The 111465-nt window shown below is 62.3% G+C and carries 99 protein-coding genes and 2 pseudogenes (1 of these 101 cut by a window edge); 39 read left to right on the top strand and 62 right to left on the bottom strand.

The features are described from left to right. Positions 1–206, bottom strand: a pseudogene (locus NFJ07_RS11540) (circularly permuted type 2 ATP-grasp protein); the annotation flags it as partial. A 410-nt stretch (positions 207–616) separates the two neighbouring features. On the opposite strand from NFJ07_RS11540, the gene NFJ07_RS11535 reads away from it, so the two are divergent. Continuing rightward, positions 617–2179 (top strand): amino acid permease, encoded by a 1563-nt coding sequence (locus NFJ07_RS11535; protein WP_269994472.1) that lies wholly within the window; start codon positions 617–619, stop codon positions 2177–2179. A 71-nt stretch (positions 2180–2250) separates the two neighbouring features. Here NFJ07_RS11535 and NFJ07_RS11530 read toward each other — a convergent pair whose 3' ends face one another. The 3 genes from NFJ07_RS11530 to NFJ07_RS11520 all read right to left on the bottom strand — a co-directional run bounded on the left by NFJ07_RS11530 (position 2251) and on the right by NFJ07_RS11520 (position 5182). Then, positions 2251–3201, bottom strand: coding sequence for an ABC transporter permease (locus NFJ07_RS11530; protein WP_269994470.1), 951 nt, complete (start codon positions 3199–3201; stop codon positions 2251–2253). Beyond that, positions 3191–3928 carry an ABC transporter ATP-binding protein gene (locus NFJ07_RS11525; protein WP_269994469.1) on the bottom strand — a complete coding sequence of 246 codons (738 nt, stop codon included), beginning with the start codon at positions 3926–3928 and terminating at the stop codon, positions 3191–3193. The genes NFJ07_RS11530 and NFJ07_RS11525 overlap by 11 nt, the downstream gene beginning before the upstream one ends. 99 nt (positions 3929–4027) lie before the next feature. Continuing rightward, positions 4028–5182: an ABC transporter substrate-binding protein gene (locus NFJ07_RS11520; protein ID WP_269994468.1), complete on the bottom strand. Its 1155-nt coding sequence runs from the start codon at positions 5180–5182 to the stop codon at positions 4028–4030. Between the two features lie 312 nt (positions 5183–5494). Between NFJ07_RS11520 and NFJ07_RS11515 the strand changes: the two genes are divergently transcribed. Both NFJ07_RS11515 and NFJ07_RS11510 read left to right on the top strand, forming a co-directional pair. After that, positions 5495–5719: a helix-turn-helix domain-containing protein gene (locus tag NFJ07_RS11515; protein WP_265977666.1), complete on the top strand. Its 225-nt coding sequence runs from the start codon at positions 5495–5497 to the stop codon at positions 5717–5719. Next, positions 5716–6996: a type II toxin-antitoxin system HipA family toxin gene (locus tag NFJ07_RS11510; protein WP_269994465.1), complete on the top strand. Its 1281-nt coding sequence runs from the start codon at positions 5716–5718 to the stop codon at positions 6994–6996. The genes NFJ07_RS11515 and NFJ07_RS11510 overlap by 4 nt, the downstream gene beginning before the upstream one ends. A 102-nt stretch (positions 6997–7098) precedes the next feature. Here NFJ07_RS11510 and NFJ07_RS11505 read toward each other — a convergent pair whose 3' ends face one another. From NFJ07_RS11505 to NFJ07_RS11485, 5 genes are all read right to left on the bottom strand, one after another. Further along, entirely contained in the window at positions 7099–8511 is a 1413-nt protein-coding gene (locus tag NFJ07_RS11505) for a sulfate adenylyltransferase subunit 1 (RefSeq protein WP_269994464.1), read from the bottom strand. Continuing rightward, on the bottom strand, positions 8511–9497 hold the full coding sequence (gene cysD, locus NFJ07_RS11500) for a sulfate adenylyltransferase subunit CysD (protein WP_269994463.1): 987 nt from the start codon (positions 9495–9497) through the stop codon (positions 8511–8513). Before cysD ends, NFJ07_RS11505 begins: the two co-directional genes overlap by 1 nt. Further along, entirely contained in the window at positions 9494–10210 is a 717-nt protein-coding gene (locus NFJ07_RS11495) for a phosphoadenylyl-sulfate reductase (protein ID WP_269994462.1), read from the bottom strand. The genes cysD and NFJ07_RS11495 overlap by 4 nt, the downstream gene beginning before the upstream one ends. Next, positions 10207–11952 carry a nitrite/sulfite reductase gene (locus NFJ07_RS11490; RefSeq protein WP_269994460.1) on the bottom strand — a complete coding sequence of 582 codons (1746 nt, stop codon included), beginning with the start codon at positions 11950–11952 and terminating at the stop codon, positions 10207–10209. The genes NFJ07_RS11495 and NFJ07_RS11490 overlap by 4 nt, the downstream gene beginning before the upstream one ends. Before the next feature lie 133 nt (positions 11953–12085). After that, complete coding sequence (locus NFJ07_RS11485; RefSeq protein ID WP_269994458.1) at positions 12086–12799, bottom strand: sirohydrochlorin chelatase; 714 nt, start codon at positions 12797–12799, stop codon at positions 12086–12088. 63 nt (positions 12800–12862) lie between these two features. On the opposite strand from NFJ07_RS11485, the gene NFJ07_RS11480 reads away from it, so the two are divergent. Beyond that, a complete protein-coding gene (locus NFJ07_RS11480; RefSeq protein ID WP_269994456.1) occupies positions 12863–13534 on the top strand; it encodes a trimeric intracellular cation channel family protein in 672 nt (223 codons plus the stop codon). A gap of 13 nt (positions 13535–13547) precedes the next feature. After that, a complete protein-coding gene (locus NFJ07_RS11475; protein ID WP_269994455.1) occupies positions 13548–13970 on the top strand; it encodes a hypothetical protein in 423 nt (140 codons plus the stop codon). Positions 13971–14111: 141 nt separating this feature from the next. Here NFJ07_RS11475 and NFJ07_RS11470 read toward each other — a convergent pair whose 3' ends face one another. From NFJ07_RS11470 to NFJ07_RS11455, 4 genes are all read right to left on the bottom strand, one after another. Next, positions 14112–15017, bottom strand: coding sequence for a type IV toxin-antitoxin system AbiEi family antitoxin domain-containing protein (locus tag NFJ07_RS11470; protein ID WP_269994454.1), 906 nt, complete (start codon positions 15015–15017; stop codon positions 14112–14114). A 469-nt stretch (positions 15018–15486) separates the two neighbouring features. Further along, a complete protein-coding gene (locus NFJ07_RS11465; protein WP_269994453.1) occupies positions 15487–16590 on the bottom strand; it encodes a polyprenyl synthetase family protein in 1104 nt (367 codons plus the stop codon). 9 nt (positions 16591–16599) lie between these two features. After that, positions 16600–17943 carry a geranylgeranyl reductase family protein gene (locus tag NFJ07_RS11460; RefSeq protein ID WP_269994452.1) on the bottom strand — a complete coding sequence of 448 codons (1344 nt, stop codon included), beginning with the start codon at positions 17941–17943 and terminating at the stop codon, positions 16600–16602. A gap of 22 nt (positions 17944–17965) precedes the next feature. Further along, on the bottom strand, positions 17966–18742 hold the full coding sequence (locus NFJ07_RS11455) for a demethylmenaquinone methyltransferase (RefSeq protein ID WP_269994450.1): 777 nt from the start codon (positions 18740–18742) through the stop codon (positions 17966–17968). A 97-nt stretch (positions 18743–18839) separates the two neighbouring features. Here NFJ07_RS11455 and NFJ07_RS11450 point away from each other — a divergent pair, with 97 nt between their 5' ends. From NFJ07_RS11450 to NFJ07_RS11435, 4 genes are all read left to right on the top strand, one after another. Further along, positions 18840–20231, top strand: a complete 1392-nt coding sequence (locus tag NFJ07_RS11450; protein WP_269994449.1) for an isochorismate synthase — start codon at positions 18840–18842, stop codon at positions 20229–20231. Positions 20232–20431: 200 nt separating this feature from the next. Then, positions 20432–21385 carry an ABC transporter substrate-binding protein gene (locus NFJ07_RS11445; protein ID WP_269994448.1) on the top strand — a complete coding sequence of 318 codons (954 nt, stop codon included), beginning with the start codon at positions 20432–20434 and terminating at the stop codon, positions 21383–21385. Between the two features lie 35 nt (positions 21386–21420). After that, positions 21421–22395 (top strand): amino acid ABC transporter permease, encoded by a 975-nt coding sequence (locus NFJ07_RS11440; protein ID WP_269994447.1) that lies wholly within the window; start codon positions 21421–21423, stop codon positions 22393–22395. After that, positions 22392–23168, top strand: a complete 777-nt coding sequence (locus tag NFJ07_RS11435) for an amino acid ABC transporter ATP-binding protein (RefSeq protein ID WP_269994446.1) — start codon at positions 22392–22394, stop codon at positions 23166–23168. Before NFJ07_RS11440 ends, NFJ07_RS11435 begins: the two co-directional genes overlap by 4 nt. A gap of 112 nt (positions 23169–23280) precedes the next feature. On the opposite strand, the gene menD is transcribed toward NFJ07_RS11435, so the two are convergent. The 4 genes from menD to NFJ07_RS11415 form a co-directional block, all read right to left on the bottom strand. Further along, entirely contained in the window at positions 23281–24990 is a 1710-nt protein-coding gene (gene menD, locus NFJ07_RS11430) for a 2-succinyl-5-enolpyruvyl-6-hydroxy-3-cyclohexene-1-carboxylic-acid synthase (protein WP_269994445.1), read from the bottom strand. Positions 24991–25139: 149 nt separating this feature from the next. Next, positions 25140–27230 (bottom strand): PhoX family protein, encoded by a 2091-nt coding sequence (locus NFJ07_RS11425; RefSeq protein WP_269994443.1) that lies wholly within the window; start codon positions 27228–27230, stop codon positions 25140–25142. Between the two features lie 221 nt (positions 27231–27451). Next, a complete protein-coding gene (locus NFJ07_RS11420; RefSeq protein WP_269994442.1) occupies positions 27452–28465 on the bottom strand; it encodes an o-succinylbenzoate synthase in 1014 nt (337 codons plus the stop codon). Positions 28466–28489: 24 nt separating this feature from the next. Next, positions 28490–29140 carry a hypothetical protein gene (locus tag NFJ07_RS11415; protein WP_269994441.1) on the bottom strand — a complete coding sequence of 217 codons (651 nt, stop codon included), beginning with the start codon at positions 29138–29140 and terminating at the stop codon, positions 28490–28492. Between the two features lie 512 nt (positions 29141–29652). Here NFJ07_RS11415 and NFJ07_RS11410 point away from each other — a divergent pair. Beyond that, positions 29653–30723: a LacI family DNA-binding transcriptional regulator gene (locus NFJ07_RS11410; RefSeq protein ID WP_269994439.1), complete on the top strand. Its 1071-nt coding sequence runs from the start codon at positions 29653–29655 to the stop codon at positions 30721–30723. A gap of 115 nt (positions 30724–30838) precedes the next feature. On the opposite strand, the gene NFJ07_RS11405 is transcribed toward NFJ07_RS11410, so the two are convergent. The 4 genes from NFJ07_RS11405 to NFJ07_RS11390 form a co-directional block, all read right to left on the bottom strand. Next, entirely contained in the window at positions 30839–32275 is a 1437-nt protein-coding gene (locus NFJ07_RS11405) for a glycoside hydrolase family 32 protein (RefSeq protein ID WP_269994437.1), read from the bottom strand. A gap of 25 nt (positions 32276–32300) precedes the next feature. Further along, complete coding sequence (locus tag NFJ07_RS11400; RefSeq protein ID WP_236818659.1) at positions 32301–33104, bottom strand: carbohydrate ABC transporter permease; 804 nt, start codon at positions 33102–33104, stop codon at positions 32301–32303. A gap of 92 nt (positions 33105–33196) precedes the next feature. Further along, the gene (locus tag NFJ07_RS11395; RefSeq protein ID WP_269994435.1) at positions 33197–34165 is read right to left on the bottom strand and encodes a carbohydrate ABC transporter permease; all 969 of its coding nucleotides are present in this window, start codon (positions 34163–34165) and stop codon (positions 33197–33199) included. Beyond that, complete coding sequence (locus NFJ07_RS11390; RefSeq protein ID WP_269994434.1) at positions 34162–35580, bottom strand: ABC transporter substrate-binding protein; 1419 nt, start codon at positions 35578–35580, stop codon at positions 34162–34164. The genes NFJ07_RS11395 and NFJ07_RS11390 overlap by 4 nt, the downstream gene beginning before the upstream one ends. Positions 35581–36230: 650 nt before the next feature. Between NFJ07_RS11390 and NFJ07_RS11385 the strand changes: the two genes are divergently transcribed. The 3 genes from NFJ07_RS11385 to NFJ07_RS11375 are packed head-to-tail and all read left to right on the top strand — an operon-like array spanning position 36231 to position 40378. Beyond that, entirely contained in the window at positions 36231–38402 is a 2172-nt protein-coding gene (locus tag NFJ07_RS11385) for an amylo-alpha-1,6-glucosidase (RefSeq protein ID WP_269994433.1), read from the top strand. Next, a complete protein-coding gene (locus NFJ07_RS11380) occupies positions 38403–39425 on the top strand; it encodes a glycosyltransferase family 4 protein (RefSeq protein ID WP_269994432.1) in 1023 nt (340 codons plus the stop codon). It begins immediately after the preceding gene. A 32-nt stretch (positions 39426–39457) separates the two neighbouring features. Next, positions 39458–40378 (top strand): phosphatase PAP2 family protein, encoded by a 921-nt coding sequence (locus NFJ07_RS11375; protein WP_269994430.1) that lies wholly within the window; start codon positions 39458–39460, stop codon positions 40376–40378. A 45-nt stretch (positions 40379–40423) separates the two neighbouring features. Here NFJ07_RS11375 and NFJ07_RS11370 read toward each other — a convergent pair whose 3' ends face one another. The 3 genes from NFJ07_RS11370 to NFJ07_RS11360 are packed head-to-tail and all read right to left on the bottom strand — an operon-like array spanning position 40424 to position 43506. Then, positions 40424–41680 (bottom strand): hypothetical protein, encoded by a 1257-nt coding sequence (locus tag NFJ07_RS11370; protein ID WP_269994428.1) that lies wholly within the window; start codon positions 41678–41680, stop codon positions 40424–40426. Then, positions 41670–42464 carry a TIGR03943 family putative permease subunit gene (locus NFJ07_RS11365; protein WP_269994426.1) on the bottom strand — a complete coding sequence of 265 codons (795 nt, stop codon included), beginning with the start codon at positions 42462–42464 and terminating at the stop codon, positions 41670–41672. The genes NFJ07_RS11370 and NFJ07_RS11365 overlap by 11 nt, the downstream gene beginning before the upstream one ends. Beyond that, complete coding sequence (locus NFJ07_RS11360; protein ID WP_269994481.1) at positions 42454–43506, bottom strand: permease; 1053 nt, start codon at positions 43504–43506, stop codon at positions 42454–42456. Before NFJ07_RS11360 ends, NFJ07_RS11365 begins: the two co-directional genes overlap by 11 nt. A gap of 385 nt (positions 43507–43891) precedes the next feature. Here NFJ07_RS11360 and NFJ07_RS11355 point away from each other — a divergent pair, with 385 nt between their 5' ends. Next, a complete protein-coding gene (locus tag NFJ07_RS11355) occupies positions 43892–45874 on the top strand; it encodes an S-layer homology domain-containing protein (protein WP_269994424.1) in 1983 nt (660 codons plus the stop codon). A gap of 122 nt (positions 45875–45996) precedes the next feature. Here the strand turns inward: NFJ07_RS11355 and NFJ07_RS11350 are convergent, their stop codons facing one another. Further along, complete coding sequence (locus NFJ07_RS11350) at positions 45997–46743, bottom strand: hypothetical protein (protein ID WP_269994422.1); 747 nt, start codon at positions 46741–46743, stop codon at positions 45997–45999. A 235-nt stretch (positions 46744–46978) separates the two neighbouring features. On the opposite strand from NFJ07_RS11350, the pseudogene NFJ07_RS11345 reads away from it, so the two are divergent. Then, positions 46979–47536: pseudogene (locus tag NFJ07_RS11345) on the top strand (alpha/beta fold hydrolase); the annotation flags it as partial. Positions 47537–47571: 35 nt separating this feature from the next. Here the strand turns inward: NFJ07_RS11345 and NFJ07_RS11340 are convergent. The 11 genes from NFJ07_RS11340 to NFJ07_RS11290 form a co-directional block, all read right to left on the bottom strand. After that, positions 47572–48843 carry an acyltransferase family protein gene (locus NFJ07_RS11340; protein ID WP_269994420.1) on the bottom strand — a complete coding sequence of 424 codons (1272 nt, stop codon included), beginning with the start codon at positions 48841–48843 and terminating at the stop codon, positions 47572–47574. Positions 48844–48979: 136 nt separating this feature from the next. Continuing rightward, a complete protein-coding gene (locus NFJ07_RS11335; RefSeq protein ID WP_269994418.1) occupies positions 48980–50200 on the bottom strand; it encodes an MFS transporter in 1221 nt (406 codons plus the stop codon). Between the two features lie 125 nt (positions 50201–50325). Continuing rightward, positions 50326–51279 (bottom strand): hypothetical protein, encoded by a 954-nt coding sequence (locus NFJ07_RS11330; RefSeq protein ID WP_269994416.1) that lies wholly within the window; start codon positions 51277–51279, stop codon positions 50326–50328. 159 nt (positions 51280–51438) lie between these two features. Further along, the gene (locus NFJ07_RS11325) at positions 51439–52293 is read right to left on the bottom strand and encodes a hypothetical protein (protein WP_269994414.1); all 855 of its coding nucleotides are present in this window, start codon (positions 52291–52293) and stop codon (positions 51439–51441) included. A gap of 355 nt (positions 52294–52648) precedes the next feature. Beyond that, positions 52649–53968, bottom strand: a complete 1320-nt coding sequence (locus tag NFJ07_RS11320; protein ID WP_269994412.1) for a MinD/ParA family ATP-binding protein — start codon at positions 53966–53968, stop codon at positions 52649–52651. A 316-nt stretch (positions 53969–54284) separates the two neighbouring features. Next, positions 54285–54830: a DinB family protein gene (locus tag NFJ07_RS11315; RefSeq protein ID WP_269994410.1), complete on the bottom strand. Its 546-nt coding sequence runs from the start codon at positions 54828–54830 to the stop codon at positions 54285–54287. Positions 54831–54837: 7 nt separating this feature from the next. Continuing rightward, positions 54838–55260: an arsenate-mycothiol transferase ArsC gene (locus tag NFJ07_RS11310; RefSeq protein ID WP_269994408.1), complete on the bottom strand. Its 423-nt coding sequence runs from the start codon at positions 55258–55260 to the stop codon at positions 54838–54840. Positions 55261–55299: 39 nt separating this feature from the next. Further along, the gene (locus NFJ07_RS11305) at positions 55300–55722 is read right to left on the bottom strand and encodes an arsenate reductase ArsC (protein WP_269994406.1); all 423 of its coding nucleotides are present in this window, start codon (positions 55720–55722) and stop codon (positions 55300–55302) included. Beyond that, positions 55719–56462: an aquaporin gene (locus NFJ07_RS11300; RefSeq protein ID WP_269994405.1), complete on the bottom strand. Its 744-nt coding sequence runs from the start codon at positions 56460–56462 to the stop codon at positions 55719–55721. Before NFJ07_RS11300 ends, NFJ07_RS11305 begins: the two co-directional genes overlap by 4 nt. Further along, a complete protein-coding gene (locus tag NFJ07_RS11295) occupies positions 56459–56809 on the bottom strand; it encodes an ArsR/SmtB family transcription factor (RefSeq protein WP_269994480.1) in 351 nt (116 codons plus the stop codon). The genes NFJ07_RS11300 and NFJ07_RS11295 overlap by 4 nt, the downstream gene beginning before the upstream one ends. Before the next feature lie 95 nt (positions 56810–56904). Next, positions 56905–59289, bottom strand: a complete 2385-nt coding sequence (locus NFJ07_RS11290) for a glycosyltransferase family 2 protein (RefSeq protein WP_269994404.1) — start codon at positions 59287–59289, stop codon at positions 56905–56907. 216 nt (positions 59290–59505) lie between these two features. On the opposite strand from NFJ07_RS11290, the gene NFJ07_RS11285 reads away from it, so the two are divergent. Further along, on the top strand, positions 59506–61074 hold the full coding sequence (locus NFJ07_RS11285; RefSeq protein WP_269994403.1) for a chitinase: 1569 nt from the start codon (positions 59506–59508) through the stop codon (positions 61072–61074). Positions 61075–61147: 73 nt separating this feature from the next. Here the strand turns inward: NFJ07_RS11285 and NFJ07_RS11280 are convergent, their stop codons facing one another. Beyond that, a complete protein-coding gene (locus tag NFJ07_RS11280) occupies positions 61148–63256 on the bottom strand; it encodes a transglycosylase domain-containing protein (RefSeq protein WP_269994402.1) in 2109 nt (702 codons plus the stop codon). Then, on the bottom strand, positions 63256–64152 hold the full coding sequence (gene lgt, locus NFJ07_RS11275) for a prolipoprotein diacylglyceryl transferase (RefSeq protein WP_269994401.1): 897 nt from the start codon (positions 64150–64152) through the stop codon (positions 63256–63258). Before lgt ends, NFJ07_RS11280 begins: the two co-directional genes overlap by 1 nt. A gap of 110 nt (positions 64153–64262) precedes the next feature. Between lgt and NFJ07_RS11270 the strand changes: the two genes are divergently transcribed. Next, positions 64263–64808, top strand: coding sequence for a MarR family winged helix-turn-helix transcriptional regulator (locus tag NFJ07_RS11270; protein WP_269994400.1), 546 nt, complete (start codon positions 64263–64265; stop codon positions 64806–64808). Between the two features lie 100 nt (positions 64809–64908). Here NFJ07_RS11270 and NFJ07_RS11265 read toward each other — a convergent pair whose 3' ends face one another. Then, positions 64909–65166, bottom strand: a complete 258-nt coding sequence (locus NFJ07_RS11265) for a hypothetical protein (protein ID WP_269994399.1) — start codon at positions 65164–65166, stop codon at positions 64909–64911. A 437-nt stretch (positions 65167–65603) separates the two neighbouring features. Between NFJ07_RS11265 and NFJ07_RS11260 the strand changes: the two genes are divergently transcribed. From NFJ07_RS11260 to NFJ07_RS11245, 4 genes are read left to right on the top strand one after another with little or no spacing between them, the layout of a single operon-like run. Next, a complete protein-coding gene (locus NFJ07_RS11260) occupies positions 65604–66068 on the top strand; it encodes an ArsR/SmtB family transcription factor (protein ID WP_269994397.1) in 465 nt (154 codons plus the stop codon). Then, positions 66065–67012: a cation diffusion facilitator family transporter gene (locus NFJ07_RS11255; protein WP_269994395.1), complete on the top strand. Its 948-nt coding sequence runs from the start codon at positions 66065–66067 to the stop codon at positions 67010–67012. The genes NFJ07_RS11260 and NFJ07_RS11255 overlap by 4 nt, the downstream gene beginning before the upstream one ends. Beyond that, on the top strand, positions 67012–67626 hold the full coding sequence (locus NFJ07_RS11250) for a cation transporter (RefSeq protein WP_269994393.1): 615 nt from the start codon (positions 67012–67014) through the stop codon (positions 67624–67626). The genes NFJ07_RS11255 and NFJ07_RS11250 overlap by 1 nt, the downstream gene beginning before the upstream one ends. A 23-nt stretch (positions 67627–67649) precedes the next feature. Then, entirely contained in the window at positions 67650–68258 is a 609-nt protein-coding gene (locus NFJ07_RS11245; RefSeq protein ID WP_269994391.1) for a cation transporter, read from the top strand. On the opposite strand, the gene NFJ07_RS11240 is transcribed toward NFJ07_RS11245, so the two are convergent. Further along, on the bottom strand, positions 68255–69073 hold the full coding sequence (locus tag NFJ07_RS11240; protein WP_269994389.1) for an MBL fold metallo-hydrolase: 819 nt from the start codon (positions 69071–69073) through the stop codon (positions 68255–68257). The two genes, NFJ07_RS11245 and NFJ07_RS11240, sit on opposite strands and share 4 nt — an antisense overlap. A gap of 242 nt (positions 69074–69315) precedes the next feature. Here NFJ07_RS11240 and NFJ07_RS11235 point away from each other — a divergent pair, with 242 nt between their 5' ends. The 4 genes from NFJ07_RS11235 to NFJ07_RS11220 all read left to right on the top strand — a co-directional run bounded on the left by NFJ07_RS11235 (position 69316) and on the right by NFJ07_RS11220 (position 73343). After that, complete coding sequence (locus NFJ07_RS11235) at positions 69316–69690, top strand: DUF7793 family protein (protein WP_269994387.1); 375 nt, start codon at positions 69316–69318, stop codon at positions 69688–69690. A gap of 39 nt (positions 69691–69729) precedes the next feature. Continuing rightward, a complete protein-coding gene (locus NFJ07_RS11230; protein WP_269994385.1) occupies positions 69730–71274 on the top strand; it encodes a putative bifunctional diguanylate cyclase/phosphodiesterase in 1545 nt (514 codons plus the stop codon). A 3-nt stretch (positions 71275–71277) separates the two neighbouring features. Then, a complete protein-coding gene (locus tag NFJ07_RS11225; protein WP_269994383.1) occupies positions 71278–72096 on the top strand; it encodes a class I SAM-dependent methyltransferase in 819 nt (272 codons plus the stop codon). A gap of 170 nt (positions 72097–72266) precedes the next feature. Next, positions 72267–73343, top strand: coding sequence for an EAL domain-containing protein (locus NFJ07_RS11220; protein ID WP_269994381.1), 1077 nt, complete (start codon positions 72267–72269; stop codon positions 73341–73343). Between the two features lie 44 nt (positions 73344–73387). Here the strand turns inward: NFJ07_RS11220 and NFJ07_RS11215 are convergent, their stop codons facing one another. After that, positions 73388–74032: a TetR/AcrR family transcriptional regulator gene (locus tag NFJ07_RS11215; protein ID WP_269994379.1), complete on the bottom strand. Its 645-nt coding sequence runs from the start codon at positions 74030–74032 to the stop codon at positions 73388–73390. Positions 74033–74163: 131 nt separating this feature from the next. Between NFJ07_RS11215 and NFJ07_RS11210 the strand changes: the two genes are divergently transcribed. Next, positions 74164–75669, top strand: coding sequence for an FAD-dependent oxidoreductase (locus NFJ07_RS11210; protein WP_269994377.1), 1506 nt, complete (start codon positions 74164–74166; stop codon positions 75667–75669). Between the two features lie 275 nt (positions 75670–75944). On the opposite strand, the gene NFJ07_RS11205 is transcribed toward NFJ07_RS11210, so the two are convergent. The 7 genes from NFJ07_RS11205 to NFJ07_RS11175 form a co-directional block, all read right to left on the bottom strand. Beyond that, on the bottom strand, positions 75945–76697 hold the full coding sequence (locus NFJ07_RS11205) for an alpha/beta fold hydrolase (protein ID WP_269994375.1): 753 nt from the start codon (positions 76695–76697) through the stop codon (positions 75945–75947). A gap of 13 nt (positions 76698–76710) precedes the next feature. Further along, positions 76711–77136: a nuclear transport factor 2 family protein gene (locus tag NFJ07_RS11200; protein ID WP_269994374.1), complete on the bottom strand. Its 426-nt coding sequence runs from the start codon at positions 77134–77136 to the stop codon at positions 76711–76713. Between the two features lie 264 nt (positions 77137–77400). Next, a complete protein-coding gene (locus tag NFJ07_RS11195; protein ID WP_269994373.1) occupies positions 77401–77925 on the bottom strand; it encodes a flavin reductase family protein in 525 nt (174 codons plus the stop codon). A gap of 1 nt (position 77926) precedes the next feature. Further along, positions 77927–78283 (bottom strand): cupin domain-containing protein, encoded by a 357-nt coding sequence (locus NFJ07_RS11190; protein ID WP_269994372.1) that lies wholly within the window; start codon positions 78281–78283, stop codon positions 77927–77929. A 2-nt stretch (positions 78284–78285) separates the two neighbouring features. Further along, positions 78286–79749, bottom strand: coding sequence for a 4-hydroxyphenylacetate 3-hydroxylase family protein (locus NFJ07_RS11185; RefSeq protein WP_269994370.1), 1464 nt, complete (start codon positions 79747–79749; stop codon positions 78286–78288). Beyond that, positions 79746–80432, bottom strand: a complete 687-nt coding sequence (locus tag NFJ07_RS11180) for a DUF2848 family protein (RefSeq protein ID WP_269994369.1) — start codon at positions 80430–80432, stop codon at positions 79746–79748. Before NFJ07_RS11180 ends, NFJ07_RS11185 begins: the two co-directional genes overlap by 4 nt. 26 nt (positions 80433–80458) lie before the next feature. Next, positions 80459–81253: a carbon-nitrogen family hydrolase gene (locus NFJ07_RS11175; RefSeq protein WP_269994368.1), complete on the bottom strand. Its 795-nt coding sequence runs from the start codon at positions 81251–81253 to the stop codon at positions 80459–80461. Between the two features lie 246 nt (positions 81254–81499). On the opposite strand from NFJ07_RS11175, the gene NFJ07_RS11170 reads away from it, so the two are divergent. Continuing rightward, positions 81500–82138 carry a GntR family transcriptional regulator gene (locus tag NFJ07_RS11170; protein WP_269994366.1) on the top strand — a complete coding sequence of 213 codons (639 nt, stop codon included), beginning with the start codon at positions 81500–81502 and terminating at the stop codon, positions 82136–82138. 182 nt (positions 82139–82320) lie between these two features. Here NFJ07_RS11170 and NFJ07_RS11165 read toward each other — a convergent pair whose 3' ends face one another. Beyond that, positions 82321–82896: an NADPH-dependent F420 reductase gene (locus NFJ07_RS11165; protein ID WP_269994365.1), complete on the bottom strand. Its 576-nt coding sequence runs from the start codon at positions 82894–82896 to the stop codon at positions 82321–82323. Positions 82897–83473: 577 nt separating this feature from the next. Between NFJ07_RS11165 and NFJ07_RS11160 the strand changes: the two genes are divergently transcribed. The 5 genes from NFJ07_RS11160 to NFJ07_RS11140 all read left to right on the top strand — a co-directional run bounded on the left by NFJ07_RS11160 (position 83474) and on the right by NFJ07_RS11140 (position 89136). Continuing rightward, the gene (locus NFJ07_RS11160) at positions 83474–84235 is read left to right on the top strand and encodes a hypothetical protein (protein WP_269994364.1); all 762 of its coding nucleotides are present in this window, start codon (positions 83474–83476) and stop codon (positions 84233–84235) included. Between the two features lie 1506 nt (positions 84236–85741). Continuing rightward, positions 85742–85948 (top strand): helix-turn-helix domain-containing protein, encoded by a 207-nt coding sequence (locus NFJ07_RS11155; RefSeq protein ID WP_269994478.1) that lies wholly within the window; start codon positions 85742–85744, stop codon positions 85946–85948. 51 nt (positions 85949–85999) lie between these two features. After that, positions 86000–86659, top strand: a complete 660-nt coding sequence (locus NFJ07_RS11150; RefSeq protein WP_269994363.1) for a response regulator transcription factor — start codon at positions 86000–86002, stop codon at positions 86657–86659. Then, complete coding sequence (locus NFJ07_RS11145; RefSeq protein WP_269994362.1) at positions 86656–88443, top strand: hypothetical protein; 1788 nt, start codon at positions 86656–86658, stop codon at positions 88441–88443. Before NFJ07_RS11150 ends, NFJ07_RS11145 begins: the two co-directional genes overlap by 4 nt. 177 nt (positions 88444–88620) lie before the next feature. Next, on the top strand, positions 88621–89136 hold the full coding sequence (locus NFJ07_RS11140; protein WP_269994361.1) for an ElyC/SanA/YdcF family protein: 516 nt from the start codon (positions 88621–88623) through the stop codon (positions 89134–89136). Between the two features lie 47 nt (positions 89137–89183). Here the strand turns inward: NFJ07_RS11140 and rfbA are convergent, their stop codons facing one another. Then, positions 89184–90080, bottom strand: coding sequence for a glucose-1-phosphate thymidylyltransferase RfbA (gene rfbA / locus NFJ07_RS11135; RefSeq protein ID WP_269994359.1), 897 nt, complete (start codon positions 90078–90080; stop codon positions 89184–89186). A 55-nt stretch (positions 90081–90135) separates the two neighbouring features. Between rfbA and NFJ07_RS25920 the strand changes: the two genes are divergently transcribed. Continuing rightward, entirely contained in the window at positions 90136–90450 is a 315-nt protein-coding gene (locus tag NFJ07_RS25920) for a hypothetical protein (RefSeq protein WP_333482052.1), read from the top strand. Positions 90451–91337: 887 nt separating this feature from the next. Beyond that, positions 91338–93032 carry a right-handed parallel beta-helix repeat-containing protein gene (locus tag NFJ07_RS11125; RefSeq protein ID WP_269994355.1) on the top strand — a complete coding sequence of 565 codons (1695 nt, stop codon included), beginning with the start codon at positions 91338–91340 and terminating at the stop codon, positions 93030–93032. 138 nt (positions 93033–93170) lie between these two features. Here NFJ07_RS11125 and NFJ07_RS11120 read toward each other — a convergent pair whose 3' ends face one another. The 4 genes from NFJ07_RS11120 to NFJ07_RS11105 form a co-directional block, all read right to left on the bottom strand. Beyond that, complete coding sequence (locus NFJ07_RS11120; RefSeq protein ID WP_269994353.1) at positions 93171–93944, bottom strand: SGNH/GDSL hydrolase family protein; 774 nt, start codon at positions 93942–93944, stop codon at positions 93171–93173. Between the two features lie 231 nt (positions 93945–94175). Beyond that, positions 94176–95606, bottom strand: coding sequence for a dihydrolipoamide acetyltransferase family protein (locus NFJ07_RS11115; protein WP_269994351.1), 1431 nt, complete (start codon positions 95604–95606; stop codon positions 94176–94178). A gap of 2 nt (positions 95607–95608) precedes the next feature. Continuing rightward, the gene (locus NFJ07_RS11110) at positions 95609–96736 is read right to left on the bottom strand and encodes an alpha-ketoacid dehydrogenase subunit beta (RefSeq protein ID WP_269994350.1); all 1128 of its coding nucleotides are present in this window, start codon (positions 96734–96736) and stop codon (positions 95609–95611) included. Next, positions 96733–97965 carry a thiamine pyrophosphate-dependent dehydrogenase E1 component subunit alpha gene (locus NFJ07_RS11105; RefSeq protein ID WP_269994348.1) on the bottom strand — a complete coding sequence of 411 codons (1233 nt, stop codon included), beginning with the start codon at positions 97963–97965 and terminating at the stop codon, positions 96733–96735. Before NFJ07_RS11105 ends, NFJ07_RS11110 begins: the two co-directional genes overlap by 4 nt. Positions 97966–98136: 171 nt before the next feature. On the opposite strand from NFJ07_RS11105, the gene NFJ07_RS11100 reads away from it, so the two are divergent. From NFJ07_RS11100 to NFJ07_RS11080, 5 genes are all read left to right on the top strand, one after another. Beyond that, the gene (locus NFJ07_RS11100) at positions 98137–98601 is read left to right on the top strand and encodes an Lrp/AsnC family transcriptional regulator (protein WP_078107783.1); all 465 of its coding nucleotides are present in this window, start codon (positions 98137–98139) and stop codon (positions 98599–98601) included. Positions 98602–99224: 623 nt separating this feature from the next. Beyond that, positions 99225–100703, top strand: coding sequence for a polysaccharide biosynthesis tyrosine autokinase (locus NFJ07_RS11095; RefSeq protein WP_269994346.1), 1479 nt, complete (start codon positions 99225–99227; stop codon positions 100701–100703). A 76-nt stretch (positions 100704–100779) separates the two neighbouring features. Further along, positions 100780–101421: a CatB-related O-acetyltransferase gene (locus NFJ07_RS11090; RefSeq protein ID WP_269994476.1), complete on the top strand. Its 642-nt coding sequence runs from the start codon at positions 100780–100782 to the stop codon at positions 101419–101421. Then, a complete protein-coding gene (locus NFJ07_RS11085) occupies positions 101405–102307 on the top strand; it encodes a glycosyltransferase family 2 protein (protein WP_269994344.1) in 903 nt (300 codons plus the stop codon). The genes NFJ07_RS11090 and NFJ07_RS11085 overlap by 17 nt, the downstream gene beginning before the upstream one ends. A gap of 13 nt (positions 102308–102320) precedes the next feature. Further along, positions 102321–103697: an O-antigen ligase family protein gene (locus tag NFJ07_RS11080; protein WP_269994343.1), complete on the top strand. Its 1377-nt coding sequence runs from the start codon at positions 102321–102323 to the stop codon at positions 103695–103697. Here NFJ07_RS11080 and NFJ07_RS11075 read toward each other — a convergent pair. From NFJ07_RS11075 to NFJ07_RS11040, 8 genes are all read right to left on the bottom strand, one after another. Next, on the bottom strand, positions 103628–104737 hold the full coding sequence (locus NFJ07_RS11075; protein WP_269994342.1) for a hypothetical protein: 1110 nt from the start codon (positions 104735–104737) through the stop codon (positions 103628–103630). The genes NFJ07_RS11080 and NFJ07_RS11075 overlap by 70 nt on opposite strands. A 153-nt stretch (positions 104738–104890) precedes the next feature. Beyond that, positions 104891–106126 (bottom strand): Coenzyme F420 hydrogenase/dehydrogenase, beta subunit C-terminal domain, encoded by a 1236-nt coding sequence (locus NFJ07_RS11070; RefSeq protein ID WP_269994341.1) that lies wholly within the window; start codon positions 106124–106126, stop codon positions 104891–104893. A gap of 11 nt (positions 106127–106137) precedes the next feature. Then, positions 106138–107112, bottom strand: coding sequence for a polysaccharide pyruvyl transferase family protein (locus NFJ07_RS11065; RefSeq protein ID WP_269994340.1), 975 nt, complete (start codon positions 107110–107112; stop codon positions 106138–106140). A 157-nt stretch (positions 107113–107269) separates the two neighbouring features. Then, positions 107270–107698 carry an acyltransferase gene (locus NFJ07_RS11060; RefSeq protein WP_269994339.1) on the bottom strand — a complete coding sequence of 143 codons (429 nt, stop codon included), beginning with the start codon at positions 107696–107698 and terminating at the stop codon, positions 107270–107272. A gap of 111 nt (positions 107699–107809) precedes the next feature. Next, positions 107810–108871: a glycosyltransferase family 4 protein gene (locus NFJ07_RS11055; protein WP_269994338.1), complete on the bottom strand. Its 1062-nt coding sequence runs from the start codon at positions 108869–108871 to the stop codon at positions 107810–107812. Then, entirely contained in the window at positions 108858–110015 is a 1158-nt protein-coding gene (locus NFJ07_RS11050; RefSeq protein WP_269994336.1) for a glycosyltransferase family 4 protein, read from the bottom strand. The genes NFJ07_RS11055 and NFJ07_RS11050 overlap by 14 nt, the downstream gene beginning before the upstream one ends. After that, positions 110012–110191 (bottom strand): DapH/DapD/GlmU-related protein, encoded by a 180-nt coding sequence (locus NFJ07_RS11045; protein WP_269994334.1) that lies wholly within the window; start codon positions 110189–110191, stop codon positions 110012–110014. Before NFJ07_RS11045 ends, NFJ07_RS11050 begins: the two co-directional genes overlap by 4 nt. Before the next feature lie 482 nt (positions 110192–110673). Beyond that, positions 110674–111465: the 3' portion of a glycosyltransferase gene (locus NFJ07_RS11040; protein ID WP_269994332.1), read on the bottom strand. It continues 336 nt past the right edge of the window; the window shows 792 of its 1128 coding nt (coding positions 337–1128); its start codon lies beyond the right edge, outside the window; the stop codon is at positions 110674–110676.

Here is a 111465-nt window from a genome sequence, read left to right as displayed (position 1 = left end):
CCCGCATAATCGAAGGTCACACCCCGGTCCAAGAAGGTCCGCGCCATCGACTCCGCACGGGCGCTCACATCGGCAAGGGTCAGCTGGCCCAGCGACTCGGAGATGTGGCCGTAAGAGCCGCGAGCTAACATGCCCGGTGCGAACATCTCGTCGTACGCGCCAGCGCGCTCGACGGCAGGGCCATAATCTTCAAACAGGTCTGACATTCCCCTCACCCTCTCAATAGGTGCTACTGAGCTAAGCGGTTGTTTATTGCGGATACATTTCGTGACGTGAAACATCATTCATGGGCCGGAAAGCAACTTAACCGGGGTCTGAAAAGGGCAGTGAATCGGGATTTAGCGCGATTCAAAGTATTTCTCGCGGGGATTGCCCGGCAATAATCCCCGCAAATTCAGTGATTTCCGCGCCTTACAAAGCCTGTCGGACAGCCAGACACCCGGCTGTCGGACAGGCTTTGCGGTGGGTCGGGACAGCACAGCGTTTGGCCGTTTGTAACTTAACCGCCGTGAAATAACGGGGAAACTCACCACCCCTAGCGTGGGTTGGGCGCCGGGCACCAAGCAACATCTCAAACAAACGGACCCGGCAACAGCCATCAATCGGGGGGACCATAATGTCCAACGGAATACCTCGGCCGGATCACGATCCGGCTGACGACTTTGAAAACGACCGGGAGCACACGGGTGACCTCGCCCTTGCTACCCAGGATTTCTCCAATGAAGACGCGGGGTACCACAAAACCCTGAAGCCGCGGCAAATCCAGATGATCGCGATCGGGGGCGCGATTGGCACCGGCTTGTTCATGGGAGCCGGTGGCCGCCTCCATGGGTCCGGTCCTGCGCTGATCGTGGTCTATGCGGTCTGTGGCTTTTTCGCCTTCCTCATTCTCCGTGCGCTAGGCGAGCTCGTCCTTCACCGGCCGTCGTCCGGATCCTTCATTTCATATGCCCGCGAGTTCTACGGCGAAAAGATGGCCTTCGCCGCGGGCTGGTTGTACTTCCTCAACTGGGCCATGACCTCGGTGGTGGATGTCACCGCCGTCGCGCTCTACGTGAAGTTCTGGGCGCCTTACTGGGCGCCGCTGCAGTCCGTGCCGCAATGGGCAATCGCGCTCGTGGCGCTCGTCGTGGTCTTGTCTTTGAACCTCGTGTCAGTCAAGCTCTTCGGCGAAATGGAATTCTGGTTCGCGCTGATCAAGGTCTCGGCGTTGGTCCTGTTCCTCATCATCGGCGTGTGCTTCCTGGTATTCGGCGGCCACACGGACATCGGCCCCACCGGCTTCAGTGTCATGGCAGACAACGGCGGGATGTTCCCCATGGGTGCCGTTGCCCCACTGCTGGCTGTGAGCGGAGTGGTGTTCGCCTATGCCGCGATCGAACTTGTGGGTACAGCCGCGGGCGAGACGGAGAAGCCCAAGGAGGTCATGCCGAAGGCTGTGAACACGGTGGTCTTCCGCATCGGCATCTTCTACGTGGGATCGGTGCTTCTGCTTTCGTTGCTGCTGCCTTTCACCGCCTACAAAGCCGGAGAATCGCCCTTCGTAACGTTCTTCTCACACATCGGTTCGCCGGACGCCGGAGCAACGTCCGCTTCGATCATGAACTTCGTGGTCCTCACCGCCGCGCTCTCGAGCCTCAACGCTGGCCTGTATTCCACCGGACGCATCCTCCGTTCAATGGCTGTCAACGGCTCCGCGCCGGGCTTCACGGCCAAGATGAGCGGCCACGGCGTCCCGTACGGAGGGATCCTTCTTACCGCGGTCATTACGCTGCTCGGTGTCGGGCTGAACGCGGCGTTCCCGTCCGAGGCTTTCGAGATTGTGCTGGAGGTGTCCGCCCTTGGCATCATCGGTGGTTGGGCCACCATTGTGCTGTGCCAGATGAAGCTGCAGAAATGGGCCAAGGAAGGAAAGCTCGAACGGCCGACGTTCAGGCTCTTCGGCGCACCCTTCACCTCGTACTTGACGCTCGCATTCTTGCTTCTCGTCTTGATATCCATGGGTTTCTCGGACACCGGGCGCTGGGTACTTGCATCCCTGGTGGTGCTTGTTCCGGCTTTGGTGGGCGGCTGGTTCGCGGCCCGCAAGGGCATCTACCGCGCTGCGCAGGAGCGCGCCGGGTACACCGGTCCGTTCCCGGTAGTTGCTGAGCGTCCCGCCATCGACGCCGCCCGATAGTAGCCTGACGAAAGAAGAAGCGCCCGACGGCGGAAGTCGCCGTCGGGCGCTTGGGTCGCGTTTGGGTGCGCCTAGCGCGTGCTCCCGGCAAGCAGGCCGCGGCGCAGCAGGAGGCGGCGCTCAATCGGGGCGAAGACCACCAGCTCGATCAGGATGCCCACAAACAGAATCGCAAGGATCGCGGACATGACCGTTGCCATGTCGGACAAGGTGCGGCCCTGGTCCAGGAGCGAACCGAGTCCGAAGCCGATGGTGCCACCCACCGCGATGATTTCGGCGGCCATGAGCGAACGCCAAGAGAAAGCCCAGCCCTGCTTGAGGCCGCCGAGGTACCCGGGAAGGGCCGCTGGCAGCACAATCTGCAAGGCCATCTGTAGTCGCGAGGCGCCAAGGACCTTGCCGACGCTCCGGTATTGCGGCGGGATCTGGTCGACCCCGGAAATCAACCCGTTGATGATGGACGGGATGGCACCCATCAGGACAACAAAGTACACGGTGCCGTCCGAGAGCCCGAACCAAATGATCGCTGCCGGAACCCAAGCCACCGACGGCAGGACCTGGAGCCCGGAGATGAGAGGTCCAAAGGCACGGCGCAGCGGCTGCACCTGAGCGAGGAGCAGGCCCAGTGGAGTAGCCACGGCAACGCTGATGAGGAAGCCGATCACGCCGCGCTGAAGGGAGGTCCAGATGGCTTCCTGGGCTTTGCCTTCGGCCCAAAGAGCACCGAATTGGCTCACGACATCAAGCGGTCCTGGGACCTGGTCGACGCGTTTGAAACCGAGGGAGACGTAGAACTGCCAGGCCAGGATGAGGACCAGGAGCGCCGCAATCGGGAGGATGATCCGGGTCCAGTCGATGCGCGCCTTGCGGTGGGCATCCGACTGCAACTTGTCCAGGCCGGCCTCGAGGTCGCGGAGTTCGTCCGGGTTTCCCTTCAGGGACGGCGAGGTGATGTGGCGGGACTGTGGGGTTGCCTCCGCCGCCTCCCCCTCGGCGAGCCGGGTTTCTTGTTCAATTGGCATGGCGGCGGATCTCCTCGCGCAGGCGGCGGGTAATGGTTCCGGTCAGTTCCCCGGCACGGCCGGCGTCAGTCCGGTGTTCCTCGGTGACATTCCACTCGGCCACGACCCGTCCCGGACGGGAGGACAGCAGGAGCACCCGTTGGCCGAGCCTGACGGCTTCGCGAACGTTGTGTGTCACGAACACGATGGTGCGGCCAGTTTCCTTCCAGATCCGCTCGAGCTCGTCGTGCAGAAGGTCGCGGGTGATGGCGTCGAGGGCAGCGAACGGTTCGTCCATGAGCAGCAGCTGCCGGTCCTGGGCCAAGGAGCGGGCCAGAGCGACGCGCTGCCGCATGCCGCCGGAGAGCTCGTGCGGGCGCTTGTCCCCCGCGCCACCCAAATGGACGAGGTCCAACAGCTCGCCTGCACGGGCAGCTCGCGACGCTTTGCTCAGGCTGCCGGACTTGTCGGCGAGCTTCAGCGCGAGTTCAATGTTGCCGCGGGCAGTGAGCCACGGGAACAGCGCTGAATCCTGGAACATGAAGGCGGCGCCGTCGCCGGGCACCTCCAGGGCGCCCGACGTCGGCTGGTCCAGCCCCGCGAGGATGTTCAGCAGGGTGGATTTGCCGCAGCCGGACGCACCGAGCAGGGCGACGAACTCGCCTTGCTGGATGGTGGCGTTGACGTCGTCCAGCACCGGGGCGCCGTCGCCGAAGCGTTTACCCAGGTGTTCCAGTACGACTGGCATGGTCCCGTCCTTCGTTTGTTTGCTTGTTGAATGTGCACCCAACTGACTCGCAGTTGTTGTCGTTATGAGCCTTCAAAACGACAACAACTGCGAGTTAGTTCAGTCTTGGCCCAGTCCTGCGGCCGAGGTCTTCTGCCCGGTCATGCTGTTGAGGGCGCGGAGGTCGAAGATGCCGTTGATGTCGGCCGGTTTGGTGATGCCGGCGTCGACCCCGTCCTGGAGGAGCTTCTTGTAGGTTCCCGCGAGCGGGTCCACGGTGAAGGTGATGTTCTTCAGGGAACGGTCGATGACGTCGGCCGGGAGCGTGCTGCCGGCGGTCGCCTTCAACGCGGCGTTGATGGCGGTGGCCTTGTCTGCGGCCGAGGCGGTGTTGAGCCAGTTGACGGACGCTTCGTGGCCCTTGAGCAGGGCCGTCACCGTCTGCGGGTGGTCGGCGGCGAACTTCTTGCTCACGATCAGGATGGTGGTGGGGAACGCACCCTTGTCCCACAGGTCCTTCTCATCCACGAGGACCTTGCCGCCGGCCTGGAGCACCAGACGTGAGGCCCACGGCTCAGGCAGCCACGCGCCGTCGAGCTTTCCGTCCTGGAAGAGCTTGAGGGTCTGGGCGTTGTCGGTCGGGTTGATGGCGACATCGCCCCCGCCGTTCGGGTTGGTCTTGAGGCCCTGCTTGCCCAGCCAGGCGCGCAGCGCCACGTCCTGGGTGCCGCCGAGCTGCGGTGAGGCCAGGGTCTTGCCCTTGAGGTCTGCAGCGGTGTTGATGCCGGGCTTGACCACCAGCTGGGCTCCGCCGGACGCTGCGCCGGCGATAATGTTGATGGAGGCGCCTTTGCTCTGGACGAAGGAGTTGATGGCCGGGTTCGGGCCGAGGTAGGCGGCGTCGATCGCTCCGGCGTTCAGGGCCTCGATGGCTGCAGGTCCGGCGTTGAAGATCTGGGTAGTGAGCTTGGTGCTGCCCAGTTCCTTCGCGATGAGGCCCTTGCTGACCCCGACCAGTGCGGGGGCGTGGGTGACGTTGCCGAAGTAGCCCAGCTTAAGCTCCGTGGCAGGCGACGTTGCCGCTGCGGCCTGGGTTTCGTTGTTCTTCGCGACAACCGATGCGACGGCGGCGCCGGCACCGATCAGCAGGACGAGTCCGACGGCGATGCCGATCTCGAGCGTGCGCCGGCGCTTGGGCTTGGTGCTCTCGCCGGCGACGATGCGGGTGGTTCCCGGGTTCGAGGCGGGCGGCGTGGGTTCTGGGGTGTTTGACATGGGGGAATCCTTGGGATGCATTGCGGAAGGGGCAGGGCGTATGTCAGGCCCTGCGACATCGCCCCGAGAGGGCGGGCAAGGACCAATCCGATGAGGTCATGGATTCACCATAGGGACTGTCATATTTGCGGTTCAATGGCCCGGAAACCCGGGGTCACGCAGGTTCATGCGGCGTCACAATCGCACCGGAAAGCAATCGCACGCCTTGTCGCCGTACAGCGACAAGAGCCATTGTCGCCGTACGGCATCAAATGTTACTGTAGCCGTACGACGACAATCACAGAAGTAGCCGTACGGCGACAGGGGTCTTTCATGTTTACAGTCCGCGAGGCAGGGCCTCTTGTACGCGAACTCCGGGAAGAACATGGCTGGACACAAGCCGAACTCGCGAGCCGGGCCGGAGTGTCCAGGTCATTCCTCGTGGACCTTGAAGCCGGGAAATCCACGGTTGAAACCTGGAAATTCATGGATGTATTCCAAGCGTTAGGCTACGAAATCGCCATCCGGAACCGCGAAACAGGCAAGGTGCGCTGGTGAGTACGCGCGGACTGTACGTCTACCTGGACGGCATATTGTGTGGTCACCTAGAGCAGACTCCAAGCGGCAACCTGACGTTCAAATATGACGATTCGTACCGTTCGGGCCCCAATCCAACGCCGCTGTCCCTTTCCATGCCCTTGGCCGTGATGGTCCATAAGAAGCGTGCGGTCTTGCCCTTTTTGCAGGGGCTCCTGCCGGACAGCGAGGAGGCGTTGCGAGCCATCGGACGTCGCTTCTCGGTCTCGCCAAGCAACCCCTTTGCGATGTTGGAGCACATTGGCTCCGACGTAGCTGGAGCCATTCAGATTTGCGGCCCGGATGGCCGCCCCACTGACGGCGACCTCCAACGGCACGACGTCCGTCCCGTCGTCGAATCAGAGGTTGCCACGATGCTGGACCATGCCGTATCGGAATACGCCGACGGTACCCCTTACGACGACGGTGCCGGCCGCTTCAGTGTGGCGGGCGCCCAGCCAAAGATCGCGTTGCACAAAATGGCCGACGGCGGATGGGGGGTTCCCCACGATGCGACGCCGACGACTCACATACTCAAACCCGCCACCGGCCCGTTCAGCCGGCTCGACGTCGTTGAGCAGATGACCATGCACGCGGCTTCCGTGCTGGGGAATGATGTCGCCAAGTCAGAAATCGTATCCATCGGCAAGTGGGACGTCTTCGTCACCGAACGCTACGACAGGGCCTTGGTCGATGGGACCTGGAGGCGACTGCATCAGGAAGACTTGTGTCAAGCCCTGAGCGTGCCGCCCGAGAAAAAATACCAACACAGGGATCGTGGTCCAGGCGCGGCCGAAATCGCCCAGTTGTTTCGGTCGCTCCCCCTGGACTCCGATCGTCGGGCAACGGGAGAAAAGTTCTACCGCGCCTTTGTTTTCAACGTCGTCGCCGGGTGCACGGACGCCCATGCAAAGAACTTTTCGCTGCTGCTCCATGGCAACAACGTGAGCTTGGCACCGCTGTACGATCTGGCTACATATGCCCCATATTGGAACGGCATGAGCAGGATCGATAGCGCGATGAATGTCGGTGGCGAATACAGTCTTGAACGGATCAGTCGGTCAAACCTTGCAGGGTTGGGCCCAAAATTCGGGCTCTCGATCGACCAGGCCGATGAAACCGTCACGGAAGTCTCCTCCGGCGTCGTCCGGGCCTTTGAGTCCGCCCGCGCGCAGCTCGAAACCCAAGGACCTCGAGTGCGCGCAGTAGCGGACGATGTCCTGGGCGGACTAGTCAAGCTCCCACTGGTCGGCGCCTGACGACTGTCCCCCAGAGATACAAAAAACCGCAGCTTGTTTCCCATCCCGGACCTTGAAGGCGGGGGCTTGGGAAACAAGCTGCGGTTCCAGTCACCAAGAACGTCAGATGACGTAACGTTCGTCCTCATGGTCGCCCGGGTGGTCCTTCACCAAGCCGGCGGCCAGGGTGTTGCCGTCCACGGGATCGATCACCAGGAACGCACCCGTGCGGCGGTGGTGCAGGTAGTTCTCCAACGGCAGCGGCGCGGCCAGCCGAAGCTGGGCGTTGCCGATGTCGTTCAGCTCAAGGCTGGAGGCAGCCTCCACATTGAACGTGGCCAGATCCAACTTGCCCGTCACATTGCGGACCAAGGCCTGGACAGTGCGGGTCCCGTGCTTCACGAGCACCTTTGCACCTTCACGCAGCGGCTTGGGCGAAAGCCAGCACAGCGCCGCGTACAGGTCGGCCGAGCTCTCGCGCACCGTCCCCGCTGCGGCAATGGTGTCACCGCGGGCGATGTCGATTTCATCGGCCAGGCGGATCGCCACCGATTGCGGAGCGGTAGCCTCGGCCAGCTCGCTGCCGGCGAAGTCGATCCCCGTCACAGTGGTGATCCGGGGCTCGTGGCCCGGGCTCAGGACTGTGACCTTGTCGCCGAGCTTCACGGTTCCTTCCGTGATCTGGCCGGCGTAGGCACGGTAGTCGCGGTACGCCCCGACGTCGAGCCCTGCGGCAACAGCGTCGGGAGCCAGCGCCCCCTGCGGGCGGATGACCAGCTGGACCGGGAAGCGGAAGCTCTCCAGGTGGCTTTCCAGCTCGTCGGCGGCCGGAAGGGTTTCCAGTACCTCGAGCAGGGCCGGGCCGCTGTACCAAGGGGTGCGGTCCGAGCGGTCCACCACGTTGTCGCCGTCGAGCGCTGACACCGGGATGACCGCGACGTCGGCAATTCCATCGCTGCCCAAGCCAAGCTCGCGGGCAACCTTCTGCACGTCCGTCTCGATCTCGCGGAAGACCGACTCGCTGAAGTCCACGAGGTCGATCTTGTTCACAGCGACGATCACGTGCGCCACGCGGAGCAACTGCAGCACCGACAGGTGGCGGCGGGTCTGCTCCAGGACTCCCTTGCGGGCGTCAATGAGTACGATGACGGCGTCCGCAGTGGACGCGCCTGTCACCGTGTTCTTGGTGTACTGAACGTGCCCGGGGCAGTCCGCGAGGATGAAGCTGCGGCGATCGGTGGCGAAATAGCGGTAGGCGACGTCGATGGTGATGCCTTGTTCCCGCTCGGCACGAAGGCCGTCGGTCAGGAGGGCAAGATCAATCGCCTGGCTGCCGGTGGCGCCGGCTCCCCCAAAGCCGCGGTCCGCAGAGGTGCGGGCGACGGCGTCGAGCTGGTCGGCGAGGATCGCCTTGGAATCGTGAAGCAGGCGACCCACCAGGGTGGACTTGCCATCGTCGACGGATCCAGCGGTGGCAAAGCGGAACAAGGTAGATTCGCGCAGGCCGGTCTCCAGGAGTGAAGTCTCAGTGCTCATTAGAAGTAGCCGTCCTTCTTGCGGTCTTCCATGGCTGCCTCGGAGATGCGGTCATCTGCTCGGGTGGCGCCACGTTCGGTGAGTGTGGATGCGGCAACTTCGACGACGACGTCGGCAACCGTGCGGGCGTCGGAAAGAACAGCGCCGGTGCAGGACATGTCGCCCACAGTGCGGTAGCGGACGAGCTTCGTAACAACTTCCTCATGCGGACGCGGCATGGAAACCTCGCCGACTGCGCGCCACATGCCATCGCGTTCGTAAACCTCGCGCTCGTGGGCGTAGTACAGGCCGGGCAGCTCAATGCCTTCGCGCTCGATGTAACGCCACACGTCCAGCTCGGTCCAGTTGCTGATGGGGAACGCGCGTACGTGCTGGCCGACGGTGTGGCGGCCGTTGTACAGGTTCCACAATTCGGGGCGCTGGTTGCGGGGATCCCACTGGCCGAATTCGTCGCGCAGGCTCAGGATGCGCTCCTTGGCACGGGCCTTGTCCTCGTCGCGACGGCCGCCGCCGAAGACGGCGTCGAACTTGTTGCGCTGGATGGCATCCAGGAGCGGCACGGTCTGCAGCGGGTTGCGGGTACCATCGGCACGCTCGGCAAGTTCGCCACGGTCGATGAACTCCTGCACGGAACCCACCACGAGTTTCAGGCCCAGTCGCTCCACCGTGCGGTCACGGAAGTTGATGACCTCGGGGAAGTTGTGGCCAGTGTCCACGTGCAGCACGGGGAACGGAACCTTCCCGGGCCAGAACGCCTTGGTAGCCAGGTGCAGCATCACCACGGAATCCTTGCCGCCGGAGAACAGCAGCGCAGGCTTCTCGAACTCGGCAACAACCTCGCGGATGATGTGAATGGCTTCGGACTCGAGGGTGTCGAGGCTGGACAGGCGCTCAGACCGCAGACCCCGGGCGGCAGTCGGCGTCTCAGCAGCTTGGCTCTCCAGCACAGACAGCTCCAGGTCCTCGTTGGTGATTTGGGTGCTCATACGTGTAGTCCGCATTCTGTCTTGTCGGTTCCTGCCCAGCGGCCGGAGCGGGGGTCCGCTCCCGGTGCCACTTTGCGGGTGCAGGGCTGGCATCCGATGGACGGGTAGCCCTGGCTCAGGAGGGGGTTGACGGGAAGGATGTTGTCTTCGGAGTACTGGACCAACTGGTCAAAGCTCCAGTCGGCCATCGGGTTGACCTTGACCAGGCCGTTGGTCTCGTCCCAGGTGATCAGCGGAGTGTTGGTCCGGGTGGGAGCCTCGTCGCGGCGGACACCCGTGAACCAGACTTCGTACCCGGCGAGGGTTCGGCGCAGCGGCTGGACCTTGCGGAGCGCGCAGCACTGGGCGGCGTCGCGGGCAAACAGGTCCTTGCCGAGAAGGCGGTCCTGCTGTTCCACGGTGTTCTCGGGGAGCACGTCCACGATGTTCACCCGCAGGTTCGCGGCGACTTCGTCCCGCGTGGCGTGGGTTTCCGGGAAGTGGTAGCCGGTCTCGAGGAAGAGGACGTCGACGCCGGGAAACTGGTCTGCGACGAGGGCGGGCAGCACGGCGTCGGCCATGGAGCAGGCCACAGCGACGGTGGGCAGTTCGAAGTTGCGGGCCACCCAGGCGATGACGTCGCGGGCGGGCGCGTTCCAGCCGAGCTCTGCGGCACCGGCTTCGGCCAGGGCCTTGAGTTCGTCGTGGGAACGCTGGGAGGTCGTGGTGGTCACTGGAGATCTCCTTCATCTGCGGAGTGCGCCCATTCGGCGAAGGTCTGGCCTTCGGCGCGGTCGGCCACGAACTTCCGGACTACCCGCTCTACATAATCGGGCAGGTCCTCGACGTAAACCTTAAGGCCGCGCACGGTGCGTCCGAGGCCTGCTTCTTCGCGATCGGAGGAAGCCAGCCCGCCGCCCAAGTGAACCTGGAAGCCCGGGGTGGGATCGCCGTCGGGCGTTGGCAGCATCATGCCCTTGAGCCCGATGTCCGCAGTCTGGATGCGGGCGCAGGAGTTGGGGCAGCCGTTGATGTGCAGGGACAGTGCCTGGGGCAACTGGCTGCTGTCCGCGAGGTCGGCCAGGCGGCGTTCCAGTTCGGCGACGGCGGTGGCCGCAGTGACCTTGGTTTCCACGATGGCGAGTTTGCAGAACTCGATGCCGGTGCAGGCGATGGTGCCGCGGCGGAACACGGACGGGCGGGCGGAGAGGCCCAGTGTGTCCAGTTCAGCGACGAGCGGCTCCACCTGCTCCTTGTCGACGTCGAGCACAACGAGCTTCTGGTGCGGCGTTGTGCGGAGGCGGAAGGAACCACGGGCTTCGAGGGTGTCCGCCAGCTTCACGAGCTGGCTGCCGGACAAGCGACCGGCCAAGGGCGTGGCGCCGATGAAGAACTTGCCGTCCTTCTGCTCGTGGATACCGACGTGGTCGCCCGGTGTTGAGGGCTTGGGCGCTGCGGGGCCGTCGGAAAGCTTGAAGCCGAGGTATTCGTCTTCAAGGATCTGGCGGAACTTCTCGGGACCCCAGTCGGCCAGGAGGAACTTCAGGCGTGCCTTGGTGCGCATACGGCGGTAACCGTAGTCGCGGAAGATGCTGGTGACGCCGAGCCACACTTCGGCGGCTTCCTCGGGCTTCACGAAAGCGCCGAGCCGCTTGGCGAGCATCGGGTTGGTGGAAAGCGCGCCGCCCACCCAGAGGTCATAGCCGACGCCGAGTTCGGGGTGGACCATGCCGACCAGGCCGAAGTCGTTGATCTCGTGGACCACGTCCTGCGAGGGGTGGCCGGTGATGGCGGTCTTGTATTTGCGCGGCAGGTTGGCTAGCTCGGGGTCGCCAATGAAGCGCTCCGCGAGTTCGTGGATCAGCGGCGTGGGATCGATGATCTCGTCCTTGGCGATGCCGGCAACCGGGGAGCCCAGGATGACACGCGGGACGTCGCCGCAGGCTTCGGTGGTGGACAGGCCAACGGATTCGAGGCGGCGCCAGATTTCCGGCACGTCCTCCACGCGGATCCAGTGCAGCTGGATGTTCTGGCGGTCGGTCAGGTCGGCGCTGCCGCGGGCAAAATCCACGGAGATCTGGCCGATGACCCGCAGTTGCTCGGTGGTGAGCGCACCGCCGTCGATCCTTACGCGCAGCATGAAGTACTTGTCCTCGAGCTCGTGCGGCTCAAGCGTGGCGGTCTTGCCGCCGTCGATCCCTGGCTTGCGCTGGGTGTACAGGCCCCACCAGCGGAAGCGGCCGTGCAGGTCCGTGCCATCGATCGAGTCGAAGCCGTGCTTGGAGTAGACAGACTCGATACGCTCACGGACGTTCAGCCCGTTGTCTTCCTGCTTCCAGGTTTCGTTGGCGTTGAGCGGCGCGGTGCCGTCAACTTTCCACTGGCCGTGGGGTTTCGCGGCAGGACGGGCGGTACGGGCCGGGCGCTTGGGGGCAGCCTCGTCCGTAGACGCTCCGGCTAGAGCTGTATCAGTCATGCATCGACTGTAGGGCTGGCCAGAGAGGCGTAACAAAGGTCCGGGAAACGGAAAGTCACCTAGGGAAATATTTCGTCACGAACCGCCGTCGGGCCTTGTGGGACCGGGCCGGCTGTGCATCCTCGGGGACGGTTCAGGAGCGAGCGGCAACCACTGCGTCGTAGCGTTCCAGGGCGATCTCCGCGAGCACCGGAGAGGGCAGCAGCGGTGCCGTCACGACGTCGGCTCCGGCCTTGGACAGCTGGTCGTGAAAGTAGCCCGTTGCCAGCAGATACGAGGACACAACGACCCGGCCGCCGTCTTCGGTGAGTTCAGCGTCGGCGAGCTCAGCGCGCAAGGCCGCGACGCCGTCGGGCACGTTCGGTTCGGCACTGGCGCCATAGGCGACGCGCACCCTGTTGGGCAGCAGTTCGGCGAGCTGGCGCGCCTGCTCTTCCGAATCGACGGAACCGTCCGGCAACGACGAGCCCGCGGCGGCCAGCAGGACGCCGTCGTCGTCGCCCAGACCCGAGTCGCGCAATCGTGCGGCAAGCAGCTCGGCGAGCCGCGGATCCGGCCCCAGCGGCGGCGCTGCGGACACCTCGGGGCGGGACTTTATCGCCTTGGGGATGTCCACCTTGACGTGGTAGCCGGTGCTGAGCAGCAAGGGAACGACGACGGCGGGCGTGCCTTCGGGGAGGCCAGCCACCACGCCGCTCAACTCGGGCTCCTGGACGTCCACGTAGGCCTCAACAACGGTCAGTCCGGGGCGCAAGGCCTCAATCTCGGCCATGACCTGGCGGATGGCGGCCTGCCCTTCGACGTTCCGGGTTCCGTGGGCGCACGCGATCAAGACGGGGCTGTTCATGCGTGCAAGCGTAACGTTGGGCGAGCATGATCGCCCGTCTGTGAACGAAGAATGGAGCTGCATTTGTTCACTTTTGACCTTGCGCTGGTATGGCTGGATCTGGCCGGCGTCTTCTTTTTCGCCGTGTCCGGATCCTTGCTCGCGGCCAAGAAGCAGTTCGACATCATCGGCTCACTTCTCTTGGCTTCTCTGGTGGCCCTGGGCGGCGGTGTCATCCGCGACATCGTCATCAACGTCGGCCCGCCCGCGGCGTTCACCAACCCGGTCTATCTGCTGCCGCCCCTGTTGGCCACGGTGCTGGTGTACTTCCTGTTTTCGAGCATCCAGCGCTTCACGTCCCTCTTGACCCTGTTCGACGCCGGCGGGCTGGCCCTGTTCTGCATCACGGGGACGCTCAAGGCACTGGCCGCCGGCATGAATCCGGTGGCTGCAATCCTCCTGGGCGTCACCACGGCCGTGGGCGGCGGCTTGCTCCGCGACATCACGGCCAACGAAATTCCCACCCTCTTCAATGCCCGGGATCTCTACGCCCTGCCGGCCTTCACGGGAGCCGCCTTGACCGCCTTGCTCTGGAACATCGGAGCCTTCAACGGCGTCACGGCCGGGGTCATTGCCGCTTGGGTTTTCGCCTTCCGGGTGGTGGCTTGGCGGCGAGGTTGGCGGGTGCCCTTGGCGGTCCGGGGATGGCACCGCGCCGGGGTCTCATCGGGCGCCGATTCACGTGGCCGCGATTAGCTAGGATGGGAGCATGACTGACATGTTCCTCGAGAAATTCCGCGCGCTTGTACCGAAGTATCTCGAGGACGAATGGCAGGAAGAAGATGGGCTGTCCACCTCTGAGCTGGACGAGGCCCTGTCCGCCCACTCATTCACCATTCCCATGGTGCTGCGCGAGTTCTACCTCGCGATCGGTGGCTGTGAGGACCTCATGGAGGCCTACCACTACTTCTGGGACCCCGAAGAGCTCGAAGTGGACGACGAAGGCTTCCTCATGTTCCTGGAGGACGAGGAAGAGCAGTTCACCTGGGGTTTCCGCATAGGCGACCTCGGCGTCCCGGATCCCATCGTGTGGCGTCGCAACAACGCCCGCGGCCAATGGAAATCTGAAGAAGGCACATTCTCCGAGTTCGTGTTCGACATGTTCGACTGGGCTTTCAGCGACGAAGACTAGGTTTTTTGGGGGTCGTTTTTGCGGGGGGCTTTGCCTTCCTGACCCTGTTTGAATTTGGAAGGGCCGCGACACGCCTTGAACAGGGTGTGTCGCGGCTTTTTCCGTGCCAAAGAGGGTCATGACGGCGCGCTGCTTGCTGGATTACGACGGCGGCACCCACCCGGGCGCGTATCGTGCAGGGGCGAAGTGGCCGACTTCCCGGTGCCGCAACACGGTCAAGATCTCGTTGACCATCTCTTCAGGACGGTGGACCACGTCCTCGTAGTAATAGTGCAACGCCAAGAGCCCACCCCTCACGCTGGCGTTGTCGCGGTATCGGTCCTTCTTCACCTGGCGCGCCTCAAGATGAGTCCGGCCGTCGAGCTCCACTACAAGGCACTCGTTGATCAGGCAGTCCGCCTCACCCACTCCGGCCAGTTCCACATGCATCCGGACCCGCAGCCCTGCCCGGACAAAGTGCGTGTGGGCGAGCACTTCGAGCAAGGAATCAGCCCTGGGCAGCACGAGATCCAGCACAGCCCTCGCTGCTCCGTTGCGGTTCCCGAGCAGTTTCGCGTTGAGGAAGTCGGTGGTGATCAACCCGCGGCTGATTGCAGACTGGGCGATCACCAAGGACTCCAGTTCGGGTCGGCATCTCAGAGCATGGATGAGGACATCTGCCAGGCCCGCCACGGGAAGGTACGGATGCCCCGGGTGGGTACATCGGGCGTGGTCCACCACACCGTCCCGGACAAGACCGTTACCGCAGCTAAGGTGGAGGCCCTCGGATCTCTGGGAACTCCGCGATCCTTGGACGCCCCCTGGCTCATGCAGCTGCCACAGATTGTAGAAACGAGCAGCCGAAACACAGGTCAAGACGCCATTCGCCTGAAGCGCAGCAATGATGACTGGATCGGCGCCCTCGATCGTGTAAATCCCACGGCGCAACACGTTGACTGTCCCGTTGCGAACCCCTTTTGCCAACGCCGATTTTGGATAGCCCGCTCTTAGCAATTGCGCAGTCCGGGCCGCACCACCCCGCCTCCGGAGGAATTGCACTACATCCATGTGGCCACTACAGCAGCATCGCTCAGACGAGGGTAGCTGCGGGTTCCCCTATGTGGATAACTTTGTTGGCCCTTCCTGCCCCTCTTTGGGCCCACAATCTGCCGGACACACCCCTTCTCAGGCGTGTCGGGGCCATTCTGAAATCAAAGAGGGTCAGGAAGGGACGCGAAATTCCCGGCAAACTCAGAAAACCCCTTGACCGGGAAAGTTGCACCCGTGACAAGGTTGTCATATGCTGTAACCGGATTCACTAAATGCCTCCGGTGAGTCTGATGCGAACGGAGATTATGGTCCCGGTTCATTGCAGCGCGTGACTCGTAGCGTTGCAAGGAACCGGGGCCATTGCATTTAAGCCCGCCCCTGCCGGCCCGCCCCCGCCCAAGTAGCTAGCAGTTGTTGTCGTTATGAGGCGTCAAAACGACATTAACTGCGAGTCAGTTGGGTCCGCGACGGGAACTGAGGCACCGAGCTAGCTGGCGCGCTCCACAACGGCGTGGGCGAAGTTCGTGAGCGACTCCTTGACCACGCCTTCGGGCAATGGCTTCAAGGCTTCAATGGCTTCAGCGGACCACCGACGCGCAATCACCCAGGATTCGGCGGTGACCGGATGCTCGCGCAGCCCGGCAACCGCGAGGGCCAACGCCTCATCGGAGGACAAGTCGCCATCCACAAGCTTCAAGAGTTCGACGGCGGAGTGGTCACCATTGTCGGCGGCCTTGCGGAGCAGGAGGACGGGCAGCGTGGGAACGCCTTCGCGGAGGTCTGTCCCCGGGGATTTGCCGGACTTGACCTTGACGCCAGTGACGTCGATGACGTCGTCAGCCAGCTGGAAGGCCACGCCAACCTTCTCGCCGTACTCCACGAGCACGTCCTCGAAGGCTTCGTCGGCGCCGGCGAAGATGGCACCGAGCTGGCCCGAGGCAGCAACCAGGGAACCGGTCTTGTCGGCGATGACGGAGAGGTAGTGCTCCACGGCGTCTTCGCCTTCACGCGGGCCCACGGTTTCGTGCAGCTGGCCCAGGCACAAGCGTTCGAAGGTGCGGGCCTGAATTCCGAGGGCACGCGAACCGAGTTCGGACACCAGGATCGAGGCGCGGGCGAAGATCAGGTCGCCCGTGAGGATGGCCACTGAGTTGCCCCAGACTTCGTGTGCCGTGGGGGCGCCGCGGCGGTAGGGCGCGGAGTCCATCACGTCGTCGTGATAGAGGGTTGCGAGGTGGGTCAGTTCAACCACGACGGCGGCCTGGACCACTTCCGGACGGGATGCGTCGCCGAGGTGGGCGCACAGGAGGGTCAACAGCGGGCGGATGCGCTTGCCGCCGGCTTCCACCAGGTGACGCGACGTTGCGTCAGCCAGGGGATCCGAGTTGGCAATTGCTTCGCGGAGCTTCTTTTCCACGCGGGCAAGGTTGGTGGTGATGGCAGGACCCAGCTCCACGTCCTTGGCGATAGCCGCAAAACCGGCGGGAAGCTGCAGGCCAGTGGCGATCGCGGTAGTGGTGGGAGCGGGTTCGACAGTGTCCGGCAGGCCGTGCCCGGCGTGCGTCCAACTGTGTTCGGCAGAGTGAGTCACGGGTTAACCCTAACTTTTCGCGGAGGAAAGCGTTGATTCGGTGCCGGCGCGGGTGGAAGCGGCGGTCGATGTGGTGTTGGACGTGGCCGGGACCAACATCTCGAGGACGCGGATGACTCGGTCCTCGAAGCCCTTGGCAGACGCATCCGTCAGGTTCGCCAGCAAGCGAACCACAAAGCGCATCAGCACCGGGATGGGCATCCCGGTCCGCAGTGCGAGTTTCATGACGGCGGGCTTGCCGATGAGGGCGGCAAAGACACGGCCCAGGGTGAAGTGTGATCCCCACTGGTCCCGCACGTAGTCCGCGTACCGCGAAAGGTGCGCGTCGGCGTCGTGCGCGGTCCACCCCGCCGAGGCAGCACGCGAGGACGCGTCGATGATGAACTCGGCTGCAAAACGGGCCGACTCCATGGCGTAGGAAATACCCTCGCCATTGAACGGCGAAACCATGCCGCCTGCGTCGCCCAGGAGCATGAGCCCCGGCGAGTAGTGCGGGGTGCGGTTGAAGCCCATGGGCAGGGCGGCGCCGCGGATCTCCCCCACCTGGTTTTCGGGTGTGAAGCCCCACTCGGGCGGCATGCCGGCGGTCCATTCGCGCAGGACCTGCTTGTAGTCGAGCTTGCCGAATTCCTTAGAGGAGTTCAGGATTCCGAGGCCAACGTTGGATGTGCCGTCGCCGACGCCGAAAACCCAACCGTAGCCGGGCAGCGGCTTGCCGGACTTGCCCGGAAGCTCAAGCCAGCCTTCCATCCAGTCGTCCTCGTGGCGGGGCGAGGTGAAGTAGGTGCGGACGGCGACGCCGAGCGGTCGGTCGTCGCGCTTGTGCATGCCGAGCGAAACGGCTGTGCGCGTCGAGTTGCCATCTGCGGCGAGTACGACGTCGGCGTGGAAGTCACGCGTTTCGCCCGTCTTGCGTCCGGACTCGTCGAGCAGCGCGGCGCGCGCGCCGATCACCCGCCCGGCGTCGTCGCGCAGGGCTTCGGTGACGCTGTGCCGTTCAAGCACGACGGCGCCCGCCGACTGGGCGTGCCGGGCCAGTGCCTCGTCGAATCCGAGGCGCGTGCGGATGAGTCCGTACGTGGGAAAATCGGCGACCTCGGGCCACGGCAATTCAATGGTGCGGCCGCCGGCGATGAGCCTGAGCCCCTTGTTGCGGCGCCAACCCTCGTCCTCGACATGCGGAAGGCCGAGCTTCTGGATTTCGCGGACGGCGCGGGGAGTGAGGCCGTCGCCGCAGACCTTCTCCCGCGGGAAGCTGGTCTTTTCCAGAACCGTCACGGAAATGCCCGCCTGGGCAAGGTAGTACGCGGCGGTGGACCCGGCTGGCCCTGCGCCGACTATCAGTACGTTCACAGCGTCCTTGTTAATAGGCCGGTTAGCGGGACTGATCGCCGGCTTGGCGGCGCGGCTTGATCTGGCGGCGCAGCTTGGCCACGGGAACGCTTTCCCGGTGCTCGGTACCAGGCTTCTGGGCGCGGTGTACCGCTACGATGCCGCCGCTCAGGTTGCGGTAGTTGACGTCGGTCCAGCCGGCTTCCTGTAGCCAGGCTGCCAAGTGGTCCTGGTCCGGCCAAGCGCGGATGGACTCGGCCAGGTACACGTAGGCGTCCGGGTTGGAGGAGACCTTGGTGGCGATGGCGGGCAGTGCGCGCATGAGGTATTCGGTGTACATGGTCCGCCAGAGGGGCACTACGGGGGCCGAGAATTCGGCGATAACCAGGCGTCCGCCCGGCTTGGTCACACGGAACATCTCCGCGAGGGCCTTGTGTGGTTCGTTGACGTTGCGCAGGCCGAAGGAAATGGTGCACGCGTCGAAGGAGTTGTCCGCGAAGGGCAGCTTGGTGGCGTCCCCTGCAACGAAGTTGATGTCCGGGCGGCGGCGCTTGCCGACCTTCAGCATTCCCAGCGAGAAGTCGCAGGCCACGACGTCCACTCCGGCGTCGGCGTAGGGTTCGCTGGACGTGCCGGTACCGGCAGCCAGGTCCAGGACTCTTTGGCCTACCCGAACATCCATCGCGTCCACGACGACGCGGCGCCAACGCCGGGTCTGCCCCATGGACAGGACATCGTTGACGACGTCGTATTTGGGGGCGACATCGTCAAACATCGTCGCAACTTCGTCCGGACGCTTTTCCAAGGATGCTCGGTTCACCCTGCAATTGTCTCAGACAAATATGCGAAGAACTTTCGGGGCGCTCCGTTTGCTCCGTGGGTTCGCGCGTTGCCCGCGGGAGTAATGTTGTTCCATCATGACGAGTACGCTCCGCACCTTGACAGTCCCCCTCGATGTTGATTCATCCTCAGGGGGGCTGCCGTCGTTTCTGGTCCGGGACGACGTCCTGTGCTGGTCCCGCCGCGAGAACGGGTTGGTGGGCTTTGGCGAACTCGCGCGATTCACTGCTTCCGGGCCTGATCGCTTTCTCGAGGCTGACATGTGGTGGCGCCACCTCGTCATCGAGGCCGACGTCACGGATCCCCTCGAGATCCCCGGCACCGGCCCTGTGGCCTTTGGCTCCTTTGCTTTCTCCAAGACATCCGCGTTTGAATCGCGCTTGATCCTTCCGGAAATTGTTGTGGGGATCCGGGATGGGCGGTCATGGCTCACCCAGTTGACGCTCGACGACGTCGAACTCACCGAGGCGGGCGCCCTCGCCGCCCTGGCAGGCTGGCTTAGCCCCGCGGGCGGCGAGTTTGCGGCGGCTGGAGGCTCCGGCGTCGGGCACCCAACTAACTCGCAGTTGTTGTCGTTTAGAAGGCCCATAACGACAACAAATGCGAGCCAGTTGGGTGACGGGAAGGTCACACTGGAGAGTGGTTCGCTGAGCGAAACCGCCTGGAAGCAGGCCGTGGCGGACGGCGTGGCGGAAATCCGAACCGGAAAGCTCGAGAAGCTGGTCCTCGCGCGCGACGTCGTGGCGACGCTGCCCGACGGCGTCAACGCCGCCAAAGTGCTGCAGCAGTTGGCCAGCCGTTACCGCGAATGCTGGACATACGGCGTCGACGGTTTGGTGGGGGCGACGCCGGAAATGCTCATTCAGGTGGAGGGCCGCACTGCACAGGCGCGGGTCCTGGCCGGGACGCTGGACCGTCGCGACGCCGAGGGGGTGGACGGCTCCCCCATGGAATATGCCGAACGCGTGCTGGCCGGTTCCGAGAAGCAACGGCATGAGCACGAGATCGCCATCCAATCGCTGACCACCCAGCTCGCGCCCTTCTCCGAGGCCATGAACGCCCACAGCGAACCGTTCATCCTGGAGCTGCCGAATGTGTGGCATCTGGCATCGGACGTGAAGGCTGAGCTCGCCGACATTGAGGGACATGTCCCTACGTGCCTTGCCCTGATCAACGCGCTTCACCCAACCGCCGCCGTGTGCGGCACACCTACCTTGGTTGCCGGGGAACTGATCCGGGAGCTTGAGCACATGGATCGCGGGCCGTACGCCGGACCGGTCGGGTGGCTCGACGCCGCTGGCAACGGGGAATGGGGCATCGCACTGCGCGGCGCGATCATCGAAAGTCCTACGACTGTGCGCCTCTATGCGGGCTGCGGGATCGTTGAGGGCTCCGTTCCCGACGCCGAGCTGGCCGAGACCTGGGCCAAATTCCGGCCGATGCTCGAGTCGCTGGGGATCAACAACTAAGACTCCGTCGCCGGAATTACGTTCGAAACCCACCCCCGCAGATGTCTGGGGTGCGAGACAATAGCCGTGTTGGGGGTCTTGATTTTTTGCTTCGTAGGTTATCCAATAGTAAAACTTAGTTTTCTGTGACGCACATCTCATGTTCGGCGCTACACTATGAACCGATTAGTTTCGCATCCACTGCAACAAAAGGTAAGAAAATGCAGAAATTCCGTTCGCTTCCGGTCAGTTCGACGCTCAAGGCTGCAACCATCATCGCAATCGGCGCCCTGGCACTGACTGCCTGCACCAACGCCTCAGAGGCAGGCCCGTCGAGTGCCGCCTCGCCTTCTGGCAGTGCCAATGCAAGCTTTGATCCCACCACCATCACCAAGGACGACACCCTGGCTGCACTGGTCCCCGCGGCCATCAAGTCCAAGGGCACGCTGACCGTCGGCTCGGACACGACCTACGCTCCTGCTGAGTTCCTCGGGACCGACGGCCAGACTCCTGTCGGTTACGACGTCGACATCGCCAAGGCGATCGGCGCCACCCTTGGCCTGAAGGTCCAGGTGCAGACCGCCGAATTCACGGGCATCCTCCCCGCCCTCGGCCCCAAGTACGATCTGGGCATCTCCTCCTTCACCATCAACCCCGAGCGTCTCGGCGCGGTCAACATGGTCAGCTACTTCAACGCCGGCACCGCCTGGGCCGTGCAGAAGGGCAACCCGAAGAAGTTCTCCCTGGATGACGTCTGCGGCAAGTCCATCGGCGTGCAGACCGGCACCGTCCAGGAAGACCCGGACCTCTCCGGCCGCAACAAGAAGTGCGCAGCTGACGGCAAGCAGCCGATCAACATCGTGACGCTCAAGAACCAGACCGACGTCACCACCCGGCTCGTCAACGGCAGCATCGACGCCATGGCAGCCGACTCCCCCATCATCGGTTACGCGCTGACCCAGACCGGGGACCAGCTTGAGAAGCTCGGCGACGTTTACGACGCCGCTCCCCAGGGCATCGCCGTTGCCAAGTCGGACACCGCCCTCGCCGATGTCATCCAGAAGACGCTGACCAAGCTCATGTCTGACGGTTCGTACAAGAAGATCCTCACTGGCTGGGGCAACGCCGAAGGCGCCATCACCAAGTCCGAGGTCAACCCGGCGGTCAAGTCTTGAGTATTCCCGCCACCGATAACAAATCAGGTGCACAGATGGATCATCATCAACCAGGCCATGCAGCGCCCGTGCTGAACGATGCGGTGCCGGTCAGGCATCCTGGCCGTTGGATCAGCGCCATCGTCATCGTTGGCGTACTAGCGCTGATGGTGCAGAGCGTGATCACGAACCACAACTTCCGTTGGGACGTTGTGGGGACCTACATCCTGGACGTCAAAGTCGTCCAGGGCGTTGGCTGGACCCTGCTGCTGACTGTAGCTTCGATGGTCATTGCGATTGTCCTGGCTATCCTGCTGGCCGTCATGCGGCAGTCCGACAACCCGGTCCTGCGCTACACGAGTTGGGTCTGGGTCTGGTTCTTCCGCGGCACCCCGGTCTACACCCAGTTGGTCTTCTGGGGTCTGATCGCCGTCCTCTACCCCAAGATCAGCGCAGGGGTGCCGTTCGGCCCCGAACTGTTCAGCGTGGACACGAGCACCGTCATTACGGCTCTTGTTGCGGCGATCCTGGGGCTAGGCCTGAACGAATCCGCCTATCTGGCGGAGATCTTCCGGGCCGGCCTGAAGTCCGTGGACAAAGGCCAGACCGAAGCCGCCGAAGCCCTGGGTATGGGCAACGGCAAGATCATGTGGCGGATCATCCTGCCCCAGGCCATGCGCATCATAGTCCCGCCCACCGGCAACGAAACCATCGGCATGCTCAAGACCACCTCTCTGGTCCTGGCCGTCCCGTTCACCCTGGACCTGACCTTCGCGACCAACGCACTGGCCAACCGGATTTACCTTCCGGTGCCGCTGCTGATCGTGGCAGCCATCTGGTACCTGGTCATCACCAGCCTGCTCATGGTCGGCCAGCACTACATCGAGGCCTACTACGGCAAGGGCGTGGACACCAACCTGGCCCCGGCCCTCATCAACCCCGCAGCCGCCAAGGCTGCCGCAGCAGTGGCACCTAGTGCCGAAGCAGAGCCGTCGTTGAAGATGGACTTCCCGGAGGACGAGGCAAAATGACCATCACCACCCAGAAACCGCTGGTGCGGATCGAAGGCCTCCACAAGTACTTCGGCCAACACCATGTGCTCCGCGGCATTGACCTGACGGTCAACCAGGGCGAAGTGTCCGTTGTCATCGGCCCCTCCGGTTCAGGCAAGTCCACGATGCTCCGCTGCGTGAACCTGCTGGAAACCATCAGCGCGGGCCGCATTTCCGTCGGTGACCAGCTGATCGGCTACCGCGAAGTCAACGGCCGCCTCCACGATCTGAAAGTCAAGGAAATCGCCGCGCAGCGCCGGGAAATCGGCATGGTCTTCCAACGCTTCAACCTGTTCCCGCACAAGACCGCGCTCTACAACGTCATGGAAGCGCCCGTGCAGGTCAAGGGCAAGAACAAGGCAGCCGTCAAGAAGCAGGCCTTGGAACTGCTGGACCGGGTAGGACTGGCCGACCGCGCCAACCACTACCCGGGACAGCTATCCGGCGGCCAGCAGCAGCGGGTTGCCATCGCCCGGGCCCTGGCCATGGAACCCGAGCTCATGCTCTTCGACGAGCCCACGTCCGCCCTTGACCCCGAACTCGTGGGCGATGTGCTCAACGTGATGAAGGATCTGGCCAAGTCCGGCATGACCATGATCGTGGTCACCCACGAGATCGGCTTTGCCCGCGAAGTCGGCGACACCCTGACCTTCATGGACGGAGGTGTGGTGGTGGAGTCCGGTGACCCCCGCGAAATCATCGCCAACCCCCAGCACGCCCGCACCAAGGAATTCCTCAGCCGCGTGCTGTAGTTCCTGGCGACGCGTTCAATTCCCTGCGACGCGCAAATGCCCTGACGAGGCTGGATTTCCAGCCTCGTCAGGGCATTTCCGTGTCGCCACCCGTTTGCGCGTCGCCAGCCACCTACGCCCCGAGCAGCACCTGGGACACTGCCGCGGCCACTGCGGCCTTGATGCGCGCGTGCAACGGACGAAGGTCGGAGCGGTCCGTGCGTACTTCCACGATGCTGCGGCCCTTCAAAGGCGCGGCAAGCGCGGTGGCGAGCTCCGCCGTCGTACGCACCGAAGTGTGCCCGACGCCGTATGCCGCGGCCAGCGCGGAAATGTCCACGCTGTGCGGGGTGCCGAAGAGGCGCTCGACGGCGGTGCCGTAGCCGCCGTCGTCCTCCACCTTGCCGTGCTCGAGGAGGCCGAAAATGCCTCCGCCGGCGTCGTTGAGGACCACGATGCGGAGGTCCGGTGCGGGTTCTCCGGCTCCAAGGAACAGGCCCCCGGCGTCGTGCAGGAAGGTGATGTCGCCCAGGAGGAGGGTGGTTTCGCGGCCCGCGCCGAGGGCGATTCCGGTAGCCGTGGAGATAGTGCCGTCAATGCCGGCGAGGCCACGGTTCGCGAACACTGTGGCGAGGGGCTCGGGGCTGGGCTGCCCGGCGAGGTCGACGTCGCGGATGCCATTGGAGGAGCCGAGGACCAGCTGTCCACGGGCGTGTTTCCAGACGGTGGCTCCCACGGCGGGTCCGTTAGCTGCACGCTCGGCCTCGAGGACGCCGTCGAGCGCGTGTTGGGCGGCGGCCCCGGCGAGGAGCCAGGCGTCGAGCCACTCATCCGAGCCACGGCCAGCGAACCCGGCCAGCTCAGCCAGGGAGTCAAAGCGCTCCTCACGACGCCGGCCGTGCTCGTACCAGGCCACGGGGACAGGCTCGTACATGGCGGCGGGGAGGTCGTTTCGGGCCAGCAGGGCGGCGACGGGCCTTGAAAGAGTCGGTCGCCCAAAGACCACCACCCGCTCGATCGGCAGGGCAGACCCGGGTCCGAAGTTGTCCAGCATGAGGCGATATGGCCCCACCGCGTTGGGACCGAACCGCGCGTTGGACGACGGCTCGGCCAGCAACGGAAGGCGGTGGGCGCGGGCGAACGCCTCGGCGACCGGACCGGCGTCGTGCCCTGCCAAAACCACCGTTCGCCTTTCCGTTAGTTCGGCGGGAGCGGGGGGCATGCTCAGTGGCTGGGGTCCGGAGTCGTAGTGGAAAACTCCGTGGCCCTTGGTGGCGGGCAGCGCCTCGCCTGGTTCCGGAACCAGCGGCTCGCGGAACGCCAGGTTGAGCTGCACTGGCCCGGGCGGCGTGTCCTCGAGGGCGCCGGTTGCCGCGTAGATGGCGGTCTCGACGGCCCTCTGCGGATTGCTGCCAGCGGCAATGTCGACGGCGAAACGAACGTGTTCGCCGAAGAGGTCCAGTTGGATGGTGGTTTGGTTGGCGCCGGTACCGTGGAGCTCTGCCGGGCGATCGGCCGAAAGGACCACGAGGGGCACGGCGGCGTGGTTGGCTTCCATGACCGCGGGCAAGAGATTCCCGACGGCGGTCCCCGAGGTGGTCAGGACAGCCGCCGGGGCGCCCGTCGACAGGGCCAAGCCAAGGGCCGTGAAACCGGCTGAGCGTTCATCGATCCTGACCAGGAGACGGACGTTCCCGGCCGCTTCGGCCTCGGCCAGCGCGTAAGCCATGGGTGCCGAGCGCGAACCCGGAGAGACCACCACGTGCCGCACACCGCCGTCGAGCAACGCCTTAACGGCGATCCGGGCAGCGGCGAGGGAGCTCAGGGAGCCTTGCGAAGTCACCGCACCAGTCTATTAGCGGTGCCTCCCCCCAAACGCTCGCTCACCCATGAGCCCCAAAACCCGCACGCTCGCTCACTCCCTTGGAGAGAGTGAGCGAGCGTTTCCCGAAAGACCCTCATAGGTGAGCGAGCGTTGGGAAAGGATGAGCCTTAGCCGTCCTTGCGGTACACCTGCACGATCGACGGACGCGGGGCGCGGACCTGGCCGGCGGCCGGGGCGGCCCCTGCGCCCACGTAATCCGGGAAGTAGGAGTGGGGAGCGTCAAAGGAACCCTCCTCGCCCGGGTGCTGCACGGCGACGAACACGGTCCGCTCGTCGTCGTGCACGATCGGTCCACAGGTCTCGGCGTCGCGCGGTACGGCGAGGAACTGCTCCACCTTGCCGCGCTCACTGCCGTCCAAGGTGACCTTGAAGAGGCCGTCGGCATAGCCGATGGACGACGGCGCGCCGTCAGTGGCGATCCACATGTTGCCTGCCGAGTCGAAGGCCACGTTGTCCGGGCAGGAAATGGGCGAGACCTTGTCGGCCGGGAAGCCGGAGAAATATGTGGAGGAGTTCTTGGCGGGATCTCCACAAACCATCAAGAGGGTCCAGTTGAAGCGGGTGGACGTCTGGTCGCCGGTTTCAGTGATCTCCACGATGTGGCCGTCCCGGTTGAGCGTGCGCGGGTTGACCTCGGTGGCGCCTTCCTTGCCGGGCTTGCCGCGGTCCGAGTTGTTGGTGCAGACCACGTAGACCTTGCCGGTCGCCAGGTTCGGCTCGACGTCTTCGCAGCGGTCCATCTTCGTGGGGCCAACCTTGTCCGCGGCGAGGCGGGTGTAGACCAGGACCTCAGCGACGGACATGCCCGGAACTGCGGAGACGCCGTCGACCACCAACGGAAGCCACTCGCCGGAACCGTCGAACGCGCCGTCAGACGGAAGCGCACCGCTGCCGTCGATTTCGGCCGCGGGAGAGTCGCCCGTGAACTTGGCGACGTAGAGGTCGCCTTCGGAGAGAAGGTTCATGTTGTTCCGGCGGGCCGCGGCCGAGTCTCCTGCCATGTACTTGCCCTTGGAGACGAACTTGTAGAGGTAATCGAATCGCTCGTCGTCGCCCATGTACGCCACCACACGGCCGGAGGCAGCAACAATCACGTTCGCGCCCTCGTGCTTGAAGCGGCCCATGGCGGAGTGCTTCTTGGGTGTGGAGGAGGGGTCGAACGGGTCGACTTCCACGATCCAGCCAAAGCGGTTTGTCTCGTTGGCGTAACTCGCGTTGTTGGTGTTGAAACGCGGTTCATCGAGTTCCCACTTACGCGCCGTTGGCTTGTTGCTGAGGCCGTAGCGCTTGTCTCCCGCCGAGGTGCCCGGAGCCATGAAGTAGCCGTTGAAGTTTTCCTCGCCGGAGAGGATGGTCCCCCAGGGAGTGGTGCCGCCGGAGCAGTTGCCCAAGGTGCCCTTGATCTTCCGGCCTGAGGGATCGTCGATGGTCTTGACCAAATCCGTGCCAGCAGCAGGGCCGGTGAGCTCATACGTCGTGTCGGTCAGGAACCGACGATTGAGCGGCGCGCCCTTGACGTAGTTCCACGGTTTGTTCTTGTTCTTGCGCTCGAGTTCAACAACCGTGAGTCCGTGTGCGGCACGCCCGATCGCGCGCGCCTCCCCAGCCGCCAAAGTAGCCGGGAACATGATGTTCTCGTTGGTGTACTCGTGGTTGGTGAAGAGTACGGCACGGCGGTCCTTGGAATCCGCGATGGGCAGGATGTCCGTGTAGTCGTTGTTGTAGCCGAACTGGCGGGCCTGCGCCGCTGCGGTCTGGCCGTTCAGCTCGAAGGCCGGCGAGTCGGCAAAGAGCGGATCGCCCCAACGGATGATCGGCTGCCACGCGAAACCATCCGGCACGGTGAACGCGTCAACGGTGTAGTCGACCGGGTTGATCGGCGTGAACTTGAGCTTGGCCTTGTCGAAGCCCGCCTTTGCCGCCTCGGACAGGCCAACGCCGCCGGCCACCGCCTTCTCCGGTGCACCGAGCCCGCCCAGGACGACGGCGAGCGCACCGACGGCGCCAAAGCCCAAGGCGGCGCGGCGGGACACAGCTGCGGAAGCAATATCGCGGAAGTAGGCGTTGGAGCTCGTGTTGCAAACGTCGCCCGAGCAGGCGTTGTCGCACTTCAGGGCGCACGTGACGGGACTGCGCTTGCCCTTCGTATGGCCGAGCATGGGGAGCAAGTCGAACTTGCGCTTGGTTGATTCAGACATGGGAAATACCTCCGGGGATTGAGTGATTTCCCAACCCTTACAGCGCTAGCGGAATCCGAGAGGACACTCCGGTAAAGTTCCGGTGAATTCCCAGCCTTTTCACAGCAATCTATGCTTCAACCCGCTCTAGGAGTGCGTGCACACGGCGGAGCCGGTCCTCTTGCCTCACAAGTTCGGCCAGGAAACCCGATCGACTGCTGAGCAACTGTCGTTTTGGAGCCTCAAAACGGCAGTTGCTCAGCAGTCGATGCCTGTAGGAGTGCGTGCACGCGGCGGAGCCGGTCGAGCCACCAGTCGCGACGTTCAGCGGGAGCCGCATACCGCTCCAGCAGCCCCTCGTCGGCGACGGCTTCGCGGACGCGGATGGCGCCGTCGTCGGGCACTAAGGGATCATGCGTGATGTCCGAGGCGAACAGCCGCACGGTCCCCAGCCCGCACGCGTACGGCAGTTCCGGCAGCGCGGCGGCGAGCGCGAGCCCCGCGCGGATCCCCACCGAGGTGTCCAGCGCCGAGCTCACGACGGCGGGAAGCCCGGCTTGCGCCACGATGTCCAGCGCGCGCCGCACTCCCCCAAGCGGCGCCACCTTGACGACGATCAGATCCGCAGCACCCGCGCGAGCCACCTTGAGGGGATCGTCTTCCTTCCGCACGGATTCGTCGGCGGCGATGAGCACGGGCGTGCCCTGCCGCGCGAGCCGTCGGCGGACTTCGGCGAGGCCATCGATTTGCGGCACGGGCTGCTCGGCGTATTCGAGCCCGACGGCGGAGAGTCGCCCGAGTGCCTCAACCGCCTGGGGCACGTCCCAGCCCGCGTTCGCGTCCACTCGGATCGCGGCGTCCGGGAGGGCGTCCCTGACTGCGGTGACGCGCGCGACGTCGTCGGCCAGTTCCTGCCCGCGCTCGGCGACCTTGACCTTGACGGCGTCCACCCGGCCGAAGCGTTCCAGGACCTCGGGCACCCGGGCGGCAGGCACGGCCGGGACGGTCGCGTTGACGGGAATGGTGTCCCTCAGCTGCGGCGGAAAACCGTGCCATGCGGCTTCGACGGCGGCGGCGAGCCAACGGGAAGCCTCGGCGTCGCCGTACTCGGGGAACGGACAAAACTCGCCCCACCCGGCCGGGCCGCGGAACAGGAGGGTCTCGCGCTCGGTGATGCCCCGGAACTTGACCCGCATCGGCAGGCTGACCACTGTGGCGGTGGCAAGGAGCTCGTCGAGGGTGGGGAATGGAGGCATGGTTTCACTGTAGCGTGGGGCCGGCTAGGCCGGGTTGCCTGTTTGTGGCGGGGTGGCGGGCTGCTTCGTGGCGGGAGCGCCGGGCACTGGATCGTCAGCGTGGTCGATGATTGCGTTGACGTAGCTGCTGAGTTCCTTAATGACGGCGTCGGTGGGCTGTGCATCCGGCAGCGGGTGGACCCCCGTGACGAACAGGCTTCCGCTCATGGTGACCATGCGCAGCACATGGATCGGCGCTCCCGAACCCGTGATAGTGGTGACGTAGGTGAACGACTTCGAGCCGTGAAGGTCCATACTCAGGCGCTTCAAGGACGAGTGCACCTGCTGATTCCCCGAGCTAATAGTCACCTCGGTGCAATATCCGAGAACTTTGCCGATGCTGTACATGCCCTGCCAGAAATAGCCGGAATCGTCGGATGAAGCCATGACGACGGACATATTCGCCTGGGGCCCCAGCACCGCGGCCGCCGTCGGGATTCTGTAGTCGACCAACTCTCCTGCTTTCAGGAGGTCCCGGCATCTCGCGGGATCGGTGGTCATGTCGGCGGGCCCAACTGCCATCGAATCTTGCATGTCGCGAATCGCCGCCTCATCAATGGGCGTTGACATCACGCCGTCAGGAGCACGCAGGCTGCCGACCAGCGCCTGCAGCTCCTGCGACGAACGGACCCGCATTTGGGTACCACTGCTTGTGGTGGGTGTCGCGGATGGCTTGGAAGTGGGCGAGGCGGACGTCCCCGTTGGGGCTAGCGATCGGGATGCTGTTATGTCGAAAACGCAGGCGTTGAGACTCAACGCCACTGCAGCTGTCAGCACGATCGTAGCCATTCGGCGCCAAGAAAAAATCGGACCCACCCCCATAGATCAGAACACCGGTACCGCCCGGCACGCCCAACGATACCGCTTTTGGTAGGGGGTGGAAGGGGGTAGATCTGCAGGAAGGTTCAGCTGGAAGGGGGCATATCTGCAGGGCGGGCCCCGCCCCCAGACGCTCGCTCACCTTTGGGGTGTTTTCTGCAGACGCTCGCTCACTTGAGGTGAGCGAGCGTTCCCGTTTTTGGCCATATATGTGAGCGAGCGTCGGGCTAGGGGGCCGCATATCTGCAGGAGCGTCCGGAACCGGGCCACCCCTCACACGCGTTAGGTAGAATGCAGCAAGAAACGGAACCACAGCCGGAGGAGCCCGCATGCAGCGCAAGGCCACAGCACTCGACGTCGCCAAACGGGCGGGCGTCTCGCGGAGTGCGGTGTCGCTGGTGCTCAACGGCCGTGGCGACGGCAACGTGGCCAAGGAAAGCCAGGATCGCATCCGGCAGGCCGCCTCGGAGCTCAAGTACTCCCCCAACGCCATCGCCTTGAGCCTGCGGAATCAACGAACACGCGTGATCGGCATCGTGTCGGACGAGGTGGTGGTGAGCCCATTCGACGGCAACATCATTGGTGGCGCCGACGACGTCGCCCGCGCACACGGCTTCGTCACCGTCGTGATGGACACTGAGCGCGACGCTTCCCGTGACGAGAGCGCCGTCGAAACCCTGTTGGACCGGCAAGTGGACGGGCTGATGTATGTCACGGTCGGTTTGAAGCCGCTCGACGTGCCCCACGGCATGCTCCGCGTCCCCTCAGTGCTCGCCAATTGTTTCGACAACAGCCCCTCCCCGCAGCTGCACCATGTGATCCCGGACGAGGTTTCCGGCGGCAGGGAAGCCACCGAGCACTTGCTGCAGTTGGGCCATCGCGATATCGCGTTCCTCGCCGGTGCCGCCACCTCCCCGGCTGTCCCGTTGCGCATCGCGGGGCATCGGGAGGCGATGGCCAGGGCCGCTATTCCCGTTCGCGAAGACCGCGTGTTCACGGCCGGTTGGGACATCAACGACGGTTTCCATGGCGCCATGGGACTGCTCTCCGCCACCGAGCGGCCGACGGCGATTGTTTGCGCGAACGACCGGCTCGCCATCGGCGTCGCCCTGGCTGCGGCGCGGCTGGGCCTCGCCGTACCGCGCGACCTCTCGATCATGGGTTACGACGACGAATCCCGCATCGCGGCCACCATGGTCCCCGCGCTCACCACCATGGCGCTTCCGCTGCGGGAAATGGGCGCGGCCGCGATGACCATGTTGCTGGAGCAGATTGAGGACCGCGTCCAGACGCCGACGCCGCGCGGCGGCACCGGTTTGGCGACCAACGCCGGCTTGGAAACCATGGTTCCTTGCCGTTTGGTGGTCCGCGAGTCCACCGGACCCGTTCCCGCCCTCTAGATCCGACCACTTTTGGCCGGGCCGCCGTCCCGAAATCCGCGGAAATACAGGGATTCCGGGCGACAGCACCGGCCAAAAGAGGTCAAACGCTGAGAGCCCGACGGCGGCCTGCCGCCTAGTCCGGCAGCTTCAGTTCCCAGACGTCCGCTTGCGCACCTTCGGGAAGCTCAAGTCTCCATTCCTCACCCACGGCCGGGTAGGCACGGAGTGTCGTGGCCACGGAACCCGTCCGATACACCTCCACCAGGGAAGCATCCACGAAGATGCGGAGTTCCTCGCCCTCGGACAGCGTCCCCGCAAACACGACTTGCCGTTCCGCGTCGGAGGCCAGGACCAGCCGAACCTCACTGGCTCCAAGACCACCATCAGTCCCACCAGTCACAACAGCCTCGGCAAACGGCGGCACGGCAACGGCCCCAGAAGCCCCGCTCGAAACCAAGGAACCCCGATACGCCTCGACCTCCGGCGCAGGAGCAACCACCAATGCACCATCCTCAACCGAGAGGAAGCGCGGGTGGGTTAATACGCCCGCCCAGCCTGCGGCGTCGATCTCGTCTTGCGAACGGCCACGCCGGCCATCGCGGCCCGGACCTTCGTTGGCCCATCCCCACAGCAGGGCGCGCGGCCCCGACCGCGGCCCCGTCCCAGACGCAGAGTCCAGCTGTGCGATTTGCGGAGCATAGAAATCCCGGCCAAGGTCGGACTTGCCGCCGGAACGCGGGACGAATACCGGCAGCCCGGTGGACGGGTCCTCGGCCAGCGAACCGATGAGGTGGCCCACTCCGTTGGCGTGCTCGTGGTCGTCGCCGGAGAGCCACAGGGAGAACATCATGACCCAGGTTTCGGCCGCAGCCCCCGAGTCGGAAGGCACCCCGTCGGAAGGTACTTGGACCAACTGCGGGCACTCCCAGATTTCGGCCGGAGTGTGCGTGGCGGCCACGGGGTTTTCGGTGGTCAGCCAAATGCCTTGGTACTTCCAGTCGGACATGTCCTCCACGGTGTACAGCAGCAAAGCAGCATGTCCATTGGCCAGCCCGGCGCCCTGCATGGCATAGCGCTTGCCGTTGAAGTGGAAGATGAAGGGGTCGCGCACGGCCGTGACCAGGCCATCGCCCGGCATGGAAGCGGCAATGTGGCCATCCTGTTCCCAAGTCACCAAGTCCGCGGAGCCTCGGGAAATCACCACTTGCGAGTGCCCACCATCGCCCCGCACGCCCGAGTACGCAGCGGTGGGGACACCGCCGTCGTCGGTCACCACACCGGTCCAGCAGCCGAACTCATCCGGCCCGCCGTCCTGCGGGCGCAGCGCGACCGGGTGTTCATCCCAGTGGACCAGGTCCGGAGAGCTGATATGGCCCCATTGGATCCGGTGGTGCCGGGCCGATTCCGGGTTGAACTGGAAGAACACGTGGTGGCGGCCGTTGATGAAGTTGACGCCGTTGGGGTCGTTGATCCAGCCTTGCGCCGGCCGGGGGTGGAAGCGCGGGAAAGCCGGGTCCGGGTGGGTGGCCGCCGCCGCAAGCGCAGGGGCGGAGGATATGAGGTCCGTCATCGAAGTCCTTTCAGGGAAGTAGTGGCTATTTGCCGGTGCCGGCGGTCAGTCCGTCACGCAATGCGCGTTGGCCGAACATGAACACCACCAGGGCCGGAATCATGGAGAGGATCACGCCCGCCAACACCACGGAGATGCTGCCCGTGCCGAGGTTGCCCTGCAGCGACACCAAGCCCAGCGGGAGCGTGAAGTTCTGCTCGGAGATGGTCAGGATGAGTGGCCGGAAGAACTCGTTCCAGTGGTAGTTGAACGCCAGGATGCCTACGATCGCCATGCCCGGCATCGCCAGCGGCGCATACACGGAACGGAACGTCCGCCATGGCGAGGCTCCGTCGATCGCGGCGGCCTCGCCCAAATCACTGGGCAGCCCCAGGAAGTACTGGCGCATCAGGAAGGTGCCGAACGCCGTCGGGATCGCCGGGAGGATCAGCGCGAGGAGCGTGTCGGACAAACCGATGCCTCGGATCAGCATGAAGACCGGAACGATCGTCACCTGCGCCGGGACCATCATGGTGGCCAGCACAATCGAGAACAGTGCCCCGCGGCCGCGGAATTTGAGGTTCGCGAACGCGTAGCCGGCCAGCGCCGCCGTGAACATCTGCCCGACGGCGATCAGACCCGTCACGAGGGCGCTGTTGAGGACCAGAAGCATGATGTTGAGCTGCTTGAAGACCTGGTCATAGGACGAGAAATCGGGGTTGAGCGGCAGGAACGACGGCGGCAGCTGGAACGATTCCGCCGGTGGCCGCAGCGAGGTGGACAGGGTCCACAGCACCGGACCGAGGATGAAGACGGACGCGATCAGGAGCAGCACGATTCGTCCGGCCATGCTCCAGTTCCGCTTCTTGCGGGGCGCGGGCCCTTGGGAAGCCAAGCGATCGACGACGGCGCGCTGGGTTGAGGTTGTAGTCATGGCGGGCCTTACTGGTAGAAGACGAAACGTTTGCTGAGCCGGAACTGGGCGGCGGTGATGGCCATGATGATCAGCGTGAGGATGACGCCGATCGCCGAGGCCTGGCCGAACTCGAGGCGCTGGAACGCGGACTCGAAGATCACCATCACCGCGGTGCGCGTGGAGTCGCCCGGGCCGCCGCGGGTCAGGACGTAGGGCTGGTCGAACACCTGGAGGGCGTTGATGATCGCCATGACGGATGCCACCAAGGTGGTGGGGCTCAGGAGCGGCAGCGTCACGTGGAGGTGTTTGCGCCAGCCCGTGGCGCCGTCGATCGATGCGGCCTCGTACGTTTCGATGGGGATGGACGCCAGGCCGCCGATGAACAGCAGGAACGAGAACCCGAAGTTCTGCCACACATACACGAGGATCACGACGGCGGCAGAACCGGCCGGCGTCGTCAGCCAAGGGACTGCGGGGATGCCGACGAAGGACAAAAGCCAGTTGACTACGCCGAATTGTTCGTTGAACAGATAGCGCATGAAGATGGACACCGACGCGGCCGACAGGATCAGCGGGAAGAAGAAGGCGCTCCGGAAGAAGACGCGAAGCCAGGTCGGGAGCTTCTCCTGCACCATGATCGCCAGCGCCAAGGCGAGGCCGAGCTGCAGCGCCACGGCGACCACCACGAACAGGATGGTGTTCAGGAACGAGACACGCACCGTGGGGTCCTGGACCACTTCGGCGAAGTTGTCGAACCCGACGAAGCTTGGCGCGGAAATAATGTCCCAGCGGAAGAACGCGAGGACCACGGAAGCGACGATCGGCACGAGCGTGAACAGGCCCATGCCCAGGATGGTGGGAGCCAGGAACGCCCAGGGGAGCCAGCGCTGACGCTGTCTTCCGTTTGTCTCGCTCTTCGCTCCGGCGCCGTTTTGGCGTTTGGACCCCGCGCCGTTTCGGCGTTTGGTGGACATGCCCGTTGTTGCCGTGCTCATGCCTGCCTCCTCAAGGCGATCTCAAGGTCGCGCTGCATGGAGTCGAGGGCCTGCTTGAGCTGGTTCTCATCACCGCTGACGGCCAGGGATACGTTTTTCATCAGTGCGGTCTCGACGGCGGCCTGCTGGGGCGGTGCCGGAATGGGACCTGTGGTGGGGAATTTGTCGAGGGTGTCGTAGAAGACTTTCCAGTGTTTGGGCCCGGTGTTGGCGTAGAGCCCTTGGTTGACCATGGAGCGGCGCGCGGGGGTGGTGTTCGGCGTCGGGAAGACCAGTTGCATGGCTTCCAGGCTGGAAGAGAACTTGAGCCATTCCCATGCAGCATCCTTGTCCTTCGCGGTCTTCATGATGGCGTAGCCGGCTGTGCCGAACTGGTGCCGCTGGGTGCGCCACCGCGGGAAGAACTGGACGTCGAAGTCGTCTTCCTTCATTCCGGCTTCGTGGAGGCCCTCAACCCAGTAGCCGCCGGCCGGTGTCATGCCAATCCGGTTGGACGCAAACAGCCCGACGAGTGAATTTCCGCCGCCTTCTTCGGGTCGGACGCCCAGGCCATCCTTGACGAGGCCACGGAGGTAGTCGAACGATTCGTACACCCGCGGGTCGTCGGCATTGGGTTCAAGCCACTGGTAGCCGCCGGAACGTAGTCCGCGGGAAGGATCCTGGGCGTAGAAGCTGTCCCAGAGCCATTCGCCGCCGGTGGATTTGGATTCCTTGAGGAAGCTGGCGTCGTTGGCATAGAGCCAGGGCACCACGCCGCCGAAGAGCCTGTTGGTCCAGTAGTACGGGGTGAAGTCCTGCGGCCTGGCTTTCCGCATGGCAGCCAGGGTGTTGCGGAAATCGACCTGGGTCCAGTTATCCGCGGGACGTTCGAGTCCGGCTTGCTGCAAGGCCGAGGTGTTGTAGTACATGTTGGCGGCGTTCCAGTCGATGGGGAGCTGGAACAGGCTGCCCTTGTACATGAACGCCTCCACGAGGCTCGGGTGGACGTCTGCGAAGTACTCCTTCATGTCCGCTGCATCGCGGCGCAGGTACTCGTCCAAGGGGTGCGCCAGTTTCTCGGCGAAGAGCTGGGCACCTTCGGTGGCCACGTAGACCACATCCGGTGGCGTTCCTGCTGCCACCATGGTGAGGATCTTGGTGAAGAAGTCCTTCCAGTCCGCGGCCTGGATGGCCTGGACCTTAACCTTGATTTCCGGGTGCACCTTCGCGAACGCATCAATGACCCGCTGGCGTGCGGTAGCGTCCGCTGCGGTACCCATGATGGCGATGCTAAGGCCGTTGTCCCCGCGGCCCGGGATGTCCATTCCGGTCAACCGCGGCCACGACGCCACTGTTGCTCCGACAATTCCCGCACCCAAGGCACCAAGGGCTGTCCTGCGTGAGATCTCACGCAGCTTCCCATTGCTTCCTGGCATGTCTAATTCCTTCCTAACACGTGTTAGGTAGCGTAAATCCATCACCTAACACGTGTCAAGCGTCACATCGGTGTTATTACGCGCCTCTCACCTTTCGCGACGCTCCATCAGATATGTGCCCCGATCCCCCAACGCTCGCTCACATATCGCCCCCAATCCCCCAACGCTCGCTCACATATGGAGCCCAAACCCCAAACGCTCGCTCACATATGGAGCCCAAACCCCAAACGCTCGCTCACATATCGCCCCCAAACGGCAAACCCTCGCTCACATATGGAGCCCAAACCCCAAACGCTCGCTCACATATGGAGCCCAAACCCCAAACGCTCCTGCAGATATGTGGGCCAATCCCCAAACCCTCGCTCACATATCGCCCCCAATCCCCAGGCCAAAACCCGCCATACCCGAGCGAGCGTCCACCCAAAACCCGCCATACCTGAGCGAGCGTCCACCCAAAACCCGCCATACCTGAGCGAGCGTCCGGCCACAACCTGCCATACCTGAGCGAGCGTCCGGCCACAACCCGCCATACCCGAGCGAGCGTCCACCCAAAAGCCCCCATATCTGCAGGAGGGTTCACTTCCGAAGACGCGGCGAATACGCTGAAACAAGCTGCCCCATTCCCCCGTCCCTAGCTTTGGAGCCCATTGATGACAGGTTGGAATGCCGAGAACCTCGCAGGTTCGGCCGGCGCGGGTGCCGTGACGTTGTTGGCAGGAACATCGTTTTGCGTCTCTGCGGCCAACGGAGATATGGACCAACTGCGCCCGCATGGGATGTTCTTCCGTGACACGCGGTTCGTTTCGAACTGGGTGCTCGCGGTGAACGGCCGCCCCATCGAAGCCTTGGGTTCCCCTGTCCCGGAGCCCTACCGCGCTGATTTTGTCGGCCGAGCGGCACGCACCGATGGGTTGGCAGACAGCCATCTGCTGATTGAACGCAGGCGGAGCCTGTTCGGCGGAGTCCGCGAAGAGATCACGGTCAGGAATTTCTCCAGCAAGTCCACCCAGACCACGGTTTCGCTCACGGTCAATGCGGACTTTGCCGACATCTTCGAAGTCAAGGAGGGCAGGGCACGCCACGAGAGTGTGCACTTGACGCGGGATAGCAACGGCTCGTTGGTCCTTGAATCCCAGCGGCAGGGGCGGCACGTCCTGGTCACCATTGACGCCCCGAATGCCGTGATTGATGGAGATGTCATCAGCTACGACATCACCCTTGAACCTCAAGGCCATTGGTCCACCGGTGTGACGGCCACACCCCGCATCGACGGGGTTGGACCCGAGGCGGACGCCCAGGTTTGGGGGAACCAACGCCCCTACGATGTCCCCGAAGAAAGGCTGCAGGAATGGCATGGCAAGGTTCCTACAACGGAACTTGCCAACAAAGCCTTCGAAAAGGCGTTGGCCCAGAGCAGGGCAGACCTCGGCTCCCTGAGGATCTTTGACCCTGACCATCCCGGGCGGACGGTGGTGGCTGCAGGATCTCCTTGGTTCATGGCCCTTTTCGGCCGGGACTCGCTCCTGACTTCCTTCATGACTCTTCCACTGGATCCTTCGCTGGCGCTGGGAACCCTCAAAACCCTGGCCGACCATCAGGGCCGGACCGTCAACCCGCTCAGCGAGGAGGAGCCGGGCCGGATCCTGCACGAGGTGCGTCTCGGTGCCAGCACGGGCCTCGCGCTTGGGGGCGGCAGTGCCTACTACGGCTCGGTGGATGCCACACCGTTGTTCGTCACGCTCGCCGGGGAGCTCACCCGTTGGGGATTCCATTCCGAGGTCTCGGAGTCCCTTCTGCCCGCGGTGGACCGCGCCCTGGACTGGATCCGCGATTACGGAGACGCCGACGGCGACGGCTTCGTTGAGTATTCGCGAGCCACGGACCATGGCCTCCTCAATCAAGGCTGGAAGGATTCAGGAGACGGCATCAACTTCGCCGACGGCACCCTGGCGGAGCCGCCGATCGCCTTGTGCGAAGTCCAGGGCTATGTGTACACCGCCTATCTCAGCAGGGCCTTGATGGCCCAGGAGGACGGCGATCTGAAGCTGGCCGCGGTGTGGGGCGCGCGGGCGGCTGAACTCAAGCGAAAATTCAACGAGCAATTCTGGCTTCCCGAACGCGGCTATTTCGCGATCGCCCTGGATCGTAACAAGCGGCCGGTAGACGCCTGCGCGTCCAATATGGGCCATTGCCTTTGGAGCGGAATCGTCGACGACGACAAGGCTCCGTTGGTCGCGGAGCGGCTGATGTCGGACACCATGTTCACGGGATGGGGCGTCCGGACATTGGCTTCGGACATGGCGGCATACAACCCGGCGAGCTACCACAACGGCTCGGTGTGGCCGCACGACAATGCCCTTATTGCCGGCGGGTTGATGCGCTATGGCTTCGTTGAGGAGTCCCAACGCCTCGTCACGGGCCTCCTCGATGCCGCCGAGGCTTTTGGCGGACGGCTCCCGGAATTGTTTTGCGGTTTGGACAGGAAAACCTACGGGATGCCGGTTCCGTATCCTTCGTCGTGTTCGCCGCAGGCGTGGGCCGCTGCCACGCCGGTTCATTTGCTCCGGGTACTACTCCGTTTCGATCCTTGCCTCACCCACGGAGGCCTCTGGCTGGCACCCGTTGTCCCTGAAGGCTTCGGCGAGATCAAAATGCGAAATATCCCACTTGCCGGCTCCCGGATCTCCGTGGAAGTGGTCAACGGAGAAACACGGGTCACGGACCTGCCCGAGAATGTCGCACTGCATCTCGAAGCCCGCAAGCCGTTGTCCGATCTCTTGGATGTCCATCCCGTCGCCGCGGGACCGCAGCGGGGGCTCTAGATGCGCATCGGCCTTGTTGCCCCGCCTTGGATTCCGGTCCCGCCGCCCGCATACGGAGGCACGGAGTCGATCATCGATATCCTGGCTCGCGGATTGGCTGCCGCGGGCCATGATGTGCTTCTGGCGGCGGCGTCCGGAAGCACATGTCCAGTGGCCAAAGTCCCCGGCCCACCACTTGCGGACGGCTCGAGGATAGGAAACGGGACGGACGAACTCCGCCACAGCGTGTACGCATTCGGAGCCATGGGCGACGTCGACCTCATCCACGACAACACGCTGGCAGGTCCGCTTTACAGGCATCGGCCGGAGAGAACGCCTATCGTCGCAACGGCCCACCTCCCCTTTTCAGCCGAAAACCATGACATTTACCAGGCGATGGCCGCCGACACCGCGATCATCGCCATCTCGCACCATCAAGCAGACTCCGCGCCCGGGATCAAGGTACGGAGGGTCATTCACCACGGCATCGACACGCAATCCGTCCCGCTCGGGGCCGGCGACGGCGGCTACGCCAGCTTCCTCGGCCGGATGCATCCCGGCAAGGGCCTGCCGGAAGCCATAGAGACCGCCCGCCTGGCCCAGGTACCGTTGCGAATTGCAGCCAAGATGTACAGCGCGGAAGAGCATGAGTACTACGCCGCGGTCATCGCGCCGCTGCTGGGGCCCGACGTCGAATACCTCGGCGAGCTGAACGCTGCGGACAAGTTCGTCCTCCTGGGCGGATCGGTGGCCCTGCTGAATCCGCTTCAGTGGGATGAACCCTTCGGGATGGCCATGATCGAGTCCCTCGCCACCGGGACACCGGTGGTGGCAACATTCCGGGGATCCGCCCCGGAAATCGTCTCCGAGGGCGTCACGGGCTATCTCGGTTCCAGTCCCCCGGAGCTGGCCGAGGCCGTCATTGCCGCCGCGACGCTTGACCGCGGGGAGTGCCGCCGCGCCGCGGAAAACTACTTCAGCGCCGAGAGGATGGTTGCCGAACACTTGGCGCTCTATGAGGAACTCCTCGCCGAGCAAAAGTGATCCTCCCAGCCAGATATGGCACCCTGAAAGTAATGAGTTTTCCTAAGACGAGCCGGCTGCCGGCCATACGTGGGATCGCTGCCAAGCGCTGGGCGGGCGCTGGGATGGGCGTCCTTTTTGTGCTGGCGACCTTGGCGTGCGCGATCGCATTCATTGCCACCTACTATTTTTTCGTGCGCACCACAACGGGGCAGTACATCGACGAATCCGCCCTGGTGGAAGCCGCGACCATCAACGGTCCCACCGAGCGGGCAACCACCCAGTTCCTCGATTGGTTGCCAGTCATCTCGGTGGCGATCGCCGCCGTCGTCGTTCTTTTCGTCACCATAATGCGCCGGCGCTGGAAGGCCGCCGGGATCGCTCTGGCCGCCTGTGTCGCGGCGAACTTGGCCACCCAGCTCCTCAAGGACTGGTTTCCGAACAGGCCGTTCCGCGGCGTCCAGACCATTGAACTGAACTCGCTGCCCTCCGGACACACCACGTTGGCGGCCTCTGCGGCTGCCGCGGTCTTCTTGGTGGTCTCGCCGCGCTGGCGGCCTCTGGCGGGGTTCCTCGGTGGCACTTTCGCCGTGGCGGCCGGGGTTTCCACGCTGATCAACCAGTGGCACCGGCCCGCCGACGTCGTCGCCGCGTTCCTCGTGGTGGGAGCGGTCATGCTGCCGGCTGGCTGGTTGGTGCTTCGTACTGGAAAGCGCTGGAACGTCCAGGACCGCCGCGGTGAGCACTGGGCGTCGTCACGTTTGTGGCTTTCGCTGTCGGCGCTGGCGGGCGTCGCCGCTGCGGCGGTTTCGGTGTATTCGCTGTTGAAGATTGCGCCCGGTTTCGGCCAGGAAAGCAGCACCACCAATTACTTCTGGGCTGGCGTCTCCCTGATTGTCATCACCGGTTATCTGGCAACGGTCGCTGCAACCTGGCTTTTCGGCTTGAGTGCCCGACGGCGGCAGTCACCTTAGTGGCTGCGCGCTGCTTCCTGCCCGGCCGGGTTTGACGGGCCTCAATCAGCCGCACCAGCTGGGAAGGAATCCAGGAACGCTTTTCAGGACGGTCCCTGATTTCAAGTCCACGAGGTCCGTCCGCATGGGGGTCGGTTCGGGGCGGACGGGGTATTGGTCTCCCGCGTATTGCGGTGCTGCGGTTTCGACGGCGAGGTAATCGCTGGCCGGAGAGATACAGGTGTCCAGGATGCGCGACCAGGCGGCGGCAGGCTGGTAGAGCTGGCGCGAGCCGTTCTTGTCGGTGACGTTGACGACGGAGGCTTCCTTTCCGGCGTCGTACTTTCTCACTACCTGCGCGAACTGGCCTGAAGCGGCGAGGACCATGGGTTGACTCGCGGTGGTGGTGACCCCGTTGACGGCATCGGGTACGAAAGCGCCGGTGAGGGTGAGCGGCGTGGATGTCCCGTTGGTGAGGTTGATGGTCGAATACCGGGGCGGGTCTATGCCCTTTTTCAGCCCTGAGTCGGCGACGGCGAGTTCGTCAGTGCCGGGGACGAATCCGAGGATCGCGGCATGCGTACCCAGAGGCGAAACTTTGCCGGTTTCCAGCGCATCAATGAGGAACATGGACTGGTCGTCGGTCTGCGCCACCAAAGTGGCCGCACCCGGGACAAAGCGCCAGTCCGCAGCCGAGACCGGACCGTTGATCCCCTGGACGGCCCGCGGAGCCGAGGACGGATTGTCGACGTCGTACACGAAGAGTGTTTTCCAGTACTGGCCAGTGGCCGCAGAAGCGCTGAAGGTGAAGCCTATGAGGTGTTTGGATCCTGCCGCATGAAGGTTGGCCACTGTCCCCAGGCTTGGCAAGGGAACAAGCGTTGGCGGGCCGCCGGTGAGGGGGACGATCTCGAGGGAGCTGGTGTTGTCATCGTTGAGTGTGACGACGGCGAAGGCGGAAGGAAGGGCAGCATACTCCTGGATGCGGTCGGCGCTGACAATAGTCGTTGGCTCGCCAGTTCCGGAGAGGCTTGTGCCGAGGATGGTGTCCGGCTTCTTCAGCCCTGTGTTGTCTTTGCCGGTGTCCCTCTGCAGGCTGTACAGGGCGAAGGCTGCAGGGGTGGCGGAGCGGGCCAGGGCCGAGATGGAGTTGGGGTGCGGCAGCTTCGAAAGGTTCGCTACTGTCAACCCGCCGGCAAGGAGGGCGAGGATCGCGATGGTGCCGTAAAGGCGCCGGGCGAAACGGCGTCCGGCCAGGAGCTCGGCCGCGGCGGCAATGGCTGCAGCCCGCTTGGCCGAGATGGGGCGGCGCTTAGTAGACATAGGGCTGCGCCGGCTGTGTGGTGTGGGCGATGGAATCCGGTATCAGGACGATTGCCTCGCGACTGGCCGGGTTGGGGTTGGCTCGAAAGCTGCTGCTGACCGTGACCCAGCTGTCGGTTGTGTATTCGTTTTGCCACCCTGGGTGATAGACGGGAACGCCAATCGGCTGGGCATCAACGGCGCAGCAGGTCACCACAAAACGGGTCACGAAGAAAACGTTTGGATCCGTCTTGTCCGCACTGACGAACCCGGTCACGGTGGCAGTCTTGTCGGCAAAAAAGTCCTGCCCCGCGCCGGACCGAAGCAACGATGCCCAGTCCCTCACCGTGAAGGCGGAGTAGTCTCCCTTGCTGGGCAGTGCGGGTGCTTTCAGCGTGAGGGCGGACGCCGAGCCGTTGAGGTCCCGCTGGGCGACAGTTGCAGTAGTAAGGGTCGACGGCGGCAGGATCAGCAAGGCGACGACGGCGGCGACGATGGTCAGCACGCTTCCGACCGGCCACAGCCAACTCCATCGCGAACCGCGCCCGTCGCTGTGGTCGTGGCTGTGCTCGTCGCTGTGCTCGTGGCCGTCTTGGTCGTGTCCGTCTTGGGCGGTGGGAGCCAAGACGAAAGCCGCCAGGGCAAGCACTCCTGCGATCACCGCCATGATGACCGTGAACACGAAGTACCGTGGATGGATATACAAGGCAAGCTGCCCCGTCAGGCCCAGCCAAATCGTCGCGATGAGGCCGATCAGGCTGAGAACCACGCCCTGCCAGCGGCCCACGAGCCGCCTAATGACCATAGTTGATCGCCAATCCGAGGACCGCGGCGCAAAGCGCCACCAGCAGGCTGAGCTGAAGGAGGGTTTTCGCGGTGAACGTGGTGCGCATCAAGGCGAGCATTTTCACGTCGATCATGGGTCCGAAAACGAGGAAAGCCACGATGCCTCCCGGCATGAAGGTCGCGCCGAACGACAGGATAAAGAAGGCATCCACGTTTGAGCAGATCGCGACGACGAACGCCAGCAGCATCAACGCCAGGACAGACCAGACGGGATTGCTGCCCAGGGCCACCAGCACTTCGCGGGAAACGGCAACCTGGATCAGCCCGGCCATGCCTGCACCAATAAACAAGGCAGGCATCATTGCGCGCGTCTCCTGCGAGAACATCTGCACGCTGCGCCTCACCTTCCCGGCAGCGCCGCCGTCGTGGTCTGCCACAGTACAGGTCTCCTGGAACCGGGCGGTCAGCAGCTCCCCGGGCCGTGGATGCCGGCTGTAGATCCACCCGACAAGGTTGGCGATGAAGAAACCACCCAGGACGCGGGAGACCAGGATGCCGTTGCCCCAGCCAAACGCCTGCGCGGTGGTGACGATGGTTACGGGGTTAAGGATGGGCGCCGCGAACAGGAAAGTCATCGATTCCGCAACCGTGAGGCCCTTGACCACCAAGCCCCGGGCCAGCGGAACATTCCCGCACTCGCAGACCGGCAGCAGCATTCCCAGAAGCGAAAGGACCAGCCTCCGCAACACCGGGATTCGTGGCAGGCGACGGAGCAGCATGCCCTCCGGTAGCCAGACCTGGACGGCGATCGAGAGGACAATCCCGAGGAAAACGAAGGGCAAGGACTCGACGACGACGCTGATCGACAGCGTGGCAAAGTCGCGGGCAGCGTTGGGAAGCCCAAAAGTCTCCGGCGTGGACGGTGCCAGCACCCGCACGAGCGCGAACAGTGCAACGAGCGCGAGGCCAACGACCAGCCCGGCAGCAGACTTCGACGTGAAAGCGCGGACCGGGCTTCTGTGCTCGTGTTCCGGCTGTTTACGTTTGTCCACTGCAGGCAGCGTCACGGGCACTCCTTCCTTCACGGAGCCGGTCGGGCGCGCCTGACCGGAAGGGGCTGGCGAAGTCGACTGTACACGCGGGGTGCTTGCGCGACTAGCCCTGGGCAACGCCCGGACACCGTTCCGAGTGGGCGATCGGGCAGCTACCTAGACACATCAGAAGCTCCACCTAAGGATGCGTGGGAAGAACAAGTATTGACCACTCGTTTCAACGGCTGCCTGCGGTCGTACCCTCGCAAGTACGCGAGTGTGAACAAACAACCGGCACCGAGTGCCACCGCTGGAAACCCAGATCGGACTCCCCTTTCGAGCGGCACCTTCTTGGCCCACCCAACGAAGGTCACCCGGCTGCTAGTGCATTACCTAGCCTGGGGAGGAGTTGACCATGAGTACCACGAATGAGCAGCAAGGGACGACGGAATCGCCGCGCGAGGGCCGCACACGGCTCAGTGTGACTGGAATACGGCTCGGTAAGCACTTTGGCAAACGCTGGACCGCTTTCGGCAGCACGGCGCTGGTTGTTGCCGGCCTGCTGGCCGCGGTGGGGTTCGCCGCTCCGGCGCATGCTGCTGCGAACACCGTGGTGTCACTGACGTTCGACGACGGCAACGCGGACCAGTTGACAGCCGAAGCCACGATGAAGAGCTTGGGCTTGGTCGGCACGTTTTTCATCACGACCGGATGGCTCGGCCAGCCCACCTACTTGACCACTGCCAACCTGCAGCAGATCGCCGCCGACGGCAATGAGATCGGCGGCCACACGGTCACCCACCCGGATCTTGTGTCCCTGATCCCCGCCGAGTCACAGCGGCAGATCTGTGACGGGCGCGTGGCGCTGATGAACATGGGCTTCAAAGTCACCAGTTTCGCCTACCCCTTCGCTTCCGAAGATCCGGCCACCGAGGCCTTGGTGAAGGGGTGCGGTTACAACAGCGCCCGCGGCCTGGGCGACGCCGCCAGCAAGGACCCCGCATCGGCGACGCTTCCCGCAGCAGACACCGTCCCACCGGTCAACGCCTACGACACGGCGGCACCGGATGAGGTAGACAGCACCTGGACCCTGGCGAATCTGGAGACCCAGGTGACCCACGCCCAAACAACCACCGGCGGGTGGGTCCAACTGACCTTCCACCACATCGCCGTCGGCACGGATCCGACGCTGACCATCACCCCGACCCTGTTCACCCAGTTCGCCACCTGGCTTGCACAGCAAAAGGCGGCCGGTACCGTCACGGTGCAGACCGTGGACCAGGTGGTCGGCGGCACCCAGCAGCCGGCAGTAGCGGGCCCTGCTCTACCTCCACCGCCAGGGCCTGGAGTAAACATGATCCAAAACCCCAGCCTGGAAACCTTGGTCAACACGATCCCGCAGTGCTGGGCCGCCGGCGGGTACGGCACGAACACCCCGACTTTCTCGATCGTCACACCCGGCCACACCGGTACGAACGCTGAACAGCTCACCGTGGCGGGCTGGGTGTCCGGCGACGCGAAACTCCTGCCCGCCCTGGACCTTGGCGGCTGCTCGCCAACAGGGATACCCGGACATACTTATCAACTGAAAGCCTGGTATAAATCCACCGCGGATACCCAATTCGAAGTCTATTACCGTGTCGGTAACGGGTTCTGGGCATACTGGACGGCAAGCCCTTTGGTCCTCCCCGCGGCGAACTGGACCCAAATCACCTGGGTCACTCCTCCCCTGCCGGCTGGCGCTTCAGGTATTAGTTGGGGCCTGAACATCCAAACAAATGGCACCATCACCACCGACGACTACGAGATGTACGACAGCGGTGCCTCGTTCGCAGACATCCCGGCAACATATCCGTTCTACAACGAGATCACCTGGCTCGCCACCAACGGAATCACCACCGGATTCCCGGGCCCCAACGGAACCACTCTGTTTGAGCCGCTCCAGTCGATCAGCCGGGAAGCGATGGCCGCGTTCCTCTACCGGTACCAGGCCAGCCCGGCGTTCACCGCCCCGGCGGCGTCCCCGTTCACTGACGTTCCCACCTCGGACCCCTTCTATAAGGAAATCACCTGGCTGGCCTCCACCGGCATCACCACCGGGTACCCTGGGCCGAACAATACGAGAACCTTCCACCCACTGGATTCGGTGAACCGGGATTCGATGGCCGCGTTCCTCTACCGCTTGAGCGGCAGCCCGGCCGTGACCCCGACTACGGCGTTCCTCGACGTGCCCGTCAGCTACCCGTTCTACAAAGAGATCAGCTGGCTCGCCTCCACCGGCATCACGACCGGCTGGCCAGTAGCCGGAGGATCGATCTACCAGCCCCTTCAACCCGTACACCGCGACGCGACCGCTGCATTCCTGTTCCGCCTCAACGCCAAATTCCCGCGGCCCTGACCGGCCTTAGGGAACGGGGGCTCCTGGGCTCAACATTCGACCACTTTTGAACAACCTTCCAGTCCGGGATCCCCGTATTTTCGGGGATCCCGGACTGCTACGCCCGCCAAAAGTGGTCGGATCTAGAGGTTCGGCCCGTTTAGCGCTTCTGCCCGATATAGGTTTTCGATGATGGTGTCGGCTTGCGTGGGACCCATTTTGGGGTACATCGTGCGGAGTTCCTTCACGGCTGCCTCGTGTCCGCGGCTGACATGGATGACGCGTAGCCAGTTGATCTGCAGGCCGGAAAGGCGCACTTCGACTTTGGAAAATTGACGGTGCTCGATGATGCGCCAAACGCTCACGGCCGCTTGAGCGAGCGCCAGCACGATGATCAATGGCGTGAAGGCATCAAGCCTTCGTGGTTCGTAAAAGAACATGGCGGTGAAGTAAATCGAAAGCCACAGCGTGACGGCACCGAAATTCTGCCATCTGAGCCAATCGAGGAAGCCTCCCGGACGAAGTGGCGGGATCTCGGAGAGCGTCGCCTTCTCCGCAGACACTACTGAAATGGCAGGCGAGCCCAAGAGCAGGCCGCCCAGCCACAGGTATGGACGAGCGGGATCTGCGATCTCGGGCACGGAGAGAAACCCGGATACGAGCACCGCGACGGGCAAGATTACGGGAAAGGCATCGGCCGCCTGTGCCCGCACCAGGACCATCGGCTTGGACCAGAGGCGCCAGGACAGCACGATGACACCCCAGATCAGGGCAACGACGGCAATGGAGAAGGAAAGGAAAACGATCCTGCCGTTCTCCGGTCCGGCGGGCGCTGTGGCGGCCAGCCACATCCCGGCACAGCCCTCAAGCAGCAGGGTGCTGCCTGCCATAATGGATACAGGTTTCGCATTCCGGATTACCCGCATGAACTGTTCCCTCCCCGCCGAGACAGTTCCCCTTGCGATCATCGAACGCCAATGCTCCGCAGGTGTCAACGATTCCTGATCGCTGGGCGGCTCAACTTCGGCTTTTCGGCTTGAGGGCCCGACGGCGGCAGTCACTTAGTGCCGACGGCGAGGCGTACCCTGATGCTATGGGCGCCGAAGTCCTGGATCTCAGGCCGAGGACGCCGCAGCTATTCTGGACGCGCTCGGTGTGCACAGGGCGTTCGTCCTTGGTTCCTCTAGCGGCGGTTACGTGGCCCAGCAGTTAGCCATCGGGTACCCCGGTCGCGTCGCGGCCCTCGTGCTGGTGGGCTCTCCCCTAAGCCTTCGGGGTCGGCCTGCTTTCGCCGACGAAGTCGCCACTCTCCAGGACCCCATCGACGAGAACTGGGTGCGGAATTCCCTGGCTTGGTTCCCACTACTGCATGCGATTCCTGCTTGGTTTATCGAGGACCGGGTGCGCGACGGAGTCAGAATGCCCGCGCATGCGTGGAAGCGCATCCTCGACGGTTTGCGTACGGCAGCTCCGCCCACCGAGTCCGGAACCATTCCTGCTCCCACCCTGATCCTGTGGGGCGCACATGACGCCGTGCTGCCTCGAAGGCACCAGGAGGCCCTGGCGGCTCGAATACCAGGCGCCGTGTTGAAGGTTTATCCCGGGGTAGGGCACCTGGTCCTGTGGGAGTGTCCGGACCAGGTGGCAGTGGACACGACCGCGTTCCTCAGTTCCCTCGACTGAGGTTGCCGGACAGCCGCGCCAAGGGCACCACCCCTTCACACCCTCGCGGCACCCGCCCTCGGCACCAGTGCGCGCAGCCGGAGCCGGGCCGGTTCCTCGACGTACCTGAACAGGAGATGGGTGGCCAAGGCAATACCGCCCAGGCACCCTGCCGCGAGCAGGTTCTCCGCAAGCGGTCCGGCACCATGCGGCCAGTCCCTGACGATCCAGTAGAAGAGGTAGATGAAGAACATGTGGACCAAGTACAGGCTGTAGGAGCTGTGCCCGCCGTACTGCAGCCACCGCGCGGACAACGCCGAGCGGAGCCAGCCGCGGGTCAGGCTAAGCAGGGCAATGAGCAGCGGGAAGGCAAGCACGGCCAGCCGTCCCGGGCCCGGTTTTCCGGTTGTGGCCAGGAAGATGACGACGGCGGATCCCGTCAACAGGGCGCCGGGCCCGGCCAGGGCAGGCTTGAACTTCATTCGGTCTGCGTTCCGTGCGGCGATGCAAGCGAAAGCGCCGGCAATGAAGCAGCAGGCGATCCGCAGCAGCCATTCGTACGGCTGATGCTCAACCGTGGCGATTGGCAGGTCCGGGCCCCAGACGGCCGTCGGCAAGAGGACCAACACAGAAGCGGCCAGCGCTGCCATCGGATGCAGCCGGCGCAGCCGGAACAGGACCAGCGCCAGCAGCGGAAATGCCAAGTAGGCCAGCCACTCGGCGCTGACCGTCCAGCCCGGACCGAACCAGCTGGCGCCGTCGGTACCCGGTTGGAACCAGAGATGCATCATCAGCAGCTGCTTGGCCAGCCCCCACGGCGAGAGGTCCGGAGCCTGGGTCTGGAGGGACCACTCCCGCACGGATTCCTGCGCGGTCCCGTACACCAGCCACAGGCCTACGACGCCCACCACCAGTGCGAACGCGGGCCACATCCGGGCGAACCGGGCCCAGACAAAGTCCCCGGCAGCCCGCCAGCGGAACCGTGGGCCCAGCCGGTCCAGGTACGTGTAGGTGATGATGAAGCCGCTGAGCACGAAGAACACGTCCACGCCCAGGTCGCCGTTGGCAATGATGGGACGGAACAGCTCATAGACGGGGGCGAGGAAGGTCTGCTGCATGGCTTGAAGATGGAAGAACACCACCCACAGCGCGGCAACAAAACGCAGTGCGGTCAGCGTCGCGAGATCGGGTCGGGACTGCTTTGGTTCGCTCTTCGGCAGGCGATTCTCCGCCTCGGAACTGACCGGCTTGGCGCTGTCCGTGGCGGATTTCCCAGGGGTCGGATTCGCAGTGGGGGCACGATGCGGAGGCGAGATGACTGAGAACATCCAATTCACCATACCGGAGGCACCTGACCGGAGTCTGGGAGCAGCTGCACACCCAACTAGCTCGCAGTTGTTGTCGTTTTCAGGGCTCTAAACGACACCTACTGCTAGCCAGTTGGGCCCCCGCCGCCAAGGTTCCCTAGTAGTTCCTGCGGTGCTTGAGTTTCGGGAGTGCGACGGCGAACACCGCCGCCGCGGCCACGCCCAGGACGCCCGTGGCCCAGACGCCCGCCGCGAGCGATACGGCGGCAGTGAGGGCCGAGAGCAGCACGGGTCCGCCTGTGGCACCGGCGTCGGAGATGAACCTCCACAAGCCGAGGAATTGCCCGCGGCCCTTGTCCGGGGAAAAGTCGGCGCCGAGCGTCATGATGAGTCCCGAGCTGATGCCGTTGCCGAAGCCGATCAGGAGCGAGGCCAGCAGCAGCCCCACAAACTCTGCGGACGACGGCATCAGGAACAACGCCGTGCCCATGATGAGGGTGGACGGCACGGCGACCCACATGCGCCCCTTGCGGTCCATGAGCTTGCCGGCCGGATAGAACACCAGCATGTCGATCGCGCCGGACAAGCCGTAGATCAGTGATGCGTGTGTTGCGTCCAATCCCAGGTGGTCGGCCCACAATGGAATGACCACTTGGCGGGAGGCCCGCAGCGCGCTGAGCAGCAGGATCCCGGTCCCGACAGTCAAGAACACGCCCGCGTGGGAAACCGCGACGCCACGGAGGGTAGGCTCGGGACCCTTGCGTCCGCCGTCGACGTCGTCCGGCAACACAAGATCCGGGATGGTGAGGGACAGCACCGCGGCGGCCGCCATGCCCACCACTCCGACCCAGTAGGCGCCGCTGATGCCGGCGAACTGCATCACGGCCGCGCCGACAAACGGACCGATGAACACGCCGATCCGGGTGACGCCGCCCAGCGTCGACAGGGCACGGGCACGGAAGATGACCGGAACGGCTTCCGTGAGGTACTTCTGGCGCGCCAGGTTGAAAACGCTCGTGGACATCCCGACGACGATCATCGCCGCGGCGAGCAGCCAGATGCCGTTGTGCGCGAGGAGCGGCGCGAATCCGGCGGCCAACAAGGCCAATGCTCCGGCGGCTCCCGCGGCGACGATGGCCCATCGTTCGCCGAACTTGATGGTGATGAGCGAAGCGGGCAGGTTGAAGAACCAGGACCCCAGACCGATCAGGGTGACCACCAAGGCGGAAACGGCCACTGAAGCACCAAGGTCGCGGGCGGACAACACCACCACCGGAAGCACCGCGCCTTCGCCGATACAGAACAGCAGGGCGGGCCCAAAGGCGGGTAACGCAATGCTGCGAAGATTGAAGGGCTGAAGGGTGCTGGTGGTGGTCATCCCTTTCATCCTAGGACGCCACCTCCTTTGCGACGCGCCAAATACCTGTCGCGCAGGGAATTCCGGCTGCGTCAGGCATTCAGCGCTGCGTCAGGCATCCAGCGCAGCGCCGGGCATTCCGCGCGTCATACGGCTCCTCGCGGACGACGCCGGCGCACCCCTGCCGCTGCCAGCTTCCGTTCGAGCACCCCGGGCGCCATGAGTTCCGCCCACACCCAACGGACGACGCCGCACCCCGTGGCACGGATCCGGTCCTCGCGCAGCTTCTCCTCGACGACGGCTTGAGCCGCAGTCCGTCCCTTGAGGAATTCCGGTTTCAGGTACTTATCGATGCCGTCGAACTCCCCGGCCACCCGCACACCCTTCCAATAGAAGTCCGAATAGCCCACGAGGCCCGCTTCGTCGCGGAATTCACGTTGAAGAACCGGGGCCTCGAATCCGGCGACATGCATCAAAGCGCGGCTGTAGGATTCCCCCGCAGATCCGGACAGGGGATCTGCGAAATCGACCGCCGCGTGGATTCTCCGGATGGCCGCCGCCGTGTAAATTCCTTCCGCTCCTGCCAGAAGGATCTCTTTCGTGATGGCGGGCAATCCCCGTTTCCGGTCGGCTTTGAGCACGTGATCCAAGGGAGCGATGGATTCTACGAACGGGGTGAAAGCGGCGAGGTCCAGCACCGTGCGCACCCTGTCAGTCACCAGGAGTCCCTCGCAGCGATATACCTTGAGGCTAGCGGGGTCCGCGTAGTGACGGGTTATCCCGGCCCGCGAGCGGCCGCCGTCGTTCCGCAGGGTCACGGCCTGCACTGGATGATGCACGCCGATGGTGGGAATCCCCCATACAGACGCGGCCGAGTGTCTGGCGAAAATGGTCCGCGCGCTGGAGGTTTCGGCCGCAGCGGTGACCCGGACGCGGTATTGTTCCCACGGTTTCAGCGCGGCCCACGCAGCGCCGTCAACGTACACTCCTTGGCGGACGCGATGCAAGGCACCTGCCTTGGCACTCCGCGCGAGTTCCTTGAGGGTCGTTCCGTGAAAGAGGTGATCTCGGCTGAGGATCAGGCGGGGCAAGTGGGTCATGCCTAAGAACCTGCCACGTGGATTGCGGCCCACGACAGCACCGAATTCCTCCATGTGGACAACTCAGGGGAAATAGTCCCGACGCGTCCCGGACTCTCCGACGCAGTGTTTTCCCTGCGCCCCCGGAATTCCCTTTGCGTCAGGAATTTAGCGCAGCGCCTACTTCAGGAAGCTGGCGTCGAACGAGTTCAGGTCGACGTTGATGCCGTTCAGGGTGTGCTCGAACTTCTGCTGGATCCCCACGCGCATGGTGCCCGCGGTGTTCCAGCCGCCGTACTGCACGGGGGCGGGCGCCAGGTGGTTCGCGGTCCAGCTGGGGTAGTTGAGGTTGCTCGTGTCGGTATCCCAGAGGGGTACATCCGAGAATGCGGCGCTGTTGCCCATCAACCCTGGCCACATGCCGCTGCCGCTGTAGATCACGGGCCGCACGCCCAGGCTCCGCACGCCATCAACCATGGTCCGCGTCACCAAGGATCCACCGGGTTCGATGTCCAGGGCGAAGAACTGCAGTTGGGAGATGTACGGGCCTGCGGCTTTGATCCCGTTCTCCCAGCACGAAGCGTCACGGGTGTAGACCGCGATCTTGAGGCCGGCGTCGAGCGCCATCTTCAATTGGGCTTGGGTCTGTTTCCACGGGGTGCACGTGCCCCAGGCGGTGGAGTGCATGACGTAAAGACGGAAGCCCTCGGCGTAGGCCTGGCGGAACCAGTTGGGGTCGGTGATGGCCGCGGTGGTGTCGAGCACCTTCACGGAGCCGCCCGGGGCGGTTTGGGGTGAGACGGCAGCTTGGGGTACGACGACGGCGGGCGCGGGTGCGGCGGCAGGTTCCGGAACGGCGGGCGGTGCTGGAGTTGGCGTGGCGAGCGGGGCCACCTCAGCGGCGGGTGCGGCGTTCGCGATTGGTGCGGGTGCGGCGTCGGGCGCTGTGCTGGTGGAGGGGCGAGGGCTAGTGGCGCCCGTCAGTCCGAGGAGAAGCACGGCAGCGAACACGAGCGCAAGTTTTTTGGGAATCAAATGAGGCTCCTGGGTGCTGGCCACGGGTCGAGAAACGGGCGCAGCAGGGTGTCATGAAGGCACGGGATGTGGTGCACCATGCCCGGGCCCAGTCCCCGGTCATGGCGAGGACGCCCCGCAAAAGCGAATGACGTCCAGGTGCAACTCTAGGGAAATCCGGGCGGAACCGACAATTTGCAATCCACGTAGTAGTCGAGTAGGAACCCGCTCGCTCCGGCGAAAACCAAGTAGTAAATAGAGTATCGTCAGCGCCGTTCTAGGCACCACCCAACTAACTCGCACTTAATGTCGTTTAGAGCCCTCTAAACGACATTAAATGCGAGCTAGTTGGGAGGGGCCTGCGGAAGGGGAGGCGCTACACGTACCCGTCCACGATCGCGGCCGCGATCTCTTTGTACGCACGGCGGGTATCGGGGCGCAGGACGTCCAGGGTGACCAAGTCACCGTCGGCTACTCCCCTGTCGTGCGGCACGGCAATCAACTGGCGGCAGATCCCGGAGAGGTGTTCCTCGATGGCGTCCTTGTCCACGCGGGACGACACCTCGTCCTTGTCCGTGATCACCACGATCGCGTTGCGGGCGAGTTCCTCGTAGCCGTGGCTCGCAAGCCACTGAAGGGTGCTGCGGGCACGCTTGGCACCGCTCACGGCATAGCCGGCGGCGATGATGAGGTTGTCGGCCGACTGCAGGATGCCGCTCATCGCATTGTGCGTGACGCCGGTGCCGCAGTCGGTCAGGGCAACGGAGTAGTATCCCGAGATCAGTTGCCGGATCCGCAGGTATTCCTCGGCGGTTAGTGAATCCGAAACTTCCGGGTCCTGTTCGCCGGCGATCAGGTGCAGTCGGCCGGCATGGTGCATGTAGCGTGCGAGTGCCGTGAGCGAATCGACGTTGTCGACGTTCTTGAGCAGGTCCGTAATGGTGCGCGGCGTGGCCTTCTGGTAGATGCCCTCACCCAAGGCGCGCTCCACGAGGTCGCCGGAATCGGGGTTGGCGTCGATGGCGCAGGGCGGGTCGCCACGGAACTCCGCGAGTGTGAGGCCCACGCCTACCGTGGTAGAGGTCTTGCCGATTCCGCCCTTGAGGCTCAGGACGGCCGTGTTGTAGCTGCCTTGGAGCTGCCGGGAAATGCGCAGCGCCAGCTCGTCTTCTTCGCGCTGCTTGGCGCTCGGACCGAGGTTCCAGGCGCCGCCGCTGAGCTTGTAGAGCATGCCGCGGAAGCCACCGATGGGACGTGGCTTCTGTTCCTTCACGAAGGAACCCGGCGAGGAGATGAAGTCGGAAATCGGAGCGTTGGCGGCTGCGGCGCGTCCGGCTCGTGCGGCATTCGGGGGAAAAGCGCCCGACGCCGGTGCTGCCGCAGTCACGCTCTCACGGCGTGGTTCCTCGCGGATCGGCTCCTCACGGCTCGCGTCGCCGCTGGTGGAGTCTGTTTCCGTCCCGGTGGACGTCTCGGTGGACGCGTCGGCGGCGGCTGCCGCTTCGGCCCAGGACCTGCTTTGGAGCGGGGCAGGAGTGGATGCGGGTGCGTCGGAATCGTTCGGCGTAATGATCGGCATAGTTCCTGTCCAGGCGTCGTCACCCTCTGCGCGACGGCGATCGCGGCGTCGACGAAGTTCGGGCTGCCCTTCGTTAGATGCAGCGTCGCTGGCTTCGTTGTCCACAGAATCCGGCATGGTCTTGTCCCCTAGGACTCGCAGCGTTGTGCGCCGCGGATCTCGTTTAGATTGCTTCAACCAGCAATTCTAGGCGGCGACGGCCTCAAACCTGACATGTGGGCCGTGCCGTGCAATTTGGACAGCAGTTTTGGGCATCGTGAAGGGGGCGAAGGTACATTCTGCTGGATCATCCGGAGTCCCACGGCACATGCCCCGGAAACACGCAGGTCTTCCTCCGATACCTCGGCGATGATCCAGCAGAATGTGCGCGAAGTCCCGACGTTTCGTTAGCTCAGGCGGTTCGTGATGCGAGTTTCCGCCTGCACCGCGGACATCAAGAAGACCCGGGCGAGGAATCGGGTGGCCGGAGGCTCAATTGCTTGGCGTGGAAGTCGAAATGCAGCGTGGCGTAGGCGTAGACGTCCGCCAGCGTCATGTCGGCTGTGAAGAAGGGGTCCCAGCGGGTTGGGAAAGGCATCGATCTAGCCAAGGATCCCGGGGTTTCGCGTTCGAGCCGGCGGCCCAGGGCTGTGATTGTCTTTTCGAGTTTCCGGCCCATCCGGTGCCTGTCATAAACAATCGCAGCTGCCCGGGATCCCCAAAAGTTCACCCAGTCGAATGGGCCCGTGGTGGCGTCTAATATGGCGGCGAAACCCCTGCCCCAGGATCGGGGCAGGCGGCTCATGACGCGGACCAAGGGCAAGAGGGACCGGACGATCATGTAGCCGAAGACCATATGGAAGAGCAGCTCTTCGTTCGTCCAGCGGGTTCCGTTGCTCTTGCGCTTCAGATCCGACGACGACGCGTTCTCCAGCCAGCTGTTCAGCTCCAGAAGGGCCCGCCTGTATCCGGCGAGGCATGCTTCCCGGGCCGGATCCATCGGGTTCCTAGTTCTCGAGGAGTTCGGCGTAGAGCTTTTGGACGCGGGACTTGATGTCGTCGCGGACCAGGCGCATGCGTTCCATGCCTTCGAGGCCGCGGGTGGAGGGTTCGTCGGTTTCCCAGGTTTCGAAGCGGGCCGTGCCGTGGGGTTCGAGTTTGGCTTCGGTGCCCAGGATGACCACGACGTCGGCGGCGTTGAGCACCTCGTCCGTGACGGGTTTGGGGTGCTCGCCGGTGATGTCGATGCCGAGTTCATTCAAGGACTCGACGGATTCGGGGTTCAGTTCCGCGCACGGTTTGGTGCCTGCCGAATGGACCGTGACGGCGTCTCCGGCGAGGTCGCGCATGAGCCCGGCGGCGAGCTGGGACTTTCCGCCGTTCCTGCTGCAGACGAACAGGACACTGGGGGTTGTGGGTGTTTCGTTCATGCCTGCGATTCTTGCATCAAAGTTCCCCGGACGTGCCCGTTACTCGGCGGCGGGGGTGAGGGACTCGATCAGGTCCTCGATCCGGGTCTTGATCTCGTCGCGGATCGGGCGGACGGCTTCCAGTCCCTGGCCGGCCGGATCCTCGAGGACCCAATCCTCGTAGCGCTTGCCTGGGAAATAGGGGCATTCGTCGCCGCAGCCCATGGTGATGACGACGTCGGATTCCTTCACGGCCGCGGTGGTGAGGATCTTGGGGATTTCGGCGGACATGTCGATCCCAAGTTCGGCCATGGCTTCGACGGCGGCCGGGTTGACCTTGTCTGCGGGCTGCGAACCCGCGGAGCGGACTTCGATCCGGCCCTCGCCAAGGGTGGTGAGGAAGGCGGCAGCCATCTGGGAACGGCCGGCGTTATGGACACAGACGAAGAGAACGGAGGGCTTCTTGACGGTTTCAGTGCTCATGAGAGGACCTTTCGATCGGGCGCGGGTGCGGGCAAAGGCGCGGGCGCGGGCGCCAGTGCGGGCAAGGGCGCGGGCAACGCGGGAACGCTTGGGTACAGGGCGCGGATCAGGAAGAACCCGACGGCGCCGCCCAGCAACTGGGCGAGGATGAATGCCGGAGCGGAGTCCGGGGCGATCCCGGCGAAGGTGTCGGTGATGGTCCGGGCCACGGTCACGGCGGGGTTTGCGAAGCTGGTGGAGCTGGTGAACCAGTAGGCAGCCGTGATGTACCCGCCGACGGCGAAGGCAACCCTGTCGGGCCGCCCGGAACGGATGGTGCCGAAGATGACCAGGAGCAGCCCGACGGTGGCGATGACTTCGCCGAGCCACAGCCCTCCCCCGGCGCGTTCATGCGTGGAGAGTGTCACGGCGTCGAGGCCGAACATCAGGTTGGCGAGCACGGTCCCGGCCAGGCCGCCGGCGAACTGGGCGGCGATCAGTGCCAAGGCGGTGGGCGTGTCCAGGATCCCCAGGGCGCGTTCCACCAAAGTGACAACGGGGTTGAAGGATGCCGAGACCGGCTGCAGGGCCAGGATCAATGCCACGAGCGCCGCGCCAGCGGCGATGCTGTTCTGCAGGAGCTGCAGTCCGACGTCGTTCGGGGACAGTCGCGAGGCCGTGACCCCGGACCCCACCACGGCCATGACGAGGAAGGCGGTGCCGGCGAACTCCGCCACGGCCCGCCGTGTCAGCACGCTCACTGGACCTGTCCCCCGATCAAGGCCGCCAGGCCGGACAGGGCGTCGGTGCGGGCACGGTAGTAGACCCAGACGCCGCGCTTTTCGCGTTCCAGGAGACCCGCTTCGTGCAGGACTTTCAGGTGGTGGCTGATGGTGGGCTGCGACAGCTCAAAGGCGTCATTCAGATCGCATACGCAGGCTTCGCCGCCCTCGTGGGACGCCACCAGGGACATCAGCCGCAGCCGCACCGGATCGCCCAGCGCTTTCAGCAACGGAACGATCCCTTCGGCTTCGGATTCCGACAAGGGCTCCCTGGACAACGGCGAACAACACGCCACCGTCTGGACGGGCGTTAACTCCAGCGACATAGACACACGTAAATATTTACACTTGTCGATGTTTAAGGCAAGGCGTTTAAGGCAACGCCGGAGCCGGAACACCGACGTCCGAGGACAGCGTAGCCCTACACCGATCTGGCCCGTTTCCGGCGGTCGTTCTTGCCACGGAGGTCCCGGTTCAGGCGACGGTCCCCGTGGTAGAGCAGCGACTCCCAGTCCACCTGTTCCGGGGTTTTGGGAATGATGGCCGGTGGTAGCGCCTTCGGCTTTTTGGGCGCGACATACAGCCAGTTCAACACGCCCAGGTACATGTCCACTCCGGAGTTGGCCAGTCCGATGTAGGCCCGGATCGCACCGGCGGCCATGACGGCATTGAAGGCTGCGAATGCCGCATTGCCCCAGTTCCCAAGTTCCCAGTTGCGCCAGACGGTCAGCAAAGAGAACGCGACGATCAAGTACGGAGCGAGGACGTAGAGGGCCGGGGCTGCGGTGCGGTCCTTCACCTTCGGGGTGCGGACGAACGGGATCTTGTCTCCCGTGAGCGCTTGCTGGAGAGACTTCAGCACGCCTGCCAGGTTGACCGGCAGGAGAACGAGGTTGAAGCCATAAATCCGGAAGATGTCGCTGAACCGGTGGCCGCAGTCCCGCAGGTCGCTGCCCATAGCCAGGAAGTAGGGCAGGGCGGCAAGGAAAACCAAGGGGCTGAGGAGACGACTGTCGTAGGGGTAGGCCAGCAGGAACAGCAGCCCGAAGCTGGCCCAGGTGATGGAAGCCATGTAGTTGACCCGCAGCAGGATTTCGCGGAAGAGGACTGGCCGGGCTTGGCCGCGGCGGTTGCGGATCTGTTCCCAGAGTTTGGGCAGGATCAGCAGGCCGCCGTTGGCCCAGCGCCGTCTCTGCACCACGAGCGATCCAAAGTCCGGCGGGGTGGCGCTGTAGCTGAGCCGCTCCGGGTAGTTGACCAAGGTCCAGCCATGCTTGCCGAGGTCCACGCTGGACTCGGTGTCTTCGATGACGGTTCGGTCCTGGATGTAGGTTCTGACTTCGAAGCCGCCCACAGTGGAGATCTCGACGATGTCTTCCAGGGCGCGTTTGCGGATCACGGCGTTCGCACCCACCCAGAACGTGGCGCCGTATTGGGTCATGCCCTGGTGCTGGATGTGCTGGATATCCGTGGTGGCGCCGGCGATGCGTTCGATCCGTGTCGGGGCGCCTCGGAAGGAAGAATACGGGGTCTGGGTGACGGCTACCTGCTCGTTGCCCGGGGATTCGAGGAGATGAACCAGACGGAGGCAGTAGTCGCGCAGCAGCAGCGAGTCCGCGTCCAAGGTCAGGACGTAGGTGGTGTCTGGGACCGACAGCGCGTCGCCGTCGTCGGCCATTCTTGCCAGCCCGGTAACGCCTGCGGGCCCGGTAACGACGGCGGGCCGCAAGACGGTCCCATCCGCTGTCTGTTCCGGGTGCCAGGTCCCGCCCATGAGCGAGAGGTAGGCGTTCAGGTTCATGGCCTTGTTGGCCTCGTGGGAAAGGCTGGCGAACCGCTTTCGCTCGAACGTGGACACCCGGGCGTTGAAGATCCAGGTAAGCCGCGCGTACAGCTCAGCGATGCGTTCCGGGCCGGGCGAGGCCTGCTGTGCGTTGGCGGCCGAGAGGGCCAAAATTACGAGGCGTAGTTCCCGGGCGAGGCCCATCAGGACCAGATCGACGAAGAACTCATCCACGTGGTCCTCGACGGACTCGGTCTCGGCCATCGCTTCGAGCCACGCCGCAGCGTACTCGTATTCGGCGATCAGCCGCTCCACTTCGGTGCCGGCGTTAGAACCGGCCCCCAGTTCAGAGCCTTGAGTACGACGACGGCGGTAAGTCGCGAACGCGGCGTTGACCCTCGCCGCTGGTTCCTCGAGCGTTTCGGTGATTTGACCGGCGAGCGCGCGGGTGGCCTCCAGGCGCCGGAGCACGTCGGGGTCTTCCGGGAAAGGTGGATCATCGAGAAGCAGCACAACGCTCAGGTCCGGGAATTCCTGCAGTACCGCGGACCACATGGTGCCGCGGACTACTTCCGGTTCCTCCGCGTAGGAAGGAATCAGCACGGTGATGCCCTCGGAGTAGTCGAAGAAGTGCCGGTCCAGCTCCCCTCGGGGAACCCGGCGGTGGGCCCGAAAGCGGGTCAGGGCGCCCTGGCGGGCGGTGAGGTACATCAGGGCCGAGAACGTCAGGAAGGACACCACCACCAAGTAGGAGAGGGTTTCGGCGCCGAAACGGAATCCAGCGCCGGGGTTGTCCACCAACTGTTTGAGCACCGTCGTGACCACATAGCCGAGCCAGGCGAGCACGGTGGTGAGGACGCCGATGCGGCCGAGGACTATTTTCCGCCGCGATGGTGCCGGGTGGACGATCGAGAGCGGTTCAGAGCGTTTTTCTGCGCCCCACTGGCGCTTTCGGGCTTTTGAAGACTGCCCGTCCGCCGTTCCCTGTTCATCGGGGCGAAGCAGCACGATCTGATCCGACATGAATCCCCATTCGCTGTCCCTGCACCCCCAGCGGGCGCACGGCACAATGCGGGCGTAATGTAACGGACCGCACTTCAGTGCGCCCCTATGATAGGCGAACAACGCGGAGTTCCGACAGAACTCATGGAAATGCTACGCAGGCTGCGGCGCTTCCCGGGGAGTGAGTCTTTCCCATACATCCGTGAAGTCCTATTCAGAAGCTCTGGGGGTATCTCTGTGTCGAAGCGCTTTCCCGGCCGCCGGCTGTCCATACTGCGCCTGGGCATCCTGTGCGTCATCGTGGCCGCGGCGGTCACGGCGGGCTACCTCGGCCTCCGCAACGTCCAGGATGTCAGTGCCGCAGCATCCATGCCTTCGGTGTTCTCCGGCTACGTGGACGTAACGGCGACGCCGCGGTTCGCGTTCGAAGATCCGGCCGTGCCCAGCGCGAAAGCCGTGGTGCTGTCTTTCGTCGTCGCCGATCCGAAGCAGGACTGCGCCCCGTCCTGGGGTGCGGTGTACAGCCCTGACCAGGCCGGTACCGACCTCGATCTGGACCGGAGGATCGCCCGGCTCCGCCAGCTTGGCGGGACCACAGCGGTTTCCTTCGGCGGGCTGAGCAATAACGAACTCGCCGTTTCCTGCAAAGACACGAAGGCCCTGACCGACGCCTACCGGCAGATTGTGGATCGCTACGATCTCACCACCATCGATCTCGATATTGAAAGCAGTGCACTGACGGACACGGCCGCTGCCGACCGACGGGCGCAAGCCATTGCCGCCCTTCAGAAGGAACGCGCATCCAACGGCAAGTCCCTCGCCGTCTGGCTGACCCTTGCGGCTGACCCGAACGGCCTCACTAGCCAAGGCCAGGGCATCGTGGCGCATACCCTGGCAGGCGGTGTCGAACTGGAGGGTGTGAACATCATGACGATGGATTTCGGCGCCAGCAAGCCTGCAACTTGGAGCATGTCCCGGGCCTCGGAGTCAGCTGCTGATGCCGCCCACGGACAGCTCGCCGCCCTCTACCGCAATGCCGGAACTGACTTTGGCAGCGAAACCCTCTGGCGCAAGCTTGGCCTGACCGTCATGGTCGGCCAGAACGATATCGCCGGCGAAATATTCACCCTCAATGACGCCGCCACCATGAACAGCTTCGTCAAAGACAAGGGCCTCGGCAGGTTGTCGATGTGGTCCATGAACAGGGACCGGACGTGCAGCCCCAACTACCCCGACTTGAGCAAGGTCTCGGACAGCTGCAGCGGGGTCGTCCAGGGTTCCCAACTGTTCTCCGCCACCCTTGCCAATGATGTGGCGCTGCCTACGCCGACTGTGGTTCCATCGCCCACAGCTACTGCCTCAAGCAGTGCCACCGCCACCCCCACCGATGACCCGGCAACCAGCCCCTATCCGGTCTGGAATACCAACGCCGCCTACACCGCGGCGGACAGGGTGGTCTGGCACGGTAGCGTCTACGAGGCAAAATGGTGGACCCGCGCTGACGTCCCGGACAACCCGGTCTTACAGGGCGGTGCCACCCCGTGGAAACTTGTGGGTCCGGTGCTGCCCGGAGATAGGCCAAGCCCCAAGGCAACGGTGCCTGCGGGAACCTTCCCGGCATGGGCGCCGGAGACCGTTTACCACAAGGGCGACCGCATTCTCTTTGAAGGATCCGCGTTCGAGGCCAAGTGGTGGACTCAGGGAGATAGCCCGGAGGCCGCAATCCAGGGTGCCCCGGACTCCCCTTGGGCAAAATTGACCCAAGCCCAAATCCTGACCCCGTCGCCCACCGCGCCACCCTCCTGAACTTAAGCGCGAGCTGGCAGCAGATGCCCTCTCAACGTCCTTTTGCGGGCATCTGCTGCCTGTTCGGGTTCCCCTACTGGGTCATGGAGGCTGGAGGCAAAGGGAACGGATTCCCGGTGTATTTTGGAGCGGCGGCGTCCATCAGGTGGGCCCACTGGCCCCCCGCGATGTCGGCTCCGTCGACGCCGGCATAGTATTTTCCGTTGATCGTGATGTCCTGGTTCACCCATTGAGGTCCGATGCCCTTGTAGCTGCCGAACCAGGAGGCGGTCGAGATCCCCGTGGTAGCACCGACGGTCCAGGTCATGGTGTTTCCGTCGGTGGTACCGGTCTTGGCGAAAATATCGTGATCCTTGTTGACGGGAATGTTGTAGCCGGAGCCTTTTGTCAGGACGTTCTTGAGCGCATAGGTCACTCCCGCGGCCACATCCGGGTTGATGGCTTGTTTGCAGTCCGAGCCGGGGACGGGGTAGTTGTGACCGTGGGCGTCGGTGACGGAGTCCAGGGCGACTGGGTTGCAGTGAACACCGTGGGCCGCAAACGTTGCGTAGGCATTGGCCATGTCCAACGGTGCGACGTCCTCGGTACCGATCAGGCTGGCGATGCTGGACAGGTCGTAGGGCTGGTTCGTGTGGCCGTTGGCGATCCCGGCCGCCGTCGCCATTTTCTGGATGTTGCAGAAATCCAGTTGGGTTGCGGACTGGAAGGTGATCGTGTTGATGGATTGGTAGAGGCCTTGGAGGACGCTCATCTTGTAGTAATGGTTGGCGTCATCGTTTGGCAAGGGCGTCTGCCCCAGGGCCGGATCGTAGGAGCCGGTGGCCGTCCCGCACGAGTTCTTCCAGGGGTAACCAGCCTTGTAGACGCGGACTGATCCGTCCAGTTTGGTGGCCATTGACCGGCCCGAGTTCAACCACTCGGCAAAGACGAACGGTTTCATGGTGGAGCCGATCTGGAACCCGCCGGCCCCGTCCAGCGGCAGGCCGTTGGCGTCTTTCTCGGGCAGGGCGAAGTTCCCGGTGTAGTTACCCGGTGCGGTCGCTGGGTCATAGACGGTGTTCTGCGCCATGGTCAGGATCTTGCCGGTGCCGGGCTGGACGCTGACAAGCGAGGCCCCCCGCTGCAGGGGATCGGCCGCGGGCATTGAAGCATTGACCTGGTCCTGGGCGACCTTCTCAAGCCCGGCGTCCAGGGTGGTGCGGATCGTCAACCCGCCCAGGTACAGGAGGTTCTTCCGGGCTGTCTCGTCGGCACCGAACGCAGGGTCGTTGAGGATCAGTCTCTGCACGTAGTCGCAGAAATACGGTGCGGATGCCGCGGCTGCGCAACCTTGGGCGCTTTGATGGACGTTGAGTCCGATCGGGGCTTTCACCGCTGCATCATGCTGCGCGGCCGTGATGTGCCCCTGTTGGAGCATCTTGTCCAGGACTTCGTTCCGGCGGGCCACCACGTGATCCGGTTCCGTCAGGGGATCATAGTAAACCGGGCTGTTGACGACGCCGGCCAGGGCCGCGGCCTCCGGCAGGGTCAGGTCGCTGGCCGGAACGTTGAAATACTCCTTCGCGGCGGCCTGGATACCGTAGGCGCCGTTGCCGAAATAGACGATGTTCAGGTAGCCCGCAAGGATCTGTTCCTTCGTGTATTTCTGCTCCAGCGCTATCGCGAGTTTCATTTCCCGGAGCTTGTCGCCCACGGTTTTGGCCGCTCCCAGCTTGACCTGGTCTCCCTTGCCCTGGGCGACCAGCGATTCAATGATCATGTTGTTCACGTACTGCTGCGTGATCGTGGAGGCACCCTGCCGGCCGCCCTGGGCGGTCACCACCAGGGCTCTGAGGATACCGGTGGCATCGACGCCGCCATGCTGGTAAAAACGTGCATCTTCGATGGAAACAATTCCGTCCCGGATGAAGGGCGACATCTGCCCCAACTCCACCGGTACCCGGTTTTCCGAATAGAACCTGGCGATCACCGACCCGTCACTGGCCAGCACCTTCGACGCCTGGGCCGGTGCGTTGACATCCATGTCAGCAGGCAGTTGGTTGAAGAGGCTGATGGAGCCGCCCGCTACCGATGCACCCACCGCCGCAGCCGGAATCCACAAGCCCGCGACCAGAACTCCACAGACCACGCCGGCCGCGACGAAGGCAAGGATCTTCCCCCAGAAGGTGTCTTTCATGAGCATCAAGATCTTCCTTCGGTGAGCGTTGTCCGCATGGCGGAGTCCTCGGGCACCGCCATCGAGCGTCCGCGCCGGAACAGCAGGGCAAACGCGACGGCTCCCGCGAGGAAGATCAGGGCGGCAACCCAGGTGTTCACCCGAAGCCCCAGAATCAGGTTGGCATAGTCGGAGCGCATCAATTCAAAAGCGAAGCGTCCCGCCGTGTACCCGGCAACGTACAGGGAGAACACGCTTCCCGCCCCGAGAGTGAAGCGCCGGTCCACATACAAAAGAAGCAGCCCGACGGCGACACACCACAGCGATTCGTAGAGGAACGTGGGCTGGAAATAGCCCAGGACCACCGGGGCGCCCGAGGGATCGGTCACCGCTGAGCCTGTGGCAGGGTCCATCTGGTGGATCTGGAGTTTCCACGGCAGAGTCGTCGGATCCCCGTAGAGCTCGTTGTTGAACCAGTTACCCCACCGGCCCAGGGCTTGGGCAAAAACCACACCCGGTGCCACGGCGTCCAGGAACGCGACCAAAGACACCTTCGCCCTGCGGCAGCCGATCCACGCCCCCACTACCCCCAAGGCCACGGCGCCCCAGATCCCCAGGCCGCCATCCCAGATGGCAAAGGCATTCCACGGATTCTTCCCCGGAAGGAAGTAAAGCTCGGGGTCGGTGATGACGTGGTAGATCCGGCCCCCGATGATTCCTGCGGGCACCGCCCAGAGGCAAATGTCCAGAACCTGCCCGTCCTGGCCGCCCCGGGCGGTCCAACGTCGGGAAGTGAGCCAGATGGCTACCGCGATCCCGGCCAAGATGCACAGGGCGTAGAAGTGGATGGTCAAGGGACCCAGGTGGAAGGCGCTCACGGTCGGCGACGGAAGGAATGAATCACTGGCAGTCATGGAGGCCATGGACTCCTGTTCTGGAAGTTACGGGCAACGGCGGGACGTGGCTGCGCCTGAAGAAAGTTGTTCGGTAACAGAACTATTCTATAAGGGGACTACCGAGATAGGCTAACGGCATGAAAACGGTCAACGCATCCGCCCCCGACACCGACCCCACGGTCCGTGACTACACGGGCGCCGATGCGTGGTCGCTGACCGGCGTGATCACGCGCCTGCGACGGGTCCTGCGCTCCAGCGTGCGGCAGGAGTTCCCCTGGGAATCCCTTCCCATGGCCCAAGTAGAGGTCCTGCAACGCCTCGCCGAGGAGCCCGGCATGGGCGTCAGCGGCCTCGCTGACCGTCAACGGCTTGCCACCAACACGGTCAGCAACCTGGTCCAGCAAATGGTGACCGCGGGCCTTGTCGAACGCACCCCTCGGCCTGGTGACCGCAGGGCCGCGAACCTGAGCCTGACACAGAGCGGCATCGAGATATTGGCAGCATGGCAGGCCGCCAACGACAGACGACTCGGGCAAGCCCTGGAACGGCTCCCGGAGGCTTACCGGAATGCAATAGAAAACGCTGTCCCTGCCCTGGCCGCCCTCGCGTCCCTGCTGGAAAACGACGAGAGATTGACCCCAGCCCAAATCCGATCCGCACCGGCTTCCGCACCAACTTCCTGACGCGCGAACTGGCAGCTGATGCCCGCAAAATCGCTTCCAGAGGGCATCTGCCGCCAGTTCGCTCTACGTCGATGAACCAGCGTGTGTGTTCGTAATGGAGTTACCGGTGGTCCGGAGAATTGGGCGTCCGATGCGCGCTGAACACCGCAAAGAGGATTCCTCCCGTCAAGGCAAAAAGCGAGCCGATGACGGACAAGGAAATGACCGCGAATGGCCAGGATGGCCCTTGGTCAGGATCGAGCCGCGAGGTGTTGAGGCCGAATACCTCCGAGCCGATCCAGATGTAGGCATAAACCAGAATGGCGGTAGCTCCAAGCACTACGGCGGCTATGAAGAGTAGTTTCTGCGCTTTGGACATGTTCTTGCCCCCAATTTTTGCGTTTGCTCCGAAGGAGTGCACAGAAACATATCAGCCCCGGCGGCCTCTGAGTACCTCCAAATGGAGAGGATTGAGTGCACCATCGGCGAAACTTTGGTGTTGGGCCGCAATCGCAGCCCAAACCCCTAGCGTCGTAGCGCTATTACGACGACGACCACGGTCGCCACAGCGAGGATCGCCAACCCCACGTACGCAAGCACTTGAAGGCGCTGCTTCCGAATTTCCCGCTTCGATTCGCGAGCCGACAACCCAATCATCTTGTTCCCCATACGGGGAAGCGTACGCCGCGATTGTTTCGCTCGGGCAACAAGAAGGATAACTGTTACGAAGTTCCCAGCTAGCAACCTCTGGCTGAGAGTTGTGTCCCCTTGCGCCTATACTGACATCTGAATATTTGTTCAGACGTTGGAGGTCCCATGGCTGCCCGTGAAGCCGTCGATGAATGCGGCGTGAAACTTGTCGACCCCGACAAGGTCGAACTCGTCCGGGCGGCCCTGCCCTCGGAACATGACATTGCCGAGCTGGCGGATGTGTTCTCGCTGCTGGGCGATCCTGGACGCTTGCGGCTGTTGACGTCGCTACTGGAGGGCGGGGAACTGTGCGTATGCGACCTCGCTGCGACGACGGCGATGAGCGAGAGTGCCGTCAGCCATGCGTTACGGCTGCTGCGCGCCCACCGGGTGGTTTCCGTCTCGAGGCGCGGCCGGATGGCTTATTACCGGCTGGATGATGCGCACGTGCGGATGCTGCTGGACTTGGGCTTGACCCACACCGGACACACCGTCGCCGTCCACCCCGAGCGCACGGCTCGGGCCAGCACGGCTCGGGCCAGCACGGCTCTGGCCAGCACGGGTCCCGCCAAAAAGGACAGCGGCCAATGAGCACCCATACCCACGACACTGCCGGGAAGACATCCAAACACCACGGCCACAGTCACGCAATAGCGGCGAACGCGGACCGGCGCTATCTGGTTATCGCGTTGGCGCTGATTGTCGGCTTCATGATCGTAGAGGTGATTGTCGCCGTCGTTTCCGGGTCACTGGCCCTGCTCTCGGACGCCGGGCACATGCTTACCGACGCCGGGGCGATCGCCGCCTCGCTGTGGGCGATCAGCCTCGCGGCCCGTCCGGCGCGGGGAATCTGGACGTTCGGGTTCAAACGCGCGGAAATCCTCTCCGCGGCCGCCAACGGCATCACCTTGTTGGTCATCAGCGCCCTCGTGGCCGTGGAGGCGATCCACCGGCTCCTCGATCCGCCACCGGTCGAGGGCGGCCCCGTGCTGGTCGTCGCGATCCTCGGCGTCATCGTGAACCTCGTCGCGGTGTGGGTGCTGGCCAAAGCCAACCGGTCCAGCCTGAACGTGGAAGGATCCTTCCAGCACATCCTGACCGACCTGTACGGCTTCATTGCGACGGCGATCGCCGGGCTCGTGGTCCTGACCACCGGTTTTGCCCGTGCGGACGCGATTGCTTCCCTCATCGTGGTGGCCCTGATGCTGCACGCCGCGTGGGGGCTGCTTCGGGACTCCGGGAGGATCCTCCTGGAAGGCGCGCCCGAAGGTGTCGACCTGGACCAGGTCAGGGAACACCTCCTCGAAACCGGGCACGTGCATGACGTCCACGACCTGCACGTCTGGACAGTCACCTCGGACCTTCCGGCCCTCTCCGCGCACGTCGTCCTGGACGAGAGCTGCTTCCACGACGGACATGCCCCGCTCATCCTTGACCAGCTGCAAAGCTGCCTGACCGGGCATTTCGACGTCGAACACTCCACCTTCCAGCTCGAACCCGCCGGCCACGCCGTCCACGAAACCGGAACCCACTGATGACAGCTGCCCCGACCCGGTCATGGATCAAGGACACCCGTACCGTGCGGCTACTGTCCTGGTTCAGCCTGGTCTGGATGGTCCTGGAGGGAGCCCTCGGACTGGCCGCCGGCGGTGAAGCAGGCTCCGTGTCCCTGATCGGCTGGGCGCTCAGCTCCGCCGTCGAGGGCCTGGCGAGCATCATCGTGATCTGGCGGTTCACCGGATCACGCACCCTGTCCGAAACCGCCGAAGGTCGCGCACAAAAGGCCGTCGCCATCAGTTTCTGGCTCCTGGCCCCCTACATCGGAATCCAGTCGGTCATCGACCTGGCCACGGGACACCGGGCCGAGAACAGCATTCTGGGCATCGTGCTCACGGCGGCAAGCCTGGTCATCATGCCTGTCCTCGGTGTCGCCAAGCAGCGCCTCGGTGCCAGGCTGAACTCCGGAGCCACCGCCGGGGAGGGAACCCAGAACCTGCTCTGCGCCGCCACGGCCGCCGCCGTCCTGATCGGCCTGGCCGGCAATGCGCTCTTCGGCGCGTGGTGGCTTGACCCGGTCATCGGCCTCATCGTCGCCGCCGTGGCCGTCAAGGAAGGCCGCGAAGCGTGGAAGGGTGAAGACTGCTGCTAGCGCACCCAAGGAAACGGACACCCATGCCCAGCATTAACGGCAACACAGCCACAACCAAAGAGCTCTTGCTTCGCCGCGGGCTGCGGCTTGAATACGCGACCCTGGGCTGGAACGTGGCGGGCCTCGGCGTCCTGGCAGCCGCTGCCGTTCAGGCCGGTTCCCCGGCCCTTGCCGGTTTCGGCTTGGATTCCCTGATCGAGATCTTCGCTTCCATCGTGGTGGTGTGGCAGCTCAAAGGCGCCCACAAGGAGCGCGAGGCACCCGCGATGCGGCTGATAGGGACCGCCTTCGCCGTTCTCGGCGCCTACTTGCTCGTCCAGTTGGCCTTTGTGTTTGCCGCCGGCGTCCGCCCTGCCACCTCAGGTACGGGCATCGCCTGGACGGCCCTGACCTTCCTGGTCATGCTCGCCCTGGCGTGGGGCAAGATCCGCACCGGGCACCGCTTGGGCAATCCGGTGCTCCGTGCGGAGGGAAAGGTGACCCTGGTGGACGCCTACCTGGCCGGCGCGGTGCTGGCAGGGCTCGCATTAAACGCCCTGTTCGGCTGGTGGTGGGCGGATCCCCTGGCCGGGGCGGTAATCATCTACTACGCGGCCCGCGAAGCCCGCCACGCCTTCAAACACACCACTTAGTGATGCGCTTGCGTCGTCTCCTGGAGCCTCTTGATGAACCAGCGTGATTGTTCGGGTCCGTAAGGAAGCACCGGGATCGCTTTGGTAGCGTCCGACGGCGTGTCCCGGATCGACTGCCTAGCTTGCCGTACCGCTGTGGACATGGTGTTGGCCATGGTCTTCACGAATTGGTCGCTGCAGGGCTTGCCGTGGCCGGGGATGAGGAACTCGTAGCGGTGGCGCAGGGCCGAGATGTGCCGCAGGGCGTCCGCCCAATCTTCCGGGTAGGAGTCCTCGAACGAGGGATGCGCACCTTGTTCCACGAGGTCACCTGCGTAAAGGGTGCTGGGGGTGCCTACCAGGAGGTCGCCGTCGGTGTGTCCACGGCCCAGGTAGAACAGCGTGGCGGTGAGGCCGCCGAGGTCCACCAGGACGGGCTGGTCCTTAACGATCGCGTTGGGAATGACGATCTCGACGGCGTCGCCCTGGCCCGCGGCCATCTCCGGTTCGGTGGCGGCGACGAAGCGGCGCTGGTGGTCGCCGTCGTCGTCGATTGTCGCCGCACAGTTGACGTGCCCCCAAAACTCCGTGACGCCGTCGTCGGCAAAAACGGCGTTGCCGAAGTAGTGGTCGTAGTGGGCGTGGGTGTTCACGACGACAAGCGGCAGCTGGGTTATTTCGCGGACGGCGGCGAGGATTTGCCGGCCTTGGCGGGGGCCGCAACCGGTGTCGATCACCATGGCTCGTTCCGTGCCTACAACGAGGCCCGTGTTGAGCAGGCACCCTTCGGTCTCCAACACGTAGTTGTTAGGGCCGACTTCGAGCCATGCTGACATCGTTTCTCCGTCTTCAGATGCGTTCCGGCAGTGTTCAGGCCTCGATTCTACCCACGTGGAGCTGGAAGGATCGGGACGAAAGGCGCAGTTGAGACCCGGGCCGTTCAAATTTGGGCAACGCGTAGGAGAAGGGCTTGAGGACCAATGCCCGGGAAGTTACGCTATCGGGGTTGGCGATTGCTACTTGTTAACTAGGGACAGCTGCAGCTAGGTTCGGCGGCCTGCTCGGGGAGGACGTGATCGTGGTACCGGATACTGCAGACGGTGGAAAGGCCGGTGTCGATTTGAGCGTCGACGGACTTCTCCATCTGCGCTGGCTTCCCGGGGTCGACATTCAGGTTGAGGATGCCCGGGCGGCCATGGCGAAAGTCAACGAGCTATGCCAGCAGGAGCAGCATCCGATGCTTGTAGACATGGCCGCAGTCGCTTCCGTTAGCCGAGAGGCCAGGGGTGTATGGTCCATACCCTGCGGCGCTTCGCGCATCGCCTTGTTAGGTACGTCGCCTGTAGACCGGGTCCTGGCGAACTTCTTCCTCGGAGTGCACGTCCCGCCTTGCCCGACCCGTTTTTTTACATCGCGAAGCGATGCCCTGGCCTGGCTTAATCCGGGTGCGTGAGCCCCGGATGTGCTTCCTGCTGCTGTCCGCTGGGATTACGTGACCTCGAGAAGGAGCGTTGAGGACCCGCGCCTGCAGTTGTTGGTTGACGGCGTTGTCCGATTGGCTGCCGGTGACCTGGACGCGCGCATTGAACCTTCGGAGGACCGGGATGACATTGATGCTGTCATCACGGGAGTCAACTTGCTTGCAGAGGAACTGGGCTACATTCATTCGGAGCTGGAACAGCGGGTGGCCGCCCGCACGGCTATGTTGCGGCGAACACAGGTTGAGCTGGAACAGATGGCCAAGACAGATGCCCTAACTGGCCTTGCAAACAGGACGTTGCTCACCGAGCGGATCCAGGAAGCAATCCTGTCCAGCGCGGACGGCGGAAAAGCCCCGGCCGTGCTGATCCTGGATCTGGACTCATTCAAGGCCATCAATGACATCCTGGGCCACAGCGCCGGTGACGCTGCACTGGTGGAGGTTGCCAACCGTCTCCGCTCCGCCGTCAGGGCCTCGGATACTGTGGCCCGCCTGGGCGGGGATGAGTTTGCCATCCTCATTACCGCGGCCACGAAAGACGAGATCCTTCAAATTGCGCACCGTGCATCGGAGTATCTGCAGGACAGCGTGCGCATCGGAATAGAAACGGTTTGGGCGATGGCCAGCATCGGGGTTTGCATCGGCACGCCGGGGTACCCGGCGGAGGCGCTGATGCGCGATGCCGACATTGCCATGTATCAGGCAAAAGCGCGGGGCCGCAACAATGTCCAGCTCTTCCACCCGGACATGCTCGACGCCGTCCGGGAACGGTCTCGAATAACCGCCGAACTACGCACCGCCGTTGCCGGCGGGGAGCTGGCGCTGCTGTACCAGCCGGTGGTCGAATTGGCTTCCGGCCGCGTCATCGGCATCGAAGCCCTCCTCCGATGGCATCACCCTGTCCGCGGAACCATCATGCCGGGCAGCTTCATTGGCATCGCGGAAGAAACCGGATTGATCTTTGAGCTGGGACGGTGGGTGCTGCATGAAGGTGTCGCCCAAATGAATCGCTGGAGCCAAACCGACCCGGGCCTGCCAGACTTTTGCCTGCACATCAATCTTTCTGCCGCCGAACTGCTTCGACCCGACCTGCTGGAGGACATCAGGGACACGCTGGCCCAGCATGGCGTGGATCCGCGGCGTTTGGTCTTAGAGATCACCGAGACCGTGTTGATGTCCCGGGGAACCGGAGAGGAACACGTCCTGAGCAGGCTCCGGGAGCTCGGCGTTGGGCTCCAAATTGACGACTTCGGCACCGGCTACTCGTCCATCAGCTACCTTAGGTCGCTTCCGGCAGACACCGTGAAGGTCGACCAGTCCCTCATAAAGGACATGGAATCGGACCCTCGGCAGCAAAAGTTCGTTTCTGCAATTCTGCAGCTGATTTCCGCTGCCGGACTCAATGCGACCGTGGAAGGCATCGAAACCGCCGAGCAAGCGGCCCAGCTGGAGGCAATGGGTTGCCTCTTCGGGCAAGGCTACTTCTACGGATATCCGGTGCCGGCCGCGGAAGTACCAGAGCGACTCCGCCGGCCCGCACCGCGTCTGTACAGTTAGCGTATGTCGAAGCTTTGGGACCAGATGCTCCTTGTCCCCACCGTAGTACGCCTCGCTTCCCGGGCACCGAGAAACCCGGACGCCGCGTGGGAAGGATACTGGCGCGGAATCCGCACTACTGGCCGCTCCGGAGACGTGCTTTGGGACTCCGACTCCCCGGCCGAGCGTGCGCAGTACTCCGACGCGATTGCAACTCACTTTGATCCTGCTCTTCCCGTAGTTGACGTCGGGTGTGGCAACGGTACCCACACCCGCTGGCTTGCCGGCCTATTTCCGCGAGTTCTCGGGATCGACGTATCCAAGGGGGCGATCGAGATGGCGAGCAAGGAAGCAGAGGGCGTCCAAAATGCCGACTTCATGGTTCTGGATGCTGCTGGGCCACGTGCCGGGGAGCTCCTGTTGGAGCGGCTGGGGCCCGCCAATGTCTTTGTCCGCGGAGTCTTCCACGTCCTGAAACCCGGCAAGCAGGCTGCTATGGCTGCCAACCTGCGAACCGTCATCGGGAACAGAGGCCGGGTGTTACTGGCCGAAACCAACTTCCGCGGAAATAGCCTGGGTTACCTGACCGAGCTCGGCGCCACCCGGCAAAGCATGCCCCTGCAGCTGCGGCGCGCCTTGGAGAACCTTCCCCGGCCCGGGCATTTCGGTGCCGGGGAGCGGCACGGCGTATTTTCGGATTCGGACTGGCAGTTGATTGCGGACGGCCCCGTTAACATCGAAGTGGTCCCGATGAACGCCAGCGGTCTTCCGCAGTGGGTTCCGGGATACTACGCACTCCTGTCGGGCGCGGAAGATTCCGGAACAGAACACGAGCGGGTGTAACTGCACTCCGTGCGCACCGCGCGTTCGCAACGAGGAACAAGTTGGCAGTGCGTGTTTCATCCCCATGAAGATTTGATTTCAATCCGGGCCGACCGGTTTGTTCGGCTGTAGTATTCCTTTTGTTTGCAGGTCCCGGGCTCAGCCGGAGCTAAAGGCAAAGGAATACTTTCATGTCAACGCGGAAACCGTCTTTGACCAACGCCGGGATGCGGGCCAGTCCGGAGACTGTGGAGCCGCCCCTCCAGCAGCTGCGTGGGCTGCGCCGCCAGGTCCTGGAAATCATCGATGAAGTCTTAGGGGACTCTTCGCAGGCAACGGATGCGGTGCGCGAACAACTTCGCCAGCATATTGCCGCCCACCCTGGGCGTCCGGAAGAGGCGCTGCTGGAACACTTGTCTTCGCTCAGGTCGGAACAGCCGGAATCGCAGGGCGACCCGACCCCGCAGGCCGAGCCGGAGCCGCAGCACCCAAGTAGCTCGCGGCTTGAGGCGGCACTCAGGGACCGGATGCTGATGACCGCTTTCCAGCCCGTTTTCGACCTCACCACGGCCACCGTCGTCGGCGCCGAAGCTTTGACCCGCTTCGTCAGCGATAGCGGAGACCCTGCCGATTTCTGGTTCGCTGAAGCCGAAGATACGGGGCTCCGAACGGATCTTGAATTCGCGGCGCTGGAGTCGGGGCTCACGGCCGCGGTGAAACTGCCGCCCCAACTTTTCGTAACGTTGAAGCTTTCCGAAGCGGTCTGCCTGGATCCGCGCCTTCCCGTGCTTTTCAATCAGACTCCGGTGGCGCCCGCCCGGGTGATCCTTGAAATCTCGGGGAGTTTCCCCCAGGACCATGCCGCTTCGCTTGACGCGGTGGTGGGGCCGCTGCGCAGCGCCGGCGTGCGCTTGTCCATCGAAAATACCGGTTCCTTCTTCGCTGGAGTCAGCCATATTCTTCGGCTCAAGCCAGAGATGATCAAGCTGGACCGGAGCCTGACTGCAGGTCTCAACCGTGATCCCCTCCGGCAGGAGCTCGTCGAGGCGGAGGTCCGGTTCGCGCGGGAGATCGGGGCGGCCTTGACCGCCCAGCGCATCGAAACCAAGGCCGAACTCGCCACTCTTGCAGGCCTGGGAATAACAGTCGGACAGGGGTATCACCTTGGGCGGCCCTCGGTCCAGCCCCGCGAATGGGCAACGTGGGGCGGGCGCGCCGGGCATCTCGCCTCCCCCGGCGGTCGAGCCAGGACGAGACGGACCGGATAGACCGGACGCTTTAAAAAGAGGGGCGCTTCAAGAAGAGGGGCGCTTCAAGCCGCTATGGGTCGGTCTGGGCCTCGATGCTGTTCTATCAGCCAAGTGGCCATCTCCTGGGCGCGCTCGGACGCCAGGACGTCTCCTTCTGTGGCCGAGATGATGGAGCCCTTCATCAGGATGTGCCAGGAGCGCGCGAACTCCTCGGTGCGCTCCAGTCCGGCTTCCTTTGCCAACTCCTCGATGTGTCCCCTGATTCTGGCGAGGTAGCCGATGCTGGCTTTCCCGAGCGGATGTTCACGGCCCATTTCTAGCAGGACGTTGATGAACGAGCACGCCTCGAAATCCTCCCGCTTGAACCAGTCACCGAACACGTCGAAGATGGCGAGCAACTGCTCCTCGGCGGTGTTTCCCCGGCTTCTGGCATCGGAGATGATCAAGTCCACGGTCCAGATCTGGTCACGAAGCGCGAGGAACGCAAGGACCAGATCATCCTTGGACGGAAAGTGGCGGTAGAAGGTGGCCTTCCCCACTCCTGAACGCTCGATGAGCAGATCGACCCCGACAGCGTGGATCCCGCGCCGGGAGAACAGTTCGTAGGCCGCGTCCAAGATGCGATCCACCGCGTCATCACGGGTGGTCGTTTGTACGGCTGGTAACGAAGCCGGGCTCGTGGAATCCGAGGCATCTGGCGAAGTCATGGTAATAGCCACTCTACTCGCGCGCTCCCCTATTGCTTCTCTTGCGGCCTTCTGCTTCTCTGGCACTACCGGGCCGCCGCCGCGCTAATTCCGGTGTGGACCGTGCCCGGCTGAAGGGACGTGAGACCGTTATGACTTCTCTGTGGCTAGACGCGCGCGAGGCTTCCGTAGCCGCGAGCCCCGATGAATTCACGCCCGGGAACAGTTACGACGTCGTCGTTGTCGGCGCCGGACTCACGGGCCTGGCCACGGCCCTCATGCTGGCACGGACGGGGAGCAGCGTGCTGGTCCTCGAGGCCCGACATATCGGGGCGGTCAACACCGGCAACACCACGGCCAAGTTGAGCCTTCTGCAGGGCACCACGCTGTCCAGGCTCCGTAGCCAGTATTCGGTGAACGTGGTCCGTGCCTACGTTGACGCGAACAGGGCGGGCCAGAGGTGGTTGCTCGACTACCTTGAGGGCCGGGGTGTGCCTTTCCAGTACCGGGATGCATACACCTTCGCCACCACGCCCACCGGCGCGGAACACCTACTCGCCGAAGCCAACGTTGCGAGGGCTGCCGGACTCAACGTCAAGTCCACCCAGGAGACCGGGTTGCCGTTCGACGTCGACGCCGCCTTGAAGCTTCCGGATCAGGCCCAGTTCAACCCCATGGACGTCTTGGATGCGCTGGCCGCGGATGTTAGGGCTGCCGGCGGCAGCATCGTGGAGGGTATCCGCGTCATGAACGTCCGCAACGGCGATCCCCTGGCGGTGGTCACCAGGAAGGGCGAGGTCAGCGCCCGCCATGTGGTGCTGGGCACAGGGACACCCATGCTGAACCGGGGGCTCTATTTCGCAAAGTTGCGGCCGAATCGCTCTTACGCCGCCGCGCTGCGGCTGCCGGACGGCATGAGCCCGCCGCCCGGGATGTACCTTTCCGCTGAGCCGCCCACCCGTTCGCTGAGGGACTATCCACTGCCCGACGGCGGGGCGTTGCTTTTGGTGGGCGGGTTCGGGCATGCGGGGGGCCGGGCCCCGTCGCCGCAGGTCCATGTGAACGAGCTGCTCGGCTGGGCCCAACAGCACTATCCGGGCGCCGAGGTCACGCACACGTGGTCCGCCCAGGACTACCAGGCCGCCAATCTCATGCCATTCTTTGGCAGGTTCCCCCGGGGCCACGGGAAGATCTTCTTCGGCACCGGCTACAACAAGTGGGGCATGACAAATGGTATTGCGGCGGCCTTGGATGTCACCGCCGATATCCGTGGCGAAAAGCTCGAGTGGGCCCACACCATCCACCGCCGGGTCACGGGTCCTCGCGGGGCGGCGTCGACGATTTCGTTCAACGTAGAGACACAGCAGCAGAATTTCCGGGACAGGGCAGCCCTGAAGGAAAAGCCGGCCATCACGGAGGAAACCAGCCCCGCCGAGGGCACGGGCGTCACCGGGCTTTTCCACGGGAAGCCCGCGGCAATCTGCACCGTGGATGGCGTGGTGTGCAGGGTGTCCGCAGAATGCGCGCACTTGGGCGGGATCCTGCACTGGAACGACGCCGAAAAGTCCTGGGACTGCCCCCTGCACGGCTCGCGCTTCTCGGCCGCGGGCAAGTTGCTGGAGGGGCCGGCGACGCACAATTTGTTCAAGCTGCAGTAGGGGCTGCGTTCAACACTTCGTCTCGTTCAATGGACCTAGGCGACGTGCGCGTCCCTCTGCGCGTAGTCGAACTGTCCTTGAACCTGGGTAAGGGTCCTGCGTAAGCCGAGCACCACACTTCATGTCTCTGAGCCAGTAACCGATACGAGGCGCTACGGGACCGACAAAGCGAATACGGGCCCGCCAATGGCTTGAAAGACAGTGCCGGCGACCACGGGGCGGTGTCTTCCGCGTGGTCGCCGGCAAGCGGTTCAATGCGCTCTTTTTGGACTCTTCTACAGTGCGGCTTCGGCCGCGCTGAGGAATTTTTCCAGCTCGATGTTGAATGGCTCGCCGATTCTCTGTACAGCGTGGGGGCTGCCCGGAAAGAGCAGCCGTTTTCCGCCGAGGCGATCCGCGAGTACATCGCAGACGCCTTCAAATCCAGGCGTCCCTCCGCCGGAAACGACCAGTTTCGGGAAAGTCGTTTCCACGAGAATCTCCAGAGGAACACCCGTTTCCCATGGCCGTTCCGTCTTCAGATTGGCCACTGCTTCCGCCAAGGGGGGCGGCAGTGGCGAAGGCAACACCATATCGACATTGAGAGCTTCAAGGAAGCCTGCCACAAATGTCTCAAGGTCGGCCGTTTCGTTGGCTTCCCAGTGCTTTCGAAGGGCCGTCCGGAGTTGATCCACCTCGGGTTTTCCCGCGCCGTTAGGAAGTGCCGGAGGCTCGATGACAGTCAGGGAATGGATGAGCTCAGGTGCTTTGGCTGCCGCTCGCATCGCGACAACCCCTCCCATTGACGTACCGACAAGGTGTGCACCTTCGCCAATGATCTCCAGTACTTCATCCGCATCGCGGTCAGGATCGATCCGATCCGTTCCGGGACTAGGTGCGTATCCCCGTCGGTACGGCGCGATGAGCTGCCATCGTGCAGCAAGGGGCTGTTGTTCGGCGAATGCTGTCATGGCGGAGCCCAGGCTTCCGTGGACCATGACGACACGGGGGCCGTCGGTTCCCCACCGTTCTGTTGCGAGATTGCCCATTTGCGCTTTGTCCTTACTTTGCCGCTGAGGCTGCCGCCGCGAACACACCGGCGTCGATGTCCAGCTGCCGGGACTTGAACTTCCAGCCTTGGGGTGTGCGAACCACGACGTCCTGGTAGACGCCTGTGGCGATGATGAACGGCGGCTTTTCAACTTGGATCTTCACGACCAGGCTGTAGACGTTGGCCGTGTCGCCATCCCCGTCGATCACGTAGTTCATGCTCAGGTGACGGGCGCCGTCTTCTTTGCCTGCGGCGATATGGCCTCGAAGGAATTCCTTGATCTCATCGTGGCCGGTGTTCGTCCCGTAGGTGGCGATGAACTTCCCGTCCGGTACCCAGCACTCTGCCCAGGCGTCCACATCGTGATTGTCGAGATGACGGAACTGAGTGATGGAAAGTTCCTGGATTGCATCTTTGTCTTCAAGTGAAAGCGTCATTGCTTACTCCTAATTTTCGAGTGAAAAACTGCATTTCTGGCCAGGCACTCCTATTGTATACGGCCCGTATGCAACGTGCCTAGTATTTATTGTGACGAGTTTCACCGGGCGATCCCTTCTTGCCGCCGCCAAGTCGGGGCAATCCGATCGAGTGAGCGGGGGGAAGGCGAACGGATTTTCGACGCGCCTCTCGACCGTCGAACCGGTCTGATAACCAAGTGGTGCCCGGCTCAACGAGCCGGTCACCACTTGGGTAAAAACCAGTCAGAAAATCCAGGGGATCTCTCCGTGGCCGAAGTCGGAGAACGAGCCGAAGCGGCCTGCCTTGAAGGCCAGCACCTCGCCGTCCCGATCCCGGCACGTGGTGACCTGGCCGAAGAAGACCTGGTGATCTCCGACGTCGTACTGCTGCACAACGGTACAGTCCGCCTGCGCGAGGGCGCCCTTGATGACCGGGAGACCGCTGGCGGTGATGTCGAAGTCGCCTTCACCGAAGCGGTCACCGCCCCGCACCGCGAACCGCCGGGCGAGCGACTCCTTGCTTGCGCCGAGGATCGATACGGCGAACTTGCCGCTCTCGATCAACGCTTCGCCGGTGCGGGTGCCGAAGTTCAGGGAGATCATGAGGATGGGCGGCTCCAGGCTGATGGAGGTCAGCGAGCTGATGGTCATCCCGTACAGCTCATCCTCGTGCTTGGTGGTGACCACAGCGACGCCCGTGAGGAAGCGGCCCATGGCGCGGCGCATTCCCAAGGCGTCGGGAACGGTGAAGAGCGGTGCGAGGCTCATGTCAGTTGCTCCGCTCCCTGTAGTATCGGACCTCGAACATCTTGGCCCCGTTTTCGGAGACCCAGGGACCGTGTTTCATGCCCGGGGGACGTGTGGCCCAGTCGCCGGCCTTGAAGGTCTTGCCGAGTCGCTGGTCCACGAAGGAGCCCTCGAAGATGAAGACTTCCTCCCAGAAATCGTGCGTCAGGACGCCGTTGGGGGACGTGTCTGTACCAGGCTCGAACTTCAGGATGCGCGTCACGCTGTCGTTGTCCGAATCCCGGGCCAGGATGGCCTCCGACAGGCCCTCGATGTGAGGGTTGCACGGTGCGAAGTCCACTGATGCTGTGGGGGTGAACTCAAATTCGGGCTTTGCCATGGCTAATCCCCTTCCGTGCCGTTGATGCTGTAGGAACCAAGGTACTTGTCGAGCTCTGCCACCAGGGCGTCGTAGCCATAGTTCCGGTAGGTGTAGGCGCCGCGGACCACGAACGGGGCACCGGCGTAGAACATCTCGTACTGCTGATGGCGGCCGGCGAACTCGGAGCCGATGATGTCCCAAGCGAGCTTGAAGAGCTTCACGCGCTCTTCACTGGCGACGCCGGGCGACTGCACGTAGCGTTCCATGTCCGGCCGGGTCACGCTGCTGGTCATGTCCGCGACGCTGGACGGCAGCTGCAGGACGCCACCCCCCACCAGGTCGCGAAGGATCGAAATCACGCGCGGGTAGGTCTCGGACTGCAGACCCATGGCCCCGTAAAGGGCGCTCTTCCCGGGAACAATCATGCCGGCGTCGTCAGCTATTGCTGTGTACTCAGCGGCAAGCACGGCTGACTCAACGGACTGCACGATCGCGGCCAGTTCTCCTAGCTTCTCCTGGACGCCGGGGATCTTGTCCGTGCCGTTCACCTGCGTGACCTTGCGGGCCACGGAGGCGATGAACTTCAGCTTCGTGGAGAACCGGATCTGGGCTTGCCAGTTGCCGAGGGCGTGGGCGCCGGTGTCGAAGAACTGGCGGCGCAGGGTGTCGATGTTCCGGTTGATGAATACGCGGTCCCAAGGGATGAGCACGTCATCGAACACCACCAGAGCGTCAGGCTCGTCGTAGTGGCTGGTCAGAGGGTAGTCGAAGTCGCTGGTGGCGGCGGGCGCAAACGGGCGGCGGCAGTACAGCTTCAGCCCGTCCGTTGCCACCGGGATGGCGAAACTGACCGCGAAGTCCACATCGTCCGGCCCGAGTGGCTTGATGCAGGTGACGAAGACTTCATCGGCAATCGCGGCGCCCGTGGCGAGCATCTGCGAACCGCGGACGATGATGCCCTCCTCGGTTTCACGCACGACGCCGACCTGCAGGTACTCGCCTTCCCAACCGGACGCTGTGGTGGCCCGGGAGACCTGCGGCGGAATGATCGCGTAGGAAAGATACAGGTTCTCGGACAGGATTTTCTTGTAGTACCGTTCGATGTTGCCGGCGAAGTCCCGCTCGTCGTTCTTGAAGACGTCCGGGTGGGATCCGAAGGCGGCGAAGAACGTCCCGACGTGGTCCGGGCTGCGCCCAACCCAACCGTGCGTGTGCTTGGCCCAGGTCTCGATCGCCTGGCGACGCAGCACGAGTTCCTCCTGCGTGCGGGGAGCGGCAAATGTGCGGTTGGCGGGTCCGCCGATTTCCTCTGAGTGGAACTGCATGCCGTTGCTGGGATCGGCTGCGATGTCGAACAGCTCGGACATGGTCTGGGCAACCTTCACGAAGGCCGGGTGTTCCAGGACGTTGCCGACTACCTCGCCATCGAGGATCACCGTCCGGCCGTCGTTCAGGGACTTCAAATACTGCTTTCCGGTTCTCATCGAAGTGAGCCTTTCTTGATTTTGTAGTTATGTTCGATTGTCGTCCCATCCGCGAATGAGAGCTCCAACTTCCAGGAGGTTCCGTCGACGAACTTCCCGTTCAGTAGCGGCAGGGTTCCGCCGAGGCACATGAAGTCAGCGTCACCGATGTCGGTGCGGGCGAGGAGCTTTTCGACGACATCGGCAGGCTTGCGCAGGCCAGCCAACGAACCTTCCTGATACAGGGTTCCGTCAACCCAGGACCGCGCTGTGCAATCGTCGAGGTCCAGGTTCTCCAGGTTTTCGACGGCGATGACCTCACCGGCCACCGGTTTGGCGCAGGCCCGCTTGGAGTCGCCGATGTCCTTGGCTTCAAGGTCGCGGTCCGTGTGGTCGGAGCCGATTCCGAGGTAATGCTTGCCGTCGTGGCGGATGTAGAGGGGCTCGATCTCGCCGGAGGTCAGGTTCTCGGTGGTGACGTGTTCCCCGGAGGTCTCAAACAGGTCCGAGTCCATCCGGTAGAACATAGGGACCTCCGGCGGCGGCGCTACTCCGATCGCTGCCAGCTCATCGATGTGATGCTGCACCGCCTTCGGATCGCGTCCCGTATAGCCGGCCACCACGCCGTGGAAGTCCGAGACCACGATTGTCTTGTCTGTGCCCACCACCCTGAACGTGAGTGGGACTTGCCTTGTTGTTTCCATTCCGTCTCCTTAGATGGTCTGGGGGTTCAAACGGTCAATGTGTCGTAAGCGGCGAGGCGATCGCCGATGACGGGAAATTCGGTGCGGACTGCGCTCACCTGGCGGGTATCGATGTCCACCATGAGCACCGATTCCCTGGCATCTGCTTCGGCGAGGACGTTGCCGGCCGGGTCCACCACCCGGGAGTGGCCACCGAGCTCCACACCTTCTTGGTTGCCGGCGGCGTTGCAGGCAATCACGAAGATCTGGTGTTCCAGAGCGCGGGCAGTGGTGAGCAGGCGCCAATGTTCCCTCCGGGCCGCGGGCCACGCCGCCGGGACGATCACTATCTCCGCACCCCGGGTGCTCAGCTCCATCCACAAACCGGGGAAGCGAAGGTCGTAGCAGGTGATGCCGGCTACGGCTCCGAACGGCAAGCGCACCACGGGCAAGGCGGACCCTGCAGTCAGGAGGCTGGCCTCCTTGGACTTGTAGCCAAAGACGTGGATCTTCCGGTACGTATGGACCACGCCGCCGTCGGGTCCCAGAAGGATGGACGTGTTGCTGAGTCGGCCGTCCTCTCCAGCCTCGATGATGCTCCCGAGGTGAAGGTATACGCCGAGGTCTGCGGCAACCCGTGAACACATGGACACGGTGGGGCCGGCGAGGGTTTCGGCCAGGGCTTCGTACTCATCGAAGTGGAAGTAGCCGGCGCTCCACAGCTCCGGGAGGACGATCAGTTCGGCACCAGAGATGCCCCGAAGGATCGCCTCCACGCGATCAACCCGTTCCTCCCGGGTTTCGGAGTCCGGGCTGGCCACCTGGACAAGTGCAACTTTCATCGTTGTTCCTTACTTACTTGTGTCGACGACGGTGGGACCCCTACTTGGCTGCATGCGTAGCTGTGGTTGACTCCAGGGCTCGTCTTCCAAGAAATTGAGGGGTCCAATGTGTGAGCGGAGTCATTGAATCAAACTGTAGACTAGCTGTATACAATCTGTCTATGTTTCGATTCAAAAGATTTGCGCACGCGTTCGGGACATCCTGAATGCAACTCATATACTGGGCTTGCGCAAGAAAGGCTCTCCATGATCCAGACGAATCCCGCTGCCCTGTCACAGCCTGAAGTGGCCTACCAGTGGATGAAAAGCTATATCGCCGCCTTGCCCCGGGATGAGGAAACCTTCCTCAACGAGGCCGTCCTTGCCCAGTCCACAGGAACCTCTCGCACCCCGGTGCGCGAGGCCCTGCTGCGGCTTGAGGCCGAGGGGTTCGTCAAACGCATTCCGCACAAGGGCGCCTACGTTCCGCCCATCTCAGACCCTGATGTTCGGGCCATCCTCCAGGCCCGTTCCGTGGTGGAGAAGTGGGCGGTTTCGTCAATGGAGTCCTTGGACGGGCAGATCGATGCTCTCCAAGCCCTCATTGACCAACAACGTGACGCCAAGTCCGATCCCGCTCGCTTCATCGAGCTGGACACCGAGTTCCACACCCTGATGGTGCGCGCCGGAGGCAACTCGATTCTGGCCGATTTCTACGCCTCGCTCCGACAACGGCAACTCAGGATCGGTGTCAGAGCAGTGACGCGGGGAACAGATCGCGCAGGCGATGTGCTTCGCGAGCACCAGCTGATTGTAGATGCGATGCGCAGTCGCAGCGTTGAGGCCACCCACCAAGCCATCGATGCTCACCTGGGATCGACTCGTCAAGCGGTCATCGGGTACTAAAGAGTGCCGGCGTGAATACTCTCTGTCCAGCTGTCCAGCTCGAAGCGACGCCGAAGTCCTGGGCTATTCCCCCGGCCACCATCGAACGCCATGCGCTTCGTGTAGCACCGTTATCTGGCTGGACTTCTCGACTTCAATGAACACGCCCGGCTCGTGGACAAGTGAGTGAGTCGCCGCGCCGCTCAGCTTGGGTTGAGGCCCAAGCGGGCTGCCAGCTCGCCCGGGCGGTGGAAGCGGTAGAAGAACGGCCCGAGCTCTCCCCTGTCGAGCGTGGACGTCAGGGTGATGAGACTTTCCAGCAGCGGAGCCTTCGCCAAGTCGCCAAGGTGTATCGGCTCGAATCCTGCGTCCCGGATGAGTTGCTCGGTCGCTTCGCGAGCATCAGCGTCGGATGCGAAGAGGGTTCCTGGTGGGATTGGCTCCGCGTCGACGGCGTCATAGATCGAAGCGAAGTTGGTGTTGAAGGCCTTTGCGGTGGGGCCCCCGACAATCGCTTTGACCTGTTGGGCGATCGAGTCGTAGCCCGGTGGCCGATCGCCGAAGATATTGCTGGCGTCGATTGTCACCTGACCGTCAAGGCCGACAATCTTGGCGAGCCCGACGGCGATCGAGTCTCCCGGAACGGCGACCACCACGACGTCGGCGCCGGTGGCATCGCCGCCGTCCCGGCCAAGCGTAGTCACGTCGTGGCCTGCAGCCGTCCAGCGTCGCGCCAGCGCGCCGCCGACGTGACCCCGCCCAATCACGGTAATCCGCATGGATTCCACCTACTCATCTCGAAGCAAGTACCGAGCGACCATCTCACCGAGGCCCTTCTGACGGCAAGGAGGCTCCACGGCCGATTATTCGCTCGGGCCTACGGGCTCATGGCCACCCGATTCACCGCTCGAATTTCGGTCAGCATCCTGACAGTCATTGCAGCGACCGACGAATTGATGTGGGCAATCGGGCCCGCCATCGCCCTCCCCACGGAGCAGCGTAACTTTCATTCCGGCATCCTAGTCCCCCGCGCGGACCGTCGGAAGGCTTCGCAGCCCATGTCCTTCCCGGGAACTGCGAATGACGAACGAGGCGGACCGAGAAAACTTGCCAAAGCCGACTACGCTAATCCTGCTTTTAATATGCCAATTTAAGAGCTGAAGTAGGACTACTTTGCTCAAAATTGACGGGCGGTGATCCGAGTTGCCGTCAAAAGGATGTTCGAAAATCCCTTCCAACAAAAGCGATAGTGCCGTATGATTTCCTGCAAGTCGTGGGTCGCGGGGGCACCTATATGAATAGGAGTTTCCCTTGCCACGTCAACATATTTTTGCCTCAGCTACAGCATGTATTTCTTTGATTGCGACCGTCTTTATTGCCGCACCGGCACAGGCAGGTACGGCCCAAAGGAACACGCCACCCCAGGAACGGGAAGATCCGCGGATACGAGCCGATACCGGTCCCGGAGTCCAGCCTGTCGCCTGGGATCAGGGGTTATCGCCCGGGCGAAGTCCCAGTCCACTGCATGAAAGCGCCAAGAAGTACGACGGCGTGTACGTGATGGACGGGAATGCCCCCGGAACCACGTTGGATGGAGGCGCAACGTTCTACCCGCTGCCGGCCGAAGCCGAAGGGGCACTAATCGTCACTCCCGAAGTTGCAAGGGACCTTCACCTCAAACCGGGCGAAGTTCCCGTGTCTCAGGTAGGCGATCTCTATGCATTGGCAAACTCCCCAGAGACAAGCGGCTCTATCTCGTCCCCCTCGGTTCAAGCAGTGAGTCCAATGGCGGCGACGTCCCACTACACGTCCTTCTGGGCCCCTCTCGGAGGCAGCTGGAGCAACGAAATCCGGCGCTTAACGTCTTACAGCCATGTTTCAGAAAAGTACTACGGCTGGAATGTTGCGCCTATAGCCATCTTCAGCGTGTGCACTCAGGGAACCGGTTACTACACCGGCTACAACGGCGGGAGTTTTGGCCTCTGGAAGCGTTGGTACGGAACCGGTTGCGGGAAGAGCGGGTCTACCCGTGTCCCATGGGACAACGTTCTCGCCTACCCCACGTTCATGGCTAGGTCCATGGTCGTGTACGCCGGTGTTCCGGGACAGTTCAGGTAGAGGTCAACTAGTCATTTAGGGGGCGCATGGTCCAGATAAGAAACCGACTACTCACTATTGGCGTGATCGTTTGTGCGGGCGGAGTTATCTTCGAAACGTTGGCCACAAACCTACTTTCCCTGCTTTTCTCTCTCCAGGGAGGGGCCGGCGGAGGTGTCGGCCTATGGCTGACAGGCTTCCTCGTTTCAGTCGTGCGCTTCGGGCTTGCTCCGCTCGGCGCATCACTCGTAGCTCTCGGCATCGCAGCACACATACTTCGGAACCAAATCCCGGACCTTGTCAACAACCATAGGAAGGACGAATAGGCGGCATTTGGATGTGGGGCAAGAAGTATAAGAGTTTCAAAGTGACCGCGAATGTGAAGGGCAACCCGATCGTCTCCTCGCCGTGAAATCAGCTAAGGGACGAACATGCAACTGCCCTGGCGGATGACGCTTCCATCCAGCCGAAAAGGCGGCTGGACCCGGAAACACCGGGTCCAGCCTCCTTGGCTATTTATGATGCGTGGCTCTCCAACAGAAGCACCTATTCATTTCTCAATGCAGCGTCTCAATGCTGGGCATCGACTTACAGAAAGCGCGCGGTCATCGTGCCAGCTATCAGAATCGTTTCCATCGCACTCTTTGCCGGAATGCTCGCTGGGTGTTCGGGTTCGGGACCCGCCGCTTCACCCGTGGCGACCTTCAGCAGCCCGCCAGATAGTGGCGACACGGCCCTATTGTCCGGCTCGCTAACCCTTGAGAATGGCTGTCTCTACCTGACAAGCACTGAAACAAATAGGCGCTGGCTCCCTGTGTTCCGAGCGGAGCCCGGTCCCGAATGGAAGGACGGGAACCTGGTCTTCGGCGGAGCGAAGTTTGCCGGCGGCCACGTCGGTCTGGGCGGCGGTGAATCAGGGGGATCCGACTCCAATTTCCACATCCCAAGCTCATGCGATAGTTCGCCACGATGGCTAACCTGGAACGTCAATGCCATGGCCAAATGACCAGCGTCTTCGGCTCGGACGCACCGCTGAGTGGTGATCGCCGCGAGGTTGAGTGGTCAGCTGCGCCACCCGTCAGTGGCATGCGGCGAACGGTCGCAATAACCGAACCCCACAAGGCACCCTGAGATTCAGCGAAGTTACGATCCGAGCATGGGGAACTTCAGCGCGGGATATCTTGCCAGGGATGATCGACGTGAGCGTAGAAGAAGGTTTCGGCAGAAACTGGCCTACGTGGGATTAGGGATTTTGGCTGTCGCCACAATTTTCGTTGTCACGATTGCCCTCCGCCACTGAGGCAAGCACTTCTTGCGCGCGGCGTCCTTGTCGCGAAAACCGTCCATCTTGGGGGTGGCCGGTTTTGTAGGCAATTAGGCTGTACACCCTCAGGGGGACGGGGTTATCGCAGCCATGCGCTGGATTCCTACCGGCTTCCCCACCGTTCCAGGGGTCGCCCCTAAAGGAGGAATTTGATGTCCGTGGATGCTTTCGTGGAGGCAAGACCGAGCGCTTCGGTGGGACCAATCGTTGATGGGGCTGTCTCCGTCTCGAACTATCTGACAGTATCCGCCGTGGCGGACTACCTGAATGTTTCAAAAATGACGGTGTACCGTTTGGTTCACTCTGGTGAGATGCCCGCCGCACGTTTCGGCAGGTCAGTCCGCATCGACGAGGCCGACATGGAAGAGTACCGCCAGCGCGCCGCCGTCGTAATCCATCCTGAATCGTAACCAACAGGCGCTGCTGATGAACCCTGGGCGTGCTCGGGATAGCCTTCAACCATGGGGGATACGAGTTGGGTTCGGCGGGTGCTGGTTGTCGAAGATCAACCATTCATGCGCGCGCTTGTTGCAGAGGCTTTAAGGGGCGCGGAATTCGAAGTGCATGCGTGCGCGTCCTCGTCGGAGGCCGTATCCATGTTCGCCGCCGTCGATCCTGATGTCCTTGTGACGGACATCGATTTGGGTACCCGGCCCAACGGCGTCGAACTGGCGCACGTCGTGAAGTCCCTCTCCCCGGGGTGCGCCATCGTTTTCCTTACCAACTATCCGTCGGAAGCTCCCCTTTCCGAGTTACCGGCGGGATCAACCTTCGTCAACAAAGCGTCCCTTGACTCCGTGGACGGCCTCATCAGCGCAGTGAACTCGACATTGGTGGAGCTCGCCGTCACCGTGACTCCCCCTTTGCAGTCGGACGCAGCGAAGATCGGCACGCTGACCCGCGTGCAGCTGGATATCCTGCGCATGATCGCGGAGGGCTGGTCGAACGCTGAAATCGCCAAACAACGGGGAAGCAGCATGCGCGCCGTCGAGAAGGCCGTTTCACGCACGTTCGAGGCCCTTGGCCTGAACCGACGTCCGAGCGTCAATCCGCGCGTTGCCGCGGCAACGCTGTACTCGCGCACGTTTGGGTGGCCGGCCCCTGCCGATAGCGATAAATGAGCGGCCGCTCCCCTGCACACTGGGCCCGGGGTATCGGCGGCAACAATGCCCTGAGCCTCTGGTCGTGGCTTCTGACCTTGCCCTTGGCGCTGACGGTCATGAACATGTTCACCGGATCGAACACGCTTCCTGAGACCGGATCGATCACGCCGGCTGGGGAAGGTTCCGGCACGGCGATCGTGCTGCTCGTGCACGTAGTGCTTGGTCTTTTGGGGATTCTCCTTCGCCCTTTGATCACAACACGGCCGAGCCTCAAAGGCAGAATCACGACGGCGTTTGGCGCCTTCGCGTTCTTGGGCGCCTGCCGCCCTCTCCTGGCGGCTTGGTCCGCGCAGGCCCTGAATATCGCTGACCTCAGCGAAGATCTCTGGGCCCGCATCCTCATCAACGTCGGGACGGCACTGGTCTTCCTCTCGGCGATCGCGATTCTGACGGACTCCATCCGCGGGCACGCCGTGCTTGAACGCAGGGTCCGCGCTGCCCGGGCTGCGATCGAGGCGCAGCTCGGATTCGATGAGCACCGCTTGCGCTCGATCCGTTCCGACTATGTCACCGAACTCTCCAAGCGCCTTGACACGGTCCTCACTGCCCGGATGATGACGCCTCTCGACAGATCCGAGGCCTCACGCCTGCTGCGGACGATCTCCGATGACGTCGTCCGCCCGATGAGCCACCAACTCTTCCACGACCACACGCCCTGGCCGTATGTGACAGCCCCTCCGCGGCCGACTTCCCGTACAGAGAGCGCGCTGGGACTGGCGCATTTGATCCGGCCTGCCCCGGTCGCGTTGCCTGTCCTGCTCTTCGCGTCACTCATTGCAGTCCGTCTGCTGACGGAGTACGGCGTCCTCTTCCTCCTGGTCCAGTGGGTTGTGGGCGGGGCCGTCCTGCTCGTCGGGAACGCCGCGGCTGCCCGGACGGTACGGAGGATCACCAGTCCCTTGCGGCGAATTTCCGCCATGACCCTCTGCTACGCCGGCGCCGCCGTAGTTTCCGCATCGGTGACATGCCTACTACAGGGAATGTTCGGCTATGCCCCGTTCTTCTACTGGTCCGCCATCTGGGCCTATCCGCTGACTGCGCTCACTGTGGCGGTACTTCAAGCTGCCGAACGCCAACGACGGCGGCATGAGGTCAGGCTGGCAGGCTCGCTGAATGAGCTACTCAAGCTTGCCGACCGCACGCACCAAAAGCTGCTTCACACCCGCCGGAGGGTCGCCCGGATTCTGCACACCAACGTCCAGGGAAACCTCGTCTCGAGCGCCCTCGCCTTGGCCGCCTCGGGAGGGAACGACGCAGAAGAGGATCTCGCCCCGCAGCGCGTCAGGGACATCCTGACGGGTGCCATGGCTACTGCGCAGAGTGAGATCTTGGAGGAGTCGCCCGGGCACGCGGGGCACGCAGCATCCAGCATCCAGGACCTGCTGAGTACCTGGGGGCGCGTGCTGAAGCTGGCGTGCGACATTGACCCTCGAGTGTGGGCCTTATGCGACGAGGACCCCGCCAGGGCTGAGGCAGTCATCGAGGTACTCTCAGAAGGTTTCACCAACGCCATCCGCCACGGTGAACGAAACCATATCCGCGTCTCAATGTCGGCCCAAGAGCCGCACCCGACACAACCCGCAACGGACACCGGAGCCATTCACATATCCATCAGCTCCCCTGGCCGGCTCCGAGGCCAGATCCGCCCCAGCCTCGGAATGACGACGCTTCAGACCCTGTCCAAGGAAGTAACACTCAGCGAGGATGGCGATAGCGTCGTCCTCCGGGTTGTTCTTGCGTGAGCCCGAGCGCTACGGCATGTCGGCAGATAGTAGGCTTGGATCCAGTGCAGCGCTGCCGCCCACATCCCGCATTGGTCAGAGGACGGTATGACTCTTCTCCGCGATCACGAAACACAGGCCACACCGCCTACCCGAAAGAAGCGTCTGTACTTTCGGTCGTCTGCTGTTATTGCAGCCTTGGCGATCCTTTGGGCAGTTGCCGGAGTCTTTCTGTACGTGGCCCCGCCCGCTGACGAACCGAAACAGGCGGATGTGCTATTCGTGCTGGGGCCGCCCGATAGTCGAATCAGCTACGCCGAGAAGCTGATGCAGCGGGGATACGCACCAACGCTTGCGGTCTCAAGCCCCATAGCGAAAGACGGCAGCTTCGAAGCGGGCATATGTGGCGATCACCGCGCTTATCGGATTATCTGTTTCAACCCCGATCCGTTCACTACCCAGGGCGAAGCAAGGGCACTGAAAGACCTCTCGGACCAGTACGGCTGGAAGAGCGCGAACGTCCTTACTGCACAGTTCCATGTGACCAGGGCCCGGGTGATCGTCAGCCGCTGCTACACAGGAGACCTGCACATGGTCGCCGACCGGATGGACTTGCCGCTGATCTCATTGAGCGACCCCACCTATTCCTGGGCCTACCAGTACCTCTATCAAACCGCGGCTTTCGTCAAGGTGGCGATCCACCCGGACTGCTGAAGGGGAGGAATAGCCCGTATACCCCCCCGGAGCAGGCAAACAACAGACTAGACGAGAGCTCCCATGTTGGGGTCGGGCTGCCGTGATTCCAACAGACCAAGCAGGTAGGCACCATACCCGCTCTTTACAAGTGGCTCGGCCCTGGTCCGCAAGTCATCATCGGAAAGGAAGCCTGCACGCCAGGCGACCTCTTCGGGAGCCCCCACTTTCAGCCCTTGGCGGTGCTCAACTGTCCTTATGAAGTTCGAAGCGTCGCTGAGGTCATCGAACGTTCCGGTGTCAAGCCATGCGGTCCCCCGCGGCAGGACCTCGACCTGGAGCTTGCCACGATCGAGGTACGTCCTGTTGACATCGGTGATTTCAAGTTCGCCTCGCGCCGACGGTTTAAGGTTCCGCGCAATGTCCACAACTTCGTTGTCATAAAAGTAGAGGCCCGGCACCGCGTAATTACTCTTGGGCTTTTCCGGCTTTTCCTCGAGGGAGATCGCCCGGCCCTCTGCGTCGAATTCCACAACGCCGTAGGCTTTGGGGTCGTTTACCCAGTACCCGAAGACGGCGCCGCCGTCGATGTCGGCGTGCTTACGCAGCTGCGTGCCCATGCCCTGGCCGTAGAAGATGTTGTCTCCGAGAACTAGCGCGACGTTGTCATCGCCAATGTGTTCCGCGCCAAGGGTGAATGCCTGAGCCAAGCCATCGGGAGAAGGCTGCCGAACGTAGCTGAGATTGACGCCGAATTGGGAGCCATCGCCCAACAGCCGTTGGAACTGCTCGGCATCGTGGGGAGTCGTAATAATGAGGATGTCGCGAATGCCGGCCAAGATCAAAGTCGACAGTGGGTAATAGATCATCGGTTTGTCGTAGACAGGGACAAGTTGCTTGCTAATGCCGTGGGTAATCGGATGCAGACGCGAACCAGTTCCCCCAGCCAAGATGATTCCTCGCATACTGCGCATCATTCCGGTTCGTATGCGTTTGTGCAAACCAGGATGGCTATGCGTCATGGGGAACATTCTTGTCACCGGCAGCGCCGGCTTGATCGTGTTCGCGGCCGCGAACAAACCTGATACGGCGCTTCAAGATCGTTCGGCGCTCCGGAAGAGCAACTGCAGGACCACGTTCATGTCAGGCACGTCACGCCGGGTGCTAGCCAATCCGGTCTTTCATGGCATGGACCAGAAGGACATCGGCGAGTTTATACCGGGTCCGCCGACCGCCGGGGACGGCTACAACCAAACAACCGCAGCTGAGCAGGCCCTTCAGGTGCTTGAAAATGCTCCGGCGGAAAACCTCAATGGACTCCTCCTTGGCCAGTGAGGGCCAATAGGACCCGGCCCGGGTTGACTCTGAGACCGCATAGCCGAAATGGGCCAACGCAGGCTCATGCGCGAGGGTTTCCTAGGCCAAAAGCCCAGCTTCGGATGCATTCAGGCAATCCGAGGAGGAACGTTGCGTCGGGCCGACAAAGGGCCCCGTTCGCAGTGTTACCGCTCGAGGCCGGCACACTGAGAGCGCCCCGAGTCGCCTCGAAATACATCGATTGAGCGGCCCGTCGTACGGTCGAATTTCGGCGCAAACTTTTCCAGAGCATTCCAGAACTGAAAGTTGATTCGTCCAGAGTCTTTATAAAAGAGCTTGAATAATAGCGTCGAGGTCCTCCCATAAGGATTCCACAAGCACCATGCCCGCATGGGCGATTGCCGGATACTCTCCATAAGGTTTGCTAAATTTTAGTAAGTGGACTTAGCAACAGGAATCTTAAACTTGCGGTACTTGTTTCTTAAGGAATTTCGGATCTTGCAACCCGGATCCCTGCACGGGGTATCCCCACAGACACGGTTCTTTCGACGTAGTGCCACGTCAGACCCCCTTTTTGATTTCGCACGCCAGCCCTGCGGCCGTGCTATCCCGCGCTAAATTTCGGCAAAAAGTGAGTGGATCCCCCGGCTCCGGCGCGAGTGTTCACGGTAAGTAACATCGAATGAAATACGTAGCTCAGCACACAAAAGCGAGTATGGACGGCGAAAAAGGCGTAATAACTACTGTGGTTAGGGCAATCCCGCGCCACTTAGCGTTTGGACATGTCGATTTACCTGTAGGAATGCGCACTACCTTGGGGCTTCTTCAAGCTCCCGTCCACCTGCGCAACTCTTCCTGGTCGATCAACGGTCTCCTATTAACACCATCTGGGATTGTGATCAGTCATGTACAACGAATCTGAGGAACGAGGTGCGCCGCTGGGGGGTGGCGCTAGTGTCAAACGCCGCGGCCTATTCAAGCTTGGAGCTCTGGCGACAGCTATGACGGGCGCCTTCGCAGCGTCAAGCTTCGAGGCCGGCCCGGCCCATGCTGCCGCCGATCTGGCGCCGACCGGACCAAGTGCGAGCGATCTGTCCACAACGTATGTCACTCAGACATCACTAGCTGCCAGCCTGACACGAATGGTGGCCAAGGATGAACTGATCGTGAACGTAAAGGACCACGGGGCAGTTGGTGACGCGGTTCGAAATCCATCGGGTGGTTCAATCTCATCCGGATCGAGCACGTTCTTCGGCGGCGGCTTCGCAGCGAGCGATGTTGGAAAGTTCTTCGCGGTCGTTGGCGCCGGACCGAATGGCACCACACTGGTGACCGTCATCGCGGCCTATGTGAATGCAGGCACCATCACTTTAGGGTCCCCGGCTTCAACGACCGTCGCTAATGCACCCTACCTCTACGGCACAGATGATACCGGCGCGATCCAGAAGGTACTTGATGGAGTCAACGATGACTCCTACACGCAGGTCTTCTTCCCTAAAGGGAGCTATCTCACCGGGGGCTTGCTGCTAAAAAACAACACGCAACTGCTTGGCGCGGGCCGCGGCGCGTGGGCTTATGAGTTCTACCAGCGTACAACCCGTCTCATCGCGAAGCCGGATATGACGACGCCAGGGCTAATCAATGACTCGGCCGACGGTCCTGTGGGAAATGTCCGCGTAGCCGACATGATGCTCGACGGCGCGCGAGCCTTCCAAGCTAGTGCGCATTCAGGAATATACATGGCAGATTCCAAAATCAGTGCAGATTCCTTCTGGAGTATTGAGCGAGTCTACGTCGGATTCTTTAGCGGCGACGGAGCGTACTTCGGAGCCTTCCGTCGTGCAAACCGCGTCAACGAATGCCACTTTTGGCGGTGCGCAGGCAACGGAGTGCGCCTCGACGGCACGGACAACAGCTTCGTCCAAACAGTGTTCGCTCAGAATGGCGCAGACGGGATCCTCCTAAACCAAGGGGCCAACCACTTCTTCGGCTGCGACATATTCTCCAACGTCGGCAATGGCGCTCGGATCGTTCCATTCGGGCGAATGAATCAGTTCACCAACTGCTTCTTTGACACAAACTACAAATGCGGTGTCTACAACGAGGCCAAGAATCTCTCGTTGACCCAGTGCAGGTTCACCTCCAACAGCCAGAGCGCGGATGGACTCTACCCCGACATTGATATCGTTGGTGGCCCTCCAGGATGCTCGCTTGTTAATCCGACCTTCTACGCGGGTGCTGGTCTAACCAACCTGCCGCATTCCGGAATTCGGGCGGCAGGAAACGGCGTATCGAATCTTGTATATGTGACTGGCTTCAGCCATGACCCTGGCGTCACCACTTGGCGGTCAGGCTCCTATGTTGAGGTGTCCGTCGGAATGCTTCACAAAGGATTCGCTTTTTCTGACGGTTCTGTGCTGACCACAGGATCGTCCAGCGGAACGAAATTGGGCGCCAATGCCACCAACAAGCTTGCCTTCTTCGGGGCTATTCCGATTGTTCGTCCCACGATTGGAGCGGCTGCTTCGGACGCAGCAACAACACAAGCACTGGTCAATGACCTCCGAACAAAACTTATAGCGCTCGGCCTCATAGGTTAGACCCGTCGCTAGTAGTCTTCACAGTTTGGAGTGCGACGACCATGTTCTTGACAGTCATGGGTGAATTACTGCTCCACGCGGACCGTCCGCGCGTCGGCGACATATCGAAGGAACCCGGCAGCCGTTCAGACGCTGGGCCTAGCTGAGCCTGATTCGTTCCAGGATCAGGTCAGCGATGGCGCGGTGGCCTTTGTCGTTGGGGTGGAAATTATCGGCAGGACCGAGCCATGTTGCCGTCCCCTTCGGGCCAAAAGTGTCCTTCAGTTCGTAAATGTCAGTCAGGTCAACGTACTTGCCGCCGTTAGCCTCGCATATCTTCTGGATTTCGAAGTCATAAGGGTCCGTGATGGTCTGTCCGCGTCCACCCCACGCGCCAACGCAGATGACCTGCACGTTAGCGGATCGCCTTACGTTGTTGACCAGCGCCACATAGTCCTTGTGGAACTGATCGATAGGGGTCCTCGAAGCGACATCAGCGGTGCCCATGTCGTTGGTTCCAAGTTCGAGGATGGCCAGGTCAACACCGGAGTTCGGGACGTCCTGGACGTTCCCAACCTTGAACAATGCCTGTGGGTCGGCCTTGGTAGCGCGCTGCTCAAGGATTTGTCCATGCTTGCGCAGTTCAGCGTTCACGAGGGGACGGTACCCGTTCGCCTCCGTGCTGCTGAAGAGGCTATAGCTCAGGGAATCGGCCGCATAGAAGACCGACAGTGGCCTGTCCTTGGGAAATGAAAGCTTGATGATCTTGGCCTCGGCTGCAGCATCAGCTTCTGCCTTCATATCTGCCTTCACCTTGGCTGAGAATGCGTCGGCCTTCGCTTGGATGCTGGGGTCTTCCGTAGGCGAGCCACTGCATCCAGTAACAATCAGCGCAACAGCCAGCAGCGTCACAGGTTTCCCCCAAAGTTTCATTGTTCGATTCTAGGGGACCGACAGGACGGGTTGAGTGCCCCTATCCAGTGGGCGCGCATGGATCCAGTAGTCGGTCGAACGCGTCGACCGACCGTCTCTTCGGAAGGTGAGTTTGAAATTGGCGCCTCAGATGAGCGGACCCAACAGGTCCTTACCTTCCGTTTTGAGTGAATCCGGCGCACGGGCGCGACGTCCAGCAGCTCTCTCGGAGCAGCCTCCGCAAATTATGGTCTACAAATCCGCCAGCACCGTCCCCGGGTTCTCCACCGCGTCCGCAACATACCGGAGGAAGCCGGCAGCCGTTTCGCCATCACAAACCCGGTGATCGAAAGCCAAGGTCAGCTCGGTGACTTTGCGGACGGCCAACTTTCCGTCCACCACCCAGGGCTTGTCGATGATTCGGCCTACGCCAAGCATCGCTACCTCGGGATAGTTGATGATCGCTGCGGAGCCGTCCACGCCAAACACACCGTAGTTGTTCAGCGTGAAAGTGCCGCTAGCCAACTCTGTCGGTGTTGCCTTGCCGTCACGCGCAACGGCGGTGAGCCGGCGGATTTCAGTATCGAGTTCGCGGGCGCTCAACAGGTGGGCGTTGCGGACCGACGGAACAACGAGTCCGCGGTCCGTCTGTGCGGCAAAGCCAAGATTGATGCCGTCGAAAGCGATGATCTCCTGCATCTCGCCGCCCGCAGCGTCCTCGGCTGTGACAAACCGGGTGTTCAGCTCGGGGAATTTTTTTAGCCCAGCTGTGACAAAACGAGCGATGAAAGCGAGCAGTCCGGGAGCGCCGTGAGGATCCCGCTTCTTGAGTTCTGCACGCATCTCAAGAAGTGCAGTGGCGTCCACGTCTACCCAGACAGTCGCTTCAGGGATCTCGGACCGGCTGCGGGTCATGTTCGCCGCAACAGCCTTCCGTATCCCGCGGACCGGAGTGCGCGAAGCCACGGACAAGCCGGTGCGGGCATCCAGGACTCCGGTGGAAGACTGGACAACGGGGGGCACCTCAACGGGGGCGGTCTCGCGCGTGGCCCCTCCGATGGCGGCCTCAATGTCGCGACGCAGGATGAGCCCGCTCTCCCCCGAACCAGGCACGGCGTCCAACGAGACCCCATGGTCTCGGGCCATTTTCCGCACCAATGGGGAAATCACGGCAGAGAGCTTCCCTGGAATCCGCGTACGGGACAACGAGAGTTCGGCAAAGTCGGGCGCCGAGGTCACGGCCATGGCAGAACCTGCCGAAACCTTCCGCGGCCGGGTGCGGCGAGCCTCGCCGCCTCCGGATGTGCCATAGCCAATGAGTACGTTCCCGGATCCGGCTTTCTCTTCGGTCCGGTAGGTTTCGGCAGCTGCGGAAGCCGGGGGTGCCTCGGAAACCTCTTCTTCCACAGGCTCGGGCTCGCCAGCAACCGAAGCACCAACAGGAGCCACCGAGATCAGGGGCTTCCCAACGTCAAGCGTCTGGCCGGCTTCGCCGTGCAGCACGGCGACGATGCCTGCGTAGGGCGAGGGCACCTCCACCATGGACTTGGCGGTCTCGACCTCGGCGATCGGCTGGTCCACTCGAATCTCGTCGCCCACGGCCACAAGCCAGTTGACGAGTTCAGCCTCGGTGAGGCCCTCCCCCAGGTCCGGAAGCAGGAACACCTGCATTTCTGCGCTCATGGTCAGTTCTCCCATTGAAGGTCGTCAACGGCGTCGAGGATGCGGTCGACGCTTGGCAAGTAGTAGTGCTCCAGCTTTGGGGCCGGATACGGGACGTCGAAGCCGGTTACGCGGCGGATGGGCGCGGCCAGATAGTGGAAGCAGCGTTCCTGCACGCGTGCCACAATTTCGGAGGATACAGAAGCGAATCCGTGAGCCTCGGCGATCACAACAGCTCGTCCGGTCTTGCGAACCGACGCGCAGACGGTTTCGTCGTCGAAGGGCACGATCGAGCGGACATCGATCACTTCAAGGGAGCGGCCCTCTTCAGCGGCTGCAGCCGCGGCGGCGAGTGCTGTCGGGACCGACGGGCCGTAGGCGATGAGCGTCGCATCAGTGCCAGGACGCGCGACGGCGGCGTGCCCCTCGCTGGTGGATCCTGTCGCAGCGTTCGTGGCGTGCTCGGTGCGTAGGGCACCCAGGTCGACTTGGTCCTTGGACCAGTAGAGCTTCTTCGGTTCCATGAACATGACGGGGTCGTCGGAATCGATCGCCTCGCGGAGCATGCGGTAGCCGTCCGCCACGGTGGCCGGCGTGTAGACCTTCAGGCCAGCCGTGTGGGCGTAGTAGGCCTCGGACGAGTCGCAGTGGTGTTCCACTCCGCCGATCCCACCTGCGTAGGGCACACGGATGACCATGGGCAGCTTTACGGCGCCCTTGGTGCGGTTGTGCATCTTAGCCACATGGCTGACGATCTGTTCGAAAGCCGGGTAGGCGAAGGCGTCGAACTGCATCTCAATCACGGGACGCATTCCGTTCATCGCCATACCAACGGCCATGCCAACGATGCCGGACTCGGCCAGCGGGGTGTCGAAGCACCGCTGTTCTCCGAACGTGGCCATGAGGCCATCGGTGATCCGGAAGACGCCACCCAGGCGGCCAACGTCTTCGCCGAACACCAGAACGGAAGAATCGGCCTCCATGGCGTCCGCCATCGCGGTGTTGAGGGCCTTTGCCATGGTGATGGTCTGCGGACCGGAGGCTTCGGCGACTGCTGCCGCGCTGGCTGCCGCACTGGCGGTGGCAGAGCTGACATCACCGGTAGCTGCGCGCTCGGTGGCTTCAGAGGATGTGGTGACGGCGGGGCTCATTTGCCTGCCTCCTTCTGGCTGGATGCCTCACGGGCGAGTTCGTCGGCGAGCAGGGCGGACTGCTCCTTCAGTTGCGTGGTCGGTGTCGAGAAGACGTAGCGGAAGAGATTCTGCGGGTCTACCGGGACGTCCTCCCCCAGGCCCTCCCGAAGCTGCGAGGCAATGGCTTCGGCCTTCGCCGCGATTCGTGTGGAACCGTCGTCGTCGAGGAGTCCACGGCCGGTGAGATAAGACGTCATGCGGCTGATGGGGTCCTTGGCGGTCCATTCGGCCACCTCGCTGTCCTGCCGGTAGCGGGTGGCGTCGTCGGCGTTGGTGTGGGCCTGCATCCGATAGGTGTGGGCCTCGATCAGGAGCGGGCCGGAGCCTTCGCGGGCAAGTTTCACGGCCCGGTCCAGCACAGCAAGCAGCGCGACAAGGTCGTTGCCATCAACTCGCTCGCCGGCCATGCCGTAGCCCACAGCCTTGTGGGCCAACGACGGCGCCACAGACTGTTGGCTCAGGGGCACCGAGATGGCGTACTTGTTGTTCTGCACAAAGAAGATCACGGGCAAGTGGAAGACGGCCGCGAAATTGAGTGCTTCGTGGAAGTCCCCTTCGCTGGTAGCTCCGTCGCCGCACATTGCCAGCACCACGGTGTCCTCACCGCGCAATTTGGCGGCGTGGGCAACTCCGACGGCGTGGAGCAACTGAGTGGTGAGCGGCGTGCACTGGATGCCCACTTTGTGCTTGGTGGGGTCGTAGCCGCCGTGCCAGTCGCCGCGGAAGATAGTCATGGTCTCGACCGGATCCACTCCCCGGGACATGACCGCTACAGCGTCACGGTAGGTGGGGAAGAGCCAGTCGCCTTCGCTCAGGCACAGAGCGGCCGCTACTTGGCACGCCTCCTGGCCGTGGCTGGACGGGTAAACGGCCATTCGGCCCTGCCGGACGAGTGCGGAGTTTTGGTCATTGACGCGGCGCCCAACGACCAGCTGTTCGTAAGCTGCCATGAGTTCGGCGTCGCCGGGGATGGGATATTCGTGGCCCGGCTCAGTGCCTTGCTCAGACTCAGGCTTGAGCGTGCCCGAGGGGTCCACCATCTGGATCTGATGGCGAGCAGGCAGCATGTAGTCTTCCACGCTGATTCCGAACTTGCGCCGCACTTCGGAAGCTTGGTCGTTTGGTTCGGTGTCGTCCGGCCGAGCTTCAGCCAGACCCTGGGCCTCATGGTCTGCGGAGATCGTCATTGGTCCGTCCTTCTGTATCCACTATTTGTCACCAGTATGTTCCCTGGAGAAGTTTCGTATCCAGCTCTGGGCAGAATCATGGAAAAGCTTGCCGGAAACATCTAGTCTGGAAGACAAATTGCAAATGTGAGCTGGATAACGGGCCCACGCTGAAGACGAATTGGAGATGTAATGGCCGAGGTCGAAGCGGATCAGGCAGAGGTTCCTCTTGACCAAGTGGACAGGGACATCATTGCCGAGCTGACGCGGGACGGCCGGATGTCGGTCACCCAGGTGGCGGAGAACGTGCACATCAGCCGCGCGCACGCTTACTCGAGAATCTCGCGACTAACGGGCGAAGGCGTGCTCACCAAGTTCACCGCGCTGGTGGACCCCATCAAGGCCGGCTTGAAGTCATCAGCCTACGTCACGCTCAAGGTGCAGCAGCACTCCTGGCGCGAGCTCCGTGAAGAGCTTCGGCTCATTCCGGAGGTGCAGCATATTGCCTTGGTGGGCGGCGATTTCGACGTCATCCTGCTGGTCCGCGCCACCGACAATATTCACTTGCGCCGGGTCATTTTCGACCGGCTGCAGTCGATGCCTGGCGTACAGGATACGCAGACGTTCCTAGTGTTCGAGGATCTGGATACGCGGTAGAGCGCCAGTTTGGCGAGGCCGCGGGGATCTTTTCTCCGAGTTCTTCGGCCTCTCAACCTAAGTCCTGGGACAAACGCACGTCATCGCGGGAGCGCAGCAAGTAGGACGACTCCGATTGGTCTTTCCTCGCATCCGAAGGGCGAGGATCAGCATGCCAGCTGCTCCGACGATTCCAAGTGCGCCCAGCATGGTTGCCAGGCCTTCGACATAGTCTTCGAGGGACATCTGAGAGCTACCGAGTCAGAGCCAGGTAAACCACCCCGGCTGTGACCAATAACAAGACGATCAACCCGCCGAGCTTTACCCGTTTCGGGGTGGTTTTTCGATAGGGGTTGATGTCTACATAGCCGGGCAAAGCGTCCTCCATTTTGACGTTCCTGAACATCCCCTGAATAAGTATCGGCTATGACGCGACTCATGTAAGAGGTTTCGAAGTTAAAGAAGGGCCTCCTGCCTTACAGGGCGCGGAGCGTAGATCCCGTGATCTAGTCTCCAAGCCGTATTCTTACGCAAGAAATCTCGATGCAATACCCGCCGGGTATGATGGGCGAGACCGCACGAAATTTGCTGTTCTGGGGGCGTGGCTTCGGACTGCTCCAGCAACCGACTCAGGGGGATCCGGTTTGGACCTACGTGACTACTTGCGCATCTTACGCCGCAATTGGATCTTGATCGCAGCCACATCGTTGGCGGGAATACTAGTCGGTGGAGGTGCATCGGTCCTCACTCAACCGACCTACACTGCCGATACACAGCTATTCGTCGCGATCCAGAGCTCCGGCTCGGTATTGGAACTCCAGCAAGGCAACACCTTCAGCCAGGCTCGTGTCCAGTCTTACGTCAAAACCGTTGGATCACCGGTGGTGCTCCAACCTGCGATAGATTCGCTTGGGCTTTCCATGACCGCGGAGGAGCTAGCCACCCATGTGAAGGCCAGTTCGGAAGTCAACACCGTGCTGATCAACATTTCCGTTTCCGACAATTCACCGGTTCAAGCGGCCGCAATTGCACAAGCGGTAGGCAACAGTCTTGTTCACGCCGTAGATGCCCTCGAGCGCCCGAAGACCGGAGGAACGTCCCCGGTCGCATTGTCCATAATCAAACCGGCAATAGCCCCCACAGCTCCCTCCGCCCCGAATACTCGCCTAAACCTTCTGCTCGGGCTGGTCATCGGCCTGGTTCTCGGCATCGGGATCGCAGTGCTCAGAACGACGCTTGACAATCGAGTGCGGGGAGAAGCTGACCTTCGTCATGTCACTGACGCACCGTTGCTCGGCGGGATCGCATTCGATCAGGACGCCACCAAGAAACCCCTCCTCACGCAAACCGCAGCACAAAGTCCGAGAGCCGAATCCTTCCGCCAGCTGCGAACGAATCTTCAGTTCGCAAATGTATCTGGGCTCGCAAAGACGGTGCTTCTTACATCTTCGCTTCCGGGCGAAGGAAAAAGCACAACAGCTACCAACCTTGCAATCGCATTGGCACAGGCCGGCCAGACCGTATGCCTCGTTGATGCTGACCTTCGCCGCCCAATGATTAATGAATACCTCGGCATGGACAGGAATGCCGGGCTCACCACGGCTCTCCTTGGCCTCGAAGAAGTAGGCGAACTGCTACAACGTTGGGGAGAAGATGAGCTCTATGTGCTCACCTCAGGCCAGGTTCCGCCAAACCCCAGCGAGCTGCTCGGCTCTCAGAAGATGAAGAATCTAATCGCTGAACTGGAGCTCTCCTTTGACACAGTGATCATCGACGCCCCTCCACTTTTGCCCGTCACGGATGCAGCCGTGCTGTCACAGCATGTTGGCGGCGTTGTTGTTGTCGTCGGTTCTCAGAAAACGCGCACCCATGATCTGCAAAAATCTCTAGGCGCGCTTGAAATGGTCGGATCTACGGTTTTGGGGATAGTGCTGAACCGATTGCCTGTGAAGGGTCCGGACGCATATTCCTACACTTACTATCGCCAAGATGACTTGGGAGCAGCGGGATTAAGCAGTTCTAGCGAATCCAACAAATCCCGGTCTAATCGCTCTAACGGCGTCCCTGAGGAGTTATTTCCGGAGGAGAGGCCAGCACGCGTTTTCCCGATCAGCAGGCACTAACCGCCATGAAACAGCTTCGCGCGCTCGCGCAGCTCCGGCCAATCGCTAAGCATGAAGGGATTAGAACGTGGCCGCAATGAAAGAATCGTTGATCGGCAAATTCTTCCTCCGCGTCTATACGTATGCGCCTCTTCGCCACAGAATACTGGCAAAGATCACTTCAATCGAAGGTGGTGCCATGTATTCGCTAACATTGAGGAATATATTGCGGAGGCATCACGGGATAGCAGTCGGGAACTTCAGTTACGGTTCTCTCCTTAGCATTGGCAATTGCGATCCACACACCGAGATCGGCGACTACGTCTCAATCGGACCCAATGTCCGGCGCTTCGGCGCGTCCCATCCGATGGACGATCCGGCATTGCACCCGTTGTTCTATAACCCCAAACTCGGTCTGGTCTCCGAGAACAAGGATGTCGAGCGCAGCCCATGCTGGATCGGCCACGATTCGTGGATCGGCGCAAACGTGACGATCCTTCCAGGCTGTCGTCGAATCGGGATCGGCTCGGCCATCGGCGCCGGCAGCGTCGTCACACGCGACATTCCTGATTTCGCTGTGGTCGCTGGAAATCCGGCGAAAATCATTAGGAGCAGGTTCACGGATAATTCCCAAGACGCGATTCTTAGAAGTAAGTTCTGGTCCTTGGCTCCCGACGAAGCTCTTGCAGTTATTGTCGATCTTCGCTCAAGAATGGAATGTGATGACAAAACCGAGTGATTTGCTCGCTGCAGTTGTAGTGCACTACCAGAGCCCCGAAACTTTGAGAATTACCCTTACAAACCTCAGTCAAAAGATTGATCCAGAACGAATATTTGTTATCGACAACTCATCGAGCCTACCCAAAGACCAATTTAAGGGACTTGGCACAATTCTGGACGACGGTATCAACCGAGGTTACGCGGGGGGAGTCAATCATGGATTCAAGCACATTTCGTCGCAACGGCCGGAGATAACGGAAGTCCTGGTGTGTACTCACGAGGCGGTGTTGCGGGATGACTCATTGGAGGAACTGCAGAAAACAGCTGCAGCTCACCCGAGGGGCCATCTCGTAGGACCAAAATTGATCACCCAGGCCCGAGGTCGGCAGATCACGTGGTCAAATGGCGGACACTTGCCCTTACCGTTTTTCTATCCAAAGCATGACACGTCGTCATCACGATCGGGTGTCCGCGCAGTCGACTGGGTGGACGGTGCAACGTTCATGATGGATACTAAAACCTGGAAAGCCTTGGGCGGCGTCCCAGAAGAATTTTTCATGTATATGGAAGATGTCGCCCTCGGATTGCGGTGCCGCGCTGCTGGAATTCCAGTGCTCGTGAATCTTGACGCCGTGGTGGAGCAGACTGCAAACGGCCCCAGCCGACACTTAGCAATACGCAACCGTGTATTGCTCGCGTTACGTTACATGAGCCCTTGGAAGCGCCAAGTAGTAATTACTGAGGTGCGGAGCCGCCAATGGCTGATGTCAGTTCATCCTTCCAGTCATATTCGCCGAAAGGCGAAGGAGAGCAGGGAGGCAGCCAGGGAGGCGAAGCGTATCGCGATGACGCTTGCGCCCTCGGGGATGCTCTTTAGTGATTCGTCCCTGCTCGCCCCGAAATAGGGGCTGGAAGCCGATGAATGAATTACTCGCGATAGGAATTGGCTTCGCCGCAGTCGCCTTGATACTCGTCGTTTGGTTGCGGGATTGGTTTTTCCGATTCTGCGCCATTGGCATCATAGTTGTCGCATACGGTGCCGGGTATCTTCAGTTGATAGTGCCAGTCCGGGTTGTGATGCTGGTCTTGGTGCTAGCTATGATCGCATATCTCTTGGGGTTCAAGGGCGCGAGCACCAACCACAGGGAGAGAGCCCTTTTGGCAGGGCTTGCAATTCTTAGTTGCGTGGGTTTTGGGATTGGCCAAGCCACGATTACCGCTTCCGAAACTGACGCGCTATTTAGATACACGTTGCTGTACCCAGCGATTTTCATTGCGGGTTATCTGACCTCTAAGGCTGGCAAGGCTCATCTCTTGTCGCATATCTATGTCTACATCAGCCTCGGCATGGCACTACTTGCGGTATTTGAGCGCCTTCGGGGTAGCTTCCTTGTAGCGGGCGGATATGAGAACGCAGACAGACTTGTCCGCGACGGGGCCCTGAGGAGTGTCGTTTTCTCCGAGCACCCTCTTGTGCTCTCGGTACTCATTGCAGCTTCCGTACCGCTTGTGCCGCTCATGTTCAAATCTTTCGGCGCGAGGTGTCTGACGTACTTGGTACTCGTCGGTGGTGTCCTCTCAACCAACAGCCGCGGTGCCCTAGCTATCCTTGCGGCCTGGTTTGTCATTAGAGCAGCGATGAGAATCAACTTCCTCACGCCGGCAACTGCCCGCATTGCCAAATTCCTTGCCTTCTTCGGCGCCGGTGTGGCTTTCATATCAATCATGATTGGCAACGGCATGGATGAGCTCTCAAGCGCCAGCGCAGTTGACGCCAGCGCTGAATACCGAGCAGCCCTCTATTCATTTGCGATCCGCTCGCTCACCGAACAACCCTGGGGCTGGGGAATTTCTGGCCTACCCGAAGGGGTCTATCTCTTGCCAAGCTATTTTGGGGTCTTGGATATCTCCAAGACCGTCGACTCGGAGCTAGCTTTGGCCATGTTCGATTTTGGTTGGGTTGGTCTCTGCGGCTTTGTCGGACTTTTCTTTATCCAGATCCGTGCTCGCTCGCTCTCGAATCCTCTTGGCCAAGCGGCCCTGATCATCACCGTATCCGGGTTGTACCTTGCCCTCCATGCGTGGGTAGGGCTCGGATCAGTCTGGATTCTAATGGCAGGCCTAGCCCTTGGGCGCTTGTCACCCAGTGTGCCACCCTCTGAGAGTGTGGACGGAGCGGCCTCTCCCCTAAAGCAAGCAAACCCAGCGATACGTCGTCACGATCTTCATCTTCCATACAAGACGGCCCAAGAGCCTATTGAAATTCGAAGGATCCTGGGCCCGGCCAACCAATAAACGTAGAGCCCCCCGACAAGGAAGAAAACGCCTCCCAAAACTGTCACGGCCAGGGAAGGGTTCGTCTGCTTCCCGATCCACCAGCAGCCGGCAATGAGGACAATCATCGTCCAGGGGAACCAGCTATCGCCGGTTGGGGACACAGCGAAATGCTGCAGCACTGGTGCCAATGCCGCGAGACCAACGGTCACTGAGCAAGCCGGCAACAGCAATTCCAGAGAAGGCCTGAACGCCGGTCCAAAGAGCAATGGAACCAAGAGAACGGCACCTAAGGCGCCCGCAGCGACAATGGGAACGCTCGCCAGCAGGCAAATCTGCCATGTCAGCCACGTCCGTTCCCTTATTCGTGTTTTCGGCGCGGTTGCGTATGAGTACTGAATTATGGTTTGGAACGTTTGATACGCCGTCTGCGGAATCAGCGCTACGACGGAATAGTATCCAACCGTCTGTACAGTGGCCTGCGTAATAAACATCATGCTGTCGACTCTCAAGAGCGATGCCTCGACAACCTGCGAACGCCAAGCCCGCCAGGCCCGGTGGAGAAGCGATCTCAACTTTTCGGCCTTGAATACTCCTTCATCTATTCCTTTGAGGAGCTTCCTCCGAGGCAAGACGATCAGGGCCATTTGCACCAAAAGTGACCCAGCGTTGAACGCAAGAACCAACCAAAGTTGCAATGCGCCCGCAAAATAGGCGAAAACAATACCAAGGCATACAGTTCCAGATGCCGCCAAGTTTGCGATACCGAAATGTTTGGTGAGGCCAGCCACGATGAGAATATTTGCGTCTATCGACTTACTAGCGCTCATTCCAGCGAGGGCTAAAAAGGCTGCCGTTGCCAGGCGCTCCGGAAGATCAAGGTTGAGGACCTGACCCAGCCCAACACCAACTGCGACTGCCGCAACCACCGAATACCACATCAGTTGCCGGCCTCTGCGACTCCAGCCGTGGGCCTGACCTAAGTCGGCTGCAACAGCCTGACGTGCAAGCAGTCCGAGACCGAAAGCTCCGACTAACCCGACGAAGATTGATGACAACATTACGATCGCAAGCTCGCCCCTGGCCTCAGGTCCCAAGGCACGAGCTGTCAATGGAGCAGTTATCAGACCTGCAATGAGCGGGGCTATGTTGCCTGCCAGATGTAGGAGCGCCCTCACCTCAAAAAGCCTGCGGTCCGATTGAGGATGTCATCATCATCTGCGGAATCTCTCAACCCATGACCTCCGAAACGATCCATACATGTAACGCGCCGAGCGCAACGGTCGCTCAAATGCAAGCTCCAGGAGTTGGAAGCCAACGTACCTTGGTATTTTCCACCCAGCCAGCCGGCGTCCTAAAAGCCGCGCCCACAAAGTCGCCCTTCGCTCCACTTGATACGGTTGAATCGAACTTATCTGACGAAGGTCTAATGGATCGGCCTGAATGACCCCCGCATCAACTGCCGCGACGATTGCTTCGTGGCCACGTGTAGTCCGTGCAATTAAGGCACTCACCCCGCTGCCGTCTGTGAACTCGGGATATCCACGATCATCCGTCTTCCAATAGTCGCCAGCAACAATATCGGCACTCTCCCCGACGCCATCGGGACAAATCTTACAACGCCATTGCATTGACGGACCGAGCTGCTTACCCCACGACTCATCGTAGGTTGCAGATCCTTGGGCTCCATCAACCGTCTCTGCGTAGAACTCACCTGGCCAACCGTGTCCGCGGTAGCGAAGCGTTCTAAGGGGAGAGCCAACAGGAATCCCCAGTTCCGAGAGCAGCCGATCAGTGGCCAGCTGGCTCGGCACGCCGGCACAGAAAAACGACATGAGTAAAGGGCGCTCTTCATCGCCGCGATATTCGCTCAATTGCCTAACGGCCGCGACTTCACACGGCTTGCCGACAAAAGCAGAGTCAGGCGATAAAGAAGAACCTTGCGCCGCAACGGAGACGGGGGCATAGCGTGAACCAGCCTGCTGAAGAAAGTCGGAGTTCCGTCCGAGTTGAACGGCAACGGTTCGCCGCGGCTCGGATGCATCCGCAGCAGCCCCAATCACCCTTGCAGAACGGCCTGAATCAACCAACCATTCGGCCAGGGCTGTGAGGACGCCACCGCTGCTCCCCCGAAACCGTGTCTCGGGGTCGGTTGCCCAAGCTTGCCAGGAAGAAACTGCATGCCCCAAAGCTGGCTCAAAACGAGTCTCCTCGCCGGATATCTGATCTGGCATTGGTCGCTTGACCACAATGCCTGGGCAACTAGCCAACAGCTCGTCGGTCATTTGACGGTCATTCTTTGGCGAAAGAGGCAGCCGACGAACTGGACGATTGAAGCCGTCATCATCCAGCACCAAGCTGAGACCTGGATCTATCAGCGCACAGGCGCCGCAGCCGGAGCAATTTCCGGAACGCACAACCGATTCAACAGTTCTGTCGAATCGCGGCATGGAGTTCGCCCTCATATACGTGCCTGCGTCGCAAGATGGCTTACAGCGATTTGGAGACGATACTCTGCGCTTTCCTTAACGCGGGCAGCCTCCGCCTGCAAACCCGAGAGATCCAACAGCTTAACGACTCGTTCAGCAACGTGCTCTTCTTTTAGGTCAATCGTATGCGCCCAACCAATGTCGGCCAACAATGGGGCAAATTTACGAGAGTACGCCAATGGAATAGCAGGGGTTCCGACAGACAGCGCATTCAAGCAAGCATGCATTCGGGCGCCAATAACTACTTGACAATCGGCCACGAAGGCTCTGACCTCATCGAGCCCAGCGGGCACGAATACTTCCACTTGGTCCCCAAACTCTGACACTAAGTCTTTCACTGGAGTCATGTCGTTATCAAGCGAGGGATTATCTATGACGTGAGGCATCAATGTAATCGAACGATTCGCAGCGATCAGTTTTCCAATAATGTCCCTCGTCAATTCCTGATAACGGAACCTTGAGCCATGAGCATCTGTACTCCACAGTAGCCCCGAGACATTGAGCGCAATGTCTGCGCTCTTCGATCCAGTCGAATCGGGTTGAGGTAATGCAAATACGACATCGGTGGACAGACAATCTGGTTCGTAGCCAAGCTTACGAGCGTAGTCCAGACTCGTGCTATCACGAACGAAAACCGTCTCGGCTCGTTTTAGCGTGTGGCGGGCCGCCAGACGCCCAAGCGCTGAATTGAAAGGACCAATGGTTTGAGGCGAGAGAATAACCGGTACACCGGCAGACTGGGCAACGCGGCGCGTATACAACATAATGGCCAATCGCTTTAGGCCATAGATATCTGTAAAGCTATCTCCCGCACCAGTATCAATCACTGCATCATACTTCGCCATTCGACTGTGCAAGACCTTGCTGCCAGTCAGAGTACCCTTCAGCACTACTTTCCCCGAGAGCTGTGTACCAAGGGGGCCAAAATCGAAACTCTGGAAATCCACTTCCGTATCATCACCCCAGGCTTGTCGAGCCAGGGACAGAGCGCCTTGACTCAAAGCTCTGACGCCGAGGTTACTGGAACCCTCGTCAGCCCACAGGACTAGTACTCGTCTAGACAAGATGTCTCCCTAATTGTCAGCGAACGCAAGAATCGAGCCTCTACTGGAAAGGCATGTGGAAATTAAGGTCATATTCCAAGTCGCGACTTCTGCTGCCGACAACCTTCGCGGGAACGCCGGCAACTATGGTAAAAGGCTCAACGTTCTTGGAAACCACAGCCCCAGCCGCCACTACAGCACCTTCGCCGACGGTCACCGCGGGCAGAATCGTGGCACGCGATGCCACGTACGCCCTGTTCCCGATATGAACCGGTCCGCCTTTCGTTCCGAAATCTGGACTCTGCGGATCGTGGCCAACCGTAAAAATTTGAACGTGGCCACCAATATTAACATTGCTTCCGATATTCAGGCCGAGCCTGCCATCCAGAAAGCAATCATTGCCGACAATCGAGTTTCGGTCGATGGAGATTCCTTGAGGTGCGAAAAATGCTAATCTCCAATGAACCGATGAATCATTACCGATCTTCATTCCAAAAGCGTTCCGGTACACGAACAACCTAAACCTATGCCACGGTACGCGTCCGACGACAAAACCTGCCCAAAGCTTAAATCCCTGAAGATACAAACGCATTATGTCCTCTCAGAGCGCCGATTGGGCGGTCAGGTGTCCTGTGGTCGTCAACATAGAGCGGACAGATTCCGTAAATGCCCGCTGACTGAACTGAATATCGAATTCCTCAACCGACGGAACGGGAGGAAGCTGTGAAGGCTGCCGCAACAGATCCTCGATTCGCCCAATAAACGAACTCCATTCTGGACTAAATCCATTGGCAACGTGCGCCGTCCCCAAGACGGGTACCCCGTAGGCCATCGCTTCAACAGCCTTTGCCTTTATCCCACCACCGTGATCAATGGGGACGATTGCCGCATCTATTTGCCCGTAGAAGTCACTCAGTGAGTCAACGCGTCCAAGAACCTCAACCGGGAACCCCCAATCCTTTACGATCTCGGACCCGAAGCCCGCAACTTTGATTGCTATACCCTTCTGGATAAATTCTCCCGCATAGTCCTTGAAGAATTTTCGAAGGGACATTACGTTCGGCGGATAGTCGAAATTTCCAATAAATCCTACCGTTCGCGCCGACTTCCCCTCACTCTGTGCGCCGCTGGATGCCGGCGTAATTGGTGTCGGGATCCAATGTCCAGGTGAGGCGTCTGCAGAATCGGTCAGCCGAGTATCGCCAAAACCCGCGAACACGTTCGCTCTCGGAGAGTTAACTAAGCGACGCTGCCGAACTTCCCAGAACAAGCCCTGACATATTCCGCCAGGACGAGACATGATCGAGGCACTCCCCATGGTTCGCGCGTTCACGCTCCATAAGTCCATCCAATCGAATATTAGTGAGGCCCGCGGAAGGACCCGGATGGCTGAATCAAAGACCGACGGGACAGTCACAACATTCAGGTCCGCCGGTGTCATGGGAGGCAGAGCACCCCTAAGAGGCATAGGGATGAGTTTCTTCTTCAACTTGCGGAGAGGCGTCTGAGCCTGGACACCCATCCCCGTGGGACGAAGCGCGTGTATCGTCGTCTCAAATCCAAGCGCCGTCAATGCTTCCTGCCAGGCGAGGGCCCGCAGCCCTCCACCATCTTTGGGCATTTCGGACTTACCGTACCAATAAACAATGTTAGCCGTGCGCATCTTCTCTCCCGGATCCGTCGTTGCTCACGGAACACCAGATTTCACGGAACCGCTCGCCATAGCTGGCTATTGAAAATTTCTCTTCGTAGGTCACCCGTGCGTTAGCGCCCATTTGCTCTGCATCCTGACGGCTAAGCGAGAACAGACATGCGGCAAGTTCCTCAGAGCTTCCCATCTGAAACAACTTTCCGTCGCGACCGTCTGTGACGACATCTTTCGCTCCACCGGCATCGCTAGCTACAACAGCACGGCCGCGAGCAAAAGCTTCCAGCAGGACTAGGCCGAATGGTTCCGGCTGGTCAGAAGGAAGGATGAGAAAATCGGCGGAGTCAAGGTACGGTGCAATGTCCGAGACCTCGCCCACGACGGAGATGCGGTCGGAGTGCTTGACAGAAGCAACCAGAGCAGGCACGTCAACTCCGGTACCCATTGCCGGGGATCCGCCTAATATCACTAGATCGCCGGGGCTACGATCTTGGTCCCAAGCATGCAACAACGTTGCATGGCCCTTCCAAGAGTTCCATCGGCTCGCCACTACAAATTGAAGCGCCTCGGAATCAGACAAATAGGGCGAAAGAGGAAGACCGGACTCGCGGTGCGCATTGATAAGTAGGACCGAGCGTGACCTTAGGTGGCGAGGGAGCGAGTCGAGGGAAGCACGTGAGATGCAGATGATTTGGCTGGCTCCACGAGCGAACAGGCCCATCACAGATCCTTCACGCGGCGACCATATTTCCTGAACGTGGAGGACGACATTCTTAATCCCGGCAAGACGCGCCAGGGGAAGGCAGAAGATCATTGCTGAAGTGGTGCAGTAGACCACCCGAGGCCGTTCTGCCAAAAGCAGCTTATAAGTCATCCAGAGACGCCTTAATAGCGGTAAGAGGCCAGAGAATGACAGATAGCGCCGCCGGATAACGGCCAGCGGAACAGAAATGTTCTCGATGCCCCGGACGTCCAATTCTTTGCCGAGTCCGTTTTGCACCCCAGGCAGATCATCCGGTAGGCAGACGAGCGTGTTCTTTTGGTCCTCAACAGGCAGGGAACCGACGATCTCGAGGAGGATCCTGTCCGCACCGTACATCTCGTTGCTCGAATGGAGAAACATCGCGTGCGATTGTCGATCTCCTGCTTCCCTGATCACCGAGACCTCAAGACCTTCGCAGGGACGCCGGCCACGATCGAGTTGTCAGGGACGTCACGCGTCACCACGCTGCCAGCGGCAATAACTACGCCCGAACCTACGGTGACTCCGGCGGTGACTGTGGCGCCACTTCCGATCCAAACGTCGTCGCCGATGGACAGGGATTCACGCACCACGCCCTGAGCTTTTATCGTTTGCTCAGTGTCCCCAAAGACATGATTCTCAGAAAAGAGGCGGACTCCAGGACCGAGCATAACGTCGTTGCCGATTCGAATTTCGCCGGAACATCCAATGAAACATCCGGCCCCAAAGCTGGTGCGGTCACCGACCCAAAGGCCGACCCCCACTTCACCGCCATAGTAACTCGTTGGACGAATCATGCAGCCCGGCCCAATCGACACATCAATGCCGAAGTTCAAGCCGCATTTAGTAAGGCCTTGGACCTCGGCAAAATCTTCCACAACGAGTCGTCCTTGATGCGAGATCATTTGAAGGTTCCTCAATCGAGCTCCACGCCCAACGAAGAGAGGACCCCGAGACCGCTTAAGCCAAGGCTTCAAAAGGGCACCTCGAAGAAGCATCGGGAACGTTCGAAAGACCATCTGCGCAGAGGCCAGAAAATTGTCCCCGGTAGAGAGACCGCTAAATCTGAGAAGGCTCACGATACTAGCCTCCGAGATTGAATTGCCGGCTGAATCTGTTCGCGGATAGCGGCTTCATATCTGCTGCAAACGGATTCCCAGGTGTAGCCGTCATGAAGACGAGCTTTCGCTGCTGCGGACAGATCATTCTGCAGAACTTCCGAATCCATGACTCGGCGGATAGCGCGCTCAATATCTTGAGGGTTGGGATTGCAGAACTCGCCAGCATTAGCCAAGACCTCACGGTTATAGACAGTGTCCCGGGCAATTATCGGAGCCCCATTGGCCATCGCCTGGACCAATGCGGGGTTGGTTCCCCCTACGCTGTGCCCGTGAAAATAGGCTCCGCAGTGCTGCCACAAGGAAAGAAGTCGCTTGTCATCTGACACGTGGCCGAGCCAACGCACGCTCGAAAATTCTGCGGCCAGTGAACGGGCAGCTTCGTCTAACGTCCCACCGTAACCAGCAGACCCTACAATGACGACCTCGTAGTCGGCGGCAAGTCGCCTCGCTGCCTCGAGGAATTCGGGGATGGTGTTCTCTGGGACGAATCTTGCCACCGCGAGCACGTAACGTCGGTGGTGAAGAGGACCCTCAACTGGATCGGGGTCGGCAAGAGCTTCGCCGCCGTAGGGGATGTAGACACTCTCGCGAGAAAATTCTGACATCCATCGTCGCTGGATCTCGGTCGAATCTGCTACCAGCACCGTGCCGAATCTTGCCGTCATGCGAGCCCCGAGCCGGAAGATCGTCTTGGCCAGCCGTCCCCATTTGGCCCGTTCCCATTCGATTCCATCGACGTTAACAAC

It is taken from the genome of Arthrobacter sp. B2a2-09, assembly GCF_027587375.1.
In the GTDB taxonomy this organism is placed as follows: Bacteria; Actinomycetota; Actinomycetes; order Actinomycetales; family Micrococcaceae; genus Arthrobacter.
Note: the sequence above shows the minus strand (reverse complement) of the source record. Positions and strands in the feature narration are given on the sequence as shown.

What these genes read in the sequence shown, in the direction of transcription:
- NFJ07_RS11380 (WP_269994432.1), top strand. Translation starts at nt 38,403, where the DNA reads ATGCGCATCGGCCTTGTTGCCCCGCCTTGGATTCCGGTCCCGCCGCCC.
- NFJ07_RS11125 (WP_269994355.1), top strand. Translation starts at nt 91,338, where the DNA reads ATGTACAACGAATCTGAGGAACGAGGTGCGCCGCTGGGGGGTGGCGCT.
- NFJ07_RS11485 (WP_269994458.1), bottom strand. Translation starts at nt 12,799, where the DNA reads ATGAACAGCCCCGTCTTGATCGCGTGCGCCCACGGAACCCGGAACGTC.
- NFJ07_RS11215 (WP_269994379.1), bottom strand. Translation starts at nt 74,032, where the DNA reads ATGACTTCGCCAGATGCCTCGGATTCCACGAGCCCGGCTTCGTTACCA.
- NFJ07_RS11470 (WP_269994454.1), bottom strand. Translation starts at nt 15,017, where the DNA reads ATGGATGTAGTGCAATTCCTCCGGAGGCGGGGTGGTGCGGCCCGGACT.
- NFJ07_RS11240 (WP_269994389.1), bottom strand. Translation starts at nt 69,073, where the DNA reads ATGTCAGCATGGCTCGAAGTCGGCCCTAACAACTACGTGTTGGAGACC.
- NFJ07_RS11450 (WP_269994449.1), top strand. Translation starts at nt 18,840, where the DNA reads ATGACGAGTACGCTCCGCACCTTGACAGTCCCCCTCGATGTTGATTCA.
- NFJ07_RS11400 (WP_236818659.1), bottom strand. Translation starts at nt 33,104, where the DNA reads ATGGCCGGACGAATCGTGCTGCTCCTGATCGCGTCCGTCTTCATCCTC.
- NFJ07_RS11175 (WP_269994368.1), bottom strand. Translation starts at nt 81,253, where the DNA reads ATGAAAGTTGCACTTGTCCAGGTGGCCAGCCCGGACTCCGAAACCCGG.
- NFJ07_RS11115 (WP_269994351.1), bottom strand. Translation starts at nt 95,606, where the DNA reads ATGAGCGCAGAAATGCAGGTGTTCCTGCTTCCGGACCTGGGGGAGGGC.
- NFJ07_RS11210 (WP_269994377.1), top strand. Translation starts at nt 74,164, where the DNA reads ATGACTTCTCTGTGGCTAGACGCGCGCGAGGCTTCCGTAGCCGCGAGC.
- NFJ07_RS11280 (WP_269994402.1), bottom strand. Translation starts at nt 63,256, where the DNA reads ATGCTCATGAAAGACACCTTCTGGGGGAAGATCCTTGCCTTCGTCGCG.
- NFJ07_RS11245 (WP_269994391.1), top strand. Translation starts at nt 67,650, where the DNA reads ATGCCCAGCATTAACGGCAACACAGCCACAACCAAAGAGCTCTTGCTT.
- NFJ07_RS11165 (WP_269994365.1), bottom strand. Translation starts at nt 82,896, where the DNA reads ATGCGGATTACCGTGATTGGGCGGGGTCACGTCGGCGGCGCGCTGGCG.
- NFJ07_RS11320 (WP_269994412.1), bottom strand. Translation starts at nt 53,968, where the DNA reads ATGCCGGATTCTGTGGACAACGAAGCCAGCGACGCTGCATCTAACGAA.
- NFJ07_RS11395 (WP_269994435.1), bottom strand. Translation starts at nt 34,165, where the DNA reads ATGAGCACGGCAACAACGGGCATGTCCACCAAACGCCGAAACGGCGCG.
- NFJ07_RS11055 (WP_269994338.1), bottom strand. Translation starts at nt 108,871, where the DNA reads ATGCGCACGGCTAACATTGTTTATTGGTACGGTAAGTCCGAAATGCCC.
- NFJ07_RS11265 (WP_269994399.1), bottom strand. Translation starts at nt 65,166, where the DNA reads ATGTCCAAAGCGCAGAAACTACTCTTCATAGCCGCCGTAGTGCTTGGA.
- NFJ07_RS11090 (WP_269994476.1), top strand. Translation starts at nt 100,780, where the DNA reads ATGAAAGAATCGTTGATCGGCAAATTCTTCCTCCGCGTCTATACGTAT.
- NFJ07_RS11420 (WP_269994442.1), bottom strand. Translation starts at nt 28,465, where the DNA reads ATGCCTCCATTCCCCACCCTCGACGAGCTCCTTGCCACCGCCACAGTG.
- NFJ07_RS11145 (WP_269994362.1), top strand. Translation starts at nt 86,656, where the DNA reads ATGAGCGGCCGCTCCCCTGCACACTGGGCCCGGGGTATCGGCGGCAAC.
- NFJ07_RS11350 (WP_269994422.1), bottom strand. Translation starts at nt 46,743, where the DNA reads ATGGCAGGCAGCACCCTGCTGCTTGAGGGCTGTGCCGGGATGTGGCTG.
- NFJ07_RS11355 (WP_269994424.1), top strand. Translation starts at nt 43,892, where the DNA reads ATGAGTACCACGAATGAGCAGCAAGGGACGACGGAATCGCCGCGCGAG.
- NFJ07_RS11070 (WP_269994341.1), bottom strand. Translation starts at nt 106,126, where the DNA reads ATGCCGCGATTCGACAGAACTGTTGAATCGGTTGTGCGTTCCGGAAAT.
- NFJ07_RS11335 (WP_269994418.1), bottom strand. Translation starts at nt 50,200, where the DNA reads ATGACCACCACCAGCACCCTTCAGCCCTTCAATCTTCGCAGCATTGCG.
- NFJ07_RS11425 (WP_269994443.1), bottom strand. Translation starts at nt 27,230, where the DNA reads ATGTCTGAATCAACCAAGCGCAAGTTCGACTTGCTCCCCATGCTCGGC.
- NFJ07_RS11305 (WP_269994406.1), bottom strand. Translation starts at nt 55,722, where the DNA reads ATGAGCACTGAAACCGTCAAGAAGCCCTCCGTTCTCTTCGTCTGTGTC.
- NFJ07_RS11330 (WP_269994416.1), bottom strand. Translation starts at nt 51,279, where the DNA reads ATGACCCACTTGCCCCGCCTGATCCTCAGCCGAGATCACCTCTTTCAC.
- NFJ07_RS11180 (WP_269994369.1), bottom strand. Translation starts at nt 80,432, where the DNA reads ATGGAAACAACAAGGCAAGTCCCACTCACGTTCAGGGTGGTGGGCACA.
- NFJ07_RS11220 (WP_269994381.1), top strand. Translation starts at nt 72,267, where the DNA reads ATGTCAACGCGGAAACCGTCTTTGACCAACGCCGGGATGCGGGCCAGT.
- NFJ07_RS11195 (WP_269994373.1), bottom strand. Translation starts at nt 77,925, where the DNA reads ATGAGCCTCGCACCGCTCTTCACCGTTCCCGACGCCTTGGGAATGCGC.
- NFJ07_RS11100 (WP_078107783.1), top strand. Translation starts at nt 98,137, where the DNA reads ATGGCCGAGGTCGAAGCGGATCAGGCAGAGGTTCCTCTTGACCAAGTG.
- NFJ07_RS11445 (WP_269994448.1), top strand. Translation starts at nt 20,432, where the DNA reads ATGCAGAAATTCCGTTCGCTTCCGGTCAGTTCGACGCTCAAGGCTGCA.
- NFJ07_RS11410 (WP_269994439.1), top strand. Translation starts at nt 29,653, where the DNA reads ATGCAGCGCAAGGCCACAGCACTCGACGTCGCCAAACGGGCGGGCGTC.
- lgt (WP_269994401.1), bottom strand. Translation starts at nt 64,152, where the DNA reads ATGGCCTCCATGACTGCCAGTGATTCATTCCTTCCGTCGCCGACCGTG.
- NFJ07_RS11250 (WP_269994393.1), top strand. Translation starts at nt 67,012, where the DNA reads ATGACAGCTGCCCCGACCCGGTCATGGATCAAGGACACCCGTACCGTG.
- NFJ07_RS11440 (WP_269994447.1), top strand. Translation starts at nt 21,421, where the DNA reads ATGGATCATCATCAACCAGGCCATGCAGCGCCCGTGCTGAACGATGCG.
- NFJ07_RS11415 (WP_269994441.1), bottom strand. Translation starts at nt 29,140, where the DNA reads ATGCGGGTCCGTTCGTCGCAGGAGCTGCAGGCGCTGGTCGGCAGCCTG.
- NFJ07_RS11295 (WP_269994480.1), bottom strand. Translation starts at nt 56,809, where the DNA reads ATGTCGCTGGAGTTAACGCCCGTCCAGACGGTGGCGTGTTGTTCGCCG.
- NFJ07_RS11310 (WP_269994408.1), bottom strand. Translation starts at nt 55,260, where the DNA reads ATGAACGAAACACCCACAACCCCCAGTGTCCTGTTCGTCTGCAGCAGG.
- NFJ07_RS11475 (WP_269994455.1), top strand. Translation starts at nt 13,548, where the DNA reads ATGACTGACATGTTCCTCGAGAAATTCCGCGCGCTTGTACCGAAGTAT.
- NFJ07_RS11255 (WP_269994395.1), top strand. Translation starts at nt 66,065, where the DNA reads ATGAGCACCCATACCCACGACACTGCCGGGAAGACATCCAAACACCAC.
- NFJ07_RS11505 (WP_269994464.1), bottom strand. Translation starts at nt 8,511, where the DNA reads ATGAGCACTGAGACTTCACTCCTGGAGACCGGCCTGCGCGAATCTACC.
- NFJ07_RS11075 (WP_269994342.1), bottom strand. Translation starts at nt 104,737, where the DNA reads ATGTTGTCATCAATCTTCGTCGGGTTAGTCGGAGCTTTCGGTCTCGGA.
- NFJ07_RS11315 (WP_269994410.1), bottom strand. Translation starts at nt 54,830, where the DNA reads ATGGATCCGGCCCGGGAAGCATGCCTCGCCGGATACAGGCGGGCCCTT.
- NFJ07_RS11170 (WP_269994366.1), top strand. Translation starts at nt 81,500, where the DNA reads ATGATCCAGACGAATCCCGCTGCCCTGTCACAGCCTGAAGTGGCCTAC.
- NFJ07_RS11520 (WP_269994468.1), bottom strand. Translation starts at nt 5,182, where the DNA reads ATGTCAAACACCCCAGAACCCACGCCGCCCGCCTCGAACCCGGGAACC.
- rfbA (WP_269994359.1), bottom strand. Translation starts at nt 90,080, where the DNA reads ATGCGAGGAATCATCTTGGCTGGGGGAACTGGTTCGCGTCTGCATCCG.
- NFJ07_RS11405 (WP_269994437.1), bottom strand. Translation starts at nt 32,275, where the DNA reads ATGACGGACCTCATATCCTCCGCCCCTGCGCTTGCGGCGGCGGCCACC.
- NFJ07_RS11200 (WP_269994374.1), bottom strand. Translation starts at nt 77,136, where the DNA reads ATGACGCTTTCACTTGAAGACAAAGATGCAATCCAGGAACTTTCCATC.
- NFJ07_RS11120 (WP_269994353.1), bottom strand. Translation starts at nt 93,944, where the DNA reads ATGAAACTTTGGGGGAAACCTGTGACGCTGCTGGCTGTTGCGCTGATT.
- NFJ07_RS11150 (WP_269994363.1), top strand. Translation starts at nt 86,000, where the DNA reads ATGGGGGATACGAGTTGGGTTCGGCGGGTGCTGGTTGTCGAAGATCAA.
- NFJ07_RS11260 (WP_269994397.1), top strand. Translation starts at nt 65,604, where the DNA reads ATGGCTGCCCGTGAAGCCGTCGATGAATGCGGCGTGAAACTTGTCGAC.
- NFJ07_RS11185 (WP_269994370.1), bottom strand. Translation starts at nt 79,749, where the DNA reads ATGAGAACCGGAAAGCAGTATTTGAAGTCCCTGAACGACGGCCGGACG.
- NFJ07_RS11385 (WP_269994433.1), top strand. Translation starts at nt 36,231, where the DNA reads ATGACAGGTTGGAATGCCGAGAACCTCGCAGGTTCGGCCGGCGCGGGT.
- NFJ07_RS11375 (WP_269994430.1), top strand. Translation starts at nt 39,458, where the DNA reads ATGAGTTTTCCTAAGACGAGCCGGCTGCCGGCCATACGTGGGATCGCT.
- NFJ07_RS11390 (WP_269994434.1), bottom strand. Translation starts at nt 35,580, where the DNA reads ATGCCAGGAAGCAATGGGAAGCTGCGTGAGATCTCACGCAGGACAGCC.
- NFJ07_RS11290 (WP_269994404.1), bottom strand. Translation starts at nt 59,289, where the DNA reads ATGTCGGATCAGATCGTGCTGCTTCGCCCCGATGAACAGGGAACGGCG.
- NFJ07_RS11060 (WP_269994339.1), bottom strand. Translation starts at nt 107,698, where the DNA reads ATGAAGATCGGTAATGATTCATCGGTTCATTGGAGATTAGCATTTTTC.
- NFJ07_RS11370 (WP_269994428.1), bottom strand. Translation starts at nt 41,680, where the DNA reads ATGTCTACTAAGCGCCGCCCCATCTCGGCCAAGCGGGCTGCAGCCATT.
- NFJ07_RS11490 (WP_269994460.1), bottom strand. Translation starts at nt 11,952, where the DNA reads ATGACTGATACAGCTCTAGCCGGAGCGTCTACGGACGAGGCTGCCCCC.
- NFJ07_RS11515 (WP_265977666.1), top strand. Translation starts at nt 5,495, where the DNA reads ATGTTTACAGTCCGCGAGGCAGGGCCTCTTGTACGCGAACTCCGGGAA.
- NFJ07_RS11525 (WP_269994469.1), bottom strand. Translation starts at nt 3,928, where the DNA reads ATGCCAGTCGTACTGGAACACCTGGGTAAACGCTTCGGCGACGGCGCC.
- NFJ07_RS11080 (WP_269994343.1), top strand. Translation starts at nt 102,321, where the DNA reads ATGAATGAATTACTCGCGATAGGAATTGGCTTCGCCGCAGTCGCCTTG.
- NFJ07_RS11435 (WP_269994446.1), top strand. Translation starts at nt 22,392, where the DNA reads ATGACCATCACCACCCAGAAACCGCTGGTGCGGATCGAAGGCCTCCAC.
- NFJ07_RS11535 (WP_269994472.1), top strand. Translation starts at nt 617, where the DNA reads ATGTCCAACGGAATACCTCGGCCGGATCACGATCCGGCTGACGACTTT.
- NFJ07_RS11110 (WP_269994350.1), bottom strand. Translation starts at nt 96,736, where the DNA reads ATGAGCCCCGCCGTCACCACATCCTCTGAAGCCACCGAGCGCGCAGCT.
- cysD (WP_269994463.1), bottom strand. Translation starts at nt 9,497, where the DNA reads ATGAGCACCCAAATCACCAACGAGGACCTGGAGCTGTCTGTGCTGGAG.
- NFJ07_RS11530 (WP_269994470.1), bottom strand. Translation starts at nt 3,201, where the DNA reads ATGCCAATTGAACAAGAAACCCGGCTCGCCGAGGGGGAGGCGGCGGAG.
- NFJ07_RS11205 (WP_269994375.1), bottom strand. Translation starts at nt 76,697, where the DNA reads ATGGGCAATCTCGCAACAGAACGGTGGGGAACCGACGGCCCCCGTGTC.
- NFJ07_RS11085 (WP_269994344.1), top strand. Translation starts at nt 101,405, where the DNA reads ATGACAAAACCGAGTGATTTGCTCGCTGCAGTTGTAGTGCACTACCAG.
- NFJ07_RS25920 (WP_333482052.1), top strand. Translation starts at nt 90,136, where the DNA reads ATGGGGAACATTCTTGTCACCGGCAGCGCCGGCTTGATCGTGTTCGCG.
- NFJ07_RS11270 (WP_269994400.1), top strand. Translation starts at nt 64,263, where the DNA reads ATGAAAACGGTCAACGCATCCGCCCCCGACACCGACCCCACGGTCCGT.
- NFJ07_RS11105 (WP_269994348.1), bottom strand. Translation starts at nt 97,965, where the DNA reads ATGACGATCTCCGCAGACCATGAGGCCCAGGGTCTGGCTGAAGCTCGG.
- NFJ07_RS11340 (WP_269994420.1), bottom strand. Translation starts at nt 48,843, where the DNA reads ATGTTCTCAGTCATCTCGCCTCCGCATCGTGCCCCCACTGCGAATCCG.
- NFJ07_RS11365 (WP_269994426.1), bottom strand. Translation starts at nt 42,464, where the DNA reads ATGGTCATTAGGCGGCTCGTGGGCCGCTGGCAGGGCGTGGTTCTCAGC.
- NFJ07_RS11190 (WP_269994372.1), bottom strand. Translation starts at nt 78,283, where the DNA reads ATGGCAAAGCCCGAATTTGAGTTCACCCCCACAGCATCAGTGGACTTC.
- NFJ07_RS11225 (WP_269994383.1), top strand. Translation starts at nt 71,278, where the DNA reads ATGTCGAAGCTTTGGGACCAGATGCTCCTTGTCCCCACCGTAGTACGC.